This window comes from Desulfogranum marinum, from assembly GCF_963675105.2.
Lineage (GTDB): Bacteria > Desulfobacterota > Desulfobulbia > Desulfobulbales > Desulfobulbaceae > Desulfogranum > Desulfogranum marinum.
Map to the genome: position 1 here is coordinate 115,344 of NZ_CAXXRO010000001.1, position 84,532 is coordinate 199,875.

Genomic DNA, 84,532 nt, shown 5'->3' on the forward strand with positions numbered 1-84,532 from the left:
AACCTGTACCTTACCTGCCAGTTTCTAGAACTGGGAATCCCCCTGGTTATCGCTCTCAACATGATTGATGTTGCTGAAAATAGGGGTTTGCTTGTAGACGCAGAAAAACTGAGTGAAATTTTGAAAGTACCGGTAGTACCCATTGTCGCCCGTTCAGGCAAAGGGGTGGACCACCTGCTTGATACCGTCATCGCAGCCACGCAAAGCGGAGTAACTCCTGAACCGGCATTTCTCAGGTATGGCTCAGATATTGATGAAGCTCTTAGCGAAATGGTTCCCATTATCAATAAACATGCTCTGCTGACAGACATATATCCGGCTCGTTGGACCGGGGTTAAACTCCTGGAAAACGATGAGCAGGTCTACGAAAAATCAACTGCTGTCAATCCTGAAGCGACACAAGAGCTCAAAAAATACTGCGCCCAAGTGACCGGCCATTTGCAGCAAACCGCAGGTGTCTACCCTGAGGCTGTCATTGCCGACCATCGCTATGGGTTTATTAAATCCATCATGCGACAGCATATCGTTACCGAAAAATTTGTAGGGGACAGGCTCTACACCTCAGACCGAATCGATAAAATAGTGACCCATAGAGTGCTGGGCCCGTTAATCATGGCTTCGATCCTTTTTGGACTCTATGCATTTACCTTCAGCTCCAGCACCTTTCTGGTCGAACTGTTTGCCTCTTTTTTCGCCTTGCTGAGCAGCACGGTGGATTCCGTATTAGCGGACGGCCCCCTCAAATCCATGCTTATTTCAGGAGTCATAGATGGGGTTGGGGGCGTGCTTGGTTTTGTTCCCATTATTATGTTCATGTTTTTTGGCATCGCAATCCTGGAGGACAGCGGATATCTGGCCAGAGTAGCCTTTATGATGGATCGTATCTTCCATGCTTTTGGCCTCCATGGATCTTCGGTGATGCCATTCATCATTTCCGGCGGGATCGCCGGAGGATGTGCAGTACCGGGAGTTATGGCGACCAGAACCCTTCGTTCGCCAAAAGAAAGGATGGCAACCCTGCTGACCGTGCCATTCATGAATTGCGGAGCAAAGCTGCCGGTACTAACGCTGCTTATCGGGGCCTTTTTTGCCGATCATCAAGCTCGATATATGTTTCTTGCAACCGTTATTTCCTGGATCGTTGCCTTGTGTGCAGCTAAATTTTTACGAATGACTGTCCTTCGCGGAGAATCAACCCCCTTTGTAATGGAGCTGCCTCCTTACCGGTTTCCAACCATTAACGGACTTGTTATCCATACCTGGGAAAGGACATGGCAATATATAAAGAAGGCAGGAACAGTCATTCTTGGCATCTCAGTCCTCTTGTGGGCAATGATGACCTACCCAGGACTCCCCGAAGACCAAGTCACATCCTTTGCACAAAAACGTCAGCAGATCATTCAACAATCCGATCAACCCGCAGGTGAGCCTACCACCAAAGCCTTGCATGCACTCAATGCGGAACAAGCTGCGGCAGGCCTGAGACATTCCATCGCCGGTCGTATCGGCATTGCCCTCGAACCTGCCAGCCAACTAGCTGGCATTGACTGGCGCACAAACATAGCTCTGCTTGGTGGCTTTGCCGCAAAAGAAGTCATTATTTCAACTCTTGGCACGGCCTATTCCATAGGTGATATTGCCACCGAGGAGCCTACCTCTTTAACCCGGCGTCTTGCAAGTGATCCTGCATGGAATCCGGTTGTTGCCCTGGCAGTGCTTCTGTTTATAATGTTTTACGCTCCTTGTTTTGTAACAGTCATATGTATTGCCAAGGAATCAGGATCCTGGAAATGGGCTTTTTTTTCAATGGCATTCAATACCGCGTTTGCCTTTATAATGGCAGTGACTGTGTATCAAATAGGAATGCTGCTCAACCTGGGATAACCTATTGAGGTGTACTTTGCGACATGCCACCACTGATTAGGGTATGAAACAAGCAGAAAATAAGGGCTATTTGTTCAATGCAGATGGCCCTTATTTTATGGTTTGTATGATCCAAATCGCTCCAGTACATCCTGCATCTGCTCCGCAGACAAAAGAGGCGGAGGGCCTATCTGTAAGGCCTGGACATACATTTTTGCAAGTGCCTCTATTTCGATTGCCAGTGGCAGCAAATTTTCAAGATCTTTGGTAAAACAAACCATTCCGTGATGAGCCAAAAGGCAGGCGCGTCGTCCTTGCAGGGTAAGTAACAGGGAATCGGAAAGTTCCTGGCTGCCAAAGGGGGCATACGGCGCCAGTGGAATACTATCTCCACCAGCAATCGCCACCATATAATGAAAAGAAGGGATAGGCTTCTCCAGGCAGGCCAGAATCGTGCACCACGTGGCATGGGCATGAAGGATACAACCTATGTCAGGGTGCTCGACGTACAGGTCCCTATGCATCCGCCACTCTGTAGACGGCTTGCGGATGCCGGAACACTGTCCCGCCATATCCACCAAAACCATATCCTGTGGCTGACACTGCTCATAAGGAAGAGCTGAGGGGGTAAGCAAAAAACCTTTCCCGCTTCGAACACTCAGGTTGCCGGAAGTTCCCTGATTCAAGCCACTGTTATTCATGGCCATTGCAGCTGCTATCAGCTGCTCACGCAGCTCATTCTCAGACATCATTTCTTTTCCGGATAAAGGGCAAGTAAACCTTCACTGTTTGCCTCCGCAACGCCCCGTTCTGTAATAAGCCCGGCAACCAAATGTGCGGGGGTAACATCAAAGGCCGGGTTATAGGCACATGTTCCCTGGGGGGCGATTTCAACCGACTCTACGGTGCCGGCCCCGCTCCTCCCCTGGACAAACAACACTTCTTCTGTGCCCCGCTCTTCGATGGGGATATTTTTCACTCCATTCCCTGTCGCCCAGTCTATGGTTGAACCGGGCAAAGCTACATAAAAAGGAACATTGTTGTCTGCAGCAGCCAATGCCTTAAGATACGTTCCGATCTTGTTGCACACATCGCCGTTTGCTGCCGTCCGGTCTGTTCCCACGATGCAGAGATCCACCATACCTCGCTGCATCAGGTGTCCCCCTGCATTATCAACCACCAGGTGATGATCAATTCCTGCTGCCTGCAATTCCCAGGCCGTTAGGTGGGCCCCCTGATTTCGCGGCCTGGTCTCATCCACCCAGACATGAACTGGAATTCCAGCTTGAGCGGCCTTGTACACAGGCGCCAGTGCTGTCCCCCAGTCTACAGTTGCCAGCCACCCGGCATTACAGTGGGTAAGTATATCTACCCGCCCTTGCCGCTGCTTCTGCTGCCAAATACGTTCGATAATAGCTGCGCCATGATTGCCGATTGCCTTGTTAACCTCGCAATCTTCTTCGCAGAGCAGCGCAGCCTCCTGATAGGCATACTCAAGCCAGTCCTTTGCCGAATGTTTACTCAGCAAGGTGTTTAACCGCTCGACCGCCCACTGCAAGTTGATCGCCGTGGGCCTACAGCTGATCAGACGCCGACTGATTTGTTCAAGCTGATTTTGTGTGCATTGCTCACGGAGCCCGAGACAGATACCATAAGCAGCAGTAGCGCCGATTAACGGAGCCCCTCGTACCTGCATATCTGTAATAGCAACAATGGCATCTTCCACAGTGGCAAGGGAGTGGATAACAAATTCGTGAGGCAATTTTGTCTGGTCAATTATATTGACGCTTCCCCCTTCCGTTTCCACCCAAATGGATCGAAAACTTTGCCCGTTTACCAGCATATCATTTACTCATTGGAAAAAGAGTTTTAAAAGAATGGCAACTATTCAGCATCACCTTAACTCTCCACGATTTGCCCGGCCAGTATACCGATGTATCGAAACGAGACTTATCTGCTACATTGGTCAGCTCGTGAACATTTGGAGCACGACTGAATAGTTACAGTTCGGGGTAGATTGGCATTTTTTAGATCTTCGCTGAATGGTTACCAATAATATAAACCACGCGCTTCCCCTATTGCCCTGACGATGGGATCAGCTCGGGGGTCCAAAAGATGACCCCCCGCCCTTCGGCTTCCTCCCAAAAACTCGGCCCATCCCATTCCCTTGTTTGATCCAGATAGCCATCATGGATGACTTTCATAGTGATCTTACTCGTATTCTCCAGCTGCTTTTCGCTAAACTGGTGTACGCCTCGCAGTGGGGTATTACCGAGATAAATCCATTTGCCGGCGCATGGCAAATCTTTGCCCGACGCCTGATACACGACATGGGATCCTTCAGGTTCCGAGTTCACTTTGAAACGTACGGTAGCTGTTTTGGAAGAACAACCAGATATAACCAGCGTGGTTAGAGCTACCCCGAAAAGCAAACATTTGGCAATGGTGGTCGAAGAAATACTCTTTTGTCTATTCATTACTTCTTGTTCCTTTTAATCAAATCAACAATAATAGGCTGCGCTTCTTGCTCGGCGTCTTCTCTTGTCTCATGTCTCGTATTAACCCAAAAGGAGGTAATCTCCTCCCTATAACCTGCCTTGCGCAACTGCACGGTCACATATTCCGCTTTACCTTCTTCAGCCTCCCAGAAAACGACCAACGGGGTATGGGTATTTCCCAATGTTGCATCATCCTTGAGATTGACGACTTCTGCTCCGGCAGGATTACTTGTGAACTTTACGGCCCCGTATGTTTTCTGTTTAGCACAACCAGACAGAGCAACGATGATAGCAAGACCGGCAATACCCAAAAAACACTGGATCAACTTTCTTTTACACATTTTTTCCCCTTCACCCTAAGAAATACATTTATTTATTTGCGATATAAGCTTTTTATCAGGCAACACTACCTAACCACTGATTACAGGGTCAAGTTATATTTGTTAAGAACACCCAAATCCTTGCTAATACATTAGGGTGTCTTAAAGAATTTGTATTTCCATCAAGACCAAGGCGTGACTTTTTTTCAAACGCATGTATCCACCTGATATTCTGATGATTATCAGACATCACAACGTAGAGCTTAGCAAAAAAAAACATTTTTCAAGGTACCCATTTGCCTTTATCTCTTCTTTTCGTTTTTTTTACCCGAGAGAATGAAGATTACTATTGCCTTTTTCAAAAATTCAAATTTTTATACATTTTTACCCATTGATTAAAAAATTTATATTTGTTAACTAAGTAATTTTACCTATCGCACACCATTAATCTGTTATTTGGCTTTCTACGCAAGCATGGACCACCGACTACAAGCTCTTGACAACCTTAAAATATCAGGAAACTTACCCAGCATGCCCCAAGTGCTGGTTCAGCTTATTGATATCTGTCATGCGCAGGAAATCGATCTGCAACAAGTCATTCAAGTTGTTACCAAAGACGCACCTTTAAGTGCAAAAGTCCTTCAATTAGTGAATTCTGCTTTTATTGGCAGCCGAAAAAATTTTACAGACGTGGCCCAGGCAATTGTTTTTTTAGGCGCAGATGTCATTAAAAATCTTGCCATCAGTGTTTCTGTTCAGCAGGTGTTTAGAAGGGTCGAGACCAACGGCCTGCTCTCTCTGGACAGATTCTGGCATCATAGTTTTCAAACGGCACTGCTTGCGCAAAACATTGCTCAAACAACCTCATTCCCGTCCACTTCTGAAGCCTATCTGGCAGGCCTGCTCCACGACATAGGAAAGCTCATCTTATGGATGGCCTTTCCTGGTCAGTATGCGCCACTTTTATTAAAAGGTGTTCGTTGTCACGACGCCAGACTGGCATTTTTGGAACAAGAAAGATTCGAGATCGACCATTGTGAGGCCGGAGGATGGCTCTGCGACCAATGGCAACTCCCCTCCATTCTATCCGACGCAGTAAGATATCACCATCATCCGGTTGAAGAAGTGGCACAAGCTCTCCCACTGACCAAAATTATTGCCCTTGCTGATCTTTTAAGCCATGGAGACCCTCACGATAGAGATATTATTGACACAGCAGGACGCCTTTTACACATTACCTCTTCACAGCTGGAAATTATCACACTTGATGTGGAGGAACAGGTCACCCTCATTGCAGACGAATTTAATATTCGTATTCCCTCTTCTACCAAATCTTCCATGGAAAAGGATAAAGAGAGCGAAGAAGTGCACAAACAGGTCTCTTTAGGGCTTATCAATCGGGTCCGTGACATTAGCCAACTCACAGGCCCTCTTGAAGAACTGCTCAAAGTGGAAACCAGAGACCAGATGATGCTTGTCATTGAGCAAAGCCTAAAAATTCTTTTCAATGAAAGCAACTGTCTCTTTTTTACCTGGTCCAATCATGACAACACGCTCCTTCAAGGCCAAGTTTCCCCAAAAAATCATCTCTTCGGTACTGTTGACCAATTTACCTTCAAGGTAACCCCTGAAGGTAGCAGCCTGCTAGAGAGGGCTGTCAGTAAAAAAAACCTGATTCATTCATTCAATAGCTCAGACGAACAACCAAGAAAATTGAGCCTGCTTGACCAACAATTGCTCCATCTCTTCAACAAGGATGTATTTTCAGCAGTACCAATGGTCTACAATAATGAAGTGCAGGGACTGCTCATCATTGCCTTCCAACAAGAGGACCAAAAACGTTTCCTCAGCCAATTAACCCCTGTCCACATTTTAGCCCAGCATGCTGCTATTGCTCTCTACCTGGAACAGCTTCACCTTCGACAGGCGGAACAGTTAGTGCAAGAACGAATTAATGCAGCCTCTCAGCTTGCCAAAAAAGTAGCCCATGAAATAAACAACCCTGTTGCAATTCTTAAAAATTATACGCAAATCCTCAAAATTAAAAGTCAAAGCGGAGAGGCTATTGATGCCGAACTGGTCATCATAGACGAAGAATTAACCCGTATCGGTAGCCTAACGGAACAGTTGCAGGATCTAGCAACAGAACAAACAGATCGTCATGTCAAGCCAATAGAAATCAATACACTTCTTGCCAACATTCTCCATCTGTATACGGCATACCCGGCAAACAAGCACTCGGCTGAAATTTTATTTACCCCGGATGAGGCCACACCAATGGTCATAGCCAACGAGGATAGCATCCGCCAGATAATGATGAATCTGATCAACAATGCAATGGATGCGATGAGCGAGAAAGGAACTATTGAAGTTACGACTGCAAAGGTAGCAGACAAAGCGATCATTACAGTTGCCGATAATGGTCCAGGCATCTCGGAACAGGCTCAACAAGAAATGTACACACCGGGATACACCACTAAGCACAACGGCCATTCAGGCCTGGGACTTGCGATCATTAAAAAACTGACAGAAGAGATGGGAGGATCAATTATGTGCCAAAGTAGTCATCAAGGTACAACATTTAGTATCTCGCTCCCTATCAACAAGTGATATCGCCCGTTTTCAATATTTGACATGTTTTTAATTGGACTTCTCTTTCAAAAACAGTTTCAATATTATAAGTGTCTACAAAACAGATTGTTTTTTTTTACAACTTCCCTAGGCTTCATATTGATCAACACGGTCTCCATGACCAGCATATTAGCATGTCATCAATACAAAGGTATCGACAATGACGGTAATAACCCACCATCCACATACGGTTTTTCACTCTCGTCAGTCTCTCATCATTTTGCCTCCAAATAAATAGCTTTCCTTTTGTAAGCTCACCTATGGGACATTCTATACTAATAATCGATGACGAACCTAACTTCTGTAAAAGTCTAGAGGTTTTGTTTGCAGCAGATGGTTACAAGATAGAAACCGCTATTTCCGGTAAAGAAGGACTCTTCCACCTCGACAACTTTGCGTTTGATGCAGTTCTTATCGACATAGGTCTTCCAGACATATACGGTATTGAACTGGCAGCCCATACTATACAACAGCACCCAGAAGCGGCTGTCGTAATGCTCACAGGCAGTGCCACTGTTGAAAATGCGGTTGAAGCACTTCGCCATGGTGTGTACGATTTTCTACGAAAACCCTGTGCTCCAGACAGCATTTTACGAACAATTGCCCGTGGAATAGAGCACAAACAACTAGAAAAGGATCTCAAAAACAGCGAAAAACGATTTCGCCAACTCTCACAGGCGACATGGGAAGGTATCATTCTCTACGACAAGGGCACAATGCTTCAGGCAAACAACCAACTGTGCGAAATGTTTGGCTACAGTGAGGATGAATTACTTGGCAAACAGGTATTTGATGTGTTGCTTGACCGCGACTCCATCCAGACCCTGCACCTGCAAACTGACCCAGATACCATCGGCCCCTTTAAAGCCAGTGGTATCAAAAAAAACGGCGAACAATTTCCGGTTGAAATCAGGGTAAAACATATCGATTACCAGGCACAACAAATGCAGGTTGCAGCCATCCGGGATGTGACGATCAGCGAACTTGCCATGCAGCAAAAAATAAACCTTCAGGAACAGCTTGCCGATGCAAAGCGTATGGAGTCTCTTGGGTTGATGGCCGGCTCTGTGGCACACGATCTTAACAACATACTTGCCGGCATTATCACCTACCCTGAGTTGCTCCTTTTAGACCTGGATGATACTTTTAAATATCGTGAAGAAATCACCATGATTCGCGATGCAGGGAAACGGGCCGCAGCTGTCGTCGATGACCTGCTCACAGTCGCCCGCGGTGCCACCTGTAAAAAAGAAATTCAAGATATCAACACCATTATCACAAACTATTTCAGTTCAGTTGAGTACAATACCATTCGGCAGCGCTTTCCTGATGTGACCATAGAATCCTACCTGGATGATAAGCTACACCATGTAACCTGTTCGACCATGCACGTCTCTAAATCAGTCATGAACCTGGTACTGAATGCAGCTGAGGCGATCCAAACAAAGGGTTCTGTTACTGTATCTACAAAAAATATCCATCTCAAAGAGGTGCATAAAGGATACGAAACCATTGAAGCAGGCAATTACACCGTCATCAATGTAGAGGACACAGGATCCGGTATTTCTCCAACAGATCTTAAAAAGATCTTCAGCCCTTTTTACAGTAAAAAAATCATGGGCAAAAGCGGAACAGGTTTAGGCTTAGCTGTCGTCTGGAACACCGTCCATGACCATGGCGGCTATATCGATCTGGTAAGCAATAAAAAGGGTACCCTCTTTTCTCTCTACTTTCCTGCAAGCAGTACTCTTTGTGAAACACCCCAGCGATCTTTTGATAATTCTACCCACAAAGGGAATGGGCAACGTATCCTTGTTGTGGATGACCAGAAAAGCCAGCGCGAAATTGCCATGAGACTGTTATCCCACATGGGCTATAAGCCCTATACGGTGTCTTCAGGTGAAAAAGCGATCGAGTTTGTAAAGAATAACAAGGTTGATCTCGTCATCCTGGATATGCTCATGGAGCCAGGCATAAACGGATGCGAAACCTATCGCCTTATCCTGGAACACGCACCAGAGCAAAAAGCAATTATTACAAGCGGATACTCTACAGCCACAGATATGCACCAGGCCAAAGAACTTGGAGTAACCCAATTCGTTAAAAAACCTTATTCACTCCAAGACCTTGGTGACGCCCTCCAGCAGGTCCTCCCCGGGCTGCCCCTATACACCTGAGAATCTCCCCTCAAAAAACCTCGTACATTACCAATCATTTGACTTTAACGGGGTAAAGCAATACCTTTTTTAGATATTTTGTAAAATAAGTACCACCCATCCAACCACCCCCACTTAAACGAAACAAAATGATCAAAAAAATATTCTCATTTATTTGGCTGCCTTTTCATTGGTTTTGGAAATTGCTCTCAGCCGGGATGGCCGTTTTTGCAAGCTTGCTTTTTTTAGCCTCTTTATTTCTTGTTGTTACCACTCTTTTTTATCGACCTGAAGTAACCATGCCCGATGACGCGGTATTGATCTTTGCGCCGGAGGGAGACATCGTTGAACAACGCTCCCCCATCGACCCAATGGCACAAGTAATCAATAATCTTTCGGGTGTACCGGTAGAAAAAGACATTCTACTGCAGGATGTCCTAGATTGTATCTATACGGCAGCTGACGATTCCAGAATAAATGTACTGTTTATAGCCCCTGACCGACTGGGAAAAGTCGGGCTCAACCAAATAAAGGCCATCGGCAAGGCTGTAGATTACTTTAAAGCAGCAGGAAAAAAGGTTGTCGCCGCTGGCGACAATTATAATCAGGCGCAATATTACTTAGCATCCTGGGCTGATGAAATTTACCTGAACCCCATGGGTGGATTGCGCATCCAAGGTTTCCGGGTATACCGCCTCTACGCGAAGGAACTTCTTGAAAAACTGGCAATTGATTTTCATGTTTTCCGCGTTGGTACATTCAAATCCGCCCTGGAACCCTTCACCAGAAACGACATGTCACCAGCCGCCAAAGAGGCTAACAAGGTCTGGCTGGATGCGTTGTGGGAAATATATAGTCAAGACATTGCTACCCACCGAAAAATGACAAGCCGACAATTCAAATATATAATCGATAATCTGCCGACCTACCTCGAGCAAAGCAAAGGAGACCGCAGCCAAATGGCCCTGCAAGCAGGGCTTATCGACGGCATTAAAACCAGGCAGGAATTGCTCGCTTACCTTTCTGAACTCTCCAACGTTCCGCCTGATTCATCAAAAAAATTCCCCCAAATAAGCTATAAAAATTACCTCCAGTCAATTACGCCTTCCTACGCCCCCGCCCCGGAGAAAAAAGACAATGTGGGCATCATCACGGCTACCGGCAATATAATGTATGGCAAAGGCGCTGTTAATCAAATTGGATCTCAATTATTGATCGAACAAATTCGTCAAGCCAAAAAAGACAATAATATAAAGGCACTTGTTCTACGAATATCCACCGGTGGCGGAAGCGCTATGGCTTCAGAACTGATCAGGCAGGAGCTACTCTCGTTCCAACAAACAGGTAAACCAGTGGTTGTCTCCATGGGTTCTATGGCTGCTTCCGGCGGCTACTGGCTAGCTGCCGATGCTGATCTCATTATTGCTTCACCTGTTACCTTAACCGGCTCGATAGGTATTTTCGGCGCTATTCCAACCGTCAACAATACACTTAAAAAAATAGGCGTATATGGTGACGGTATAGGCACCAGCAAAACTGCTCTTTTCGGCAATCCAGTCTCTGCGATGTCGACTGCGGAAAAGTCCTACCACCAACTCAGCGTTGAAAACGGATACCGTCAATTTCTTTCCATCGTTTCCCAAGGCAGAGACATGTCCTTGGACAAGGTAAAAATGATAGCTGAGGGAAGGGTGTGGGATGGTAAAACAGCAATGCGCCTGGGCCTGGTAGATCAACTAGGCAACCTGGATAAAGCCATTAAAGAGGCTGCCAAGTTAGCAGGCATAGATGAAAAAAATGCGGTTTATGTCGCTCCAAGACCCAGCAGTCTACTCATGATTTTCAGGCAACTTGGTAACTTCATCAACACTCATGCCGGCCTTCATATAAGCTCAGCACAGATTCCGAAAATTTTCCGTCAGGCAGTTGGCGGCCAATGGGAGATTCTCACATTGGGCTTAAGCTCAGACCCCGGTGACCTCTACGCTCATAGTCTTTTTTCAACAGCGGCATTTGCTTTTTAAAACTTCACCTGCTATTTATGAGTCTGTTGATTTAATAGGATTTTCGTTCAAGATCGAGGCATGTTGTAAAAATAACCACAGGCATATAACTGATATCGGAGTCTACGCTTACCTCCGAGGATTATTTTTTCAGCATAACGAGGTAAGCGTTAGACTCCGAGAGATTGGGCGAAAAGACAGTAAATCAACTGGCTCAGTTGTAACCATCAATCTTTATAAAAAAATAGAATGGAATGGCAGCCTGCCCATTACACCAATCCCTATCCCCAAAGGGTCACTTACAGCACCGGCAGAGCGGGCATATTTCTCCCACTGTGGCATGTATGCCAGTGGCGGCAAGCTTGCAAGCCCATCAAACCTAACTTTTTGGAGTCTCTATGCGCCACCTAGTCGTCTTACTGACCTTTATCTTCCATGTCACCGGCTCCCCTCTTTTCGCCCAGCCATCCCCTGTAATGGTTATATCCGGCAACCCCGAGGCCCCACCTGTCGCATGGAACAAACAAGGTAAACTCCAAGGCGTTGGGCCAAAGCTGGCAACAGACATCCTCTCTCAACTCAACATACAATACTCCATCCAACCAGCCACTGACTGGCTCCAGGTACAGCAACAACTTGTCGCAGGTGAAGTCGACTTGATTGTCTCTGCATACAAAAATAAAAAGAGAGAGCAGCATATGGTGTTTTCGGCCCCCTACCTCGAGAGCCCGGTTGTAGCGGTCGTGAAAAAGGGAGACCGTTTTATCTGTAACTGCTGGGAGGATATGATAGGCAAAAAAGGCGTTGCCGGCCGGGGAGAGAGCTTTGGCGACGATTTCGACGCGTACATCAAAGACAAGCTCGATGTGACCTATACTCCCTATCAACGGGCATTTGAAATGCTCGAAGAAGATACAGCAGACTACCTGATCATAGATCTTTATCCTGCTATTATTTATTCAAAACTCCTTATGGTCGAAGACAAAATTGAGTTCATGGAAAAACCCATCGTAATGCAACAGCTACACATGGCAATATCCAAAAAATCACCCTACCTGGATCAACTCCCAGCAATCAACAACCAGTTAAAGCAACTGAAGGCAGCAGGAAAAATAAAAAAACTGGCTATTGATCAGTACAACAGCTGGCACAAAACATTTAAAGAACGCCAGCATTTTTACGCTAAGGCCCAAAAAAATGCCTCCGATGCCCAGGCAACTTTCAACGCTGAAGCAAGGGACCGGGGCCTTGACAATCTTGCCCGTTTTATTGAAGAGGGAAGACCTTATATGGAAGGCGGGACAGGTCACTGATTACCTGCAGACAGGGCTTCTCCTATAAAGGATGTGCCCTGAAAACGAAAGGGACTGCCTGGTAGTAGTCCCCTTTCTTGCTCATTCATAACAGCAAAAAAACTAACAAGCACGAAGCAGATTGCCAGAGAGGATCCTCGACTTACCCTTTCACAACTGCAAGCGGTGAAAGCTCGACCACTATCTCGACCAAATCTTTTTGGTTGTTCATCACGCTCCCGATATCTTTATAGGCGCTGGGAGCCTCATCTAAATCCCTTTTGCTCCTCAGTCCGTGCAAAATACCCTTCTTTTCAAGCTTGGCTATTTCCTGCTGCAGGTCCAGGCTGCGCTGGGCTTGTTTCCGGCCAAGAACGCGTCCAGCCCCATGAGAACACGATGAAAAGGAATCAGGATTCCCCAGCCCGCGGACAATATAGCTTGTACTACCTTGAGATCCGGGAATAATCCCCAGCTCTCCAGCAAATGCTCTGGTCGCCCCTTTGCGATGAACCAGGACCTGTTGGCCAAAATGGTTTTCTTTTGCAGCGTAATTATGGGCGACATCCAAAGGGGGGTGAAATTCTTCACAGCCCGTTACCTCACTCACAATCCATTGAATCCGGCGCATCATCTCTTGCCGGTTGGCTCCGGCAAAGGCAACACAATAGTTCATCTCTGCCATATATAGCACACCCTCCTTGCTTTCCACCCACAGAGCAGCGAGCTGCCACTGTTTCGGCACCTTTAAGCCGGCATCAACATTTATTTTTTGGGCCAACTTATTGTAATAGCCTGCAACCTTGTATCCAAGATTCCTGCTGCCGGAATGGACCATTAGCCAGATATGGTTATCACTCCCACGCTGCAACTCAATAAAATGATTTCCACCGCCAAGAGTTCCAACCTGGTGCCTCCCACTTTCATATTCCCGTACGATAACAGGCAATTCTTTTTCGACCTCCATATCCGCTAAAGGCGGCATAATCGAATGCGGTCGGGGGGTAAGGTGATGCTTAAAACCAAGGGGAATAGCTCTGCGTATCGAGCCTACAATCCTTTTCAGCTGATCAGTGGTTGCCTCTGTAATACCGGTTTTAACCGCACACATGCCACAGCCAATATCTACCCCCACCGCATTGGGAACAACAGCCCCTTGAGTGGCCAGCACCCCACCTATGGGCATGCCGTAACCGACATGGGCGTCGGGCATAATAGCCACATGATGAAAGGCAAACGGCAGGTTGGCAAGATTTTTTGCCTGCTGCAACGCATCCGGATCAAGATCATCAAGCCAAAGCAAAAGTGGTATTTTTTCAGATTCTATTCTCTTTTTCATGGAGAGCACTTGCTGATTTTACGTAGAGGTTTATAGTGCAACGCTACTGCATTAGCTCAATCAATCCAGCAAACATTTACCTTCCTTAGATCAGGCGACAGAGTCTATGACCGCAGAAAACATGTTTCTCGACTTATGGACCGGATTAGGCTGGCCCCTTATCCGGTTGCTCTTTTTCATCTCTGTTGGGCTAATGATAGCTAATTTGATCGAAGCTCTCAACTGGACAAGAAAAATAGCTTTTCTTGCCAAACCATTGACACGCTTCGGTCACCTTTCTTCTTTGACCGGTGCGTCCTTTTCCATGGCCTTTTTTTCCGGGGTGGCAGCAAATACCATGTTATCGGAAGGGTACGAAAAGAAAACCATCACCAAAAAAGAGCTCATCCTGGCAAACCTGTTTAATAGCCTCCCTACCTATTTCCTCCATCTCCCAACTACTTTTTTCATTACCGCCCCACTTATCAAGGGTGCGGCTGTCGTATACGTCGGCCTGACATTTGGGGCAGCCATACTGCGCACGTTAGTTATTACCCTCCTCGCCCACTTCCTCCTTCCAGCCAAAAACGTTGCCGGTGAGGAATTCAAGCGGGCGGAAACAGCCACGTTTAAAAGCGCCCTTGCAAACACACTGAAAAGATTTAAAAAACGTATAAAAAAAATTATTCGTTTTACAGTACCTATTTATACACTTTTTTATTTCTTTAATCAGTTCGGTCTCTTTACCCTCCTTGAACAATTCATGGCCGAGCGCTTCACCTGGCTTGCCTGGCTCTCCCCTCAGGCAATGTCAATTATAGTTTTACATGTGGCAGCTGAATTTTCAGCCGGTCTCGCTGCAGCTGGTGCCATGCTTGCAGATGGCACCATGGAAACCCGAGAAGTGATACTCGCTCTGTTAGTAGGTAATGTCTTATCTTCGCCAATTCGTGCGGTGCGGCACCAATTTCCTTATTATGCAGGCATTTTTAAACCAGCCTTGGCCACCCAGCTCATCTTCTTCTCGCAAAGCTTCCGCACATTGAGCATAGCCGGCATGGCGCTACTCTACTTTTTTATCAGTTTGTAGACTTTCACACCAGCCTCGTGATAAAATAGCAGAAAGACACCTAAAAAAAACAACTACCCCTCCCCAAAAAGTAGGAGCAAGGAATGGAAAAAACAGTAATGGTGGCCATTGATGGGTCTGTATACAGTTCGAACAGCCTGGACTATCTGATAAAAATATTCGGAAACGAAAGCAGCTTTCATATACACCTGATCAGTGTCGTTCCTGCAGGCGGATCCGGTCAAGACTGGATGTTTGACGTTGACCCGTTACGCCAACAATCCCCTATCACCGAAAAACGCTCCCGGGTGGCGAACCGCTATCTGAAGGATGCCAAGGCAAGACTCGTCCGTAACGGTTTTTCCAAGGAGCAGGTCAGTTACAGCACCCAAATCTCTTCAACATCCATCTCGACAACCCTGCATCATGCAGCCCACCAGGGGCAATACGACTCCATCCTCATAGGCCGCCGTGGGATCGGCACTGTAGGCGGCCTTTTCTTCGGCAGCACCTCTGCGGATTTCATCGAAAAATGTCATGAAATCCCGATGTGGATTATTGATGGAGAGGTTATATCCAAACGATTCCTCCTCGCAGTGCAGAGCCAACCGGAATCACTTATGGCAGCAGATCACCTCGCCTTTATGCTCCAGGATCATCCTGAGGCAAAAATCTGTCTCTATCACTCCAACAGTATGTTTGGCAGGCAACAACCGGCAAAGCCGGAACATTTTCACTCCCAATGGGGAAAACAATGGTGTGAGCAATATCTGGATTTGGAAAACTTTCTTTTCTATGCCCATGCTCAGGTGTTGATTGATAACGGCGTCCCAAAAAACCGCATTTCTCAACTACCGGCGCAAATGCATCTTGACGTAGGGGCGGACTTGCTTCGCCAGGCAAAAAAGCACAACTGCGGGACAATCGTCATCGGTCGCCGAGGTCGACAAGGAGGAAAGGGCCTGCTGAAAGGTGTCTCTGACCGAACAGTGCAGCAGGCCCAGAACATCGCCATTTGGCTTGTCGGATAAAAGCGCTACCTCCTCGAACTGGCAACAAACTCTGCGGCTAACTCCGGCTTGAGGTATAAGGCAGCCAATTGCTTAAGTTCTCTTGTAGTTATTGACTGAAAGTCGTTAACAATAGAAAGCGGCCACTGCAGCTGTTGTGGATGTCTGCTGGAAAGTGCCATAACCGCATGTAGCCAATAGCTATTATTGCGCTGCATATCGCGAATAGAAGTCAGGGTTGGTTCCAGCGCACGCTCAAGCTCCAGCTCTTCGACACCCTGCTTTCCCAACTCACCGGCTACCTCCTTGACCAACTCTGCCATGGCAAGGGCCTGGTCTGGAGAGACGGTCAATTTACTTTGTAACATCCCAAACCTTAGATGGGTCCGACTGGACTGATTGTACACAACCGGCGAGTAGGTCGCCCCCAGCTCTTCTCTGACCTTCAGGCGCAGGCGATCACCAAGTACTGAAGCCAGCAGGTTCAATCTCCTTGTTCGTGCAATATCCCAAAAATCATCTGTCTGCCAAGCAACAGTAACAAGCGCCTTGTCAATGGAACTGTTTACACGGTGCACAAATTCCTGCCCTTGGGGGAACAAAACCCTCGTGGGCTGGACCAGCGTATGCTCACTACGATTTTCCCGGCCAAAATAACGCTGCACCAGAGCCAAAGCGTTTTGCTGATCGATATCCCCGACAACGTTTATCTCTAAAGGCGCTGCAGAGAAAACCGGTTGCAGCCATTCAACCACCTGATGCAGTTGAACATCCATCACCTGGGTACGGTTTGCCATGGTATAAAAGGGATTGTCACCGGTTAAAAATTTTGATCCGACCAGCTGTCCTTGCCCTTCAACCGTGTTCTGTATCTGGTCAAACATTTTACCTGCTCGTTCTCGACTTTTCTCAAAAGCTGTCTTACGAAACGCAGGATCATGAAGCTGGGTATATACTAGCTGCAGCAACATCTCAAACTCTTCGGCCAAACTTGTGCCGGTCAGCGAGAAACTCTCAGCTCCAACTTTAAAACCAAGCTCAACATTGGTCCCCGCAAAAACTTGATTCAACTGTTCACGGGTCAAGCCACCGACACCACTCTCTCTGACCACACTTTCAGCAAGCCCGGCCATTCCTGGAGCGGGCTCGGATAATTTTCCCTGACCAAAATGAACAGCCACCTGCACCTGATGCCTCTGGTAAGGGGTTTTTTTAAAATTAATCCGTACCCCACCAGCCAGCTGGACCGTTTCCACACCAATGGTGTCGTAACTTTTCCTTTCCTGCACTCTGCCAATGGTCACCGGCGATTGCAGATAGGGGAAATGCAGCCCTTGCTCATCTTTCCAGTCTAGTGCTGCAACCCGGCTTTGGTCAGCGAGCACTTTGAGTATCTGCTCTTCAGCCTGCTCCTCGTCACTGCCCAAATCGACTGTCCCAACTACCTGTATCAAGCGACGTTCTCTTTTCCAGAGACGAGCAAAAGCCTGTTCCGCATCAACAACCGTCATAGCCTCAAGCATAGGCTTGTATAGGGCGAGTTCCTGCGCGGGTGAGAGGATAACCTCGTTACTATTGAGCTTACGAATAATTTCAGCAGCAATTTTCGTACTGCTTCTGGTCTTTGCGGTTTGTTGTTGTTTTTTTAAATAGGCAAGTATTTCTTTTTTTGCTCTCTCCAGTTCACTAACGGTAAAGCCGGATTCCATTGTCTGGCTAATGGCCTGCCGCAAAACAGATAGTCCTTCCCGCCAACGGCTATTATCGGTTGAAGCAGTAACTGTGGCATACCCCAGAGTGTCAAGAAAAACACCTGAGTACACATCCGCACTGGTAAAAGGGCTGCCGGGTTTGCGGGCAATTTTTTCCAATCGGTTGTTAAGTATAGATGCAGCCACATAGGCATGCAGCTGTTGCTGTTCCCAGGCTTTGGTGTTATCTGTGGATTGCTCGTTATATACAGTGCCGTACGATATCCTGGTGTACCCTAACTCAGGCTCATGAAGATACAGTACATCTGTCCCTTTTTCCGCCACCCTGCCGAGCTCACTGCACTCTGGTTGGACACTTCCCGGGTTGAGCCCTGAAAAATGCTTTACAACCAGCTGCTCGGCATCGTACACACGCATATCGCCAACGACCACGACCACCATATTTTCCGGCCGATACCATGCATCATAGTAGGTACGCAAATCCGCACTACCTGCCTGTAGCAGAACTTCCTCAATGCCTATGGGATCTCTTTGCGCTGCACGGGTTCCGGCAAACTCAAAATGCATTTGCTTTTTGCGCACCCTGGCAGCAACGGAATCGCGAGAGCGTTTCTCAGCTAAAATGATGCCTCGCTCCCTATTGACCTCTTCCTCCAGTAATAAAGCACCTCGAGCATAATCAGCCAAGACGAGGAGCCCCTCATCAACCATTTGCCGGTCCCCTTTGGGCAACAGCAGCTTATACACAGTTTCGTCAAATCCAGTATGCGCATTGGTATCTGCACCAAATCCCATGCCAATGGATTGAAAATATTCCACCAGCGTTCCCGGAGGATAATGGGTGGTCCCGTTAAACAGCATATGTTCAAGGTAATGAGCAAGTCCTCGTTGTTTTTCTGTTTCCTGAATCGATCCAGCCTGGACATTTAAATACATACCAACCCTTTTTTGGGGCTCATCATGGGCAAGTAATACATACCGCAGTCCATTATCAAGACGACCAAAGGTCAGATCAGGATCAGGCTGAAGATCACTCTTCTCATGGGGCCAGCTATTGGAAATACAAGGGGAAGAAGAGAGGATTTCTCTCTCGTTAAGGGATGCGCACCCGGAAAATAAAAATAAGCTGCACATGAGCAGCAAAAAAACAGATCCCTGAGGGATGGTTAACCATCTTTTTTGCTTCATGATGTCTCCTGCTGGAAAAAACATTTTTTTGAGAATAGGAAAGGGTACTTTTTAATATTAGATTTTTCGAACAAGATCAGGTAAACCCCGATTGCGGGTGCCGATCTATTGCTTGACCGCAGCCATCTGTTCGTTGCCCAAAGAATACATAATTGGTAATTTCAGCAACGCTCCACAATCTGTCCGTTCTGCATAGGGATGTGTGTACGAAGTCGGGGCTTATCAGCTAATCGGTCAGTTTGTGAACATTTGGAGCACTGCTGAATAGTTACAGTTCGGGGTAGATTGACAGTTTATAGATATTCGCTGAATGGTTACCTAAATTGGCCATAACCAAGGAAACAAGCGACTCCGATGAATTGAAAGATAAAGCCATAGCACAAATTGCTTCAACGTAATCACACCCACAGGATGATATGAATATTTCAGGTAAAAACAGCCTTGTTTTAGGAGCTTCCCGAGGAATAGGCCTGGCCATTGCCAAAGCACTTGCAGGCAAAGGGGCTTCCTTGGCTCTTCCCTGGTACGACTGGCCTGAAGATTCTGCTGCCATGTGTGCACTCTTTCAGACCGATACCGAAAAACACATAACCATCGAAACAGATCTTCGCCAGAGCGGTGATGTCATTAAATTGGTCCAGCAAATAGAAAAACAGTTTGGCCGATTGGATATCCTGATCAATAATATCGAGCGAGGTGGAATGCCTGTCATCCATGGTGCCTATCATCGCTCGGTAAACGCAGGCCAGTGGCAACGGGAAATGGAGACAACATTGTATGCAAAATGGCAAATTTTTGAACACTGCCTCCCCTTACTGCAAAAAAGCGACAATGGGGCAGTGATTAATATTTCCTCCATCGCAGCACTTACCGGACGATCAGGCCCTGCAGGTCTTTTTTTTAATGACGGCTATGCAGCTGCCAACAGGGGGATACAGTCATTGACCCACACATGGGCCCGTAGATGTGCACCGAAAATCAGAGTCAACGAGATCATGCTCGGTTTTTTTGACACCCGACACGGGCCGGGAACGCGAGGCTGGAAAGAACTCAGCAAAGCCGAGCAGCAAGAGCTGCTGAACCATACTCTTGTCGGGCGAACAGGCAGGCCGGAAGAAGTAGTGGCAACTGTTCTCTATCTGCTTGAAAGTGCTGATTATATGACAGGGGCAACCATCAGGCTGGATGGAGGATACATGCTCGGAGGAGAGGAAGTGCCGGAAATGCCGCCAGGCGTGATTTAAATAAATGATGCTCTAAATAATCACCTCGTCCAGCAACAGACGGCAAGGCTCCTTAACAAACGCTTTTAACCTGGATATTTTACATATCCAGAGCCCACTCTGGAATCCTATGCAGGATATACTCGGTGAGTTTGGCTTTAGAGTCTTCATCGCTTTTGGTAATACCCACATCCTGCATCACCTCGTCATAGTCAAACCAACAGATTTCCTTGTTGCCCTGGTTATAAACGGTCAGGATACGATGATCAGGACGATGAATATCCTCCTCCTCTTGAATCGCCCCAACAAGTCTCGCGGCTTCATCATACGGTAAGAAACGGACTTCTTCGCTCATGAGGACCTCCATACATATTCAAAACGGTCAGTACATCAATACGGCACAGGTGCCAATAAAAAAAGGCGAGAAGAGTAACTCCACTCGCCCTACAATACAAAGGCTTTACTAATCAAGCAGGTTTAACGACAGCACCAGATCTGATACATCGGGTACAGGCATTAATACGTACGGTGCTGCCATCTTTGGTGACAGTTCTTACCCTCTGCAAATTAGGAAGCCAGCGACGACGGGTTTTGTTATGGGCATGACTAACATTATTGCCTGTAACAGGACCTTTGCCACAAATTTCACATACACGGGCCATGATATATTCTCCTAAATCAGGTGTTCAAATTTCACAAACTTTTTATAATAACGGCATTACTTAAAAATGCAAGAGAATTCACCATGCAAATAAAAGAAGTATTAGGCAGATTGCTCACAGACACAGAAATGGAGGCCATGATATGGAGCTACGACCGCATCGGGGACATTCTCATAACTATCATCCCTGAATCACTGAAAAAAAAAGAAAGCCTGATAGGAGAAGCTTTACTCCGGGCCCATCCTTCCATTCGGGTGATCGGCAAACGGACAGGTATACACCAGGGAGAATTTAGAACACGTGGACTGCAAATAATTGCCGGTGAAAACCGTAAAGAGACACTGCACAAAGAAAACGGTATCCTGCTTTACCTGAACCCGGAAACAGTTTACTACTCAGTCCGAATGGCCGGAGAACGCCTGCGCCTGGCAAATCTGATCCAACCGGAAGAACGAATAGCTGTATTGTGCTCTGGTGTGGGGCCGTTTCCCCTGACCATGGCAAAACACAGCAAGGCCCGATTGATTGTCGGCATAGAAAAAAACCCTGTAGCTCACAGCTTTGCCCTCAAAAATATACAGCTAAACAAAATGAAAAAGAGGGTTCGTTTTTACCGGGGAGACGCAACTCAGATCCTGCCGGCATTGCCCCGGCAATTTGACCGTATTGTCACAGTCCTACCTACAGCCGACCCCTCCATGTTTGTCAACTTGTGCCTTCCGTCATTGGCGGCCAAAGGAACGCTGCACCACTATGCCATGGTCAACCAGGGCGACAAGCAGACGGTAAAAAAACAAATCATCCGCACATGCAATGAACATGCAAAAAAAATCTCAACTATCACAAGCCACCGTTGCGGGCACTGCGGCCCACGAACCGATCGTTTCTGTTTTACGGTCCGGTTCTCATAACCAAGACATCAACCAATTTATTGTTCGAAGCTTGACGGTCAAGGTGTCCTATCAGGACTTGACCATATCCCACTTTGTAGGGTATTATCCGCTGCAAATAATAAAAAAATTGCACTCATTTAGCATGTACTTTATAGAGAGATCGCTCGGAACTGTTCAACAGCACCCCAACCCTCCACGATCTGCCCGCTCAGCATACAGATGTATCGAAGCCGGAGAACACCCGCTAAACTGTTAATTTTGTCAATATTTAGGCGCTGCTAAACAGTTGTAGTTCGCAATCGATTGACAGTTCTTTGATCTTCGCTGAATGATTATGATCGCTCTTCCCCGTAAATAATGCTCAATTCGCTCAAAGGAAAAACATGTCCCAAAAAGGTTCACAGGTAAAAAAACAAACACTTTACATCAGCATTGCCACGTCCTTGCTCATCGGGTTTGTATGCGGCGTACTGTACAGCGCCCTGCAAACACCTTCTTTAATGTCGACAGAGGAACACACCCACGATCAAGCAACAGCGGCCATAGAATCTCTTGAACAACAAACCAGTAACAATCCGGATGACAGGGAGGCATGGGTTAAGCTTGGTCACGCCTATTTCGATTCCGATCAGCCAAGCAACGCAATCAAAGCGTACAGAAAAGCTCTTGAGCTTATGCCCGGAGATATGAACGTCATGACCGATCTTGGCGTCATGTACCGGCGCAACAAGCAACCAAAGGAAGCCATTGCCATCTTTGACAAAGTGTTGCAGCAGGACCCGAACCATGAACAAGCTCGTTTTAACAAAGGGGTTGTCCTGCTTAGTGACCTTGATGACAGGAAAGCTGCGATTGTCGAATGGAAAAAGCTCGTCGTTATTAATCCTCTTGCCGCGACACCCTCCGGCACTACGGTCAAAGAACTCATCCTGCAACTGGAAAATCAAGCCCAAGAACCCTAAAAGCAGCTACGCTGTTCACACCCCATGTTAAAGCGGGAAACGAAGTAAACAATCATCTTTGTTTGCCGCTTTAACACTTTATCAGCATCCGATTTACTTTACTTACAGTTACTCTTGGCACCCTCTTTTGCTACTCCATAAGCACTTACAGGCGCAACAATACCATACCCCTTTTCACCTCTCTTAAAATTGTTCGCTCTTGACAGCTATTTTCATCGTCTATATAGTCAATGGTTCTCTGTTATCAAAGGTAGAGAAAAGGTAAACACAGATATATATTCTGCGTTTCCAAGGTAGTCGCTTCATCCACTGGTGATGTTACATAACCGCACCCTGCAGGCAACAAGCAACCCACAGCAAAGAGGAAAAAATGAGTAAAATAACAGGCTCTCAGGCAATCATACAATGTCTGAAGGAAGAGGGCGTTGATCTAGTCTTTGGGTATCCAGGTGGTGCTGTTATTGAACTCTATGATGAACTGTGCAAGACTGATATCAAACATGTACTGGTTCGTCATGAACAGGGAGCGGTACATGCTGCAGACGGATTTGCCAGGGCTACGGGCAAAGTAGGCGTTTCCATACTCACCTCCGGACCTGGCGCAACCAACGGGGTCACAGCCATTGCCACTGCTTACTGTGACTCTATCCCGCTGGTTGTCCTCACCGGTCAAGTACCCCGAGCACTTATTGGTAACGATGCCTTTCAGGAGGTTGATATTGTCGGCATCACCCGCCCCTGTACCAAACATAATTATTTAGTCAATGACCCGGAACAACTGGTTCCCACCCTGCGGGAAGCCTTTTACCTGGCAGCGTCAGGACGTCCCGGCCCGGTACTGGTCGATCTCCCAAAAGATGTGATAGGCTCATTGATTACGTATCCGAAAAAAGAGCAACCAAAAATGCAGACCTACCAGCCCAATGTGGAGCCGCATCCCGGCCAGGTGGAAAAAGCATGTAAAGCCTGTCTCAACGCCAAAAAACCGGTACTCTATGTTGGAGGTGGGGTTATCCTCGCCAATGGCAGCAAAGAATTAACGCAATTTGCCAGAAAGCTCAATATTCCGGTTACCATGACCCTTATGGGACTTGGCGCCTTTCCAGGGACCGACCCCCTCTCTTTAGGTATGCTGGGCATGCATGGTACTTATGCTGCAAATATGGCCGTTGCAAAAAGTGACCTGCTCATTGCCGTTGGCTCACGATTTGACGATAGGGTTACCGGAAAACTCGAAGCCTTTGCCCCCAATGCGGAAATAATCCATATAGATATCGACCCCACCTCGATTAGTAAAAATGTTGATGTCGACATTCCCATTGTTGCTGACTGCAAGCAGGCATTGCAGGCAATGAACAGCTGGTTTGAGAGCCATAATGCATTTGATGCGGACACCTTTGCCGCTGGAAATCAACCCTGGGTTGACAGAGTTTTAGAATGGGACAAGAAGCATCCCCTTTGCTACCACGAAGAAGGTGACATAATCAAACCCCAATTCGTGATTGAAAAAATTAACGAGCTTACCGGCGGTGATGCCATTATCACAACCGAGGTGGGTCAGAACCAGATGTGGACGGCTCAGTTCTATAAATTTAACCATCCCCGTCGCCTCCTCACTTCCGGAGGATTAGGCACCATGGGATATGGGCTTCCTGCCGCCATTGGCGCACAATTTGCCTTCCCGGATAAACCGGTGTTTGACATTGCCGGTGATGGCTCTATCCAGATGAACATCCAAGAGCTGGCAACGGCAAAACAATATAACATGCCTGTGAAAGTAGCCATTTTAAACAATCAGTACCTTGGAATGGTCAGGCAATGGCAGGAACTCTTTTACAACCGGCATTATGCATCAACCGTAATGGACCATGCACCGGACTTTGTTGAACTGGCTAAGGCCTATGGTGCCGTCGGCCTGAGAGCAAAAATAAAAAGCGAGGTGGAGCCGGTAATAAAAGAAGCTCTGAGTACCAACAATGTGGTTGTCATGGATTTCTCGGTCAGCCGTGAAGAGGGGGTATTCCCTATGGTTCCTGCTGGAAAGCCCACCACAGAAATGCTTTTGGTATAATAAATAAGCAATCCTGCAGCTCAGCAAGCCGCTTGTGCATTATCGCAGGTAGAACTGCAACTACAGTGTCAAGAATCAACAAGGAGCAACACCCTAATGAAGCATACCCTTTCCGTCCTTCTACGAAACAAACCAGGAGCACTATCCCATGTTACCGGTTTATTCAGTGGTCGGTGCTTTAATATAGAAAGCCTTTGTGTTGCCGAAACAATAGATCCTGAAGTGTCCTGCCTTACTCTGGTAACTCGTGGTAAGGAAGGAGTCATTGAACAGGCAATCAAACAACTCCACAAGCTCATTGATGTCATCAAGGTAACAGACCTCAACGAAAAAGATTTTGTGGAAAGAGAAATGGTTCTCATCCGGGTTAAAGCAGATGCATCAAGCCGGGCAGAGGTGCTTCGCATCATCGACATTTTCCGTGGCAAGGTAGTTGACGTCAGCGCCAATTCCTATACCGTAGAAGTGACGGGCTCTGAATCCAAGATCAAGGCGGTAATCGATATTCTTAAGCCCATCGGCATCAAAGAGATTATCCGCACAGGTACCGTTGCCATGGCTCGCGCCCCAAAATCAAAATGATGCGCGTTCAGAAACATCCAGCCTGGTGCTATCGACAGAAAACATTTTTTCTGGTGAAGTTATGAAACAAACGACTATTCCTATCCACCCTGAAGGATACCCTTTCATTCTTTTCAGCGGTTTTGCCACTCTTATTTTTGCCCTCATTGATCTTTGTATCCCCGCACTGGGGGCACTTCTGCTCACCGGGTTCTCAACCTATTTTTTTCGTGACCCATCAAGGGTCCAGCCTGAACAAGAGGGTGCGATTATTTGCCCTGCTGACGGTAAGGTGATTGTCGTGAACGAAACCGAGGATACCCGTTTTCTTGATGGCAAGGTTAAAAAAATCAGTATCTTCATGAATGTGTTTAACGTACATGTTAACCGAATCCCCATCAGCGGCACGGTCAGCAGCGTTACTTTTCAGCCTGGAAGATTTTACGCAGCTGATAAAGACAAGGCTGTACTCCACAATGAATATGCTGCAGTTACTGTTAATACGCCCAGCCAGCACCAATACTGTGTAGTGCAAATTGCAGGTTTAATAGCACGGCGTATTGTTTGCCAGGTAACCAAAAATGACCCGGTTACTGCCGGTACACGATACGGGCTTATCCGATTTGGCTCCAGAGTTGACCTGTATCTCCCCCTTGAAGCTGAAATAAGCGTCAAAGTAGGAGATAAAGTCAAAGCTGGAGAAAGTTTGCTGGGTATTTTAGCATAGCCTTGAGTCTTCTTTTCCACTGAATATCCGGTCACTCCTCCCATGCGAATAACAGGCGGCACCGTCCGCGGTCGAAAACTGGCTGCTCTCAAAGGTGCCGGAGAAATCATCAGGCCAACCAGTGACCGCGTTCGCGAAGCCCTGTTCAATATCCTCGGTCAAAAACTTGTTAACAGCAAAATCCTTGACCTGTATGCGGGTACTGGTGCCCTGGGCATTGAAGCGCTCAGTAGAGGTGCCGAGCTGGTTGTCTTTGTCGATCAATCAAGAGAAGCGGCACAACTTATCCAGGCCAACCTCCAGACCTGTTTCCCAAAGCCAAAAGCCTCATTTCTCCATCAACGGTTACCGACCCCGCATATTCGCCGGCTGCTTGATAAAAAAGTATCCCCAAAAATAACCTTTGATGTCATCTTCATGGACCCACCTTACAGGCAAGGGCTAGCCGAACATACGCTGCACATGATCGCAGATGCACATTTACTTGCTCCAAAAGCAGTGATAATTGTAGAAGAGCATCGAAGCGTGGAACTGCCCGAGCACATCGGCACGCTACTCCAAAAAGACCATCGTCAGTACGGAGAAACAGCCATTTGGATCTACGATACCACTGCAGAAAAACGGGGGAACAACACAACATGAGCCAGGAACAACATCCGCAATCGAAAGACCGCACCTCTTCTTCTACAGTAGCGGTCTACCCAGGAACCTTTGACCCCATTACCAACGGTCATATTGATATCATCAAACGAGGACTCCAGCTCTTTGACAAAATCATCATCACCATAGCTGTCAATTCGCAAAAACAACCGCTGTTCTCCCTGGAGGAGAGAACACTACTCATTGAACAATCGTTCAAAGACATGGATGGCCGCATTGCAGTGGACTATACCGACGGCTTGATTGTTGATTATGCCATGCAGCAAAACGCCGCTACCATTATCAGGGGATTACGTGCCATTTCCGACTTTGACTACGAATTTCAACTAGCCCTCATGAACCGAAGACTACAGCGTAAGGTGGAAACCGTTTTCCTGATGACTGGTTTTCGCTGGATATACATCAGTTCCACCAGTATCAAAGATGCTGCTAAATGCCAGGGGAATATTACCGGTTTAGTACCGGAGCATGTGGAAAAAGCCCTCAAGGAAAAATTCAGCTGATGTCTGTGACGCAAGCCCCCCGCCCTCTTCCTCCTAAACACTCTCGCAGGTCTCTGCTAATCAGATTGTTCAACTGGTCTGCAGCTGCTGTCGCCCTTTCTCTTCTCTACCCTCTCTTGAAATACATCCGGTTCAGAGTTAAGCCAAAACCTCGCTATGTAACGGTTAACGGCCCCTTGCCCCTGAGCGGGTATCATGCAGAGCGTGATTTTATTCTCTTTGCAGACAGCGAAAATGCCGTAGCGGTATCACGAACCTGCACCCACCTTGGTTGCAGAGTGAATTTTCTGGAAGACCAAGACGCTATCGAATGCCCCTGCCACCAAAGCAGGTTCACCCGCCAAGGCAAACGAATAACCGGACCTGCAGAAAAAGACCTGCCATCCTACGCAGTGGAAATCAAAAAAGATGCCGCAGGGGTAACCACTCAATATGTGGTTGAGCTCATATGAGCGGGCTTGACAAAAAGAATATTCTTCCCGCTATCAAGGCTGCTGTTCTCGGCAATCGTTGGGGGGGACAGTCCTTAATCAGTTTATACATTTCCCTTGTTTCCGGTATCATCCTCGCCTTGCAGTATGATGCAGGTGAAGCCTTTTACTCCACCGCTACCATTGAGCTTATAGTTCCCTTCGGAAGCTTCTGGAGAGGACTCCACTACTATTCAAGCCAGTTCTTTTTTCTTCTCTTACTCGGCCATGTTCTCACCATTCTCTGGAAACAGGAAGACCTCATCCCCCGCAAAAGCTGGATTCGGCTCTGCTCATCGCTACCAGCAGCTCTGCTCCTCCTTTTTACAGGATATGTCCTTCGTGGCGACGCCACAGGCGAAGCTGCAGGAGCAATCGCGGAAAACCTCTGTCTTTCCATCCCTCTTATCGCTGAATGGATCAATGATCTGTTTTTTGACATACAGGATAGCGGCTTGAGAAAGGTTTACATGCATCACCTCATAGGTCTGGTCGCTATGGGTGCTTACGCGTTGTGGCCTCATTTGAAGCGCTATCCGGCCCTGTGGCGCAACCATGTTTTTCTCATCCTCAGCACCATAATGATTGCTGTCTTTCTAGCCACACCTTCAGAACCGGACAAAATCGGATTGTTGCATATTGCGGGCCCCTGGTTTTTCCTGGGATTACAGGAATTACTTCGTTATATGCCTGCGTTTGTTGCTGGGGTCCTCCTGCCTCTACTGCCTATGGTTCTCCTCTATCTGTTGCCCGGAGACGTTTGCAAACGTAAGGGGTATATATGGGGAATTGGACTTTGGTTGCTGGTATACGGAATAATATCAATAGTGAGCTATGTCAGAATTGCAACCAGCTGAGAAAGCGCATTGATCACCATATCCGGATGTTCATCACTTAACGCCAAATCATCTGGCCACAACCGTAAAGAACGGGTATCACCTGCAAAAAGGACGGTCTGCCACCCTGCCCTGTTTGCAGGATAGATATCTTTTCGCATGTCATTACCAACATAGAGCACGTCCTCCGGGGCAATGCCTTTGTGCTCCAACCTTCGATTCATCTCTGTAAAAAGCTCAACAGCAGGTTTCCCTCTTTTTTCCTGATATGACCATATCAGGAGTTCTTCATCAAATCCTGCTTTAGCCAGTGGCTGCTCAAGGACCATCTCCAACAGCAGAGGAGTATAAAACTGTGCATTAGAAAGAACCCCCACCAGCACATCGGATCGAGACAAAAAAGACAACACCTCAGCAAGTCCAGGCATAGGCCAGACAGGATTAACGCGGCATTCGTAAGAGAGCGCTGCCAGGCGCAGCATACTGGCGCTGAATTCGGTAAAGCCCAACCGCTCGACCACCCGGTGCCAGATATCAAGAATATCTATTTCCGGGTACACTACCCCTTCGGCCTGTCTTTGGCGGCGAACCATCTGCACAGTCTCCTCCAGAACGCCTTCAGGAAGATAAGATGTTTTTTTTAGTTGCGTTAAAAAACCCGCATCCACCAGCGCCTCACGGAAAGAAAATTGATTTGCAGAAGCAGCATCTGCTCCGACATCACCGGCTGCTGAAGAAAGCAAAGTGCCGTAAATATCAAACACAATTACTTTTGCATTGGCAGGGAAAAACGAAACAGCATGCTTGGTGGGCACTATGGTCAATGGCGTCAGCAATCGATGCAACAACCGGCGTTCTGCAGCACTGCCTCGCATGGCCTAGTCCACTCGCAGCAGGTGTAAACGTTCCGGCGCCAGGAAGTGATCCAACAAAATTTCACCTTCCAAAGCCTCAACCGAGGAAACAGCCGAGGAAGCGACGTGCTGATAGAGCCTGAAAAGTACTTTTCCATACTCTTTGAGACTGTAGGCACGCTTAAGGATCGCACAGTTATGGGATACAACAGAACTACTATTTTCAGGTCGTGGCAGACATGACGGTTCCAACTCCATACTGTCAGCTCCATTTTTTACAATCCGCCTGATAACTCTTTCCTGAAACGATTCGTCAAGCCTACCAAAATCAACCCTATCATTTACAATCCAGGCAGCACGCAGCCGCTCCACATCTGCCAATTGCGGCGTACGGCCATACGCAGCCATGCTGTGTTCAAGCCCTTTCCACCCTGCCTCTATCACTTTATCCTCTCCAAGCCAGCGCAAAGGCACATCCACCCTGTGATACCCCCACGGCAGTTTCACTCCAGCCAGACAAAACTCATGGGTTATCTCTTCAAGAATGCGACCAGTAACCGGTCGCCCAATCAACCATGGCTCCAGAAAAGCCATACCAAAACCTTCAGCAACACTTGTCGTTACCAGTGCGTCAGCCTGCCTGAGCATGGTAACAAAACTGAGATCCTTGGTAGCCCCCATTTCAAGTTCTACCGGTAACTCCAGCTCCAAAGCGAGTGCTTTCCATCGTTCATAGCGGGGCCGCTCCAAGGGATTATCAGGTCCCAGGGTAGTGGCAAACCGTTGCTTTTCAGGCGCAACGGCTGCCCACAACAGGAACTCGCCAATATTTTTTCGCCGAATGCCACGCGTGGGATAGACCCACAAATATTCCTCTTGTTGCCGTTTCTCTTGAGGATCAGCGCATTCCAGATGGAGATCCACTGGATTAGGGAGCAGATGCAGGCATGAAGGATCGCCGCCGGCACATTGTATAAAGTTATAATCCCTTTTGTTGAGCAGTGCATAATGGACATGAGTGGCGCGTGGGTAAAGTTGAGCAGAGAGCTTTGCAACCTTTCCTCCTGCCATCTTGTTGAGCATCAACCGGTAATTTGCCGGTCGCCCGTCCTCAGCAAAATCGTGTATCTGCAAGAGCATCGGATGTCCCTGCTTGACCAGCCTGATCAAAACACTGGGTAAGACGGTACTCTTCCCCAGACTGTGATTATGTACATGCCACAGATCAGGCATACCGCCAAGGGCATCACAGGCGGCTTCAACCATTTGCGTATACAACTCGGTGGCTGTAACACGTGGTCGTTCCTGTTCATATTGCAACCCCTTAACCACTTTCCACGCACCGCTAAAGCCCGCTGGAGGGTGTTTCCCGGTTATAACAACCGTCTGCAGCGGCTTATCAGCCAAAGCAGCTAATCCATTTTCAATAATCCTGGTAACACCGCCTGGCTGAAGATGATAATGCACTATCGCTACCCGCATACAGCTACGACCCGATCACGGGATATCGCAGCCACACCATAAAATTTGGCCGGCTCTCTTTCATTGTACCCTCTTGTATTTTCCAGATCTTGAAGCGCAAATCATCCGGTTAGTGTTGCAAGTGAAAAAATTTCTCCTGATACTCTTCTATCTCCTGCATTGCAGGTCGTTCCTCTTCGACAATTTCGTGAATTATCTGCTCATAATGACTCTCACGAACCTGAAACTGGCGAAGATTCATGGTCAACTGTGGCAGATCAACAACCATCCCGTTTGCATTCAGCCTTTTGATAAAGGTTTGCAGAATTCCAAAAGCCATCTTACCAAGATCCCTTATCTCCTGATGACGGTGAACCCTTCTATCCAAGTCCGTCTGGGCAAACGCCTCTAAGCCATATTGAGTATACACATCTATGAGATGCGAAGTTTCTACCCCATAGCCGATGGGAAAGGGTATTTTTTCCAATATCTGCCTGCGTACTGCATACTCGCCGGAAAGGGGCTGAATAATGGCTGTCAATTCAGGGAAAAAAAGTGAAAAAAGTGGCCTGACCAGTATTTCCGTAACTCGGCCGCCACCCGATGACCGTATTTCCTTGGAAAGCGCAAGGGGGCGATCATAAAAAGATTTCACATATTGCACCTCTGGACGGTAAATCAAAGGCGCTACCAGTCCATAAACAAATCGTGGATGAATATTACTTATATCAGCATCAACATAAACAATGATATCGCCTGTTAACTGGTAAATTGCTTTCCACAGGTTCTCCCCTTTGCCCCGCTTAAATCCCTGTTCCGGCAAGATGTCTGCCGAGGAATAGACATCTGCTCCAAAAGCACTGGCCACTTCCAGGGTCCTATCGGTGGATCCGGAATCGATCACAGCAATTTCATCCAGTAAAGGGTAACGGTCCTGTAATTCCGACTTAAACAGCACCACCTCTTTACCAATGGTTTTTTCTTCGTTAAGCGTTGGAATACAAAGCGAAATTGTCAGGCCAAGCGCTTCTTTTCTCTTGATGAGCCTGAGTAGATCCCAAAACTGGCTGTGATGAAACGTATTGCTTTCAAGCCAAGTGGTAATGTTATGCACAGTCACCTCCATCTATGCACAGCAGCAGCCCGATAATCTGGGCGAGCCCGGTAAGCATGGGTTCAATTTCTATATACTCGTCGGCATAGTTTAAATTATCACCATTAGATACTCCGAGGCATACAGCCGGAATATCATGCTCAAGGTATGGTGAGATGGTGGAGGAATAAATCAACGCCTTCGCCTGAACCCCTATGGAATGCATTATTTTTCTGGCCGCGATGACCAGAGGATGAGAGCCGTCAAGCCCGCCGGATCGAGTGCGGGCGATAACTTCAAGATAAGCAGACACTCCTTTTGTCTTTGCCGCTTCATCGAGCATGTTGAGAATTTGTCGATTAATAGCATTGACTTTATCATCGGCATCACTGCGCAGTTGGAATCGCAAATGGGCAGTGCGAGCTGGTAATTTATAGGTGGCCCCTCCCCGTATCGAGCCCAGCACAAGAGCCGTATTTGTCTGCGGGCACAACTCTATCTGTCTCAGTTGGCTGATCAGAGAATTGAGAATTTCAATTGCACTTAAACGGCACAGCTTTCGATCGACATGACAAGAAATCATACCGCCAAGCGATGCCATGGATCGGTAATGCAGTCTACCAAGCGGGCACCCTTCCACAACAATTCCTGTTGTGATAGGGATGGTAGAGTTACTTAAAAAAAAACGTATTCCCTGCTGATCACCCTGCTCAAGGCTTCTGGTGGGAGCCAGGAGCAGAAGATCACTTTGCAGCTTGATCCCCAAACCTTCCAGCACGGTTGGCAAGGTTGCCAACACTGCCAGCCCCAATGAATTATCCGCCACCCCCGGCCCGCTGATTATTCCCGGTTCGATGGTAAAGCTATGATTATCATTGGCCGCAAAGGGAGTGTCGGCGTGGGCACTCACTACAATAGTTTTATCGCCTCTGGTTCCGGGCATAATGCCCATGCCATTGCCGACCTCGTCACTGGAACAGCTCTGCAAGCCGCATTCGGTAAAACGCTGTTTGATAAAACCAACCCTTGCCTCTTCACCAAATGTCGGCGCCGGGATCTCCCCCACCATCACCACATTGGCAAGCAGCATTTCACGATACGGCTCCAACTCGGCGGCCAACCCCGGCATCCTGGCAAGCTGTCTAAAAACCTCTTGCGCTCCGTCCATTATCGTTGCTCCTGGGCAATCCTGCCGTAATCATCCTCCAAGCGCTCGATATCATCTTCTCCAAAATAGTCACCAAGTTGTACTTCGATGAACACCACATCAACTTTACCGTCATTCTGCACTCGATGTATATCGCCAAGGGCGATGTCAATGGCTTGCCCCGGCCCAAGGGTGATCAAATCGTCATTACGGGTCACCACAGCAGTACCACTTACCATCAACCAATGTTCCTGCCGATGCTTATGCCGCTGCAGAGAGAGGCGATGCCCCGGTTTAACCACAATACGCTTGACCTTATGGTCTGCTTCATCTGCTAATATAGTAAAGCTCCCCCAGGGGCGATGATCGGTAAGTTGTTCATAACTATCGGTGGTAATTTTATCCATTGCTCATCCTCATCGTTTCTACACTGAAAAATGACCTCACCAAATAATGCCGACAACAGGTTTTCAAGACAACTTTTCCAACCAGAGACACTGGTAAGGTTCCACCAACATCTCAGCTGGGCACTCTTTTTCTGAAATATGATCTTTGAAATATCGTGCTTGCGACTCTTTCATAAGAGTCTGCATGTTCAGTGGCTGTTGTTGACCAGTAACGTTATGGACACAAAACAAAGGAGAGCCTCCGACGGGCAGACGACGGAAAACGAACAATCCATCATCAGCTTCCAGTACCACTTGCAGAGCGTCCGGATGAAAAGCTGCCATTTTTGCTCGTATACGCAACAGCTCTGTATATTTATTGAAAATAGTAGCAGAAAGGCTCGCCGGGTCAGCTAACAGCTTTCGCAGGCCCTCATCTTTCCATCGCCCCCGGTTCACCCTTCGCTTCATGCCGGTTTCATCGACCCCTTTGCGATCATTACGCCCCCCTGTCAGTGAATGAAAATAGATTGCAGGTATCCCACGCATTCCCAGCATTATTATCTGCGAACAAAAAAAACGAAGAACCTGCCATTCAAGATCATCGGATCGGGCAACATCCTGCATGGCATCAAAATAGGTGATATTGAGTTCATACGGCTGTTCTTTTCCGTTTTCTCCGGTACGGCTTGAGACGTAACCTCCGCATTGCCGTACACTCTCTGCCAGATCATCTATTTCCTCCTGGGTCAACAACCCCTCAAGTGGACGGACACCGATACCATCATGGGAAGCGGTAAAATTTAAAAACGTACAGCCCGGTGGCGGCGGTGATAAAGACTGAGCCCACCGGGTAAGATAACGGGCTGTTCCGGCTTGAATAGCATGGACAAGAAGCGGGGCCAAGCTGAACTGATAGACGATGTGAGCTTCATCGCCTGCTCCGAAGTAGCTGACATTTTCCTTATGGGGCAGGTTCGTCTCAGTGAGCAACAAAGCTCCGGGAGTAACATTTTCCACCACATCACGAAATAGCTTCACCACTTCATGGGTGTACGGATGATTAATACATGGTGTACCGATTTCCTTCCACAAATAGGCAATTGCATCCAAACGAATAATTGCCGCGCCTCTGTTGATGTAGCCGAGCAGAATATCCATCATCTCAAGCATCACATCCGGATTGGCAAAATCCAGATCGATCTGATCGTCACTAAAGGTTGTCCATACCTGTTTTTCTCCTTTCACCGTGGTCACGGATGTGAGCAAAGGTAATGCCCTAGGCCTGACCACTTGGGAGAGATCTACCCCAGGTGGGACTTCAATAAAATACTCCCGCGCAGGAGCAACGGCCCCACGAAAATCATCAAACCATTTTGATTTACTTGAAACGTGATTTAAGACAAGGTCAAACATCAAACGGAATTTCAGCCCCAGGCATTCCACATCACCCCAGGTGCCTAAAGCAGGATCTACCTGCCGGTAATCGACAACCGAAAACCCATCATCAGAACTTGATGGGAAGAAAGGCAGAATATGTATAACAGTGACAATGCCCTCCAAAAAATCACCGGCAAACCGTTCAAGAGTTACCAACCCCGGCTCGTCAGGCTTATGCAGCATATCACCGTAGGTAATAAGAATACAGCTATGCTCATCCCAGCAAGGACTATCAAAACTGCATCGCTCTTCCAGGTAGTTATAACGTCCGGCCACCAAGGCAATTCGTTCAAGCAGCCGATCAACCTGCTGTTGACCGTACAGCTTTGCAAGGCGAGGGCGTAGAGCTTCCTTAAACACATTGGTCAGACGCCACATAATTTCCTCCCGTTAACGTACCGGTATACTTACGATAACCTATGCCCTCAACTGTGAATTAAAAAATATTCGTCACCAGATGCCGTAGGCAATATTATTAATCAATGTCTGCAAACAATATCGCAAGATAGGATATCCATAGTATTGCTTTGCCAGAGCATAATTATGGGTCACCATCTGTTCACAATACTCTGCATCGTCCAAAAGGCGTACTGCCTCTGTAACAACGCTACGATTGACAAATCCATCCATGACAGGCACCTTGAATCCTTTGGGCTCAATATCACGGACCCATACCGGATAGCGATTGACAATGATAGGCACCTTAAAATAAAAGGCCTCCAGCAGCGCATTACCAAACCCCTCGTAAATAGAGGGGTACATCACCAGGTCTGCATGAAGATACAGATCATGGAGGACGTACATTTTCTCACCATCACTATTTATATGCCGCCGGTCACCGACCCGGTGGCCGAAAAAACGAACATCCACCCCTTCCGACTCCGCCAGTTCGGAAATTTGCTCAGGATAGTCACTGCCCTCGTCACCGGCTGCGTGAGAGATAACCAATTTACAGCGAGGATTCTGCAACCGCTTGACCAGGGCAATGGAATGTTCAATACCTTTTCGGGGCACAATTCGGGTAGGCTGGAGGATCAACTTATCTTCAGGGTCAAGGCCGATCTCGCTTCTCAAATCCTGACTATACGCATCAGCGGGTTCCGGAGGGTTGCAAAAATCAAAAACATTGGGCACAAGCATGGAAGAAATGCCTTTGCGCAGGGCCAATTCCTCTCGGGCGGATTGATTAATCACCACATGTTGCAGCTGAATATCCTTGGGCGGGAAACCCATGTCCAAAAAATCGGGCACATTATTGACTTGAAAACGACTCCGCTCCCAAAAAAAATCGTGATGATGGGCAATGGCCGGCATGGTTGTCTCGGCCAGAAATTCGGTTATGGCCAGTCCAAGAGGAAGGTGCATGGGGATGGTAAGTGCATTCTGCACCAGCAGGACTGAAATATCGAACTCCTGGACAAAGTCATACAAGGTGCCTTTTATGTACTCGGCCAAGTCATGGATACGTCTGGTTACTTCAGGTGGACGATGGCTGTGCCCCCAGATCCGTTGATTGATCCATTCATTTTCCGGGTGGCCAAAATAGGTCTCCGGAATACACATGGATACACCACCGCTTCGATCAAGAACACCTCCATACCAATAGCTGGTGTGCGCATCCCGCCACAGCACCTCAGCCCATTTGGCCGACTCCAATGAGACACCATCTGTTCCGGCAAACCGGGTGGAAATAAATCCGACTCGTTCTGGCATATCCATGTCCGTTTAAGCAATGGGAGATCACCTGCTGCAGACGGATCAGCACGCGACACGGTTCAACATGTTGATACTCCATATTATTATACGTTCTTTCCCGTCCAAGTCAATCACTCCCAGAGCCGTAGGACACGCTCCAGACCATTTTTATTACCAAATACTTACATCACTTTCAGGTAAACTGTTTTACTGTTTTTTCAAACTGCTGCTGCTTTCGACTCAATGCTTCAGTTTGACGGCACAGAGACGAGAAAACCCCTTGTCCTAATACATAAATCAATGTAATTTTAGCCGTTAATGTCACCTTACCGAGATGATCCCTATGACTGAAAAACTTGATTGCAAACTCCTCGTTTTTGAAGACGACCCGAATATCCAGACCATGCTGCGGACCTATTTCCGCAATCAGGGGGCAGAAGTCATAACAGCAGATAACGGCAAGGATGCTTACCAGCGCATTACCGCCACCCAGCCCGACGTCATTTTACTTGATGTAGTGATGCCGCACCAGGACGGCCTCTCTATCCTTAACGAGATGCGTGCAGCAGCGGTGGAAACACCAGTCATCATTCTCACTGACAGGAACCGTGTGGATGACAAAGTCAAGGGACTGGAACTCGGAGCAGATGATTATCTTACTAAGCCATTCAGTCTGCGCGAGCTGTCTGCCAGGGTAAAAGCTCAGTTGCGGAAATCTGCTAAAAAGGAAATAACCATGGCTGCCGGTATACACATCGGTCCGTTGCAGATAGATACCCAGGCACGAGAAATTTCCCGGGACAATGGAAAAAAAGTGATGCTTACCAAAACCGAGTTCGACCTGTTTGCCTATTTGGCGACCAGACAAAAAACGGTCGTAACACACAGAGAACTCCTTCAGGAGGTGCTGGGCTACGATCCCGATATCGAAACCAAGGCACTGGTAATGCATGTTGCAAATCTTCGCAAAAAGCTGGAGAGCAGCAGTCCCAATACCATCGAAATCTTGGCTGTCCCAGGAGTTGGGTACAAACTGTCTGCAGTGAATTAACAGCTCCGCAATAATCGCCCAGACAACCTTCCGACCTTTTTTCACAGTAGACCACACCATGAACAGACAGGAAAAAAATAGACGTAACCATTTGCTTCAACCACTACTGCTCTCCATCTTTCTTCTGGCTGTCTGGCTTCCGCAAACGAGTATTGCAAAAGACATGCTGGTACCGCTTCATGTCAAAAGCGGTACCAACCTCATTCACCTTGCTCGCGATTATTGCCATCAAAAAAGCGACTGGAAAACTATTGCCGATATTAACAAGCTCAGGCCACCTTATCTCATCCGTGAACAATCAACCCTGAAAGTACCTCTTTCCCGCCTCAAACACAAAACACTGAAGGCAAAACTGGCTACAATGAGAGGAGAGGTCAACATCGTTGACACAAACGGAGAAACAATCCCAGCAAAAAAAGGAACACTCCTAAGCCCGGGGCAAACAGTGGTTACAGGAGACAGTGCCTACGCCCATATTATCTTCCCGGACCACCGCTATCTGAACATGGAACCCAATTCAAAGCTGACATTCAACTACCTCATCGGTCTGGTCGACCAAACGGTTAAAATCGATTTTACGCTGCACAATGGAAGAATTTTCAACAAAATAATACAGCGGTTACAGCCAAACGACAGTCATCAGATCCGTACACCCATTGCCATCACCGGTGTACGCGGCACCGAGTACCGAATAAAAAACCAAGAACAGGCGAGCATCTTTGAAACCCTCACCGGCAAGGTGAATGTTGGTGCCGCCGGCGCAGGCATCACGTTGCCGGCTAACCAGGGGAGCAGGGTGCAACCTGGTGCTGCTCCGGAAGAACCCAGGCCATTGCCATCTCCTCCTGTCCCGCCGCTCCTTAAGCCAATCTTTCGCGTACTTCCTGCTGTGATACCCGCTCCAGAACATCTGCAGGCTGAAACACTTCGGATGCGAATCACTGCCGATAATGCAGGCTTGACAACCGTAAAAGAAGTGTATTGTTCCCCAGACGAAGCATTTGTCATAGACTCGCTTCCGGACGGTTCGTACTACAGCTTTTTCACGGCCATCGACAACGAGGGCTTTGAAAGTCTTGCCAACGGCCCTCTGCCGCTTACCATCCGAACTATCCCCTCGGCACCAGTAATATCCAGCCCAAAGGAGGGCCGGATATCTTGGGACAAGCAGATTACAATTACATGGCTAAAGGGCGAGCAGGTCGATCGTTTTTTCTATCAACTGGCAACTGACAATGCGTTTAAAAACATTGTTGTAGAGCAGGAAACAACAACCCCATCCCTGACCACTCCAGAGCTTGAGCCTGGCGACCATTATTTCCGGGTACAGGCTATCAGTCCAGACGGATTTGTTACGCTGCACTCGCCGCCGCTTTCATGGAAAATGGCAGCACAACCAGAAATGCAAAGTGCCACGACCACGGCTTCTGAGCCACTCGCTCTACGTTGGTCTGCCATGGCTGAAGAATGTACCTATGATCTGCAGATAGCGGAAGACAGACAGTTCACGACTCTACTACTTGACAAAAAAGCGATTACAACCGCTAGCTACGAAGTACAAAAACATCTACTCCCAGGAAAGTATTTTGTACGTATTAGAGGCGTGCTCAGTCCTGAAGCTATTGGTCCATGGACAGCCTCACAGACACTGGAAATCAAACGAGACCCACTTGGCTGGAAAGAAGCCATGATCGGAGTGATAATGTTGGGTATCATTCTTCTTTAATGATAAACCCATTGCAAAACCGTTTATCAATTCCCATCGCGGGTTGCTGTTGCGTTTTATTGCTCTACCTTTTTGGCTTCACCCATGGCCTGAGCACCACGGCACAGGATCTTCTTTTTCGTCTTCGCGGACCAGTTGCCCCGCCGCAATCGATAGTCATCGTAGGAATTGATGAAGGCAGCCTGAAAAAGCTGGGAGCGTGGCCGTTTCCTCGCAAAACACATGCTAAACTCCTTGTTCAGCTCTCTCAGGCAAAGGCAATTGGCTTTGATTTTCTTTTTTCAGAGCCAACTGATGACGACGTACTTTTTAACAAACAACTCAACCATTCCCCGCCGGTCATATTTGCCTCGGCCACTACTTTTGAGAATACAATGCTCACCCCCTCACCAGGCCTAGATCAGGTCACAGGGACCGGGCATATTGAAACGATATTTACCACCGACGGCATTGTCCGTGAAGTCCCTTTCAACATACGCTCCGGTCAGCAACCCTTTAGCTTGGCGCTGCTTCAGGCATCCGGAAAAGAGACTCCCACGCCCCCCACACAACAGGAGCCACTCCTCATCAACTACTACGGCCCGGAGAGAACCTTTCTTTACCTCTCCTATATCGATGTACTTGAAGGGCATATCCCTCAGGACTTTTTCAAGGATCGCTTTGTGTTCATCGGGGCCGAGGCCATTGGTCTTAACGATACTTTTATTACCCCTTTTTCCCGCACCCAGGTTACTCCTGGGGTAGAAATCCAGGCAACTATCCTTGGCAATCTGCTTGAACAACGCTTCCTTCACCCCCTGCCATTACTCTCCTTTTTTCTCGTTGCCCTACTGCTTATCATGGGTGCAGTTTTATGGCCGGTAGTTGGCGAACGCTATAACATCTGCCTCAACCTAATCCTCCTCGGTACAGTATGGGTTATCGCTGTTGTATTTTTTCACAACTGCTTTTTTATCGACATAGCACTCTTTTCCGTGGTGCTCTTTCTGACGTATCTCTTTCATCTGCTGCAACAAACGCTTTGGGCCGGCAATGCGATTTATATCCAAATTCGCGCCCTCAATAAACGGTTGGACAAGGGACTGGAGCAAATATACGGATATATACCCAAAAAAAATCACCACCGTAGCAAACGAGGAATGCTCAACACCTTGGGGATTCATCAATACATTGAGCAGTTACAACATGCTGCCGACGCCCTGGGTATGCAGCACACTTTTCTTGACAATTTACTCAACAATGAACTTCCGCCACTGGTACTCTGGGATACATTCTCCGGCCAACCTATTTTCGCAAACATTCACTTCCGTAAATTTTGGCAGCACCATGTCCCTGATGATTCAGGCTTACCAAATTATGCGGCTTTTGCTGATCATATCTTCCGGCATCAGATAACAAATACCGACAAAGTAACAGCCAGTCCCATCCTTGGGCCAGGCACTCCCCTTCACATCGAGATACAAGTACTTAACAACTCCGGCAGGCACTACTTCCAGATCGACATGCATCGCTTTTCAACCGAAGAAACACCCTTTGAGGGGACCATTGCCATCCTCCATGATGTTACCCGACTAAGAGAATTGGAAAGAGTAAAAGATGAAATAGTTTCCATAGTTTCGCATGAACTGAAACTTCCGCTGACAACCATTCTCGGATACGGAGAAATGCTTGCAGATAGCCTGGACCTTGAACAGCAACAATATGCTGAAACCATCTGCACCGAAGCGAAACGATTAAACCAGCTCATTGTCACCTTTCTTGATATCAATCGTATTGAAAGCGGCAAACAACAATTACAGTTTTTCCCATTTCAGCCACTTACGCTAATTGGTGATGCCATAACCAGCGTCACCCCAGCAGCTCGAAAAAAAGCAATTACTCTCACGGCCCAGCTCCCCAAAAAAACATCTCCCATGACGGGTGATGAACTCCTGTTACTCCAAGCCGTTATCAACCTGCTCGACAATGCAGTAAAATTCAGTCCTGAAAACAGTAGGGTAACGCTTACCCTTCTGGAACAGGAACATCATTTCACCCTCAGTATTGAAGACGAAGGCCCAGGCATCCCCGAGCAACTACACAACGCCATCTTTAAAAAGTTTAAGAGAGGAACGAATACACACAGGCAGGAAGGCTTTGGCCTAGGGCTTAGCCTGGTCAAAGAAGTCGTCGATAGGCATAACGGACAAATTTCAGTTTTCAATAAAGGTGACAATGGAGCTATTTTCACCTTGCTGCTACCAAAACAAACAACGGTTAAATAACGAAACACTCACAACCGAAGGAGACACTCCCTCTACTCAAGAGTTGTCCTGAAATAAATTGAACACCTCCCATCGTATCTTCAGGTCATCGTTGGCTGCTCTTCAATCACAACGCCCTCAACGTAAAACAACTACGCCTGTAGCTTTGTCAATGAAATCATCCACATCTAAACTACCCTTAATATGAGCGCAATACTGTCCAACTTGTTCAAGGAAAACCCCTTGCTGTTACTGTACTCAATATATTGTTTGACCTTTGTTCTCACCTGACATTTACCAAAATTTTACTTGCCTTGAGTTACATTCTGTTATTATATTCTTCTTTAATAAAAATTCTGTCTTGGCAGACAGTTACAAGCTCTTTAAGAATAGTAATCAAACTCATCTCCCCTTTTGTTTTCTCCATCTGTCTAAAGGTCTGCAATGAAAACGCCTCGCAAAAGACACCTGCTGCTCGAACAACTCGAAGAACGAATTTTTCTGGATGCCAATCCCCTTGCCGTAGCAGCTGATACTGCCGAACCTATTGATGTGGACATGCTGGAAACAACAGACGTTCAGACAGCACAGCAAACGGCTGAGGAACAAACTCCTGCAGAGAGCACGGATAGTACCCAGGAGACTGATTCCCTAAACGATGGCGTGAACGATGAGCCTGCACTGGAGGCTGAGGGTGATGTGGATTCACAAACAGAGCCTACTGAGCAGGATGAGAGTGATGTCACCGTTGACAGTGTTGAGACCGCTTCAATAAAAATAACCTCAGACGATGCAGAGGAGCTACCTCAGGATCAAGAAAGTGCGCTTGCTCTCACTGAAACAGACGCGAAAATAGAAAACACAGAACAAATTGTCTTTGTCGACAGTACGGTTACAGACCATGCAACACTGGTTGATGGGGTCGTTTCAGATCTTGAGCAGACAGAAGCTGACGATACCAGGCAAGAGCAAACCATCTCGGGAACCAAGGTTATCATCCTGGATGCAGCAACTGATCAGGTGCAGCAAATCACCGATACCCTTTCAAATTACTCTGAGCTTACCGGGGTACATATCATCTCACACGGGAGCGAGAATAGCCTCCAGCTTGGCTATACAACCCTAGATACTTCCAACATTGACGACTACGAAAGCCAGCTCTCACTCTGGGGTGATGCACTCTCTGAAGAGGGCGATATTCTCCTCTATGGTTGCAACATTGCAGAAGACACAAGTGCAGAGAACTTCATTGAAGCCCTGGCAGAGATCACAGGAGCTGAGGTGGCCGCCTCAGATGATCCCACCGGAAACGCTGCAAGCGGCGGTGACTGGGACCTGGAGGTTGCAACCGGCGATATTGAGACAACCGTGCTTACTGATGCAAGTGGTGAATGGGACGCCACTTTAGCTCCGCCTGTTCCAGAAGTTTCAGTATCCTTACCTTCCGAAGGCCTCATTGAGGAAGAGATAGAGTTCACTGTCAGTTTTGACAACTCGGCAGCAGAAGGAGACTCAACGAACATCGGCTACGGTCCGTACTTGGATGTATATGTACCTGCCGGTCTTAACGTCACCTCTGGCCCCACGTATGGTACCGCACCTGTCAGCACTACAGCCTATACATGGGATAGTACCAATGCTGTTTGGATCAATGAAGCTGACAGCTCGGATACCATCGACCCCAACAATTCAGATGCTGCCCACCCTTTTGACACTATTGGTGGAGCTATTCCTCTAGAGAATGGTACCCATGACGGTGATACTTGGTACGTTATCGAACTGCCTTTTGGCTCGTTTACGCCTGAGCAACCGACCATTGATATCAATTTTATCGCAGAAATTGATGAAGATGCTGTAGATGCATCTGGTTATGCGGCAGGTGACGCTGTGGTAGGGGTCGATCTTGAGGTAAAAGCACGTGGTGGCTTTATTTATGGAAAAGACCCGTTAGACAACCCCAAGACAGACCTAATCATCATTCAATCGGACTTAGCCAGCGATACGGTCACCCCTCAACTTTTTACGATCTCAAAAACCACTGATGCCAACGAGAGCGAAACAGCTACAGGACCCAATTTTCCGGTAGAATATACAATCGAGATAGATATCGCACCGGATCAAACCGTAGAGGATCTGGTCATATCGGATTTTCTACCTAACAGCGCTTACTATCGAGATGATATTACCATTACTGTTAACGGAGTTGACTATACATCAACAGTCGAGAATGCCAGTGGTTATGAATCACCAACAGCATGGCTACCCCACAATGCTCCTGACAACGACTTTATCCTGCCGATAGGCTCTGTCACTGGCGCCCCAGCCGATGGTGTTTCGGAGGTAACAGTCACTTACACTGTGTATTATGGCGAGTTTGATGCCGATGGCAACCCGGTCATCGACCCGGTTACCGGTGCTGCTGATATTGCCTTAAATGAAGCAAGTGCAACAGGCAACTATGACAACCCACTAACAGGAACAGGTCAAGTTACTGCAGGTTTACCCGACAGCGGTGATGGAGATGGGGTTGATGATGGCGACGGCTCTGATACTCCCCAGGAAATTAACTCCATCGCTACCCAGAAGAGTGTTGAAATTTACCAGGATAATGGTGCTCAAGATGACCCTGCTACTGATGAGATCACCATCACTCCCGGAGATATTCTTAAATATACCATTGACTTTCAAATTTCAGATTACTTCGGTTTTGAAAATATTGTTGTTACGGACACTCTAGGAGATGGGCAGCATTACCTTTGGACCGATGCCGTGGTGGGGTCGGTCACAACGTGGAACCCGACCTTACTAATTGATGGAAATGGTTACAACTTTGATCTTTCATGGGATAATGCTGATCTTGACTTAACCACTGGAATTGGAACAAGCCACAGTGTAATCAGAGACAGCGTAAGCGGTGAGACAACCATCTCCTTTGATATATCTTCCCTGATCGGCGGAGATGGCGAACTCTATGGGGATCTCTTCGACAATGACGCTTCAATGCTAGGAGGCACCACAGGGACGATAACCTTTTATGTTGAGGTTGATGAGAATTATATCCAGAGCGGGATTGACCCCAGCGTTGATGCCAACGATCCCATCAACAATGATGTCGAAATCAGCGGAGATGTTCTTGATCCGGCCAGCGCTATCAGCGGAGGTAATTACGATTCTACAGGCCATACCGTTACCGAAAATTCGGCAACAGAGCTTACGGTCGAGGGAGTTACAACCCAAAAAGCCATCAGCCACATCAATGGAGTGGAGTATATTGACGGCATGACCATTTCACCGGGTAATGTTGTCACATATACCTTTACACTCGAACTACCAACCGGTGACATTGAAGACTTGATCCTCGTCGACTACCTACCTGTCCCTATCTATGACATAGCAGAGTTTGGTGCAAATCCGGTCATAGAAAATCAAGCTACGCTCTTTGTTGATCACGATGGCGACCCGCTAACTCCAGATATCGCCCAGGAACCAATTGTTGGTGACCTTTCCATAGGAGGCCAAATTTTTCTCGGCAATGATACGGATCTCCACTTTGCTCCCGATGTTGTGGCCGACCCAAGTCCTTGGTCCCCCACGGTTTCTTCAAATGATGGAGCAAATTCGCTCACATTTGATCTCACCACTTTTCACGCTGATTCAAATATCATTACCAATCCTGATAACAACCCCTACTACACTATTGAAATTCTAGTCACTTCCACAGTAACCAATGAGCCTTTTGCAGACGGGCTATACCTCACCAATCAGGCAACCTGGAGTTACAACAATACCTTCCTTGAAAACACGGACCTTGAAAACATCGCCCAAATCCAACTTTCGGCCCCAGAGATACTGATTACAAAAGGTGTTGTTGCAACAGCTGGTAATGGTGAGTTTGTAGATGAAAATGAAGTACCAGCTAATGCGGAAGACCTAAACGATCTGAGTTTCAATGCTTCTGGAAACGATCCATCTTTAAGCGTTTCCAGTGATGGTGTAGATGCGGCTGAAATGGAGGCCAACCCTCTAAATGCCAACATCATTGACGTTGATGGTGGCGATTTGGTCACTTTTGCCGTTGCTGCATACAACATCGGTGGGACATCTGCCTATGGGTTGACCATCAATGACACCCTGCCAAATTCAGGGTTTATCGCTCCCACGAGCACAAACGATATGAACCTCCAGGTATGGAATGGAGATGGCACACAGCTTGTTGATAATACCAACTATACCGTTGACCTGACAGGGGGGGAACTAGAAGTTGTTTTTGATGCTGCAGAAGGAGTGCTCACAGCTGATGGGGTGTTCATCATAACCTATGATCTAGAGGTTGATAACGAAACCGCCATCGACAGTGACATGGCCCAAGCAGGAGTCGAATACGAAAATACGGCATCCATTCTCTACTTCACAGGTCAGCTGGATGACAATGGGACCCCAGGCGACCCTTCGGACGACTTCGCAAACTCTACTGAAAACTGGGTTGATCCACTTGATCCACCAAGTGATAATGCCACAGTAACTATAGAGGAGCCAACCATTGAAAAAGTGCTTGTTGGTACTGGCATCAACAGTGGCGACAACGATAATACTGAAGCCGTTGTCGGAGAAACCGTACAATACAAGGTAACTCTGGAAGTACCTGAAGGCGAAACCCCTTCCCTGAGGATTCTGGACAGTTTGGACCAAGGTCTTGCATTGGTAAGTATCGATACGATAACGATTAGTTCTGGGCTCAGCGCGGATAATTCATTCACGACTCCAATTCTAGGTACAGAAAGTAACATCTCCTATACTGAAGACACTGGTGGCAACGACACTTTTGAAATTGATTTTGGGACGATACTAAACACAGAAGATGACAATGGTGACCCGGAAACCATTATCATCGAATATACTGCCGTTGTCTTAAATACATCTGAAAACCAAAGTACAGCTAACGATTCTGGACCAAATCTTAACAATCAAGTTCAAGCCATATGGGAGCAAGAGGGGTCTGACCAGTCCGCAGCCCAAGACACACCTACTGCAGCTGTAACTGTTATCGAGCCGCTGCTTGATGTTAGCAAGTCAGTAGAAATTGAAGGGACTTCTGACCCAGATCAGGTCACTGGTGATCAGGGTGACAGTATCAGCTACACCATTACCATACAGCACGACGGTAGCAGTGAAGCTAATGCGTATGACGTGAGCCTTCAGGATGTTATTCCAACGGCCATTGACCCAGCCACTATTACTTATGCGGTTAATGACACTCTTCTCACAGATGCCGACGTTGTTATCAACAGTGGCACATTGCAATTCAACCCATTGAGCTCAAGTGGAAATGTCTCCGCAGAAGGCACAATCGACTTCGCTTATGATCCAGGTCGTACCATTACCATTACAGTTTCCGGGAATCTCACAAGTGACACTTCGATTATAACCGTTGGTGATCTCATTGAAAATGATGCTGATGTGTACTGGTCCAGCTTACCGGGAACCACCACAACCAACACTGATATTTCCGGATTTGTTACAACTGGGGACAGTGAGCGTGACGGTAGCGGCGGAGTCAATGACTACTCAGATACCGATCCAGCAGATATTGTCATTGGCGCCAATACAGTAGTTAAGACTTTGCTCAACAGTGAAATTGAGGATGGTGTAGGTGAAGCAAATGGTAAAAACGAAGCTGTTATTGGAGAGATCCTTACTTACCAGGTGGAAATCACTCTGGCAGAGGGAGACAGCCCGGATTTTCACCTGGTAGATACCCTTGACACCGGTCTTTCTTTAATCAGCATATCAGGCATCGCACTTTCAACCTCCGCAACTGCAGATGTTGGAGGTGCCAACAATATAAGTGCATTGCAGGCTGCTCTTCCAATTGATGATCCAACCGATTCTTCTTTTATAACCTATACCCAAAGTTCAGGGGGTAACGATACACTTGATATCGATTTTGGTGATATCATCAATAGCAATGCCGATAATTTGAGTGCTGAGACCATTACGCTCACCTATACGGTCATGGTAACGGATGTAGCGGGCAATACGGGCAATGGTACTAGCGTAGGTTCCCTGCTCAACAACCAGGCACAGCTTACTTGGGATGATTCAAGCGGAAACGAGGTTACTTCCGATCCATCCAGTGCAGTTGAGGTGGAAGTTCTTGACCCTTCGTTAGATATTGAAAAAGATGTTATTTTTGCGGGAAATGGGGATGCCGGGGATACGGTAACCTACACCATCACAATCACCAATGACTCTGCTAACAGCGATGCCAACGCATATGATTTACAGATCAACGACACCTTTAATACAGAACTGGAAAGTTTGACGCTTGATTCCGCTCTCATTGGAACCACTAATGTTGCAGGTACGCTTGATCTAACAGGTTCGACCTTAAGTACCATAGGAGACATTGATCTCCTTCTTGATCAGGAATTAGTACTCACCATAACCGGTACACTGAAGCAAAGCGTTCAACCGGGAGAGAGCATAGATAACACTGCTAACCTTTCCTGGACCTCCTTGAATGGTGCTCGTTCAGACTATTCCGACTTTATTGATAATGGTGAAGATCAGGAACGAACCTATTCCGATACTGATGATGCCGCCTTCATCACCCCGACACCAGGCATTGATAAACAAGGTGGTGGCAGCTACACCATAGGGGAAACCGTTACCTATGATATCGTCGTTACACTGCCAGAAGGTACCATTAACGATTTAGAAGTAGTTGATGAGCTGCCTGATGGGTTGCTCTACGATTCATATAGCATCGACGACACTACAAACTATAGCGGCACTCTGACGCTTATCGAATTCCAAAACGACTATAATGGTAACGATCTTTTCTTCAACTTCGAAACAGCCACAACCTCAAGCTCACTGGACGGGACAACTGATAATTCGTTTACTATCACCGTAACCGCACTTGTCGCCAATATCAGCACCAATGTTGATGGTGCCACGGTGACCAACACTGGCTCCCTCAGCTACACGGACCCTGAAGATGGCCCCAAAACGGTAACTGATGATCCGGTAGTAATAAATATCGTAGAGCCGATAATAAAGACAACAAAAGATGTCGATGCCCCTGCAGGTGATATAAATAATGTACGGCCCGGAGAAACACTGACCTACACTGTGATTCTGGAAAATACGGGTTCATCAATGGCGTACGACGTTACTGCTGAAGATATATTGCCAAGTGGAGTTAGCTTCACAGGTATTGCTTCAGCAGTCTATGCTGATGATTCAGATGCAACGATAAGCGTCGATGACTCAACGCCAGGAACTCTTATCTTTGATAGCGGCACACCAAGAAGCTGGGATCTCGCCCAAGGTGACACTATCACTATTACCTATGACATTGTGGTGGGAGCAGCAGGATATGTCCCTGACACGTATGAAAATGTCGTTGATGCTGACTGGTCAGGTAGAGATGGCACCCATACAACAGATGATGACTTTGAACGTGTCTATGATGATGGAGAAAGTTCAGGAGGCGTCCCTTACGGTGTTGATGGTGATCAGGATGAAAACCCGGCCACTTTTGAAGTTGTGAGCAACCCACCTTCTTTAGGCGATTTTATATGGCTGGACATAGATAATAAGGGTGTTCAAGATCCAGGGGAGCCAGGAATAGCTGGTGTCGAGGTAGTATTGTATAGGGATGACGGCCTTGGTGGTGGTTATGTTGAATTGGCGAGAACCACAACAAATAGCACAGGCTATTATCAATTTGCTAATCTGCCCAGCTCTGAGCTTACTCCCCCATATTTGGTCAAAGTAGAAACCTCCACTCTACCTGATGGGTTACTCCAAACTTACGAAAACCCTTTATATAATTCAGACGACGGTACTGACAATCATCAATCAAAGGTTGAGGTGTTGGATGGAAATGATATTACCGACGTAGACTTTGGCTACCGGGGTGATGGAGCCGTTGGAGATACAGTCTGGTATGACATTGATGGAGACGGTACTCTTGACAGTAATGAAGGCGGGATTAATGGGGTCACTGTAACCCTGGAAGCAGACCTAGACGGTAACGGGAGCCCTGACCTTACGCTTACTACCACCACTGGTGACAATCCATCAACTCCGGAGATAGAAAGCGGATGGTATGGCTTCACTGGCCTTCCTGAGGTAGACTATACCGTTACCATATCCCCTCCTACGGGAAGTGTCGTAACGTACGAGTACCCCTTGGACACTAGTGGTACAACACCCGATGAAACAACTGAATTCTCTCTTTCTGGAAAAAATCTTAATATTGACTTTGGTCTTCAGGCCGCAGGAACTATAGGCGATTTTGTCTGGTTTGATTCAAATAATGACGGAGTTCAGGATGGCGGAACGGAAGAGCCCGGACTTGATAATGTTCTGGTAACATTAACCGGTGACGTTGATGGCGATGGTGTCAGTGATATAACCCTTACCACAACAACTGGAGATAACCCAGATACTGCTGAGGTAGAAAAAGGGTGGTATCAGTTCAGCGACCTGCTTGATGGTGAATATGAAATATCTGTAGACTATGATGGAACGAACTCGACAGGTAGCATGCTCATTTTACAAGACTCAGGTTTTACACAGAGTTACGATCCTAACGAAGACGGCACCTATGATAACACAGCCACCAGTATTACGCTTTCCAATGGCGGAAGTATTGATACTATAGATTTTGGGTATACCGGTTCTGGTTCCATTGGTGATACGATCTGGCATGACATTAATGGAGACGGTGTTCAGGATGCCGATGAATTGGGATTGGACAACGTAGATATCACTATCTCAGCAGACGTTGACGGCGACGGCACCCCTGATTTTGAAAAAACCGTTACCACTGGAGACAACCCAGATACGCCGGAAACCGAAACCGGTTGGTACAGCTTTGATAATCTCCCAGCTGCAACCTATACCATTACAGTTGATCCTGACGACCTCCCCACTGACATGCAACCATTGTATGATCTGGACGATGGTACATCCAATCCTGACGGCTCGGTTGTCTATTCGCTTGCTGCGGGAGAGGTGACCGATCAGGTTGACTTTGGGTACGGCTATACAGGCACCATTGGCGATACTATCTGGTTTGATTATGATGGCGATGGTAGCCAGAATAATGGCGAAGTTGGCCTTTCAGGCGTGACGGTTACCCTAACCGGTGACATTGACCTGGATGGTGATATTGATACCGTTACAACCACCACAGATGGCAACGGGAACTACAGTTTTGACAACCTGCCTGGTGGTGATTTTACCATATCGGTAGATCCATCAACCCTGCCTGGTGGCATGGAACAAACCGCTGACCCGGATGGCAGTAAGGATAACAGCAGCACCCTCAGTCTACCTGTAAGCGGTAGTAACATGACCATTGATTTCGGTTACACCGGTACCGGTTCTGTTGGTGACACCATATGGAACGATCAAAATCAAAACGGTGTTCAGGATGGAGGTGAAGCAGGGCTTCCCGGAGTTGAAATTAGCGTTGGTATTGATCTCAATGGCGACAACAATCCGGATTATACGGTAACCACCACTACAGATAGTAATGGCAACTATCTGGTTGATAATCTCCCTGCCGGAAGCCATGTGGTAAGTGTAGATCCGACAACGCTTCCGGCGGGTATAACGCCAAGCTTTGACCCAGATGGTACCCTGGATAACAGTTTTACAATTACCCTTGCATCGGGACAAGATGTACGCACTGTTGATTTTGGTTATGTTTACCCGGCTGAGCCACCAATTGAACCACCAATTGAACCACCAATTGAACCAGTAACCCCTCTGGTGCCAACTCAACCGACCACTCTAGAAGCGGACGCCTTCTTCATGCACCGCCAGTTTGGTGATACCAGCCAGGAGTTCCCGTGGGATGAAGAACGTGATATAAAATATATACTTCCCCCACTGCCGGTAAGTCCAGTATACACAGGAATGGCCGAACCAGGGACCACCTTGTTCCTCTCCCTTTTTGACAGCCAGGGCAACCAAGTAGGTTTTCAGACAGTAATGGCAGATACTGCAGGCAACTGGCTCGCCAGTTTTCCAGCAACCCTGCTGTATGATCTACCACACCATATGGAACTGGGACAAACCGCCTCCAGCTACAACAACAGCTCACCAGGGCTGTTTAACGCTCGCACCTATTTCAACCCCAATGGCATCGGACTGATCTTTTCCAGATCAACCCTTGATGTGGATATGATTTTTGCCCATATGCCTTCAACCATTATGGCCTCAATGCATGCAAGCAACCAGACCCCTTTTAATTTAAACTGGGATGATTTCAATGGGTACGAATTTTTCAGTCCCTCAATCAATCCAGCAAAAATCAGTCATTAATCACAATAAAGAAGAAGAGACATTATGAAAAAATATGCGGTGCTAGGTATTACCGCCCTCCTTGTTTCGGCCTTTGCGGTACAGCCCCAGGCGGAAGAGAGCCTTCAACCAAGCGACTATAGTCAGGCTATTACAGCAACTGAAGAAAGCGACCAAGATTATCAAAAACTGAAAACAAAAATGCTCACCCGCTATGACTCTCTGGTTGAGCAAATAAAGCAGTCTGAAGCAAACTTCACCAGCCTTTTTAGCGATAACCAGGCTACCGATACCCTGCCAGAAAGTTTTACTCCGTGGTGGCAAGACGAAGTAAGTACTCAACTCAATCCCAATACTTCATCCATGGGCACCGACGTGACCTCCTTGTTCACCATGGCAATGAATACCAGCTCCCAGATACAAGTTTTCAGTGATCTTCCCCTGATACGTGAAACAACCATTCAGGAAGCAGAAGGACCCTTTGACTGGCGAGTGTTTGCAGAAGGGAGTTTAAGTGATCTGGATGAACCGGTGGGGGACGATCTGAAAACCGGAGGGCCCCTTCGCTATGAGGAAAACAATGCTGACCTTGCATACGGTATCCGCAAAAAATTTGTGACCGGTACCGAAGTAGAGCTCAAGCAAAACATCGGCGGCCTCGACACCAACTCTGTCTATTTCAACCCCGAAGATCAGGCTCGGACCGGCACCTACCTCACAATCAGACAACCCCTGCTCAAACGCTTTGGTATATCTTACAACAACTCTGCAATTAACCTGGCCCACATTGATCACGCCATTGCTGCAGATGAATTCCAACGAAACATAGAAAGTCATCTCCTGGAGGTGAGCCGTGCCTACTGGGGTCTCTATTTAGAGCGATCCCTTTTGGTACAGCGCACTCACCTGGCCAAACGATCACAGGCTATCTTAGACAAAATGGAGAGCCGTGCCAACGTGGATGTACAGCCCAGTCTGCTTGCCAGGGCCCGTTCCTTAGTCAGTGCCCATAACCTGGCAGCCATGCAGGCCGAATACGCCGTACGAAATGCCCAGTCACGTATTAACGCTCTGGTTAACAACCCTGCTCTGCTCAGCAACGGTAGCCTCGAACTGGTTACGGCACAGCAACCTTCCAGTAGCCTGCTTAATCTTTCTTTTGACAGCGTCATTGACGCCACGCTCAACAACCGCCCAGAGGTTGGTCAGGCGATGAAGCACATCCAGTCAGCTGCAATTCGTCTCGATAATTCTGATAATGAACTGCTTCCGGACCTGGATTTATTTTTCCAGACCTATGTCAAAGGCTTGGAAGGCGATTATGCATACGGTACAGCCTACTCCAACCAGTTTGACGAAGGTGGCCCAAGTTATGTGGCTGGTCTCAGGTTCGAGTACCCGCTGGGCAATAATGGTGCAGAAGCGAGAAATCTGCGCAAAAAAATTGAACTACGGCAACACGTCCATCAACTGGATACCACTGTTCAAAACGTACTGCTCGAAGCACAGGTCAGTTTCCGTGAACTGAGTAAAAACTACCGTTCTATGGTACAGAGCTACCAGATTATGCATTCAGACGAAGAAGAAATAAAAGAGCTCATGGCCCAAATAGATCTCATGCTGGCTAAAAGCCAACCTTACGGGGATATGCTGTATCGGCTTATGGATTCCAGTGAACGACTCACCAAATCAGAAGAGTTGTATGCAAAAAGTGAATTGGCATATAACTATGCCACCTACAACCTTTATCGGGCAATGGGAGTGCTTGTCAGTAAAAACAATATTGAAACCATCCAGGAACAAGACAGCGACGAATTACCGGCCATCAAGCTGGAAGAAAAATCTATGGTGGTTAATCCTTGATCACAGTGCTGTGGCGCCTGAACGCCTACTCGCATCATAGAGAAACGCTACCAGAAGCGAGAAAGAGCAAGACCAGTAGCACTCTAGGCAAACGCTTTTTTTTGGTGTTCTTCTTGTTGCTTCTTGTAACTCCTGGCTATAGTATTGCAGCTCAATTCGAGACCTTTCTTGAGCCCAACAAGATCATAGACCTTTCTTCCAGTTTTCGTGATCGACTCAACAAACTGCTTGTGGATGAAGGCGAAACAGTGCAGGCGGGCCAAATACTAGCAGAACTCAACACCAATGTTCTCAAAGCCCAACTTGCTAGAGCTCAGCAGGCGAGCAGTTTTCATGCCGAAGTTGATGGTGCTGCAAACATGGTTAAAATGCGAAAAAACCGACTTGCTCTTTTGGAAGAACTGGAAAAAAGTGGGAATACACGACCTCAAGAACTCACCATGGCCAGAACAGAACTGGCCATGGCTGTTGCTGAGCTACAAGGGGCAAGGGAGGCAAGACAACTGCGCAAGCTGGAAGCAAAAATTGTCGAGACCCAGTTAGCAGAAAAAATAATGACCAGTCCTGTGGACGGGGTTGTCCTTAAAATCTACAAACAAGAAGCGGAGTTAGTTGGCGGTGGAGATTCCCAACCGCTTATGACCCTCGTGCAACTTGATCCCTTACTGGCAGTCTTTCACCTGCCACCTGCAATGGCTTTACAGGTAAAAAAAGGACAAGAGCTTTCCATCCAGGTTAATCAGCAGAACATACCAGCAACCGTTGTCCTCATTGCACCCATAATCAATGCACAGAGTGGTACAGTTGAAATGCAGTTAAAAATTCCCAACCCTGAGAGCACACTCATTGCCGGAAGCCTTTGTACTCTTACCCTTCCACAAGCCGACCTACAAGATATCACCCAGCAGGCTGTGCCAAGGTAACCCAAGCCACAAACACTAAAATTAGTTACTACCTGCTGGCAACAGGGTAACTTGAAATTAAAATCCTTTTTTTCTCGACTCTCCCAATACTGAAAAGCATTCCTACCAAGGAGGCACCATGCCTGACAATAAAAAGCAACAAACACAGCAAGTTAAAGTCCGCTACAATGAAACGACAGCCCAGTTTGCATCTCAATTTATAGTCAACACCACCAATGAAGAGATCATCATCAACTTCTCTTCCGGCCCGCTGAATGATCCCAACAGCGGTGAAACGCTCCTCCCCATCCATACCAGGCTTGCCATGACCAAAGCGGGAGCACATCGATTGCATGCAGTGCTTAGCTCGGTTCTTAAACAAGAGACAGAGAAGACCATTCCGGATGCCGCCCAGGCACAACTCCCTAAGATCCAATAATAAGCCATCGATTGTCAAGCGTGAATCCATCAATAGCTCCGAGGCAAGAGGAAACAGAGCCCAACCAACAGTTGGACACCAACCGCCTTGCCTATCACCTTGCAGCACTGACAAACAAGCAACACCAATTTCAGCATACCTTCCTCGCATTTTGTATCAACTTTGTGAACGCTGCTGGAGGTGTATTGTCTGTTACCCAAGGTGCAGGCATAGAGGTTACAGAAGAATTACTCTCGCGTCAGGCTCTTGCCTGGTCACCCTCTTTGCGGGAAGAAATAGAGCAGGATGCGCGTAAGGCGATGCACATCCAAAGGGTTGTGTATCAGCCGTTAAAAAACAATGAGAAAGTGTGGATCATTTCCGCTCCCTACCCGCAGAGTTCTCGCCAATCAGGCTGTCTGTCCTTACTAGTTTTGCTTGGCAGCGAACCCGTGGGCCCTTTTGTTTTGACCTCGCAGTTGCTGGCATCTCTGCTTGCTTTTCACGCACCCACACCCAACGCAGATGCCAACCATCATGCCCTGCTCGAGCTTATCCTGCTCACGAACAGTACTCTCACCAAAAAAGGACAGCAGGAAGCCCTCCTCTCCTTGAACACCCACCTCAAGAACTGGACAGGTTGCTCACAGGTCGCCATCGGCCTGGTTGGTAGTGGCACAAAAATCCAACTGCATTCGCTTTCAGACGTTACAACCATTGATCGTCGTACAGAACATGTACGGCTTATGGAAGAAGCTCTTGCGGAGTCGACTCTCCAGCAAACGCCGGTGAGTTGGCCACAACAGGTTGCAGGTTGTGCGAAAAGCAATGCCCCAGTTTTTGAGAAAATATCTCTTGCGACAGGAAACACAGCAGGGATAGCCATGCCTTTGCTGGATGAGCACAACACTGTAAACGGTTCCCTGATTTGTCTCTGGGAGGACCAGATAAAAGAGGCAGACAAGTTGTCTCTGCTTCCAAAAATAAGCCCGATTTTATCCCAGGCATTATTTTTTCACCGTAAAAATAGCTTATCAAGCGGAAAGACAACACCACAGAGCGGCAAAATACATTTTCTATCACACAGAGGACTTGTCATTGCACTTTCTCTTGTCGGGTTGCTTGCGATCCTGTTTTTCCCACTGCCCTACTACCTGAAAGCTGAGGGTGTTGCCCAGCCAGTAACCACCCGATACGTGGTTGCCAGATTTGAAGGTATCCTGAAAACAGTATCTGTTAAACCAGGGAATGCTGTCACCAAAAACGCAACACTTGCCACACTGGACGGAAAAGAGATTGAGATACAACTTGCCAACCTGGCAGCGGAAAAAAACAAGGCAAAAAAAATGCGGGAACAATACATGGCTGTCGGCAACACAGCTGCAGTGCAAATAGCCCGCCTTGACGAACAACGCTATCAAGAACATCTAAATCTGCTGCACGAAAAACAACGGCATCTGCAATTGACCAGTCCAGTCACCGGTATTGTCCTTAGCGGCGACCTGGAACGAAGTAAGGGGAGTCCTGTCAGCAAAGGACAGACTTTATTTGCAGTCGCTCCTCTGGAACAGATAAACATTGAGCTGGCAGTCCAGGAAGATGATATAGCCTCTCTGAAAAAAGGCATGGGTGTTTCGATTCGATTTGCCGCCTACCCAGATAAAAAATGGAGAGGCAAGGTGGAACATATCGTTCCGCAATCACAGATCCGCGATAATAAAAATATCTTTATCGCAGATTTCACACTCAAGAATAACCAGGAGCAATTACGCCCTGGGATGCGAGGTACAGCCCGCCTCAAGGTTGGCAATAAATCTCTGGCCTGGCAGCTTTTTCGACGCCCCTGGTATACCCTGCTCCGGATGTTTGATCGATTTATTGGATAATAATGGATACGCCTGCACCCCTTCCGCGTCTACGCACGGATCTTACATTTGTTCCGGTTACGGAGAACGGCCAATCTCTTTACATCATCGAAGATCCGGTACAGAACACCTATTACCGCATAGGCGAAGAAGAATATCTTTTTATCTCCAATCTTAACCGTTTTTCTTCTCTTGAGCCACTCCTCGAGCATATCACCCCTCTATCAGCATCGCCTCTGGATAAAGAACAGGCACAGACCATTTTACAGTGGCTGACAGGACGCCAGTTACTCCAACAAAAGGATGCCACAATTCTTGCTGCGGATATGGAACAAAAACAAAACTTCCAAAAACGCACCAATCTCAACCGGCTCAATCTGATCTCCATCAAAATCCCCTGTTTTAATCCAGACCGACTGCTACGACATTGCAAACCGCTTTTTTGGCTAACAGGAAAAATATTTTTCACTCTCTGGATCTGCGCAGGGGTAATGGCAGCGTGGGTGCTGTTCACAAGATGGTCCGAGTTTAGTGCTCAAACCCAGGGCATACTAGGGATGGACAATCTCTTATGGGTCTGGTGCATCTGGTTCGGCCTCAAAATTATTCATGAGTTTTTCCATTCCCTTGTCTGTTATCGATATGGAGGCAGGGTGTATGAAGCAGGCATACTATTCATTTTATTTATTCCACTCACCTACGTCAATGCAACTTCATCCTGGAAATTTGCTTCAAAGTGGCAGCGAATCCACGTAGCTGTGGCTGGGATGTTTATTGAAATAGGCATAGCATTTACTGCTGTGCTTGTCTGGGCCGGCACCCCCGATTCCACCACCGGGATGATTGCTCACAATACTGTCATTATAGCAGGAATAAGCTCGCTGTTGTTTAATGCAAACCCACTCATGCGTTTTGACGGGTATTATATTTTATCAGATCTCCTTTCTATCCCCAACCTTTACCAGAGGGGAATGCACAGTGCGAATAGTCGCCTGAAAAAATTTTTCCTTGGAATCAGTTCCCCTATTAAAGAGCCCCTCTTTGTAAAAGGGTACGGCATTGCCGTGTTTATCTGGCGAGTGCTCGTTCTTTTTTCTCTGGGATATCTGGCTAGTCAACTGGCCGGTGGATTAGGCATATTTATTACTTTGGGAGCACTGGTAGCCTGGGTGGGGATGCCATTGTTCTTCTTTATCAAACGCTGGCCAAACTATCGGGAACAAAACCAGCACATTGGCTTGCATTTGCTGCGGCGCTCCACCTTCTGCCTTCTGGTGGCTGTGGCGGCACTGTATCTTATTGGCTGGAAAAAACACATCGAAGCGCCTGGGATCATTGAATACAGGGAGCAATACAGTGTTAAGGCCGTAAGCCCAGGATTTATAACCGCCATCAGAATAAAGGATGGTGAGAAGGTGAAAAAAGGGCAATTATTGCTTCGCCAAGAAAACAAAGAATTGGAACATATGCACGCCCAATCACGTTTTTTGCTCAAACAGCTAGAGCTCAAAATGCGTCTGGCGCACAGTACAGGAAAAATTGCGGAGCTGCAGAGCCTGAAAGAAAAATACCAGTCCCAACAGGAAGTATTTCAAAAAAACGATGATGACCTTAGAGCTCTTTCGGTACATGCACCTGGGGAAGGTATGGTGATCAGCAGGCAACTCAAAGATAAAATAGGTATGTTCATCCCCAAAGGAGAGGAACTGTTGTGGATCGTGACCCCGCAGCAAAAACAACTCTCAGCCTTGGCTTCGCAAGATGATATTGATATTTTCCGTTCCCTGGTCGGCAAAAAAGTCACTATAAATATGCGGGCAGCGGGTATCGGCGTTTTCAAAGCTACCTTGACCCAGGTTGACCCAACCGGCACGACCAGACTTGCCTACCCGGCACTGGGGGCAATGCATGGCGGCCCACTTGATGTCCGTCAGTCCGTTGGAAAAAGTAAAAAGGACCAGTTTGATTACGGGTATAGTTATGAATTGTTCACCCCTCGCTTCACCTTGGGGGTTGCACTTCCACCTGATATAAAACAAAAAGTTATGGCTGGTCAACAAGCTATACTCTCTGTTCAAGGTAACAGGATCAGCCTCGCTGAACGCCTCCTGCAGTGGGCGAGCAACTGGCAAAAAGCAAAAGATAAACTCATGTAATCTCATGCTCAAAAATCATACGTTTACGTTTTCTCCCATCCTGTTTTTTCATTGACTGACTATGCGCAAAACCTGCCTCTTTATTCTCTTTTGCTCGTTGCTTTTTCTCTTGATTATACTGTTTCGAATTCCTCTGTTGGAATGGAGTGTGTCGAAGTATCTCTCGCTTAAAAATTTCCACAACATTTCCCTGAAACTGCAGTCTTTCTCCTTCGACCGTCTTCACATCGAAGCCTTCTCTGCCGATTTTAACCATAACCAGCAACAATATACAGTATCGTCATCACAGATATTGCTGCAATATTCCCTTGCTGGTTTATCTGCTCACAGAGTGGATCAGCTTTCTATACAACGCGCGGCGATCACCCTCCCATCCGCTTCTTCTGCCCAGGCACAACAGCCGACCTTTGATCCATCTGCGATTAAAAACGGTATTAAGACCTTACTGGAAGTCACGATACCGATAAAAGAATTCACAATTAAACAACTTTTTTTCAATGGAACACATACTGCGCGCTTACTTTCCTCCCCCATTGCGCTACAGTTTAAGACAACTGACAAAAAACTCCGCTCAGACCTCCTCCTTCATCTTACCGATCAAGAGGACATTGCCGTTACTTTTCACAGAAGGCAGAATCAACCACTCAGTGCGATTGTCCGCCATACCAAAGAAAAACATACTACGCAGACACTGCAGCTTACGGCAGATGAAACAAAAATAGAAGCTCAAGCAACCTTCTCCATTGAAGACCTCTCCAAACATATCCTGGTTAAACAGCTACAAGGGCAAAGTGGCAAGGTAAAGGCGTCCTTTTCACTCCAGCTGGAAAAACCATTGTCACTCCAATTACAAATGCAGGCTAGTGGCCTGCAACATCCCAGGTATTCAGTCAGGGCACTCAATTTGGCCATGAAGTTAACGCTTGATGCCGATAAACGAATAACCATTAGCAACGCCTCCCGGCTACAGGCTGAAGGGCTAACAAACGGCAAGGTAAAAATAGAGCGCCTTGACCTCCCTGTCAGCAGCACCCTGATACCCGCCGATGGCGGAATAAACGTGTACTTTTCCTCACCTCAACCATGGCAGGTGAAGCAACTTGAAATTGGCGGAACAAATATACAAGATATACATATCCCACCTTTTAGAGAACTGCTTATAACCAAAGACACAACACGCCTCACCCCTCAACTTGCTCCGTTAACAATCCATGGGATGAGTGTTGCCGGATGGCATGTTCCGAAGTTGACTTTCACTCCAGGGGCAAAAGTACCGATCACCATGCAAACAGCCTCTGAAACAATAAAAGTCACCTCTCCCTCCTGGAAAACAACTGCTTTCACGATTGAAAAAGATAAGCTGCAACTTGCCTGTGAATCAATACATGCAGACCTGAAAAATACAGCCATAACTACCACTCTGGAGACTGATCTCTTTCTGAGAACATCTGCGCTTCTTTTGACATCAAGTAAGATGTCTCTACCGGTGAAAGAGATCACCGGAAAAATACTGGTCAAGAACCAACGTCTCAACGCTGCATTGCAGATGATGCCGAGTAAAAATACCGGAAAAATAAAAATAACGGTAAAACACGGCCTGAACTCCGGTAAAGGAATGGCCCGGATGACAACAGATGAGCCTATTCTTTTTTCGCCAACGCAAGGTATTGCCTCCCTTATTAAAGGCGTATCGCTTCCGCTCACCATGACTTCAGGCAAATTCAACACCGACGTGGAAGCCTCCTGGCAAAAAGCACGACCATTCATGGCAAAGGCATCGGTACAAGTCACAAACGGAGCCGGCCTCCTCAAAGAAATCCCATTTTCCGGCCTACATATCAACCTAGACCTGGACTTGGTGCCTGAATTACGATCTAACAAGCCCGGCAAGCTGGAGATAGCACAAATCAATCGTGCCATTCCTGTTACCAACCTCCAGGGAATATACAACATTTCACCTTCGGGTAAAGGTAAGCTTCCCAGCTTTGATATCCAACAGCTAAGTGCCGACATCATGCAGGGTAATATTAAAACGGACCCTTTTATCTATCTGCCGGGTGCAGACAAACAGGCGGTTACCATTCGGGCTGAGGATATCGATCTGGGCCAGATTGTCGGTGTTTTAAAAGTGAAAGGATTACAGGTTGATGGAAAACTAAATGGTTATCTTCCGCTGACTATTGACCGCAAAAGAGTGAGCCTTGATAACGGGGAAGTGTATGGAAGCAAACACGGCGGCACCATTAGATTTCGCCCGCAGGGGCTACCGACACAGCATTCCCAGCTCACAGCCTACGCACTCAAGGCATTAGAGGAATTTCATTTTACCGTACTCAGGGCACCGGTCAGGTACCAGGCAGACGGCACTCTCCTAATTGATATTCAACTGCAAGGAGTAAGTCCACCCCTCTCGACCACCAGGCCGGTACATCTCAATATTCATACCGAACAAAATCTGCTTTCGCTTCTCAAGAGCCTTCGCTATAATGACGCCTTAACCAAAGACTTGGACAAACACCTGCAGAAACAATATTAAATTTCTGAAATAACCTTGTTCTAAAGGAACCCAACATGTTGAAATTGTTGATCAGCACCATGACTCTGACAGCCTTTCTGATCGGATGTACCCCTACAGTCCAGGTTGCTCCCCCGGAAAAACCTATTACCATTAACCTTAATGTTAAAATTGAACATGCAATTCAAGTTAAAGTAGAAAAAGCACTTGATGATGTCATCAGTAAAGACAGCGGATTATTCTAAGAGGAGGAAAATCCCGTGAAAAAGTTCGTAGCAGTCATTTTTATTACAGTCTTTGTTGCATTGAGCAGTGCTCTCGCCCTGGATCTGCAATCCGCCAAATCCCAAGGACTGGTAGGCGAAACCCCCAGTGGTTACCTGGCACCTGTTGAGGGCGGTAATGCGGAAGCGGTAAAACTGGTGCAATCAATCAATGCCCAGCGTAAAGCACATTATCAGGGTATTGCCAACCGAAACAAAACATCCCTGCAGAGCGTTGAGCTGCTTGCCGGCAAAAAGGCCATTGAGAAATCGCCTGCTGGTCATTTTGTACAGATTAACGGTCAGTGGAAAAAGAAATAATGCTATAGCGGGAAGGAGCTTTTGCCGGACACCTATCCCAATAATGGGGCTACATTTTGCCGTGGCGGATAATGGACAGCAATAACCAGAACCCCATTACTCCGGCCACGACAAAACCGACCAGGCCGATGATGGGAATACCATGCCAACGGGGTGGTATATCAGAGAGAACAATAAGAGAACTACCGATTACAAGGGCGGCAAGAACGATGGCAAAGGACACCCGGTTGGAAACCCGGTCAAGCGCAACCCCAAGAGATTGCACGCCCCGATGTTCGAACTCCATCTTTATCTTGCCGCTTCGCAATTGGCGCGAAATGGCCAGCACCTCTTCCGGCATTTCCTTAAAAAGTTGAAGATAAGAAGCGGCCGTATGACTCATTTCGTTCATGATCCGGTCAGGCTGCATGCGACCATACTGGATCTTACGCATAAACGGCTTGGCCAGGTTGATGAGTTGTAAATGTGGGTCAAGCACCAGCCCGACCCCTTCCACCGTGGCCAAGGCCTTCATCATCAAATAGAGCCCTGGTTTAATAGACAGTTTGTGCCGTGAAACCAGGTTCAAAATATCCTGCAAAATTTTTCCCGCCTCCAATTCCCCTAGCGGTCGATAAAGATACATATCCATCATATCGCCAAGATCACCAGCAAGAAGCGCTTGATCTATTTCACCATGTTGCAAGGTAACATTCAAAAGCCCACGGGTTGCCTTACGCTCATCACCGGCAACGAGGCTCAATACAAGATCGGTAAAATCTTCCCTATCTTTAATGGACAGGCGTCCCATCTGACCAAAATCTATGAAACAGACAACGTTACCTGGAAGGATAAAAATATTTCCGGGATGCGGGTCGGCATGAAAAAAACCATGGACAAAAATCTGCTCCATAACCAGAACTGCTCCACGCTCGGCAAGCAGAGGCAGATCAGCACCATTGGCGGTCAATTTTCCAACATCAGAGCACTTGATCCCATCAATATATTCCATGACCAATAACCGCTCGCTACTTAACTGAGGATAGACAAGGGGAATATGGACGGTATCGTTATGCTCAAACTGAAGCCTGAAACGCTGAATATTGGTTAACTCTATGGAAAAATCGATCTCCCGACTCAAGCTTCGTGCAAACTCATGGACAATGGACGATGGGCGATGCCCCTGTACCTCTTCCAGATACTGTTCCATCAATTCCGCTATATGAGCCAATATCTCCAGATCAACGGCTATAATGTTCTCAATTTGCGGCCGTTGGACTTTGACCACCACCTCCTCACCACCGTGAAGTACGGCACGGTGCACCTGCCCGATGGATGCCGCTGCAAGAGGCGTGGAATCAAAATACCGATAGACCTGCTCCGGTGACTTCCCCATCTCTTCTGCAAAAATAGTGCATACTTCTTCATAGGAAAAAGGCGGGATCTTATCTTGGAGTTTTGCCAGTTCGTCCAGGTAATCAGCAGGGATAAAATCGGGCCTGGTAGAGAGGAGCTGCCCTAGTTTTATAAAGGTAGGCCCCAGTTCTTCAAAAACAAGGCGAAGCCTTTCAGGACGTGAAAGCCTGGCGATCTGTTCGCGGGGCTTTCGATTAATCATGCGTAAACCGGATTCAAGATACTGATCGATATGCAGTCTATCAACCAAATCATCAAAGCCGTACTTGAATAAAACCCGCAGGATGCGGTGATAACGGTTCAGATGCCTGTAGGTACGGCCAATGGCACCAAGTTTACGAATGCTGAACATTCTCAGTCGACCTATTCGCTCTTTTCTTGTGTATTTAATGCCACCTGAAGCTCTTCAATCTGTCTTCGAAGTTCATTGACCTCATCGATCGTTGCCAGATTGAGCTGTTTCACTTTTTCCTCCACCCGCCTGTTTATCCAAAGATTGAGCTGTTCTTTAGCTTTCTCTGATTTGCTCATCAATTCATCGACAAATTGTTTTCCCTCCTCTTGAGACATTTTACCTTTTTCAATGAATTCCGCTTGGAGCTCTTCAATTTTTTCCTTGGTCAAAAAGGCAGCACCCAGTCCGGCATACACAATATTTTTCATCATTTCTTTCATAACGTCCTCCACCTTTACAGGTTATAAGTTATAGTAACTCGCAAATGAATTGAGCCTTAACCAAGCAGTTAACATTTTAACAAATCATAACTCTTGGTTTCAGTGGGGCACCAATTCATCGGCTATAGACTATAAACAGCTTCCTTCACTAATTCATTTTTATAACTTTGCAGCGAATAAAAAATAACCTTGCCATACTCTCGATCTCTACCTACTCAACATCGCCCCACACACTCACAAAATATTGGAATTATTCACTTTTTATCAATATCTCTATGATACACCTCAAGTACAAAACCGCACCGGCCCAAAAAACGACGAAGGTGCTCAGTTACGGCGACACTACGGTGCCTGCCTCCTGTACACCCTATGGCCACGGTTAATTGCTCTCTTTCCTTTTTCTGATGTTCTTCCAGTAAAAACTGGAGGAAAGGTTCCAGCCTGGCCAAAAAAATATGGCCTTTCTCATTATTCAGGACATGCAGCGCTACTTCCGGATCGCAGCCGTTCCCTGCCTTTAATTCCGGCACCCAGTATGGGTTGGGGAGAAAACGAACATCCAGGACCACATCAGCCTCAGGATACCCATGTTTATACCCGAATGAGTGCAGAACAATATCCACTAGCCACCTCCATAAGCCTGAAAAATAAACATTTCTTTGTTGTAATAGTATTATACACGCCCAATGCTAAAGCAACAGAAATAAAGAGATTATTCCAGCACCGAAATACTTTACCATTCCAGCGCAAAGCACAAAAAAAGGGAACAGTCAAACTGTCCCCCTTTGATCCATTTTACGACTGGCTCCCCATTTAGGTGGAGGAGCAAAGCATCCGAATCGATTCAGCCTTTTCAGTAATCCCGCGATTGAGCATTTCTCGATTATAGGCGGCAATCACCTCCTGACGTTTAAGCATTCCCAACACCCATGGTTCTTCCAGTCGTTCCACTACTGGAATTTCGTCAATGCCTTTCACATCAAAAAGCTGCATTGCATCGTATAAATTATCATCAGGAGTAAGCATGATTACATCTCGGGTACAAATAGCACCGACCAGGTAACAAACCCGCTGTTCTGCATCATGGAGGATGTTTTTCACATCCTGCATGGACACAACTCCCACCATCAGTCCCTTGTGGTTCACCACCGGGAAATAAAAACTGTTTTGGGCAAAGCGAAACAATTGAAGCAAATGATTAATATTTGCATTTTCACTAATAAAATCGACGTCTTCTGTGATTGCCTTTCCCACCCGGATTGACTTCATGATTGCCACTTCCCTGCCTTCATGAATATCAATTCCCTGACGAGTAAAATCGACCGTATCAATGGAATCATGGTAAAAACGGCTGGCTATCATGGTCCCTAAAACAGCGGTAAGCATAACAGGAACAATGACCATATTATTGCCGGTCATTTCAAAGAGGAGAAAAATGGCTGTCAAAGGCGCATGGGTGGAAGCCGCCAGAAAGGCTCCGATACCGACGGTTGCATACGCCCCCGAAGATGCAGTGTATTCTGGAAAAAAGTAATGCACAACACCGCCAAAAGCACCACCTATGACGGCACCGATAAAGAGTGCCGGCGCAAAAACGCCCCCTGCTCCGCCGGACCCAAGGGTGATGGCAGTGGCAATGGATTTCAGGAAAACAAGGGCCAGCATTATCCATACGATACCGTGACCGGCGAGGGTCGATTCAATATATTCATACCCGTCCCCCATAACCTGGGGAAAAAAGATCCCGATACAGCCAATCATAAAGGCGCCGATGATAGGCTTGACTTGGGGATGGATCGGGGTCGCCTGGAATTTGTCACGAACGTAATAAAAAAATCGGATATGCACCACAGCAAGGACTCCAACAACTACAGCCATAAGCGCGTAAAGGGGAATCTCAACAAAATAGTTAACTATCTCAAAATCAGGAATAGGAAAGGCAGGAATTTCGCCGTAATAGGCACGCGAAACAACAGTTGCAAGGGCAGAGGCAATGACCAGGGCCGCAAACGAGGAAATCTCGTACGTTCCAAGCAATACTATTTCTGCAGCAAAAAAAATACCTGCCAACGGCGCATTGAAAATGCCGGCAATACCACCGGCAGAACCGGCTGCAATAAAGACCTTCATTCTCTTGCCGGAAACCCTGAATCGTTGCCCTACCTGCGAACCAACAGCACCGCCTATTTGCGCAATAGGGCCTTCCACGCCAGCGGAATTTCCTGACCCAATGGTTAGCGCGGTGGCGGCAATCTTGATAAAAATATTACGTCCCCTGATAACGCCGTTTTCCAGATTCACTCTGCGCAGAAAAGCAGTTAATCCATATCCATTTACCTTTCCGGGAAAAGCAAGGGAGAGAGGGATCAGAGCGACAGCCCCGACCATTGGTAAAAGAGGCAGGAGGAGTTTTCGCCATCCGCCTTCATCAATGCGCAAAAGTTCATACCCACCAACAAAGACCACTTCATGTACCAAATCCACAGATTCACGAAAGGCTATAATTGCAAGACCCGCCATGACGCCGATGAATGCAGCGATGAAAATTACCCGTGTTTGTTCACCAGGCAGAAACAGTTTGAGCTTAGTCCGCATACATACTCCGACAGAATTCTATTATTCACTACTTTTTCTAATTTTCCAGCCTAAAGGATACGAGACAGGTGGAGTCTAAAAGGTTTACAGGGATACGCAGATAAACGCAAAACAACATGCCCATTAACGCACTTGTAAATCAAAGTTGGCAGATATAACAAAAAGCAGGGAGCTTTGAAACGCTTTTTTACGCTGTATTAAAGATATAGAGGCATTGTTATACGTTTAATGGAAACATACACTGATTTTCACCTGCTTTTATAAGCTACTATTTACATATCCGTGAACAATAACTATAGAGAGACCAGTAACCATTCAGCAGCAAATAATTATTTTTTCCACGAGACCTTATTTCATTGGAAATAGAATATGCCTAAGCAAAACAAAGAAAATCCTTCCCCCCAAAAAGTAGCCTTTCTTCGTCAACTGCCACTCCACGTAAAAGAAACCATAACAGGTGATGAAGCGCACCAGTTTATGTTTGAAGAAGAAATTCCGGAATCACTCTATGAAAAAATCAAAGATTACATAGAGGAAGAAAATCAATAAAACTTCCAGGGTTTGAGATCGTCTCGGCAAGCGCTTGAGAAGCATCATTCTTCAAGATAAAATGTTTCTCCATTCCCCGAGTAGTTAACGGCTTCTCGCCCCTCTTGCATTGCCGCTACAGGACCGAATATGCCCAAAATTCTTTAACATTGCATAATCACATTTTTTAGTATATCTTGTCGCTATTTTGTAGCCTTTCCTTTCTAAAAACTCGTCAGGACAAAGGATACATTACGCATTAAATCTTAGCTTAACTGACTGGAATAATTATTGCCCGACGGATAAGCAGAAACAGATCGTTGAATGAGGCGTCAATCATTTCACGTCGGTAGTCATATCCGCTTGGGCATTACAAGTATTTAGGTTCTCTGTTTGCTGTAAGGAGAATTTACTTTGTTAAAACCCTTTCCGGCTCTTTTGTCGGAAAACAGTAACCACCGTGTAAGGAGAATGAGCTATGTCGCGAAAAATGGTCAACATTGATGGCAACCAGGCATGTACGCATGTCGCATATGCTACCAGTGAAGTCATCACAATTTACCCCATCACCCCATCCTCTCCGATGGCGGCAGAAGCCGATGCCAAGGCTAATGCAAAACAGGAAAATATCTGGGGTTCTATCCCGGTTATTTCTCAGATGCAATCCGAGGGTGGAGTTGCCGGCGCGCTGCATGGTTCGCTGAACTCGGGCGCTCTCTGCACAACTTTTACCGCATCCCAGGGCCTGCTGCTGATGCTGCCCAACATGTATAAAATCGCTGGTGAGTTGATCCCTACGGTTTTCCATGTAACTGCCCGTGCCCTCACATATCAGGGCCTGTCCATCTTCGGTGATCACAGTGACGTAATGTCCGCTCGTCAGACCGGCTGGGCAATGCTCTGTGCCAACAATGTACTGGAAGCACAGGACATGGCACTCATCTCCACCCAGTCTACTCTGGCATCCCGCATTCCTTTCATCCATTTTTTTGATGGCTTCCGAACTTCCCACGAAGTTCAAAAGATTGAGCAGCTTTCCATGGATGATATCAGTGCAATGATCGACGAAGAAAAGATCGCTGATTTCCGTGAGCGGGCCCTCACCCCTGACCGCCCAACCATGGGTGGTACCGCCCAAAATCCGGATGTATACTTTACCGGACGTGAGACTGTAAACAAGTACTATGCCGCTGTTCCCGGTATCGTTCAAGCGACCATGGATAAATTCGCAGCACTGACCGGTCGTCAATACAACCTGTTTGACTACTACGGTGCACCTGATGCAACCGATGTTGTTGTCATCATGGGGTCCGGTGTTGAAGTTGCTCAGCAAACCATCGATTATATGGTTGCCCAAGGTGAAAGAGTAGGTGTTGTTATTGTTCGCCTGTTCCACCCATTTGACGCCAAGGCCATGGTTAACGCCCTGCCTTCAACCGTAGAACGCATCTCTGTTCTTGATCGCGTTAAAGAGCCTGGTGCTCTTGGCGATCCTCTTTACCTCAACGTTCGCACTGCAGTTGCTGAAGCTGCCGAAGCAAATCCAACCATGATACCACCAACCATTCTCGGTGGTCGTTACGGTCTTGGTTCTGCTGAATTCACTCCAGCAATGGTAAAAGCGGTATTTGACAACCAAACATCATTTGCACCCAAGAACAAATTCTGTGTTGGTCCTCACGACGATGTAACGTTTACCAGCCTTGACTACGACAAGTCATTTAACATTGAAGGTGACGACGTATACCGTGCAATGTTCTATGGTCTGGGTTCTGACGGTACGGTTGGTGCAAACAAAAACACCATCAAGATTATTGGTGATGAAACAGAGAACTCTACTCAGGGTTACTTTGTTTATGACTCCAAGAAGTCCGGTTCCATGACCGTTTCTCACCTCCGTTTTGGTGAAAACAAAATTGTTTCTCCTTACCTGATTAACAAGGCAAGTTTCATCGCCTGTCATAACTTTGCTTTCCTTGACAGCTACGACATGCTGGCAAACCTGGAAGACGGAGGCACCTTTCTACTGACTACCACCTTCTCCAAGGATGAGATCTGGGCACATCTCCCAGCTCTGGTACAAAAGCAGTTAATTGAAAAGAATGCCAAATTCTTCATCATTGATGCGGTTAAGCTTGGTCAGGCTATTGGTTTGGGTGCCCGCATCAACATGATCATGCAGACTGCCTTCTTCATGATCTCCGGCATCCTCACTAAAGATGATGCTGTTGCAGCAATCAAGAAAGCGATCAAGAAGACCTACGGTATCAAGGGTGATAAAATCGTTAACATGAACTACGCAGCTGTTGACGGTGCTATTGAAAATTGTGTTGAGATAACTCTACCAAACGAAATAACCGGTCATCAAATGCCTCCGACCGTACCTGAAGAAGCGCCTGATTTCGTTAAAAATATTACTGCAAAAATGCTGGAAGGTCATGGTGAGGATCTCAAAGTTTCGGAGATCCCTGATAACGGTCGCTGGCCTACCGCGACCACCCAGTGGGAAAAGCGTAACGTCGCAGTTAATGTTCCATCTTGGGATCCTGAAGCATGTATCCAATGTGGTCGCTGTTCACTGGTTTGTCCACATGGTTGTATCCGCCTGAAAATTGCCACACCTGAAGCGCTTGAAGCAGCTGGTGCTACGGCTGATTTCAAAACCGCTGATGCAGTGGGTAAAGACTACAAAGGTCAAAAATTTACCATTCAGATTTCCACAGCTGACTGCTATGGCTGTACGCTGTGTGTAAGCGTTTGTCCTGCACAGAAGAAAGACGCGGATGGCAACAAGACTGAAGAACACGCTCTGAAGATGATGGTCAATACCGAGGAAGTACTGGAGCGCGAAAGCAAGAACTGGAAGGCGTTCCTTAAGCTTCCAGAAGTTGATCGTTCCACCCTCAAAGAAGCCACCATCAAGGGAAGCCAACTCTTACGTCCTCTGTTTGAGTTCTCCGGTGCTTGTACAGGCTGTGGTGAAACACCATACGTCAAGCTCGTCACACAGCTGTTTGGTGATCGCATGTTTGTAGCCAATGCAACCGGTTGTTCCTCCATTTATGGTGGGAACCTGCCAACAACTCCATACTGTACCCGTGCTGACGGACGTGGACCGACATGGTCAAACTCACTGTTCGAAGATAATGCTGAGTATGGTCTTGGAATGCGTCAGGCCGTTAACAAGCTTGGCAATCAAGCAATTGAGCTTGTAGAAAAAGCTGTTGAAGCAGGACTGATCGACAAAGCAATGGCTGACGGTCTTCTTGATGCCACCCAAAGCAACCAGACAGAAATCGAAGCACAACGTGAGCGTGTTGCAGCATTGAAAGATGCTCTTGATGGTAGCAGCAATATTATCGCCAAGCGACTTCTTCCTGTGGCAGACTATCTGGTTAAAAAGTCTGTATGGATATTTGGTGGTGACGGTTGGGCATACGATATCGGATACGGCGGATTAGATCACGTCCTTGCTTCCGGTGAGAACGTGAACGTAATGGTCATGGATACCGAGGTATACTCCAACACTGGTGGTCAGATGTCCAAGTCCACCCCACGTGCTGCGGTTGCGCAATTTGCAGCCGGTGGTAAACGAGCTCCTAAAAAGAACATGGGTATGATCTTCTCTACCCTTGGCACTGTATACGTTGCACGTATCGCCATAGGTGGTAATCCTCAGCAGGCTGTCAAAGCCATTGCTGAAGCGGAAGCATACGATGGACCTTCCCTGATCATCGCTTACGCTCACTGCATTAACCATGGTATCAACATGGCTCATGGTCTTGAGCAGCAGAAGAAGGCTGTTGAGTGTGGTCACTGGTCACTGTACCGCTACAACCCTGATTTGGAAGCCGAAGGTAAGAATCCTCTCATCATTGATAGTAAAGAGCCAACTATCTCCTTTGCAGACTATGCATTAAACGAAAACCGCTACAGAATGCTGAAGCTCTCCAACCCGGATATGGCTGAAGATCTGATGAAGCTATCTCAGGCGGATACTGATAAGTCCTGGAAAATGCTTAAAGCTTGGGCTAAAGCGCTCGAAGCTGAGTAAGCCCCACCCTTGACATCAGGTAGTACCTTAACAGCCTTGCCGAGTAATCGGCAGGGCTGTTTTTCGTTGTTTCACTTTTTCCCTTGCTCTTTATTTCCCACCTAGTGTTATATACGCAGTCAAGAAAAAGCATCGTAGCTTGCAAACAACCCAAGAAGGAGACAGCAATGCAGTTATTTGCAAAAGATATCATGATTAAAAATTATGATACCATCCATATGGATGAGCCGGCAGAAAAGGCTATTCATAGAATTCTCACCGCTAAAGTCAGGCCCACCGGCCACAAGACAGTCAGTCTTATGGTTATTGATGATGCCCACAGACTGGTGGGAACGATAAGTATGTTCTATATTTTGTATCACCTGCGACCATCTTTTCTCAACTATGGCATTGATGGCGACACGCTTTCCTGGCAGGGTGAGCTTGATCAATTCATCAATTCAGTGAAGGAAAAGACTGTAAGTCAGATAATGAATGCTAATATATTGAGCATTCCACCTGATGAGCCACTCATGGCGATTGTGGACAGGATGGTTAAAGATAGAATCCGACGAATGCCGGTTGTGGATAATGGCAAGTTGGTTGGGGTTGTTTATCTTTCAGATATTTTTTATCACCTTTTTAATAGGTAACATGAATATCATTACATTTTGCACAGAGCGATACAACAATAAAGCCGGAACAAGGTGTTCCGGCTTTATTGTTCAGTGCCGCTCCGCAAAAAAGAAACTGGGGACGTACTGACAGTAACTTTTATCCCTTTTTTTCTTCACGTTCTCGCAACAGGCGATCCCGCTCAGCCTTCAATTCTTCGTACTCACGTTCAGCGTTTTGCAGGGAATTGTCCTGGCGCTGTTTAATCTCTTCTATCTTCGCTTGCAGCTTTTCTTGCTTGATGGGCATCTCGCCGGCACCAAAAAGAGTGTTTGCCAGATACTGAAACGAAAACAACATAAGTTCAATGTCGTCTTCCTTAATTTTTGCCAGTGTCTCTTCATCGACCACATAGGTATCAAGAAAGGAACTTTCAAACACAAACTTTCGAAAGGTATCAAGATCAGTTGATGCCATGAAAAACATTCTTTTGGCAGCATCACTTAAAGTCGCCTGCAAGCCAAAAGATTTACGCCGCATAACTAAACGCAGCCACTCTTTATTCATCTCATCCCGGACATCAACCCCCTGATCTGCACGCCACTCTCTAATTGTCCATTTTTTTGGTTCTTCATGACCTTTGCAGTGATCTTCTTTTACAAGAAAAAAGAACTTCTGTTCAGCTGCATCATTGGTTCCTCCTTCATGAAAATCTGCCATGCCAACAGGATAATATCGACAAGCAGTAGGACGATCTTCATACACGGTGCATCCTTCAGGGGTTACAAAAGGGCACGCCTTTTTTTCACCAACCAATTTTAATTGCACGCCAGGCATATCGGTTTTTTCCAAATAAGTTGGTTCTGTATATTGAGTAATCAGTTCATGCGAAGCAATATTCAGGCGCTTTTTTAATAAGAGGATGTCATAAGGGGTCAAAATAATTTTTATATTATGACAGCAAGCCGTAAAACAACTCACCCCTGGATGACATTCAAACTGGAGAGCGGAATCGAGAGTCAGCTTCTCGGGCAGGATGTTGGATGGATTTTTATCGGTGCTGGTAAAAATTTTTGCATCACTTAATTCTTGTTGCATCTTCTCAGACATGCTTTTCCTCTTTCAGAAACTTCCCGGACAGATTGCAACAATACAAATACAGGAGTTCCAAAATTTCATATTCCCTGTCACCGAGCATGATGCTCAACGACAAAAAACAAATTATTTATGTAAGATTATTTTCCCGGAACTTCATATATTACCATTTCCCTCCTCTGTGTCAAACCCTATTGATTGGTTTTTCTTTTTCTTCTCATCTCGCTCCAACTTCATCTATAAAATTTAGCTACACCTCAATCCCTCTTCAAAGGCAACGCCTTTTCATTAGTCCAGTAACGGGTAAAGAAAAATTTTAATCACCGTATGCAATTTTATGTTTTTTTTCCCTTAAAACTGTTACTAAAACGGGCTGAATGAATTGATACCGATCTTTCTAAAAAGATAGTCTTCCCAAGTATCCATTCAAAGTATCTTAACTTTTGAGTACCTGGTCAATGAGTTAGCTGACCGTACATAACGATCCTAATGAAATTATTTTTATCCCATACCATAGACTTCACCAAAGTTGACACCCTTGTTTATCATCTGCCTGACGGTCCTTCATTCTCTCTGGAAATGCAAAATATAGGGGATCTCGTCGACATTGAGATGGAATACGGCGATATTTGTGATACATCAGATATCGACGGAGTCGTTCACTTTTTCCCGCGAGGCAACGCCTGACTACACGAATCCTGCTAGCCAAACCTTCTCTTGCAGGCTAGCTCAACCCTCCCCATCTCTGCTTCAGCATGAACAAATGCGACCCTATAGATATCGGTTTTGACGGTCATGTACATACCTATCTTTGCAATCACGCCAAGGGTACCATGGAAGAATATGTGGTCGCAGCAATCAGCAGAGGCCTGCATACGCTCTGTTTTTTAGAACATCTGGAAGTTGGAATTACCTATCACCAGCGAAGCTGGCTGAACGAAGAAGACTTTGCTGTCTACTTCAGAGAAGGGACTCGTCTCAAAAAGGCGTATGAAGGTCAACTCACTATTTTACTAGGAGTTGAAGCAGGCTATAATCCGGAACAGCAAACCCCTTTTCTCAATCTGCTCAAAGCCTATCCATGGGACAGAATTGGCCTCTCACTTCATTTTTACAGAATAGGAAAAAAGCATTTCAACCTACTCAGTCGCCAACCAGACAGCCTCGCTCTGCTGATTGAACATGATCCGGCACTGATCATGGATGCTTATTTTGATTCTCTCTTGGAAGCAATCCTGATTATGGAGCGCTGTGATGTTGTCTGCCATCTGGATGCATGCCTACGACATGCCCAAGAGAGAAGGCTTTCTGAAAAAAACTATATCCAAATCAACACCATTTTGGATACTATGCAACAAAAACAAATCGCTCTGGAAATAAATACTTCAGGCTTCACATTGCGCAAAGCCCCATTCCCGGAAGCAACCATTTTAAACAGGGCAATGCAACGGGGGCTCCTGCTGGTAGCGGGATCAGATGCCCACGCCCCACAACAGGTTGGCCGCCATTTCGACCAGGTGAACGATTATCTGCAACTCGCCTCCAAGCTCTCGATGTAAAAGAGACAACCTGCAAGGTGGTACTATAACAACTCTCCTTTTTCGCTTTAAGGAAGATTGATAAATTTCCCCATCACCTTTCTCAGGCTCTCCACGTTAAACGGCTTCATCAATATGTCATTGACACCTGCATTGGTTGCGGCCTCATGATCCTGGATGTCACTCTGGGTGGTCACCATTACCACTGGTAAGTCATCGGCACTATACAGTTTTCGAATTTTTTCAGTGAGTTCAATTCCTGAAATATCGGGCATATTCAAATCGGTGAGGACAAATGCCGGTTGCTCTTTGGCCAGCCATTCCAAAGCTGTTTCCGGAAATTCAAACAATACCGGCTCACACCCCAGTTCATGCAAGGTTGCCTTGTAAATACTGAGAATCATCCTTGAATCATCTACGGCACACACCTTCAGCCGACGATTTTTTTCACCGCTCTCGCCTTCTATCCGATCAGCAAATGCTCCCCCAAGTCCTTTTTCGCGAAGCACAGTGGCGTAGTGATTTCTGATGTCAGGATGGGCATGGGGCAAATAAGTCAATGCCAGCTCTTGAAAAAACTCTTCATTGGCCAGACTTAAAAAGATGTTATCCACTTCGGCATTCACTATGATCTTCACTATATGCCTGGCTTCGCTTCCTCCGCTCCGGACAAGATTCTTAATGCCGGCCGAAAGAATTTCATTAAAATTTTTATCAATAGCCCTGGCAGCCGCAGTACAAACATGATCTTCAGTATCTGTTAGTCCAGCTGCCAGGGTATATGCTCCTTTACGAAGCGGAAGCAATGCCAGGGCTTCATAAGCTGCGAACCGTACATTGGCATCTTGGGGAACAGTGTTCAAAAGAGTTCGAATGGGCATAACCGCAGCCTCATCCCCTATCTCGCCCAACACATTTAAGGTATGAACCAAGAAGTCATTATCGGTGTCCTTTAAATTTTCAATGAGCGTCGGCACTGCCTTGGAACCAATCTGAGTAAGGGTATCCTTTGCATAGATGCGCATATGCGCGTAATGGGAGCGTAAAGTATCATTAAGTATTCTCAACGATACCTTATCTTGTACTTCAGCAAAAATAGTGAGAATAACCAGATCCAACTCATTATCAGTTCCCATCCTCTCGGCAAGCCGGTGCATGGCTGTTTGCGTTCCGACCTGCCCGAGAGCATAGATGGCGCTGTTGATAAGATTACGATCTGCAGAATACAAAAAATCAGTTAACGTATTAACCGACTCCGGATCACCAATCAGGCCAAGATTTTCAATAATCAATTGCATAACCTGAGTGTCATCGTTCTGACTAAGTAACTCCACCAGAACCGGAGCAGCTTGCTCAAGTTTGAGCTCCCCGGCGGTCTCAATCATAATCGTCTTATCTTTGACGGTGGTGTCACGAAGTGCCTGCAAGAGGACATCAGGATAGGCAATCAGATTAGAGATTAAAGTTTCCCTGATAACAGGGAGACTCACTGCCAGCTCCGGCTTATCAACCAACAAATTATTCAAAAGAGGAACGGTAAAGTCAACATCGGCCTTGAAGAGCTCGTAAAGCAGCCTGTTCTGCGACTTTCTATCGATATCTCCAATATGGGTCAGCACCAGACGAGCTTTCATTCTGTCGCCTGTTTTGATGTTAGCCTGAATCTCTTCAATCATATGGTCAGTGTTTAATTCTGCCATATTCCTCCTATACTGCTCTCTGAATAATTGGATAGATACTGTAAAATACTATTTTATATTCCACTCCAGGTCAAGGCGACTGACGACATTCAAGCCTCCACCCACTACATAATTATTTGTTTTCCCAACTGATTCGAGAAAAACCTGCACCTCATAAGAACGAGTCCCTGCATTGCATATGATAATGCATGTCTTGTCATCAGGCACCTCTTGGTGACGCGCTCTCATCTCTTCATATTGGACGAAAAGCCATTTGTCGGCTCCATATTTTTCCACATAGGGTTTGGCTTCGGCCGGATGGCGTATATCAAGAGCCACCCAGTCTGGTTCCGTCGTCATGTCCTCCATCCAGGCAAGAAAACGATCCAACTCGATCTGCCTGAAACGTCCGTCGCATAAATTTTCCGCTGCATACGCGACAGCATTGATGGAATCAATGGCAGAAGAGAAAGGCGGCGCATAAGCCATTTCCACATCGGCAAAGTCCTCTATCGTCGCTCCCTGAGCAATCAATCCTGCCGCCGTATCGATCCGGGCAGAAAGAGAATCGTTCATCATCCCGAAACCTTGTACTCCTAAAACCTTCCTGGTTCTTTTATCAAAAACCATCTGTAAAATCACCACCGCCTGATTGGGAAAAAAATGCGCTCGATCCGGCGGGGAGGTAATGGCATATTCTGCGTCAACTCCTTCTGCTTTAGCCGCTTCATAACTAATTCCGGTTGTAGCAATGCACCGTTCAAAAGCCTTCATGATAAAAGAGCCACACACCCCTTTAAACTGCGTCCGTATTCCTGCCAGGTTGTCTGCAACTACACGTCCCTGACGGTTGGCCAGTGAGCCGAGCGGAGTAAATGTATCGCGACCGGTCACCAGGCTGAGACTGGCAACGCAGTCCCCGGCTGCATAGATATCCGGATCTGAAGTTCTCATCCGCCGATCAACTCTAATACCACCTCTGGGAGCGACCTCAAGACCTGCTTCCCTTGCCAGTTCACTCCTAGGGCGTACACCGACGGCAACAATGACCAATTCTGCTTCCAGAGTACGCTTAGGCGTTTTTACCGCAGTTACCTTCCCTTCATCGTTACCGATAATCTCAGTGGCCGATTCTCCGGTGTAAACATTCACCCCATTCTCCGACAAATGCTTTTTAAGCATACTTGCCATTGGCCAATCAACAATTGAAGGCAGTAGCTGCGGTGCCAACTCCAGCAAAGAAGTTTCCACTCCCCATAGATCTTTAAGCGCCTCGGCCATCTCAATGCCTATCGCCCCTCCGCCAATGACAACCGCCTTACCTACCTGCCCCTGAGCTATCCTTTTTCTAATTTCAACGGCCTTATGAAGATTGGCAATGGTAAAGACACCATCCAAATCAGCGCCGGGAATGGGAAGAGCAAAAGGTTTTGCTCCGGTGGCTAGCATCAGCTTGTCATAGGGCAATTCCTGCTTTTCACCACTGTCGAGGTTTATAACCTTTATCACTTTCCGTTCCCGATCGATGGCGGTCGTCCTGGTACGAGTCCGGACATTCACTCCTTTTGCCTTCTCAAAAAACTTCTCATCACGGACAACATGAAAGCTGGTAGCGCGCAACTCACTTGCATCAGACACATCACCACTTACATAATAGGGGATGCCGCAGCCGCCATAGGAAATAAGACTATCCTGGTCTACCAAGGTAATATTCCAATCAGGTTTCAAACGTTTCAAACGACACGCCGCTTTAGGCCCAGCTGCAACAGCACCAACAATAACTATCTCTTTTCCCACGACATTTCTCCTAATATTACCGATAAATTCTCTCAAAACCAACGTATAATCCAGTACCCAGGATAATCTCCCCAACCAGTGCCCAGCCGTAAACAGGTGGTTTACTAAAGGGCTGCCAGGCGCCTGTCGAGTTGAGACATTTCCACTTCAAATCAAAGATTGTGAAAAAATAAAACACAAACATATACCGACTATTGCAAGCATTATTTTTTCGACACTTACTCCGAGTTGAAAAAAATGCTTCTGTTCGACAAGCTCTGGAGAAGAGATAAACGCTCTACAATATACAATACAACGTCACTATTCGACAAATAACGATTCCCTTCGCCTTAACCTCCTAACCCGTATTTTCCTTAGTTCAGGCGGCGTCAGTTTCATTTTTTCGGCAGTGAAAGGGTAAGCGGATACTCCGATAGTTACCTTTTTTTACTGCAAAAATACAGAAGTAGATGGCGTCGACCGGGCTGACCTAGGGTGACCATTGTGTAAAATTGTAAGTTCTCATTATTGAGTCCAAGCAGCTACAATCGCACAATATCTATCAATTTAACACAGTGGTCAGGGGAAATCCGGCTAATGCGATACATCTCATTATTCCTTTTCCCTGTACTTGTCAAAGCACAGCTAAACACTTTTTCCCCGTTCTATCAGCAATCATGCTCTGAGCAGGTGTGCGGTGCAGGTCATCTCAGTTCCCAAATATATTCTCTAATAAACCCGGAATAACCTTTTGTATTTGTTTTTCTACCGCACCGGCAGCTGCTTGCTTAATGATTTCGGCAATGGTTTGTTGGAGATTATCTCTACTGAACAATGGCTCATCAACAGAGCCTTTAATGGGAATATCAATGGTTGTTCCTTCCAGGATCCGGTATCCTTCCTTGCCGACCAACGCCTTGGTAACAGGAATAGTTAAAAGATAGTCCAACGACCCATCATATCCCGCTGACCCATGCAGGGTCATCTCCGCCTCCGCAGCCAAAATGTGTACAGGTGAACAGCTGACGCGACCATTCTCCCCTTGGCAGGTAATCTCTGCATCCTTCAAGTCCAGAGAATCTCCGGAAACATTCACCAGCTGCAATATTTCACGTAGAAAAACATTACTTTCAAGCTGAACCTGCTGGACATCAATAATTGTCCGAAAACGAGTCTTCTCTGCTTCACCAAGCGGGACAAAAAGCGAATCAGCACGCATACTGATCACCCCTTGTGGACGGACAAGAACACCGAACAAAGGATGCATTTTTGCCAGTACATTTTTCACCAACGGTTCCTGCAGGTGAACTTCCGAAAGAATTTCTTCCGGCTTCTGTAGCGAGAGAGCAGCAGTGTCCCCGGTTCCGTCATACAATGGGGAGAACGATAGAGTTCCCTTGTTCAAGTTTCCCGCTGCAGTGAAAATCCCTTTCCCTTTCTCAATAGCGCTGGACAAAGTAAACTTACTGATATCGATCCCCTGGTACTGGATAGCATCTATTCCGCCTTGATAATGGAAAGAGAAAGGGGTACCTTTCTCCCCGCTTTTACTTAAAGCGAGGGAGGCAGAAATGGTCTGTGCGTTTCGCCCTGTAAGTTTAAACTGCTTACCCGTGACGGATTCAAGTAGTGTCGCCAAAAAAGTAAAGTCAGGGATCGCCTCCCCTTCGATGGTAATATTAGCTGCATCACCACCACGAAAATCGGCTTTGCCGTCCCAAGTCAAGAGCTGTGACTGTACCGATATCTCCGGTAATACAGCGTCTTTCGTCCCAACAGCATGGTGCAGTTCAATCTTGGCATTGAGATCCTGTTTGTCTACAATTATTTTCTTATCACGGAGATAGGCCAGATCCTGCCCCTGAATTTGCAAAAGTGCCTCAAGCTGCTTGTCACGTCCAAAGACGTGTCCAGAAACGACTGCGCTGCCCTTGCCTTTGACGGCACCAGGCAATTGATCCATCTGATGGATGACTTCCACTAAATTATCTACAGCAAATTCGCTGGTAAAATCCAAGGTAAAATCGCGAGTCAAAAATTGCCAATCGGCAACTTGCATAGAGGCGGAAGGAACTGAAAGTATTCCAGAATCAAAAAACAGATGCGGCAACACCATTTCCCTATGGGTCAGATCAAAGGTTGCCCACCCTTTTTCAACGCTCCCATAGTCTTTCCAGTCATTAAGCACCACCAAAGGGGCCACATTCACAAAACCAATTGGAGAATCAGGTGTTTTCCCCAATAGAGCAAACCGTACGTGCTGGTCTTCATAGCCTATATCACGATACTGCATCTCCAAATTACTAATTTCAAGATCAAATTTACCTATTTTTAGTAATTGCGGCTCGGTTTTACCGGAGGCCTTTACCGAGGCTACCCCTTTGGCAAATATTTGTTCCTTGTCAGGTCGAATACGATTGAGAAAGGTGGTCAGCGGTTCCAGATCCAGGGAACCGTTAACGGCATACCCGCCGTTGAGCCAACCGCTGCTGCTCCGGCCGGCATCACGCTTCATATCAAACAACTGTGCTTGTCCTTCTCCCAACCAGCTGTCAGTGGAAAAATCTAAGTCCATGCTTCCTTTGCCGTCTAACCAGGAACGCGGAGCTGTTCCTTTCACTGAAAGCTGCAATGGATGCTCAGGGACAAAATTGCCGCGGGTGTCATCCATGGCAAATTTTTTCACGTTCAGTGTGGTCGTTACCTGATACTGTTGATCCTGCAATATCATTGAAGAGCTGTCGAATTCGGCCTGCCCGCGGACCTGGTACTCAGTTTCCACAAAAGTATTCATTGCCTTGGATGCTTTCTCCAGATCCGCCGTTCCGTGGAGTGAAAAATTATCCAAACTGCCATTGCCTTCCAAAGCCAGAAAATCGGTAACAAGTTGTAACTTTGAAAAAAAAAGGCTCCCGCTCCCCTCCTCCTGATACACATCCACAGAAAGTGAGAAAGGGTCATCCCAAAGGATGTGTTGTTGTTTAAAGGCTCCTTGCAAAACACTGCTCCCGGCATTGGCTACAACCCTGTTAACCCCTTTAGATTTTTGTAAAGCAAGGTCAAAATCAAGCTCCCCCTCAGTAACAGTCACATCATCTTTCATCTTAAGGGTATGGGGAAACATGGTGAACAAGGCAGGCAATTGTAACTTCCCGGAGGCTTTTACTTCTCCATTGTTATCATGCAAAGTGCCGCTGCTCTTTAGGCTCAACAATTCTGAATAAAGAAGAAACGTATTGACCGCCCACTCTTTTTCAGATTTCCGCGCTCCATCAATGACAAGTTCCAGTTGTTTAAATTCTGGACGATCAGCTCCCAAAATCCCACCTGTCAACGCAAAGTCATTTATAGTACTGCTCCCCTGAACAACAATATTATTAAGGCCAGCAGTTTTGACCTGCCATTTCCCATTAAGCATTCCCTGCCCTGTAGGAACAGGACCACCGGCCGGCTGCGCGGCTGCAAACGCTCGCAGGAAACCGGTCAAATCCAGGCGGGTAATCTCGACTTCTGTCGAAGAAACAAGAGCAGGCAAAAGCGGCTGATTATATATGGGCAGGTTAAAAAAGCCTTTTGCAAACACTCTGCCTTGCTGCTCTCCGGACAGCATCTGGAAAGCATAGTTCACCGTCCCGTCATTGAGGCGCGCCTGAAAATTAATTTCTTCAGCCAGCGTCTGCAGACCTGGTGCAACCATGGGAGTAATAACTCGTCCTTTACGCACACGAAGGCCGGCAATCAATCCTTCCCAAAAAGGTTTTTCCCTACCCGGGCCTGCCGATTCGTTTTCTATGTTCGACTTCGTTTCGGCTGAGGAGGGATCAATTTCGACAGGTGACTCTGTTTGCGCGGAGCCACTTTCGCTTTTCGCGGCACTGGTTTTCGCTGCAACCGGCACTCGTATGACAGGAGAATCTATAAAAATCTCTCCAACATTGCGCGGAGCCATCAATAATTTCAACAAACTCCGATCAACGGCAACTTGCTGCGCCATGAACAGAGATTGCCCGTCGGATCTACGAAACTGCACCTCATCGCATGCAAGGCCTTTCGTCCAACCTCCAGCACAGGATGTGATTGTCAGCTCACCGCTAATAACCTGATTGAGTCGTGGCAGAATAAAATCGAGCCCAACCTGTGAAAAAAGGAAGGTAGGGAGAAAGGCTACGGTTAAAAGCACGAGGAGCAGGCAAGAAGACAATATCCACTTCCATATTTCCCCCCTTCTTTTTCCCATCGCGAGCCTCCTTATTGCCTCTATTCATTGATAATGACATCAGCACCTTGGCCCAAATCCAAGACGTTGTCAATGGTCTTCTTCGCGCTATCAGTTAGAAAAACAGAACATTGCCATTGTCATGCATCTGTTAAATAAACTGTAAAAAAAAGACGTCCACGACTGTCATACCCACTATGAAATTGATCAAGCAGATTCTATTCCTCTTCTCTTGTTACATATACAACCTTTAGAAAGAGTCACCTTACATCTTGACTGAAATTTCAGTTTGTGTTTCAATTGAAATCCAAGATAGGATTACCCACTGCGGTCGCTGGTCGCAAGGAGAAGCTATGAAAACTTTAAAAAAACAAGACAAAACACCCATCAAAGCAGAATCGCTCAGAGACCAAGTGTACGAAATACTCAGTGAAAAGTTACACAAAGGTGAGCTTCTTCCAGGTTCCATTATTGATCAAAAAAAGATTTGCAAGGATCTTGAAATCAGTCGTACTCCACTGAACAATGCCCTCATAAGACTGGACGCAGAAGGGATTGTCACCATCCACCCACGTAGCCGTGTCACCGTAAACAAACTGGAAGAAGAGGACATCGAGTACCTTTACGGCATCATCGGAACTATTGAGAGCACGCTTATCACTAAAGGTTTTGAGCGTTACACTTCAGATATTCTTGATCAGATGGATGCCCTAAACAGACAAATGAGACACCATATCCGGGAAGGCGATTTGGGATCATATGGCCTGCTGCATTATCAGTTTCATGGTTTCTTTATCAAGACAGCGCCCAATCTTTTTGCAGAACGTATCTTACGTCCCATAAAAAACAGACTATGGGATTTCCCGCAAAAATCATTTGCGCAGCAGTGGTACCTGGATGCCTGCACAGAGCACGAGACGATCGTGAACGCCATTCGCGGAAAGGATCCGGACAAGGCAGCTTCCTGCCTTAAAGATGTGCACTGGAACTTTGAATACAACAAAAAGCATATTCGAGCGGTTTATTACCTCTAGGCCACCCTGGAAATAAGCGACCGTAAATATAAAACAGAAAAGGAGACGATCATGCGAAGATCTAATTTGCTACTGCTGGTATGTATAGTTAGCGCCCTTACCCTGCCCAGCCTGTCCTTTGGAGAAGAGTTCACCATAAAACTGCAGAGCTACTATCCTGCAGGTATGCTGGATGCAGAAAAAAAATTTGCAGCGATGGTTGCGAAGGAAAGCAAAGGCAAGATTAAAGTCGTGCCCTATTCCGGTGGAGAGCTGGTACCCTCCAGCCAGATATTAAGCGCCGTCAAAACAGGCACCATCGGTATGGGCCGCGGAATGGGGCATCATTTTACTGAAACACCGATTGGTCCGATAGAATCTGGAATGCCCCTTGCTTGGACTTCACCTGAAGAAGCGCAAGCCATTTTCTTCGAACACGGCTTAAAAAATATCATCGAACAGGAATATGCCCAACATGGCGTCAAGTACCTGGGGCCTGTGTGGGCAGCGCCATATCATTTTCTAAGCAAACGCCCCATCAGAAGCATTGAAGATATGCGCACAATGAAAATTCGCGCAGTTGGAGCCTCTGCCAAAATGCTGAACAAGCTCGGCGTCAAAACAGTTTCCATGCCGCCGGAAGATATTTATCTGGCTCTCACAACTGGTCAGATTGATGGAGTGCTCTACGGCTCGGCCTTTGAATACAAGACAACCAAATACTATGAGGGAGCCCGCTTTTTCAACACCTCACCGGTGCTGGACCCTATCGTTGACAACCTTGTCATCAATTTGGAACTTTGGAACTCTATGCCTAAAGACCTGCAGGACGTCGTACAAAAAGCAGCTGATAAGTTCCGCGCCGGCTATTATGCCTGGATTACCGACAAGGATGAGGCAACCATCAACGAATTATTCAAAAATACCAACTCTGCTTTTTCCGAAGAAGACATGAAACAAATGACAGCAGCGGCACTGTCTGTCTGGGAAGAAGAGGCCAAAAAATCTGAAGCCAATGCCAAGG

Annotated in this window: 59 protein-coding genes (1 of these 59 running past the window's edge); 36 read left to right on the plus strand and 23 right to left on the minus strand. The window is 46.9% G+C overall.

The features are described from left to right. Nucleotides 1–1,884: the 3' portion of a ferrous iron transport protein B gene (gene feoB / locus ACHZCY_RS00515; protein ID WP_319547458.1), read on the plus strand. Its footprint begins 291 nt before the window's first position; the window shows 1,884 of its 2,175 coding nt (coding positions 292–2,175); the start codon falls outside the window, past its left edge; the stop codon is at nucleotides 1,882–1,884. 95 nt (nucleotides 1,885–1,979) lie between these two features. On the opposite strand, the gene ACHZCY_RS00520 is transcribed toward feoB, so the two are convergent. The 4 genes from ACHZCY_RS00520 to ACHZCY_RS00535 all read right to left on the minus strand — a co-directional run bounded on the left by ACHZCY_RS00520 (nucleotide 1,980) and on the right by ACHZCY_RS00535 (nucleotide 4,702). Then, entirely contained in the window at nucleotides 1,980–2,612 is a 633-nt protein-coding gene (locus ACHZCY_RS00520) for a class II aldolase/adducin family protein (RefSeq protein ID WP_394713346.1), read from the minus strand. Continuing rightward, nucleotides 2,612–3,706: an S-methyl-5-thioribose-1-phosphate isomerase gene (gene mtnA / locus ACHZCY_RS00525; RefSeq protein ID WP_205220594.1), complete on the minus strand. Its 1,095-nt coding sequence runs from the start codon at nucleotides 3,704–3,706 to the stop codon at nucleotides 2,612–2,614. The genes ACHZCY_RS00520 and mtnA overlap by 1 nt, the downstream gene beginning before the upstream one ends. 232 nt (nucleotides 3,707–3,938) lie before the next feature. After that, nucleotides 3,939–4,340: a hypothetical protein gene (locus ACHZCY_RS00530; RefSeq protein WP_205220595.1), complete on the minus strand. Its 402-nt coding sequence runs from the start codon at nucleotides 4,338–4,340 to the stop codon at nucleotides 3,939–3,941. Next, nucleotides 4,340–4,702: a hypothetical protein gene (locus ACHZCY_RS00535; RefSeq protein ID WP_319547460.1), complete on the minus strand. Its 363-nt coding sequence runs from the start codon at nucleotides 4,700–4,702 to the stop codon at nucleotides 4,340–4,342. The genes ACHZCY_RS00530 and ACHZCY_RS00535 overlap by 1 nt, the downstream gene beginning before the upstream one ends. A 510-nt stretch (nucleotides 4,703–5,212) precedes the next feature. Here ACHZCY_RS00535 and ACHZCY_RS00540 point away from each other — a divergent pair. The 4 genes from ACHZCY_RS00540 to ACHZCY_RS00555 all read left to right on the plus strand — a co-directional run bounded on the left by ACHZCY_RS00540 (nucleotide 5,213) and on the right by ACHZCY_RS00555 (nucleotide 12,784). After that, nucleotides 5,213–7,291: an HDOD domain-containing protein gene (locus tag ACHZCY_RS00540; RefSeq protein ID WP_319547461.1), complete on the plus strand. Its 2,079-nt coding sequence runs from the start codon at nucleotides 5,213–5,215 to the stop codon at nucleotides 7,289–7,291. Between the two features lie 281 nt (nucleotides 7,292–7,572). After that, nucleotides 7,573–9,489 carry a hybrid sensor histidine kinase/response regulator gene (locus ACHZCY_RS00545; RefSeq protein ID WP_319547462.1) on the plus strand — a complete coding sequence of 639 codons (1,917 nt, stop codon included), beginning with the start codon at nucleotides 7,573–7,575 and terminating at the stop codon, nucleotides 9,487–9,489. Between the two features lie 128 nt (nucleotides 9,490–9,617). Then, on the plus strand, nucleotides 9,618–11,492 hold the full coding sequence (gene sppA / locus ACHZCY_RS00550) for a signal peptide peptidase SppA (RefSeq protein ID WP_319547463.1): 1,875 nt from the start codon (nucleotides 9,618–9,620) through the stop codon (nucleotides 11,490–11,492). A gap of 377 nt (nucleotides 11,493–11,869) precedes the next feature. Next, nucleotides 11,870–12,784, plus strand: coding sequence for a substrate-binding periplasmic protein (locus ACHZCY_RS00555; RefSeq protein ID WP_319547464.1), 915 nt, complete (start codon nucleotides 11,870–11,872; stop codon nucleotides 12,782–12,784). 142 nt (nucleotides 12,785–12,926) lie between these two features. Here the strand turns inward: ACHZCY_RS00555 and ACHZCY_RS00560 are convergent, their stop codons facing one another. Beyond that, nucleotides 12,927–14,102, minus strand: coding sequence for an RtcB family protein (locus tag ACHZCY_RS00560; RefSeq protein ID WP_319547465.1), 1,176 nt, complete (start codon nucleotides 14,100–14,102; stop codon nucleotides 12,927–12,929). A 106-nt stretch (nucleotides 14,103–14,208) separates the two neighbouring features. Between ACHZCY_RS00560 and ACHZCY_RS00565 the strand changes: the two genes are divergently transcribed. Continuing rightward, the gene (locus ACHZCY_RS00565) at nucleotides 14,209–15,171 is read left to right on the plus strand and encodes a hypothetical protein (protein WP_205220602.1); all 963 of its coding nucleotides are present in this window, start codon (nucleotides 14,209–14,211) and stop codon (nucleotides 15,169–15,171) included. 83 nt (nucleotides 15,172–15,254) lie between these two features. After that, a complete protein-coding gene (locus ACHZCY_RS00570) occupies nucleotides 15,255–16,181 on the plus strand; it encodes a universal stress protein (RefSeq protein ID WP_205220603.1) in 927 nt (308 codons plus the stop codon). Between the two features lie 5 nt (nucleotides 16,182–16,186). Here ACHZCY_RS00570 and ACHZCY_RS00575 read toward each other — a convergent pair whose 3' ends face one another. After that, nucleotides 16,187–19,060 carry a M16 family metallopeptidase gene (locus ACHZCY_RS00575; protein ID WP_319547466.1) on the minus strand — a complete coding sequence of 958 codons (2,874 nt, stop codon included), beginning with the start codon at nucleotides 19,058–19,060 and terminating at the stop codon, nucleotides 16,187–16,189. A gap of 416 nt (nucleotides 19,061–19,476) precedes the next feature. Between ACHZCY_RS00575 and ACHZCY_RS00580 the strand changes: the two genes are divergently transcribed. Then, nucleotides 19,477–20,304: an SDR family NAD(P)-dependent oxidoreductase gene (locus ACHZCY_RS00580; RefSeq protein WP_319547467.1), complete on the plus strand. Its 828-nt coding sequence runs from the start codon at nucleotides 19,477–19,479 to the stop codon at nucleotides 20,302–20,304. Nucleotides 20,305–20,383: 79 nt separating this feature from the next. Here the strand turns inward: ACHZCY_RS00580 and ACHZCY_RS00585 are convergent, their stop codons facing one another. Both ACHZCY_RS00585 and rpmB read right to left on the minus strand, forming a co-directional pair. Further along, nucleotides 20,384–20,638 carry a hypothetical protein gene (locus ACHZCY_RS00585; protein WP_205220606.1) on the minus strand — a complete coding sequence of 85 codons (255 nt, stop codon included), beginning with the start codon at nucleotides 20,636–20,638 and terminating at the stop codon, nucleotides 20,384–20,386. A gap of 112 nt (nucleotides 20,639–20,750) precedes the next feature. Beyond that, nucleotides 20,751–20,945 carry a 50S ribosomal protein L28 gene (gene rpmB / locus ACHZCY_RS00590; protein WP_205220607.1) on the minus strand — a complete coding sequence of 65 codons (195 nt, stop codon included), beginning with the start codon at nucleotides 20,943–20,945 and terminating at the stop codon, nucleotides 20,751–20,753. 83 nt (nucleotides 20,946–21,028) lie between these two features. Here rpmB and ACHZCY_RS00595 point away from each other — a divergent pair, with 83 nt between their 5' ends. From ACHZCY_RS00595 to ACHZCY_RS00635, 9 genes are all read left to right on the plus strand, one after another. Further along, nucleotides 21,029–21,856 carry a class I SAM-dependent methyltransferase gene (locus tag ACHZCY_RS00595; RefSeq protein ID WP_319547468.1) on the plus strand — a complete coding sequence of 276 codons (828 nt, stop codon included), beginning with the start codon at nucleotides 21,029–21,031 and terminating at the stop codon, nucleotides 21,854–21,856. Nucleotides 21,857–22,221: 365 nt separating this feature from the next. After that, nucleotides 22,222–22,800, plus strand: coding sequence for a tetratricopeptide repeat protein (locus ACHZCY_RS00600; RefSeq protein WP_319547469.1), 579 nt, complete (start codon nucleotides 22,222–22,224; stop codon nucleotides 22,798–22,800). Between the two features lie 370 nt (nucleotides 22,801–23,170). Beyond that, nucleotides 23,171–24,871 carry a biosynthetic-type acetolactate synthase large subunit gene (ilvB, locus tag ACHZCY_RS00605; RefSeq protein ID WP_205220610.1) on the plus strand — a complete coding sequence of 567 codons (1,701 nt, stop codon included), beginning with the start codon at nucleotides 23,171–23,173 and terminating at the stop codon, nucleotides 24,869–24,871. Nucleotides 24,872–24,967: 96 nt separating this feature from the next. After that, nucleotides 24,968–25,453 carry an acetolactate synthase small subunit gene (gene ilvN / locus ACHZCY_RS00610; RefSeq protein ID WP_205220611.1) on the plus strand — a complete coding sequence of 162 codons (486 nt, stop codon included), beginning with the start codon at nucleotides 24,968–24,970 and terminating at the stop codon, nucleotides 25,451–25,453. Between the two features lie 61 nt (nucleotides 25,454–25,514). Further along, entirely contained in the window at nucleotides 25,515–26,159 is a 645-nt protein-coding gene (locus ACHZCY_RS00615; protein ID WP_205220612.1) for a phosphatidylserine decarboxylase family protein, read from the plus strand. Between the two features lie 42 nt (nucleotides 26,160–26,201). Further along, the gene (gene rsmD / locus ACHZCY_RS00620) at nucleotides 26,202–26,801 is read left to right on the plus strand and encodes a 16S rRNA (guanine(966)-N(2))-methyltransferase RsmD (RefSeq protein WP_319547470.1); all 600 of its coding nucleotides are present in this window, start codon (nucleotides 26,202–26,204) and stop codon (nucleotides 26,799–26,801) included. Beyond that, on the plus strand, nucleotides 26,798–27,322 hold the full coding sequence (gene coaD, locus ACHZCY_RS00625; protein WP_205220614.1) for a pantetheine-phosphate adenylyltransferase: 525 nt from the start codon (nucleotides 26,798–26,800) through the stop codon (nucleotides 27,320–27,322). Before rsmD ends, coaD begins: the two co-directional genes overlap by 4 nt. Continuing rightward, nucleotides 27,322–27,774 carry a ubiquinol-cytochrome c reductase iron-sulfur subunit gene (locus tag ACHZCY_RS00630; RefSeq protein WP_319547471.1) on the plus strand — a complete coding sequence of 151 codons (453 nt, stop codon included), beginning with the start codon at nucleotides 27,322–27,324 and terminating at the stop codon, nucleotides 27,772–27,774. The genes coaD and ACHZCY_RS00630 overlap by 1 nt, the downstream gene beginning before the upstream one ends. After that, a complete protein-coding gene (locus ACHZCY_RS00635) occupies nucleotides 27,771–28,649 on the plus strand; it encodes a cytochrome b N-terminal domain-containing protein (protein ID WP_319547472.1) in 879 nt (292 codons plus the stop codon). The genes ACHZCY_RS00630 and ACHZCY_RS00635 overlap by 4 nt, the downstream gene beginning before the upstream one ends. Here ACHZCY_RS00635 and ACHZCY_RS00640 read toward each other — a convergent pair. The 7 genes from ACHZCY_RS00640 to ACHZCY_RS00670 form a co-directional block, all read right to left on the minus strand. Beyond that, on the minus strand, nucleotides 28,625–29,503 hold the full coding sequence (locus ACHZCY_RS00640; protein ID WP_319547473.1) for an HAD family hydrolase: 879 nt from the start codon (nucleotides 29,501–29,503) through the stop codon (nucleotides 28,625–28,627). The two genes, ACHZCY_RS00635 and ACHZCY_RS00640, sit on opposite strands and share 25 nt — an antisense overlap. A gap of 3 nt (nucleotides 29,504–29,506) precedes the next feature. Next, nucleotides 29,507–30,964 carry a glycosyltransferase family 4 protein gene (locus ACHZCY_RS00645; RefSeq protein ID WP_205220618.1) on the minus strand — a complete coding sequence of 486 codons (1,458 nt, stop codon included), beginning with the start codon at nucleotides 30,962–30,964 and terminating at the stop codon, nucleotides 29,507–29,509. 109 nt (nucleotides 30,965–31,073) lie between these two features. Continuing rightward, nucleotides 31,074–32,057, minus strand: a complete 984-nt coding sequence (locus ACHZCY_RS00650; RefSeq protein ID WP_319547474.1) for a glucosyl-3-phosphoglycerate synthase — start codon at nucleotides 32,055–32,057, stop codon at nucleotides 31,074–31,076. Then, complete coding sequence (locus ACHZCY_RS00655; RefSeq protein ID WP_205220620.1) at nucleotides 32,050–33,204, minus strand: zinc-binding metallopeptidase family protein; 1,155 nt, start codon at nucleotides 33,202–33,204, stop codon at nucleotides 32,050–32,052. Before ACHZCY_RS00655 ends, ACHZCY_RS00650 begins: the two co-directional genes overlap by 8 nt. Beyond that, nucleotides 33,204–33,590, minus strand: a complete 387-nt coding sequence (locus ACHZCY_RS00660; RefSeq protein ID WP_319547475.1) for a phosphomannose isomerase type II C-terminal cupin domain — start codon at nucleotides 33,588–33,590, stop codon at nucleotides 33,204–33,206. The genes ACHZCY_RS00655 and ACHZCY_RS00660 overlap by 1 nt, the downstream gene beginning before the upstream one ends. A gap of 63 nt (nucleotides 33,591–33,653) precedes the next feature. Then, entirely contained in the window at nucleotides 33,654–35,387 is a 1,734-nt protein-coding gene (locus tag ACHZCY_RS00665; RefSeq protein ID WP_319547476.1) for a sugar phosphorylase, read from the minus strand. A gap of 72 nt (nucleotides 35,388–35,459) precedes the next feature. Continuing rightward, entirely contained in the window at nucleotides 35,460–36,722 is a 1,263-nt protein-coding gene (locus tag ACHZCY_RS00670) for a glycosyltransferase family 4 protein (RefSeq protein WP_319547477.1), read from the minus strand. Nucleotides 36,723–37,047: 325 nt separating this feature from the next. Between ACHZCY_RS00670 and ACHZCY_RS00675 the strand changes: the two genes are divergently transcribed. The 12 genes from ACHZCY_RS00675 to ACHZCY_RS00730 all read left to right on the plus strand — a co-directional run bounded on the left by ACHZCY_RS00675 (nucleotide 37,048) and on the right by ACHZCY_RS00730 (nucleotide 62,350). Further along, entirely contained in the window at nucleotides 37,048–37,755 is a 708-nt protein-coding gene (locus ACHZCY_RS00675) for a response regulator transcription factor (protein ID WP_319547478.1), read from the plus strand. Nucleotides 37,756–37,813: 58 nt separating this feature from the next. Next, nucleotides 37,814–39,481: a FecR family protein gene (locus ACHZCY_RS00680; protein ID WP_319547479.1), complete on the plus strand. Its 1,668-nt coding sequence runs from the start codon at nucleotides 37,814–37,816 to the stop codon at nucleotides 39,479–39,481. Between the two features lie 11 nt (nucleotides 39,482–39,492). Continuing rightward, nucleotides 39,493–41,745, plus strand: a complete 2,253-nt coding sequence (locus ACHZCY_RS00685; protein ID WP_319547480.1) for a CHASE2 domain-containing protein — start codon at nucleotides 39,493–39,495, stop codon at nucleotides 41,743–41,745. Nucleotides 41,746–42,168: 423 nt separating this feature from the next. Next, complete coding sequence (locus tag ACHZCY_RS00690) at nucleotides 42,169–52,068, plus strand: SdrD B-like domain-containing protein (protein ID WP_319547481.1); 9,900 nt, start codon at nucleotides 42,169–42,171, stop codon at nucleotides 52,066–52,068. A gap of 24 nt (nucleotides 52,069–52,092) precedes the next feature. Continuing rightward, nucleotides 52,093–53,910 carry a TolC family protein gene (locus ACHZCY_RS00695; RefSeq protein ID WP_319547482.1) on the plus strand — a complete coding sequence of 606 codons (1,818 nt, stop codon included), beginning with the start codon at nucleotides 52,093–52,095 and terminating at the stop codon, nucleotides 53,908–53,910. 5 nt (nucleotides 53,911–53,915) lie between these two features. Next, complete coding sequence (locus ACHZCY_RS00700) at nucleotides 53,916–54,833, plus strand: efflux RND transporter periplasmic adaptor subunit (RefSeq protein WP_319547501.1); 918 nt, start codon at nucleotides 53,916–53,918, stop codon at nucleotides 54,831–54,833. Between the two features lie 118 nt (nucleotides 54,834–54,951). Then, nucleotides 54,952–55,251: a DUF3467 domain-containing protein gene (locus ACHZCY_RS00705; protein ID WP_319547483.1), complete on the plus strand. Its 300-nt coding sequence runs from the start codon at nucleotides 54,952–54,954 to the stop codon at nucleotides 55,249–55,251. Between the two features lie 20 nt (nucleotides 55,252–55,271). Next, nucleotides 55,272–57,116 (plus strand): efflux RND transporter periplasmic adaptor subunit, encoded by a 1,845-nt coding sequence (locus ACHZCY_RS00710; protein WP_319547484.1) that lies wholly within the window; start codon nucleotides 55,272–55,274, stop codon nucleotides 57,114–57,116. A 2-nt stretch (nucleotides 57,117–57,118) separates the two neighbouring features. Then, entirely contained in the window at nucleotides 57,119–59,251 is a 2,133-nt protein-coding gene (locus tag ACHZCY_RS00715; protein ID WP_319547485.1) for an efflux RND transporter periplasmic adaptor subunit, read from the plus strand. Nucleotides 59,252–59,399: 148 nt separating this feature from the next. Next, entirely contained in the window at nucleotides 59,400–61,787 is a 2,388-nt protein-coding gene (locus tag ACHZCY_RS00720; RefSeq protein ID WP_319547486.1) for an intermembrane phospholipid transport protein YdbH family protein, read from the plus strand. 35 nt (nucleotides 61,788–61,822) lie between these two features. Continuing rightward, on the plus strand, nucleotides 61,823–62,011 hold the full coding sequence (locus ACHZCY_RS00725; RefSeq protein WP_205220629.1) for a YnbE family lipoprotein: 189 nt from the start codon (nucleotides 61,823–61,825) through the stop codon (nucleotides 62,009–62,011). 15 nt (nucleotides 62,012–62,026) lie between these two features. Further along, nucleotides 62,027–62,350, plus strand: a complete 324-nt coding sequence (locus ACHZCY_RS00730; RefSeq protein WP_319547487.1) for a YdbL family probable chaperone protein — start codon at nucleotides 62,027–62,029, stop codon at nucleotides 62,348–62,350. Nucleotides 62,351–62,399: 49 nt separating this feature from the next. Here ACHZCY_RS00730 and ACHZCY_RS00735 read toward each other — a convergent pair whose 3' ends face one another. From ACHZCY_RS00735 to ACHZCY_RS00750, 4 genes are all read right to left on the minus strand, one after another. Continuing rightward, complete coding sequence (locus tag ACHZCY_RS00735) at nucleotides 62,400–64,097, minus strand: ABC1 kinase family protein (protein ID WP_319547488.1); 1,698 nt, start codon at nucleotides 64,095–64,097, stop codon at nucleotides 62,400–62,402. A gap of 11 nt (nucleotides 64,098–64,108) precedes the next feature. After that, nucleotides 64,109–64,420, minus strand: a complete 312-nt coding sequence (locus tag ACHZCY_RS00740) for a phasin family protein (RefSeq protein WP_319547489.1) — start codon at nucleotides 64,418–64,420, stop codon at nucleotides 64,109–64,111. Nucleotides 64,421–64,674: 254 nt separating this feature from the next. After that, nucleotides 64,675–65,043, minus strand: coding sequence for a RapZ C-terminal domain-containing protein (locus tag ACHZCY_RS00745; RefSeq protein ID WP_205220632.1), 369 nt, complete (start codon nucleotides 65,041–65,043; stop codon nucleotides 64,675–64,677). 190 nt (nucleotides 65,044–65,233) lie between these two features. Continuing rightward, nucleotides 65,234–67,015, minus strand: coding sequence for a chloride channel protein (locus tag ACHZCY_RS00750; RefSeq protein WP_319547490.1), 1,782 nt, complete (start codon nucleotides 67,013–67,015; stop codon nucleotides 65,234–65,236). A gap of 369 nt (nucleotides 67,016–67,384) precedes the next feature. Here ACHZCY_RS00750 and ACHZCY_RS00755 point away from each other — a divergent pair, with 369 nt between their 5' ends. The 3 genes from ACHZCY_RS00755 (at nucleotide 67,385) to ACHZCY_RS00765 (ending at nucleotide 72,229) form a co-directional block, all read left to right on the plus strand. Further along, the gene (locus tag ACHZCY_RS00755) at nucleotides 67,385–67,564 is read left to right on the plus strand and encodes a hypothetical protein (protein WP_319547491.1); all 180 of its coding nucleotides are present in this window, start codon (nucleotides 67,385–67,387) and stop codon (nucleotides 67,562–67,564) included. A 457-nt stretch (nucleotides 67,565–68,021) separates the two neighbouring features. Then, nucleotides 68,022–71,597, plus strand: a complete 3,576-nt coding sequence (gene nifJ / locus ACHZCY_RS00760) for a pyruvate:ferredoxin (flavodoxin) oxidoreductase (RefSeq protein ID WP_319547492.1) — start codon at nucleotides 68,022–68,024, stop codon at nucleotides 71,595–71,597. Between the two features lie 167 nt (nucleotides 71,598–71,764). Further along, entirely contained in the window at nucleotides 71,765–72,229 is a 465-nt protein-coding gene (locus tag ACHZCY_RS00765) for a CBS domain-containing protein (protein ID WP_205220636.1), read from the plus strand. A 121-nt stretch (nucleotides 72,230–72,350) separates the two neighbouring features. On the opposite strand, the gene ACHZCY_RS00770 is transcribed toward ACHZCY_RS00765, so the two are convergent. Further along, on the minus strand, nucleotides 72,351–73,301 hold the full coding sequence (locus ACHZCY_RS00770; protein WP_319547493.1) for a YkgJ family cysteine cluster protein: 951 nt from the start codon (nucleotides 73,299–73,301) through the stop codon (nucleotides 72,351–72,353). A gap of 474 nt (nucleotides 73,302–73,775) precedes the next feature. On the opposite strand from ACHZCY_RS00770, the gene ACHZCY_RS00775 reads away from it, so the two are divergent. Together ACHZCY_RS00775 and ACHZCY_RS00780 are read left to right on the plus strand one after the other, a co-directional pair. Continuing rightward, a complete protein-coding gene (locus ACHZCY_RS00775) occupies nucleotides 73,776–73,973 on the plus strand; it encodes a hypothetical protein (RefSeq protein WP_205220637.1) in 198 nt (65 codons plus the stop codon). Nucleotides 73,974–74,041: 68 nt separating this feature from the next. Then, a complete protein-coding gene (locus ACHZCY_RS00780) occupies nucleotides 74,042–74,845 on the plus strand; it encodes a histidinol-phosphatase (RefSeq protein ID WP_319547494.1) in 804 nt (267 codons plus the stop codon). A 47-nt stretch (nucleotides 74,846–74,892) separates the two neighbouring features. Here ACHZCY_RS00780 and ACHZCY_RS00785 read toward each other — a convergent pair whose 3' ends face one another. From ACHZCY_RS00785 to ACHZCY_RS00795, 3 genes are all read right to left on the minus strand, one after another. Further along, complete coding sequence (locus ACHZCY_RS00785; protein WP_319547495.1) at nucleotides 74,893–76,524, minus strand: HEAT repeat domain-containing protein; 1,632 nt, start codon at nucleotides 76,522–76,524, stop codon at nucleotides 74,893–74,895. Nucleotides 76,525–76,572: 48 nt separating this feature from the next. Continuing rightward, complete coding sequence (locus ACHZCY_RS00790) at nucleotides 76,573–78,300, minus strand: FAD-dependent oxidoreductase (RefSeq protein WP_319547496.1); 1,728 nt, start codon at nucleotides 78,298–78,300, stop codon at nucleotides 76,573–76,575. 688 nt (nucleotides 78,301–78,988) lie between these two features. Continuing rightward, a complete protein-coding gene (locus ACHZCY_RS00795; RefSeq protein ID WP_319547497.1) occupies nucleotides 78,989–82,516 on the minus strand; it encodes a hypothetical protein in 3,528 nt (1,175 codons plus the stop codon). 332 nt (nucleotides 82,517–82,848) lie between these two features. On the opposite strand from ACHZCY_RS00795, the gene ACHZCY_RS00800 reads away from it, so the two are divergent. Further along, the gene (locus ACHZCY_RS00800; RefSeq protein WP_319547498.1) at nucleotides 82,849–83,529 is read left to right on the plus strand and encodes a GntR family transcriptional regulator; all 681 of its coding nucleotides are present in this window, start codon (nucleotides 82,849–82,851) and stop codon (nucleotides 83,527–83,529) included. 51 nt (nucleotides 83,530–83,580) lie between these two features. Beyond that, a partial coding sequence (dctP, locus tag ACHZCY_RS00805; protein ID WP_319547499.1) for a TRAP transporter substrate-binding protein DctP occupies nucleotides 83,581–84,532 on the plus strand: 952 nt, incomplete at its 3' end.

Excerpts from the sequence above, each read along its gene's own strand:
- ACHZCY_RS00520 (WP_394713346.1), bottom strand. The coding sequence starts at position 2,612 with ATGTCTGAGAATGAGCTGCGTGAGCAGCTGATAGCAGCTGCAATGGCC.
- mtnA (WP_205220594.1), bottom strand. The coding sequence starts at position 3,706 with ATGCTGGTAAACGGGCAAAGTTTTCGATCCATTTGGGTGGAAACGGAA.
- ACHZCY_RS00530 (WP_205220595.1), bottom strand. The coding sequence starts at position 4,340 with ATGAATAGACAAAAGAGTATTTCTTCGACCACCATTGCCAAATGTTTG.
- ACHZCY_RS00535 (WP_319547460.1), bottom strand. The coding sequence starts at position 4,702 with ATGTGTAAAAGAAAGTTGATCCAGTGTTTTTTGGGTATTGCCGGTCTT.
- ACHZCY_RS00540 (WP_319547461.1), top strand. The coding sequence starts at position 5,213 with ATGCCCCAAGTGCTGGTTCAGCTTATTGATATCTGTCATGCGCAGGAA.
- ACHZCY_RS00545 (WP_319547462.1), top strand. The coding sequence starts at position 7,573 with ATGGGACATTCTATACTAATAATCGATGACGAACCTAACTTCTGTAAA.
- sppA (WP_319547463.1), top strand. The coding sequence starts at position 9,618 with ATGATCAAAAAAATATTCTCATTTATTTGGCTGCCTTTTCATTGGTTT.
- ACHZCY_RS00555 (WP_319547464.1), top strand. The coding sequence starts at position 11,870 with ATGCGCCACCTAGTCGTCTTACTGACCTTTATCTTCCATGTCACCGGC.
- ACHZCY_RS00560 (WP_319547465.1), bottom strand. The coding sequence starts at position 14,102 with ATGAAAAAGAGAATAGAATCTGAAAAAATACCACTTTTGCTTTGGCTT.
- ACHZCY_RS00565 (WP_205220602.1), top strand. The coding sequence starts at position 14,209 with ATGACCGCAGAAAACATGTTTCTCGACTTATGGACCGGATTAGGCTGG.
- ACHZCY_RS00570 (WP_205220603.1), top strand. The coding sequence starts at position 15,255 with ATGGAAAAAACAGTAATGGTGGCCATTGATGGGTCTGTATACAGTTCG.
- ACHZCY_RS00575 (WP_319547466.1), bottom strand. The coding sequence starts at position 19,060 with ATGAAGCAAAAAAGATGGTTAACCATCCCTCAGGGATCTGTTTTTTTG.
- ACHZCY_RS00580 (WP_319547467.1), top strand. The coding sequence starts at position 19,477 with ATGAATATTTCAGGTAAAAACAGCCTTGTTTTAGGAGCTTCCCGAGGA.
- ACHZCY_RS00585 (WP_205220606.1), bottom strand. The coding sequence starts at position 20,638 with ATGAGCGAAGAAGTCCGTTTCTTACCGTATGATGAAGCCGCGAGACTT.
- rpmB (WP_205220607.1), bottom strand. The coding sequence starts at position 20,945 with ATGGCCCGTGTATGTGAAATTTGTGGCAAAGGTCCTGTTACAGGCAAT.
- ACHZCY_RS00595 (WP_319547468.1), top strand. The coding sequence starts at position 21,029 with ATGCAAATAAAAGAAGTATTAGGCAGATTGCTCACAGACACAGAAATG.
- ACHZCY_RS00600 (WP_319547469.1), top strand. The coding sequence starts at position 22,222 with ATGTCCCAAAAAGGTTCACAGGTAAAAAAACAAACACTTTACATCAGC.
- ilvB (WP_205220610.1), top strand. The coding sequence starts at position 23,171 with ATGAGTAAAATAACAGGCTCTCAGGCAATCATACAATGTCTGAAGGAA.
- ilvN (WP_205220611.1), top strand. The coding sequence starts at position 24,968 with ATGAAGCATACCCTTTCCGTCCTTCTACGAAACAAACCAGGAGCACTA.
- ACHZCY_RS00615 (WP_205220612.1), top strand. The coding sequence starts at position 25,515 with ATGAAACAAACGACTATTCCTATCCACCCTGAAGGATACCCTTTCATT.
- rsmD (WP_319547470.1), top strand. The coding sequence starts at position 26,202 with ATGCGAATAACAGGCGGCACCGTCCGCGGTCGAAAACTGGCTGCTCTC.
- coaD (WP_205220614.1), top strand. The coding sequence starts at position 26,798 with ATGAGCCAGGAACAACATCCGCAATCGAAAGACCGCACCTCTTCTTCT.
- ACHZCY_RS00630 (WP_319547471.1), top strand. The coding sequence starts at position 27,322 with ATGTCTGTGACGCAAGCCCCCCGCCCTCTTCCTCCTAAACACTCTCGC.
- ACHZCY_RS00635 (WP_319547472.1), top strand. The coding sequence starts at position 27,771 with ATGAGCGGGCTTGACAAAAAGAATATTCTTCCCGCTATCAAGGCTGCT.
- ACHZCY_RS00640 (WP_319547473.1), bottom strand. The coding sequence starts at position 29,503 with ATGCGAGGCAGTGCTGCAGAACGCCGGTTGTTGCATCGATTGCTGACG.
- ACHZCY_RS00645 (WP_205220618.1), bottom strand. The coding sequence starts at position 30,964 with ATGCGGGTAGCGATAGTGCATTATCATCTTCAGCCAGGCGGTGTTACC.
- ACHZCY_RS00655 (WP_205220620.1), bottom strand. The coding sequence starts at position 33,204 with ATGGACGGAGCGCAAGAGGTTTTTAGACAGCTTGCCAGGATGCCGGGG.
- ACHZCY_RS00660 (WP_319547475.1), bottom strand. The coding sequence starts at position 33,590 with ATGGATAAAATTACCACCGATAGTTATGAACAACTTACCGATCATCGC.
- ACHZCY_RS00665 (WP_319547476.1), bottom strand. The coding sequence starts at position 35,387 with ATGTGGCGTCTGACCAATGTGTTTAAGGAAGCTCTACGCCCTCGCCTT.
- ACHZCY_RS00670 (WP_319547477.1), bottom strand. The coding sequence starts at position 36,722 with ATGCCAGAACGAGTCGGATTTATTTCCACCCGGTTTGCCGGAACAGAT.
- ACHZCY_RS00675 (WP_319547478.1), top strand. The coding sequence starts at position 37,048 with ATGACTGAAAAACTTGATTGCAAACTCCTCGTTTTTGAAGACGACCCG.
- ACHZCY_RS00680 (WP_319547479.1), top strand. The coding sequence starts at position 37,814 with ATGAACAGACAGGAAAAAAATAGACGTAACCATTTGCTTCAACCACTA.
- ACHZCY_RS00690 (WP_319547481.1), top strand. The coding sequence starts at position 42,169 with ATGAAAACGCCTCGCAAAAGACACCTGCTGCTCGAACAACTCGAAGAA.
- ACHZCY_RS00695 (WP_319547482.1), top strand. The coding sequence starts at position 52,093 with ATGAAAAAATATGCGGTGCTAGGTATTACCGCCCTCCTTGTTTCGGCC.
- ACHZCY_RS00705 (WP_319547483.1), top strand. The coding sequence starts at position 54,952 with ATGCCTGACAATAAAAAGCAACAAACACAGCAAGTTAAAGTCCGCTAC.
- ACHZCY_RS00715 (WP_319547485.1), top strand. The coding sequence starts at position 57,119 with ATGGATACGCCTGCACCCCTTCCGCGTCTACGCACGGATCTTACATTT.
- ACHZCY_RS00725 (WP_205220629.1), top strand. The coding sequence starts at position 61,823 with ATGTTGAAATTGTTGATCAGCACCATGACTCTGACAGCCTTTCTGATC.
- ACHZCY_RS00735 (WP_319547488.1), bottom strand. The coding sequence starts at position 64,097 with ATGTTCAGCATTCGTAAACTTGGTGCCATTGGCCGTACCTACAGGCAT.
- ACHZCY_RS00740 (WP_319547489.1), bottom strand. The coding sequence starts at position 64,420 with ATGAAAGAAATGATGAAAAATATTGTGTATGCCGGACTGGGTGCTGCC.
- ACHZCY_RS00750 (WP_319547490.1), bottom strand. The coding sequence starts at position 67,015 with ATGCGGACTAAGCTCAAACTGTTTCTGCCTGGTGAACAAACACGGGTA.
- ACHZCY_RS00755 (WP_319547491.1), top strand. The coding sequence starts at position 67,385 with ATGCCTAAGCAAAACAAAGAAAATCCTTCCCCCCAAAAAGTAGCCTTT.
- nifJ (WP_319547492.1), top strand. The coding sequence starts at position 68,022 with ATGTCGCGAAAAATGGTCAACATTGATGGCAACCAGGCATGTACGCAT.
- ACHZCY_RS00765 (WP_205220636.1), top strand. The coding sequence starts at position 71,765 with ATGCAGTTATTTGCAAAAGATATCATGATTAAAAATTATGATACCATC.
- ACHZCY_RS00770 (WP_319547493.1), bottom strand. The coding sequence starts at position 73,301 with ATGTCTGAGAAGATGCAACAAGAATTAAGTGATGCAAAAATTTTTACC.
- ACHZCY_RS00775 (WP_205220637.1), top strand. The coding sequence starts at position 73,776 with ATGAAATTATTTTTATCCCATACCATAGACTTCACCAAAGTTGACACC.
- ACHZCY_RS00780 (WP_319547494.1), top strand. The coding sequence starts at position 74,042 with ATGAACAAATGCGACCCTATAGATATCGGTTTTGACGGTCATGTACAT.
- ACHZCY_RS00785 (WP_319547495.1), bottom strand. The coding sequence starts at position 76,524 with ATGGCAGAATTAAACACTGACCATATGATTGAAGAGATTCAGGCTAAC.
- ACHZCY_RS00795 (WP_319547497.1), bottom strand. The coding sequence starts at position 82,516 with ATGGGAAAAAGAAGGGGGGAAATATGGAAGTGGATATTGTCTTCTTGC.
- ACHZCY_RS00800 (WP_319547498.1), top strand. The coding sequence starts at position 82,849 with ATGAAAACTTTAAAAAAACAAGACAAAACACCCATCAAAGCAGAATCG.